Source organism: Bacillus sp. 7705b, from assembly GCF_002289525.1.
GTDB lineage: Bacteria > Bacillota > Bacilli > Bacillales > Bacillaceae > Bacillus > Bacillus halotolerans.
Window position 1 is genome coordinate 114,829 of sequence record NZ_NSDH01000033.1, and the last position, 114,220, is coordinate 229,048.

A 114,220-nucleotide genomic window follows, 5' to 3' on the forward strand; every position below is an offset into this window, starting at 1 on the left:
GATTGACAGGCTGACCGTTTTTCTTTAAACAGGAAGCGAAACGCTCAGTTTCCTTTTCAATAAATGGTTTATTCCAATGAATGGACGGACTGCCCGCGATATACGTTTGGAATGCATCCGGTTTCGTTAAGAGCACCTGCAAAACGAAGAGACCGCCAAGAGAGTGGCCAAAGATCGTTTGTCTGTTTCTGTCAATCTCATAATCTTGTTCAATCTCCGGTTTGAGGTCCTCCTCAATAAACCTTAAAAAGTCCCCCGCTCCTCCATGCTCCGGCCATTCTTTGCCGTCAGGCCTTACCGGAAGCTCCGAGTAAGACGTAGGCATTGTAAAATCCCGGTGGCGCGCAGAAGAAAACGGTTCTGTTGTGTCATAGCCAATACCGACAATTACAGCGGGAATCACCCCTGTTTTCTCAGGACGGCGCCCCTGCACTCGAACAGCTTCCGACATTGTACCGAAGATAGAATTGGCATCGAGCAGATAAATAACCGGATAACCAGAAGGCGGCGGCTCCGTGCTCGGTTTTGAGATAAAGATTTGATAGCCGCGGCTGTCATTGCGTGAAGACATTTTACGCACTTCCGTTCCCGGAATGGTAAATGCGTTGTAGGTCCCGCCTTTAGCCTCATCTGTTTTTTTCTCAATCATGCAGTACGACATTCCTCTCCTTAAAACTGGCTGCATTTATGATAATGATTTTCACTATCAACTAGACAACTCAAATAATAGGTTTTCTGGCAAACAAAGTCAACTTTTTCCTTAATAAAAAAGGCACCTTATCTAAATAAGGTACCTGATGACTAGCCATATGGAAATAAAATCCTGAAAAAGATGCTGATTATCCTACGTTTACTAGAACCTTAATCCCATGTAAATCTCTGATTCTGCCAAGGGTCGCCTCTCATATGATAGCCGTTCTGCTCCCAAAAACCAGGATGATTTTCTTTCGTAAATTGGATGCCGCGCAGCCACTTAGCGCTTTTCCAAAAATACAAATGAGGAAACACCCCTCGCAGCGGGAAGCCGTGTTCAGGCGTTAAAGGTTCGCCGTTATGCGCATAAGCGAGCAGTGATGTTTCAGCCAAAAAGTCATCGAGCGGCAGATTTGTCGTCCAGCCCTCTTCCGCGTGTAAAATGACATAGCCCGCCTCTTCTTTTACCCCGGCTTTCTCCGCAATATCCCTTGTCCTTACCCCCTGCCAAACGTTATCAAGCCGCGACCAGCCTGTCACGCAATGAATGTCATTTTCTGATTCGCACTGAGGAAAGGCTTTTATATCTTCAAAGCTTAAAAGCATCGGGTGATCAACCAATCCGTATACTTGCAGATTCCACTTCGTCATATCCTCATAATACGGAACGTTCCCCGTATGAAGCACAGGAAACGAAGTCGTCACATTTTGATTGGGCGGCACTCTTCCTGACTGATCTGCCTGTTTTATTTTTCCGAAATACATGCAAATCCTCCTTTTGTTAACCTAAATTATATTTATGTTGACAATCATTCAGATCTTTATTACTCTATGATTGTGTATGTAAACCTAAGGGGGAACAACGATGAAACAACCTAAACTTCGTGCGGGTGATATGGCGCTGATCGGCATGTTCGCCGCACTTATGGCTGTCGGCGCCAACATTACATCAGTCGCGCCCTTTTTGCAAGTTGCCGGCATTCCGCTGTCGATGCAGCCGTTTTTCTGCCTCTTGGCGGCTTTGCTTCTCGGCAGCAAACGCGCTGCTATCGCGATGCTTGTATATGCGCTTGTCGGATTGGCCGGGGCACCAGTGTTCGCTCAGTTTTCCGCGGGCTTCGCACCATTTGCAGGTAAAAGCGGCGGCTTCATTATCTCATATATTCCTGCAGCATTCGCAGCTGGATGGTTATTAGAACGCAAAATTCAGCCAAGTAAAATCCGTTTTCTGATTGCTTCTCTTATCGGAACGGCCATTATGTATATCATCGGCACCACCTATATGTATCTTGCGCTGAAGCTGTGGATTCATACACCGGTGAGCTACGGCACGGCTTGGGGCTTTATGACTTGGTTTATGGTAAAAGACACGGCACTGGCTGTGCTGCTGACGTTTATCGCACCTGCGATCTACCGCTCTATTCATAAAGCAACCGGCTTTAACAGACATCAAATATCGTCCACTTAAAAACCGTTCCGATGGACGGTTTTTTGAAATGATAAACAAAAAAGGCTCTCCCGTTAAGGAGAGCCTTTTTTCTATAAGACAAGCGCCGCAATCCAGCCGAAAATAACAAGCGGAATGTTATAAAAGATAAATGTCGGCACACAAGTGTCCCAAATGTGGTGATGCTGTCCGTCCGCACTCAGACCCGAAGTCGGGCCAAGTGTACTGTCGCTGGCAGGTGAACCGGCGTCGCCAAGCGCGGCTGCCGCTCCGATAATCGCAATCGTTGCCATCGGGCTGAATCCGAGCTGCATACATAGAGGGACAAAGATCGTTGTGATCACCGGAATCGTTGCAAAAGATGAGCCGATTCCCATAGTAATCAGCAAGCCGACAATCAGCATCAGCAATGCACCCAGCGACTGACTGTGCCCGATAATACCAGCTGATGTTTTGACCAATGACTCGACATCTCCGGTTTTTGTCAATACATTTGAGAAACCGGCTGCAACAAGCATAACAAATCCGATAAAGGCCATTAATACCATACCGTCAGTAATCAATGAATCCGCTTCGTCACGTTTCATTACACCGCTGACAAACAGGATAATCAGGCCGGCCAGCGCCCCCATAATCATCCCTTCTACTCCCAATGTCTGCGATAAATAAAGCTGGACGCCGAGTGACACTAAAATGGCGAGAACCGCGATTCCCAAGCTTTTTTTCGTATATGGAGATGCTTTTACACCTGAGATTTCTTTTGTTTCATACACTTTTGGTTTTCGATAAACGACTACTGATAAAATCAAACCGACAACCATGCCTGCAACCGGTATAATCAGTGCGTACGGGATATCGCCAAGCGGAACGTTTAAACCCGCATCGGCCATGTTGTCCTTCAGCATGCCTTGGAATATCTGGCCGAAGCCAACAGGCAGTACAATATAAGGAGCCGTTAAGCCGAACGTAATCACACACGCAATCAGCCTGCGGTCCATTTCAAGCTCATTAAAGATTTTCAAAAGCGGCGGTATCAGCACAGGAATAAATGCGATGTGAACCGGTACCACGTTTTGTGAAAAACAAGCTACGATTAAAATAATCAGTACGATAAGCACTTTAGACAGTGCCTTTTTTCGAGTATCTTCTTTGTTTCCAATTAATTTCACAGAAGCTTCCACCATAGCATCCGGAAGACCTGTTTTCGTTAAAGCCGCAGCAAACGCACCAAGCATAGCGTAGCTGACTGCAACGGTGGCATTTCCGCCGAGCCCTTCTGTAAAGGCTTTAACCGTTTCACCCAGACCGAGTCCTCCTGTTAAGCCGCCGGCCAAAGCACCTATGATTAAAGCAATAACTATATTGACACGCAGAAGACTTAAGACAAGCATAAGCAGCACTGCGATTACGACTGCATTCATGATACCCCTCCAAAAATCCTTTAGTTTGCTAATGTAGTAGATAAATAAAGTACGAACGTATCTTATCATATTCATAATACTTTAGTCAACTAAAGATTTTGGAGAAAAAAACCCTGCCGCGAAATCGCAGCAGGACTATATTTATTATGCTTTTGCGTCTTCTTCCGCTGTGAATCTTTCTGCCAGCGTAGCCAGTGTTCTTGCCATGACGCCGGTTGCACCGGACGGACCGAAGCAGCTTGCTTTACTTGAAGTTGCTGTGCCTGCAATATCAAGATGGACCCAAGGAGTCGTTTCAGCAAACTCACCTAGAAACGTTCCTGCCATAATGGCATGGCCTTCCCGTCCCGGTGAATTGTTTAAATCCGCCATTTGGCTGTTTTTCACACGTTTTTTATCCTTTTCTGTAATCGGCAGCTGCCAGATGGCCTCACCGCACTCTTCCGCAGCTTCAGCCACCCGCTGATAAAAGCTCTCGTTATTTGTCATGGCGCCGGTTGTTTCTGTGCCCAATGCCACAACAACGCCGCCGGTGAGCGTTGCCACATCAACAAGTACAGACGCGCCATGCTGTTTTGCATATGTAAGGCCGTCTGCAAGCACAAGCCTTCCTTCTGCATCCGTGTTAAGGATTTCAATTGTTTTTCCGCTTAATGACACGATGACATCGTCAGGCTTCATCGCTCCGCCTGAAACCATGTTGTCGGTTGACGGAATGACAGCCAGCACATTTTGCTCCGGACGAAGCTCGCCGATCGTTTCCATTGCGCCAAGGACCGCTGCCGCTCCTCCCATATCGGATTTCATGCCGACAATTCCTGTTTTCGTTTTAATAGAGTAACCGCCTGTGTCAAAGGTAATTCCTTTTCCGACAAGCCCGATAACGTTTTCCCATTCCTTTTTGCCCTGATACTTCAAGACAATCATTTTGGGCGGTTCGGCAGAGCCTTGGTTTACCGCAAGGATTGCGCCCATACCGAGCTCTTCCATATCCGATTTCTCCAATATTTCACACTCAAAATCATACTTCGCCGCAAGCTCGGACGCATAAGAAGCCAAGTCAGTTGCTGTCAGCATATTTCCCGGCATATTAACAAGCGTTCTCGCCGAATTTGTGCCCTGCCCGTATGCCCGGCCGACAAGAAGACCGGCCTGCACTTCTTGTGTATCTTCATCTGTGACGGCATAGATGGATTCAAGCTGTTTATCCGGCTCATTTGATTTGTGCTTATAATCCTGCACCTCATAAGAAGCAAGCAGGCAGCTCTCAGCTAATGCGTGAGCGGCATCCGCTGCGGGAACTTCTTCACAAATAAATGTGTCAAGCAGTACGGCAGCCTCTTGTTTTCTGTCTTTATGAATGGCTTGAAAAACATGGGCAAAGCTTTCCTTCGCCTCTTCAAATGAATAATTCGCCTCTCTTCCCAAACCGACGAAATAAATACGTTTCATACCAGCGGAGGACGGAGGGAATACTTTTGATACTTGATTCCGTTTGGCAGAGACATCACCGTCTTTCAGAAGCTGAGTCAGATGGCCTTCCAGTTTTTCATCAATTTCCTTTGCTTTGCCTGTCAGCTGGCTTTTTTGAAAAAGTCCGACCACTAGGGTTTCAGTATGCTCTAATTGTTGAACCGCATAAAACATAAGGCTTACACTCCTAACGTAATGGGTATTTGTAATGAACAATGGTATAATAGGAAAAACATTCTTTCCTTACATTTATTTTATCAAACAACAGACAAAGACCTGCTTTTTTCTTTTGTAACACGAAAGATTTTCATATAGAAAGGATGTCGCCTATGGAACTTTTTATGAATTTTCCTTTATTATCAAGCCTTGCTGCCATCATCTTTGCACAAGTCATTAAAGTGCCGATACAATTTATCGTATCCAGAAAACTGGACTGGTCGCTGGTGACAAGCACAGGCGGCATGCCGAGTTCCCACTCCGCAGCTGTTACGGCGCTCTCTACCGGCGTAGCTTTAGAGCATGGATTAGGTTCCTCTCTCTTTGCGGTTTCAGCCATTTTCGCCGTCATTACCATGTTTGACGCAACCGGCGTCAGACGTCATGCCGGCGAGCAGGCAACAGTCATTAATAAACTTGTGATTGATTTTAACCGTTTTGTGAATGAAGCAAAAGATTTCCCGAAAGCCGAAGAGAAAGAAAAACAAAAAAAGCTGAAAGAGCTTCTCGGCCATCAGCCAATCGAGGTCTTTTTTGGCGGATTGACAGGAATTTTATTAACACTGGCACTGGCATACTTTTTTCTGTAAAAAAATAACGCTTCAGCCGCAGCTGGAGCGTTTTATTCTTTCACGGTTTTGTATTGATTTCTGAACACCTGCAATGATTTTGTTTCATTAAGCTTTACCAGTTCATCCTCAGTGACTTTTCCGGTCCCCTTCTTAATCACATACACGTCCAGGGTTTTTTTGCCCCATTCATTGTAGACATCATGAACGGTTTCAAAGTACAGATCAATGCGGTTTCCCTTGATGGCAGATCCTGTGTCCGCAACAACGCCCAAACCATAGTTCGGGATGAATAAAATGGTGCCGATCGGAAAAACGGATGGATCGGCGGCAACCGTAGAGTATAAATCTCTTTTCACTTTAACACCTGAATATGTAAGCCCGTATAATGGATCACCAGGCTTTTTACCCGTCGATTCGACTCCCGCTGTATAGCCTGTAGCCGTTACTTTTCGCGCTGGATACTGGTTCCAGTCAAAGGCTTCTTCCAATGGTTTGTCTTTTGCTTTGGCTGCAGCGGACATCGTTTTTTCGTTTTTCTGCTGCAATGCTTTTAATGTCAGCCCTGTGTTCTTCGAGTGCTTCTCATTATTTTCTTGCACCCATTTTGATAAGTCCTTCGCCTCTACTCCTGATATGGCTAAATATGTCGTGGCAAACGCGAGCAGAAATAAACAGGCCATCAGCAAACGTCTGATCATTTTCAACATTATTCACCTCTCCTCCGAATCATTGTTCCCAAATAGCGGGAGCAATATTCAAAACGGTGAATGCGCTGAAGGCACAAAAAAAGCTTTCTTAAGAAAGAAAGCGGCATTAAAACATCTGATATCCTCTTTTTCTGAGCATGTTGATCGCTATGCCTGAGACAATGGCGCCGGCCAGACCGCTGGCTAAAATCAATACATCTGCAGCAGCTAACGATACGATTCTCTGAAACAGGCTGGCAAAGGATTCGCCTGGCGATTGGATATAGCTGATCAGCTTTTCCTTGCTGATTATAAAAAGGCATACAATCGGATAAATCACAGCCATAATCCAGGACATTCTCAGCAGCATGTTTAATAAGAAACCGATTCCAAAAAACAAAACAAAAAATAAAACAATTGAGATGATAACGACTGGCAGACTAATCAAAACCCCACCCCCTGCGTTACTTTTAGTGTACCGCGGGGGCTTTTAAAAAGTCAACGGCTGGAAAATGAATGACTGTCTTTACCTGTCCCCTGACATGACGGACAAGTTTCTGAACCGCCGAGGATTAATTGAAAATACCCTTTCCCTGAGCAAAACGGGCATGCCTGTGAAGCGGTTGTCGTTGCGGTTTTCATCTTAGCATCACCTTTTTCTTAATTTTCAGATAATAATACCATACCAAGCTGTCAATGATAAAGTCAGATCATGTGACAAATCTTTTGATGTAAGCGGAAACATTTTTATTTTGCTCTTGTTCTCTTTTTATTTTGACGTTTTTCAATAAAACAAAACCCGCGGAGAGCGGGTTTTTAGAAAAACTTAAATTTGCCTTTTTTCAGTGTGAGTCCGAGTCCGCCGATTAAAAACAGCGAGCGGTTATCGATGACTTTTTTCATAAAAGAAGCCGGCGTGCCTTTCAGTTTTCTTCCGTACACGACTCCGACCGCATTATGCTCGCCGAGAGAAGCCACCGTTCCTTTTATATCAGGTTTGAATTCTTCAAGCTCGCCGCCCTTAATGAGTTTTGCAATGTTTTTAGCGACCGTAGTTCCCTGCTGCATCGCAATTTGGGCGGTCGGCGGATAAGGACGGTCAGTGTCTTCATTGATAAACAGCGAGCTGTCGCCGAGAATAAACACGTTGTCATGTCCGGGCGCGCGAAGATCAGGATTGACTTTCACCCGGCCGCGCATATTTTCAAAGCCGGCTTCTTCCACAATCGGATGTCCGCGGACACCTGCCGCCCACACCACTGTTTGCGATTTGATTTGCTCGGGCTCCTCATCTTTTTTGCCGACTGTGACTCCTTCTGAGGTACACTCTTGAACCGCCGTGCCGATTTTAAACTCAACGCCATTCTCCTCAAGATAGTGAACAGCATAATCGACAAGCTCGGGATCAAAGCCCGGCAATACGGTCGGCGCTGCTTCTACGCAGATAATGCGTACAAGGCTTCTGTCAACGTCATACTCCTTGCAGAGCTCCGGCACGCGGGCAGCCAGTTCGCCAAGAAATTCAATACCCGTAAACCCGGCTCCCCCGACAACGATTGTTAACCTGTCCGGCCTTTTTTCAGCTTCGATGTTGTAAGTCGCAAATTGCAGCTCAATATGTTCCCGAAGCACACGAGATGTATTGATATTGGCGATCGGAAACGCAAATTCTTTTAAGCCTTTAATGCCGAACGTTTCAGGTACCGCTCCGAGGCCGATAACTAAATAATCGTACTGCAGCTCTCCATTGGCAAGCACAACTTTCTTCTCGTCTATTTTGATTGCCTTCACGGTATCCTGTACAAAATTGACACGTGACTGGTTGATTACATCTTTTATCTGATAACGGCAGCGGTCATGATGGAGCGTGCCGGCGCTCGCTTCGTGCATCCATGTCGTTTCATAATGATAATTGTGTTTATTCACAAGCGTAATATCAGCATCATTCGGACCGACATGCTTCGTCAGCCTTGTCACTGTCATCAATCCGCCATAACCTGCACCTAAAATCACGATTTTGGGCTTATTCAATGCCATCACATCCACCTTCTCTTTTTTTTCTGTTAGACGCATATAAAAATCATCATTTGTGTTATCTTCAGCTTATTGGCAGGATTTTATGAAATATATTGAAAAGTTTTTTGTGAAGTCCACACCCATAGCACTACTATCATGTGTATCCGGCTGGTTCATGAAACATTCAGAAAAAAGATGAATTCATTTTTTTCTTATCGTATCGGCCCGCGGGCATATGATCAAGAATGAATGCGCATACAATGCACTCGCAAATTTTTCTGCTGACTCGTCAATTTTAAGAGCAATATGGTATAATTAATAACAATTTTCATTTAGGAGGCAATTTTCGTATGCGAGAGGATACAAAGGTTTATGATATTACAATTATAGGCGGGGGACCGGTCGGCTTATTCACCGCTTTTTACGGAGGCATGAGACAGGCAAGCGTCAAAATTATCGAAAGCCTGCCTCAGCTTGGCGGACAGCTTAGTGCCCTGTACCCTGAGAAATATATATATGACGTAGCAGGATTCCCGAAAATCCGCGCCCAAGAGCTAGTGAACAACTTAAAAGAGCAAATGGCGAAATTCGACCAAACCATTTGTTTAGAGCAAGCGGTTGAATCTGTTGAAAAACAAGCAGACGGCGTGTTTAAGCTTGTGACAAACGAAGAAACCCATTACTCTAAAACGGTCATCATCACAGCAGGAAACGGCGCATTCAAACCAAGAAAGCTCGAGCTTGAAACAGCCGAACAATACGAAGGCAAAAACCTTCACTACTTCGTTGATGATTTACAAAAATTCGCCGGCAGACGCGTTGCGATTCTGGGCGGAGGAGATTCAGCGGTTGACTGGGCGCTTATGCTTGAGCCAATCGCAAAAGAAGTTTCCATCGTTCACCGCCGTGATAAATTCCGCGCGCATGAGCACAGTGTGGAAAACCTTCACGCATCTAAAGTGAATGTCCTGACTCCATTTGTTCCGACAGAGCTCATCGGAGAAGACAAAATCGAGCAGCTTGTGCTCGAGGAAGTGAAAGGCGAGCGCAAAGAGATTTTAGAAATCGATGACTTAATTGTCAACTACGGCTTCGTCTCATCTCTTGGACCGATTAAAAACTGGGGACTTGAAATTGAGAAAAATTCCATTGTCGTCAAATCAACGATGGAAACAAATATCGAAGGCTTCTTCGCAGCAGGTGACATTTGCACATACGAAGGAAAAGTCAACCTGATCGCAAGCGGCTTCGGCGAAGCACCGACAGCTGTTAACAACGCGAAAGCTTATATGGACCCGAAAGCTCGCGTACAGCCTCTGCACTCTACAAGTCTTTTTGAAAATAAATAATAAAAAAAGGAGTTTGTGTCAAGATGACACAGCTCCTTTTTTATTTAAAGATATTTATATAATTCATCGCAGTTCCGATAACCAGCGCAATCACAAGGGCTGCTACAACCCAGATCGTGGCCATGATAATGCGGTCTTGGATCTTTTGGGACTTCGGTGTTTGTTCTTCGTTTTGAGTCATCTCCACTCGCTCCTTTCACATATCCATGTCATAAAGAAAGCCTGGTGCTGTAGGACCAAGCTGTGCTGAACTTATATATTAGCGTTTTATCATCCGCTCTATGAGATCATTCGTTAAGACTATGATACCCAAACTCATCTTGAATGACAAGCTTCCGCACCTGGATCACATCCATCATCAGATAAATCGTTTGACATCCTCTCTCAAACAGAGTACATTATACAAGGCGAACGTTTGATATATATTTATTATAAATATTCGTATTTAGGAGTGGATTCTATGGAAAACGTGTTTGATTACGAAGATATTCAGCTAATTCCTGCAAAATGTATTGTGAACAGCCGTTCTGAATGTGATACATCCGTGCGTTTAGGCGGACGTACATTTAAATTGCCCGTCGTTCCTGCCAATATGCAGACGATTATAGATGAGAAACTTGCGGTTTCATTAGCCGAAAACGGCTACTTTTATGTGATGCACCGCTTTGAACCTGAAAAACGGATTGACTTTATAAAGGACATGAACGCACGCGGCCTATTCTCTTCTATCAGCGTTGGGGTCAAAGATGAGGAGTATGCATTTGTCCGTCACCTGGCAGAAGAAAATCTGGTCCCTGAATACGTGACCATCGACATCGCTCACGGACATTCCAATGCCGTCATTGAGATGATTCAGCACCTCAAAAAACATCTTCCGGACAGCTTTGTCATCGCGGGAAATGTCGGAACACCGGAAGCGGTCAGAGAGCTCGAAAATGCCGGAGCGGATGCCACAAAAGTCGGCATCGGACCGGGAAAAGTATGTATAACGAAAATTAAAACCGGTTTCGGCACAGGCGGATGGCAATTAGCCGCGCTGCGCTGGTGCGCAAAAGCCGCCAGCAAACCGATTATCGCGGATGGCGGAATCCGCACCCATGGCGACATCGCAAAATCAATTCGATTCGGCGCCACCATGGTCATGATCGGTTCACTATTTGCCGGACACGAGGAATCACCGGGACAAACCATTGAAAAAGACGGAAAGCTCTACAAAGAATACTTTGGCTCAGCCTCTGAATATCAAAAAGGCGAAAAGAAAAATGTCGAAGGCAAAAAAATGCACGTAGAGCATAAAGGCGCAATCATGGATACGCTGATTGAAATGGAACAGGATCTTCAATCTTCTATTTCTTATGCTGGCGGAACTAAGCTGGAGGCTATCCGCAATGTGGATTATGTCATCGTGAAGAATTCGATTTTTAATGGAGATAAGTATTAAAAATAAAAAAAGCCAAGTCAGCGGCTCGCCGCTTGACTTGGCTTTTTCTATTATTAGCACTCTTCTGGTTTACCTGCATTCGTCGCTGTCCTGAAAGAAGAACCGCAGCCGCATGAGGCGATGGCGTTTGGATTATCGATGGTAAAACCGCCGCCAAGCATGGATTGCTTAAAGTCTATAATAGTGCCGTTCATGATATCAAGGCTTTCTTTGTCAACGAGAACAGTAATGCCGTGCTCCTCAAACATACTGTCTGCTTCGCTTTTTTCATGCTCAAAGCCCATTCCGTATGAAAGGCCGCTGCAGCCGCCGCCTTTAACGCCGACACGCAGAAACGCGTTTTCTTCTTCATGCTCTTTCATCATATCTTTTATATGCAAAGCTGCTGCTTCTGTAATTGTTACAGGGTTGGTCATTAATGTGAACCTCCTTTTAGAAACCGGATGTTGTCTTTTATTATAAACTTGATCGGCTCATTTCTCAAACTAGCTGTTTTATAAAAAATAGACGCCCTCACAAACAGTCTCTGCCGGACCTGTCATCATCACATGGCCGTTCTCTTTCCAATTAATGACCAAATCTCCGCCCGCTAAATGAACCGTAATGTCTTCATTTCGTCTTGATACGCCGTTTAAAACAGATGCGACAGCCGCTGCACAAGCGCCTGTTCCGCAAGCCTGTGTGATGCCTGATCCCCGTTCCCACACGCGGAAGTGCAGTTCATGCTCATTCACGGTTTCCACAAACTCGACATTCACACCTTCCGGAAATCTTGGATCTTTTTCAATCACCGGTCCCAGTGTCGTCAGCGGTGCCTGTTCAATATCGGCAATCGGAAAAACGATATGCGGATTGCCCATGGAAACCGCGGTGCCTTTTAGTTCAGCTTCGCCAAATGTCATTGTTTCATTAATGGTTTGCTCCTCACCGCCGCCAAGCATCGGAAGCTCGGCTTTTGTCAGACGCGGTTCACCCATATCGACAGTGACAACATTCACTTTTCCGTTTTCAGCTTGAACTTCCGCTTTTACAAGCCCGGAGAGGGTTTCAATCAGAAAAGATGTTTCCTCAACCAGCTTATGCTCATACGCGTATTTTGCAACGCAGCGCAGGCCGTTGCCGCAGTTTTTCCCTTCAGACCCATCATTATTAAAAATCCGCATTTTGACAGGTGCTTGATCTGAAGGACATATGAGGATCATACCGTCGGAGCCGATCCCTGTATAAACGGAAGACACTTGAACCGCTATTTCAGACAGTTGTTCTTCCGGCAGTTGTTCTTCAAATTGATTCACGTATATATAGCTGTTTCCAAGTCCGTGCATTTTGGTAAATCGAAATGAGTTCATAGATGCCTCCAACTTTTTCTCTTTTTCTTAGTATAAAAGCTATTATAAACGGACACAATACAATTATCCCCCGTTTTTCATACATAAAAGCTCCTTGCAATGACGCAAGGAGCTTTTATCTTTTATATGAACATGCCGGCAATAGCCGCGCTCAGCAGATTGGCTAATGTTCCCGCCAGAACAGCCTTTAACCCGAGGCGTGCGATATCTGAGCGGCGGCTTGGCGCTAAACCGCCAAGCGTACCGAGCATAATCGCAATCGAAGAGAAATTTGCGAATCCGCATAACGCAAAGCTGATAATCGTAGCGGTTTTTTTAGAAAACTCGCCGATGTGCGGACCGAAGTTAGAATAAGCGACAAACTCATTCAGCACTAATTTCTGGCCGATAAAGCTTCCAGCATGCAACGCTTCATGCCATGGCACACCAATCAAAAAGGCGATTGGAGAAAACACATAGCCGAGAAGAGATTCTAATGTGACATCTTTTAAACCGAACAAGCCGAAAACACCGCCGAGAATACCGTTGACCACGGCGATTAATGCCACGAAGGCAAGCAGCATCGCACCAACGTTCAGCGCAATTTGCAGACCTGTTGACGCACCCTTTGCAGCTGCGTCAATTACATTGGCCGCTCCTTCGCCTTCATCCATTTTGAAATCGTTTTTTACTGTTTGCGGCGTTTCCGTTTCAGGAATGATTAATTTCCCGAAAACCAGACCCGCGGGAGCAGCCATGAAGCTCGCCGCAAGCAAGTATTCAATCGGAATACCGAGAAGGGCGTAGCCAAACAAAGTTGAACCCGCAACAGCCGATAGACCGCTCGTCATAATTGTAAACAGTTCAGAGCGTGTCAGCCCTGCAATGAGGGGCCTGATCACCAAAGGAGATTCCGATTGCCCTACAAAAATATTAGCAGCAGCCGCAAGAGATTCCGTCTTGCTTGTCCCAAGAAGCTTCGACAATCCGCCGCCGATCACACGGAAAATGAGCTGCATGATTTTTAAATGATATAGAACTGCGATCAGTGCTGAGAAAAAGATGATGACAGGCAGTACACTTAAAGCAAACGCCGGGCTGTCGCCGACTTTTAAAAGCGGCCCAAATATGAAACTGATGCCTTCATTCGCATAATCAATCAGAAGCTGTACACGGCTTGAAAACCATAAAAAAACAGCGCGTCCCGCTTCCCATTTCAACACGATGTATCCAAACGCCACCTGTATACATAAACCAACGATGACGGTTCTTATTCTAATATTGCTTTTCTTTTCTGAAAATAAAAACGCGATGGCGATTATCCCAACTGCGCCAAGCAGTCCCCACAGAACATTCATGAATACACCTACACCTCTTAAAATTTATTTAAAACAAATCTTTTATACGATAACAATAATATTTTTTGATGTCTACACATTTTTTCAGTACTTTTGTACCGCAAAATAAAAAAGGGCCTGAGACAGGCCCTTTTCTTCAAAACATTGGGTTTTCTTCAATAAATGTATATATATTCTCAACAAGCTCAGCAGGTGTTTCACCCGTAACGACTTCTCCGTTTACTAGAGCGAATAGTGATTCCATACATTTCCCGCAATAGCTTAAACAGCCGTATTCAAGAACATCCAGATTCGGATCTTTCTCTAAAATCGCTCGGGCTTCCTGAGAGCCGTGAGCCAGATTGCTGACACAAAATTCAATCATTGGATTCATGCGGTTTCACCTCACATATGAACATTATCGCGAATTTTTCACTATTCGTCAAAGACAACGAACGCATTAAAATTTATTATCGTAACATATCATTCCTGCAATAACGTTTTACTAATTTGCGTTTTAAGGCTAATTTGTAGGTTATTTTGAAACTAATATTGTGATTTTAGATCAAATTCGATATAATTCTAGATGTTATTTTACAAAGTTCGTATTTTTCATCAATGTGTCTATCATACTCTTCGGGTTAAAGGGGAATTCAAATGAAAAAATTGGTCTTGATCGGCGGAGGTTACGGAAACATGCGTGTTCTTCATCGCTTATTGCCCAACCAGCTGCCTCATGATGTTTCAATCACGTTAATTGACAGAAATCCTTATCACTGCTTAAAAACAGAATATTATGCCCTTGCCGCAGGCACAATTTCTGACCACCATATCAGAGTGACGTTCCCAGAGCACCCTCGCCTGGATGTCGAGTACGGCGATATTTCATCAATTGATATTGCACAAAAACAAGTGCTGTTTCATGACCGCGAACCGATTTCTTACGATGACGCAGTGATCGGGCTCGGCTGCGAGGATAAATATCATAACGTGCCGGGAGCGCCCGAATTCACCTACAGCATTCAAACCATCGATCAGTCCCGCGAAACCTATCAAAAGCTGAACAACTTATGCGCCGAAGCGACTGTTGCCATTGTCGGAGCAGGCCTTAGCGGCGTTGAACTTGCAAGTGAATTAAGAGAAAGCCGTGACGATCTGAACATTATTTTGTTTGACCGCGGAGATCTCATTTTATCAAGCTTTCCCGAGCGTTTGAGCAAATATGTGCAAAAATGGTTCGAAGAGCACGGTGTCCGCATTATTAACAGGGCAAATATCACAAGAGTAGAAGAAGGCGTTGTGTATAACCACGATGACGCAATTTCCGCAGACGCCATCGTATGGACAGCCGGCATACAGCCGAATAAAGTCGTCAGAGACTTGGATGTGGAAAAGGACGCACAAGGCCGTGTCGTGTTAACCCCTCATCACAATGTCCCGGGTGATGAACATCTGTACGTTGTCGGAGATTGTGCCAGCCTTCCTCACGCACCGAGTGCCCAGCTGGCAGAAGCTCAAGCTGAACAGATTGTCCAAATATTGCAAAAACGCTGGAATGGTGAAGCCCTTCCTGAATCAATGCCTCAGTTTAAGCTGAAAGGCGTTTTAGGTTCACTCGGAAAAAAAGCCGGCTTCGGACTTGTTGCTGACCGGCCGCTGATCGGCCGTGTTCCGCGTTTGCTGAAATCCGGCTTGCTGTGGATGTACAAACACCATAACGGATAATAGCAGAACCGCTGATGAAGTCAGCGGTTTTCTGTATAACCGTATCTCTCCATTTCCTCATATACATCCTTCAATTTCGGATTGCCTTCTCCGACAATTTTATTTTCTACGAGGACGAGCGGATAAAAATATTCGTCATTTCTGATTTTTTCCGCAAGCTGTTTTACGTTTTCGACGTCAGGCGGCTCGTAAATGTCGATGTATTGGATTTCAAAAGGCTGATTCGGATATTTTCTTTTCAGCGCAGCCTCAAGCCATTCATATGTATCTTTAGCCGTCGGCATATTGACACAGCTTGCACAAACGGTTTCTGCCCCATATACGCTGAGCATGACTGTTTTGGTCATTGATAAGTGCCCCCATTTCTCTGCGTTACATTCTTTCTATTAAGTATACAGAGACAAAAGACGTTTTTATAGAAAAAAACCGTTTTTGTGTTCAAGTCTGAATGTGCTATAATAATGGGAGCAATTCTGCAAACCAAACAATAGATTTTTATTGTTACACTGAATATAATGGTTTTATGACGACGAAAGGAGCGAATGTCATGACTGAAGTTGAAATGAAAGAACAGGTGCAGGAAGTACTGGACAAACTTCGTCCGTTTTTACTTCGTGACGGCGGTGACTGTGAGCTTGTAGACGTTGATGAAGGTATTGTTAAACTTCGTCTTCTAGGCGCGTGCGGCAGCTGCCCAAGTTCAACAATTACGCTGAAAGCCGGAATTGAACGCGCTCTTCTTGAAGAAGTGCCGGGTGTAATTGAAGTAGAACAAGTCTTTTAATAAAGCAGCCAGGCTGATATTTGATCAGCCTGGCTTTTTTTATGAGAGATATTGGTCAAACCATGAGCTTATATAGGTCAGGCGCTTGATCCGCTGTCCCGGGTGTCCGCTGCGTGACAAATTATGCGTCGCTTTCGGAAAACGGACCAGCACGGTTTCCTTATCCATTTTTTTTAAGGCGATAAAAAGCTGTTCAGCCTGTTCAATCGGGCACCGGTCATCACGTTCGCCATGAAGAATTAAAAGGGGCGTCTCCACATTTGCCGCATATTTTAAAGGGGAACGGTCCCACAGTTTTTCTGTATCGGTAAACATGTCATGCTCAAGCTGCCAGTCCGTGAAAAAATAGCCGATATCACTAACGCCGTGAAAGCTGAGCCAGTTTGAAATCGAACGCTGAGTGACAGCTGCTTTAAAACGATTTGTCTGCCCCACGATCCAGTTGGTCATAAAGCCTCCGTAGCTTCCGCCTGTGACCCCTATCCGCTCGGCATCAATCTGCGGGTCTCTTTTGATCGCCTCATCCACTGCCTGCATCACGTCCTGATAGTCTTTTCCGCCGTAATCCCCTCTGACTGCGTTCACAAATTCCTGTCCGTAGCCATGGCTTCCTCTTGGATTTACATAAACCACTGCATATCCTTTCGCCGCCAGCACCTGAAATTCGTGAAAATATGTATGCCCGTACATCATATGCGGACCGCCGTGTATATTGAGAATAAGCGGATAGTTTTTGCCCTCTGCAGCCTGAGCAGGTTTCATCAGCCAGCCGTTCACCGTCATCCCGTCTTCTGTCACATATTGAATGTCTTCAGGTAACGAAATGAGGTGCTCGTCAACAAACTTGTCATTCGCATCGGTCAGCCGTTTTTCTTCCTGTCCAAGCGGAATGCTGTATAGCTCACTAGGTCTGTCGGGCTTTGTCATACTGGCAATAAAGCTTTGTTCGTCAGGATGAATGGAAAAGCTGTTGATATATTCTTTTTCTAACCGAATCGGATATACGAGTCCTTCTATAGAAACATAATAGATTCCTGTGCTGCCTTGTTCTGTGCCGATGACATAAAACCCTTGACTGTCTTTTGTCCAAACCGGGCGCTGTTCAGCTCCTCCTATCAGTGAGTCTCCAATCAACGCATCCGCTAAGTGAACGTCCAGCATATCAGTGAGACACGTAAGGCGGTCTTGCTCTATATCATAAAGCCACGCTTTTTCTAGCGTTGCATTCCGATATTCCTGTTCATGCCCAAGCAAAGCAAGGTACCTTCCGTCCGGTGAAAAAGAGCTGGGTCCGAATGAGCCGCGATGAGAGGTAATCAGCTTGAGATCTTCAGTCTCCAGCGACACCAAGCAGACATCGTGCGGCTTGCTGGCATCATCCGTTTCAGTCAAATTAGCTGAAAAAACGAGAGATTTGCTGTCAGGAGAAAAAGCCGGATCGAAGTGGTCAGCTTTTTCATTTGTCAGCTGTTTTACCTCACCAGACTTCACGCTGACAAGCACAAGCTGCGCATACGCCCCTCTCGTCAGCCCTTTTCCGTCCCGTTTATAGGCTAAACCATGCACTTCAACCGGTTCAAAGCTGTCGGGTTCCGTTTTCTCTTGATCATAAACACTTTCTTCATCTCCCAGGCTGACCGTGACAAGCACTGACTCTCCATCCGGAGACCATACCGGCTGAGACACGCCATACGGAATATCAGTCAGTTTTTTTGCCTCACCGCCTTCAGCGCTCATTATATAAAGCTGAGACACATCGCCATCACGGTCAGAAACAAACGCAATCTGACGTCCGTCAGGAGACCATCTAGGATTAGTGTTCCGCTTTTCTCCATGTGTCCAAGGAATGGACGCGCCGCTTTCCGCATCATATACCCATATATTTGAAGTATATGAATCTTTCTCTTTGTTTGCTTGTGACTTCACATAAGCCGCACGCTTGCCGTCCGGGGCGTATTGAGGGTCTGTCACCGAGACAATGGCTGTCATATCTTCGGCGGTCATCAGCTTTTTCATATCAATCTCCTCCTTTTTACATGTATTTCGTTTTTCTAAATAAAAATCCCTTTATATCAGGAAGAAAAAAAGCGTCCTCCGCTGATACTGAGGAACGCTTGGAATGAACTATACACTTTTCACTTGATAGAAAGGATTTCGCTCTATTATACTTCCCTCTTTCGGAACGGTCAAAGCGTCGACTTCACAATGCGGGAAATGAAGTGCGAGCTGCTCTTTCAGCGCTTCTCCTTTTCCTTTTTCGGTCATGACGAGAATCGTCGGGCCCGCTCCGCTGAGGGCAGTTCCATAAGCGCCTTTCATCTCGGCAACATGCTCCACTTTAGACAATTCCGGGACAAGCATCGCCCGATACGGCTGATGGAACATATCCTTTTTCATGATTTTTCCGACGAGCGGCCAATCCTTTGACATGATCGCCGCGATGAGAATGTTGCTGACGGCGCTGGCTTTTACAGCGTCTGCATATGGAAACTCTGCCGGGAGCACGTCCCGCGCGTCTCTTGTCAGCACCTCGTAAAAAGGAATGACAACCACAACATCAATGTCGGCATCCGGCACGCGGATCATTTGCGTCTCGTCGTCTTCATGCAGTCCGATCACAAGCCCGCCGACGAGAGAAGCGCCTGCATTGTCCGGATGTCCTTCTTCAAGGCTGGCTAAATGCAGCTTGTCCGCTTCGGAGAGCTTTAAACTGCATAATTCGTCTGCCAGTTCTATAGCCGCCACTATGGCCGCAGCACTGCTTCCAAGACCTCGTGCAAGCGGGATGTCGCTCCACACTTTCACATGTGCAGGAGGCATTGCTTTTCCGTACATATCTGCCGTCCGTTTCGCCACTTGATAGATCATATTATCTGTACCCGCCGGAATTCCGGCGACTGTTTCTGTTTCAGCTTCAAAAGACCATTGATCGCTTTCAAAGACGGTCAGCTTCAAATATCTGCTGAGCGCCATTCCGACTGAATCAAAGCCGGGGCCTAGGTTAGCCGTGCTTCCTGGAACAGTGACAGAGAACAGCATGTCGGCATCGTTCATACACGGGCCGCTCCTTTTAAGTATTCGAGGATGCTGTCTTCATCAGTCGGCAGGGTGACCGGCTTCATTTCAGAAATGTCGACCGCTGTGTTCGGGTCTTTCAGCCCGTTCCCTGTTAACACAGCCACAACCTTGCTGCCTTTCGGAATTTCTCCGGATTTTACTTGTTTCAGCACACCTGCAATAGATGCGCAGGAGCCCGGTTCTGCAAACACGCCTTCTTCACGGGCAATCAGCTGATACGCATGAAGAATTTCATCGTCAGTGACTTCGTCAATTTTCCCATTGGACTCCTCAGCCGCTTTTACAGCTTTATCCCAGCTTGCCGGGTTTCCGATACGAATCGCTGTTGCCACTGTTTCCGGGTTTTCAATGACTTCGTTGCGGACGATCGCAGCCGCACCTTCCGCTTCAAAACCGCGCATTTTCGGAAGGCCAGTGCCGTTTTTCTCATGATATTCTTTGAAGCCCTTCCAGTACGCTGTGATGTTTCCCGCATTTCCGACCGGGATCGCCAAAACGTCCGGTGCTTCGCCCAGCTGTTCGCATACTTCAAAGGCAGCTGTTTTTTGGCCTTCGATGCGGTAAGGGTTGACCGAGTTGACAAGCGCGATCGGTGATTTTTCACAAATTGAACGGACAATTTTAAGGGCATCGTCAAAGTTGCCGTCGATCGCAATGATTTCAGCTCCGTACATGACTGCTTGAGCGAGCTTGCCAAACGCGATTTTCCCGTTCGGGATGATGACAATACATTTCATATCGGCGCGGGCTGCATAAGCAGCCGCAGCCGCTGATGTATTTCCGGTTGACGCGCACATAATCGTGTCGTTGCCTTCTTCTTTCGCCTTTGCCACCGCCATGACCATCCCGCGGTCTTTAAAAGATCCAGTAGGGTTTACGCCTTCTGTTTTGACATGGAGCTCAATCCCGAGCTGTTCAGACAGCTTCGGCAAATGAATGAGCGGCGTATTGCCTTCATGTAACGTAAGCGCCGGTGTTTGATCCGTTACGGGTAAAAACTCTTTATATTGATGGATAAGTCCTTTCCACATTAGCTCCAACCGTTCCCTTCTACACGATATGTGCTTTTGACTTCTTGAACGACTTCCAAATCATTTAAGTTTTGCAGGATATCACTGAAATCAGCTTCTGATGTGTGGTGTGTGACGATGACGATTTCTGCTAACTCATCATGCCCCTTAATCGGCAGCTGAAGAATTTTCTCAAAGCTGACGCCCCGTTCTGAGAACACAGACGTGATTTTCGAGAATGAGCCTACCTCATCCTTCACGTGAATTCTCAAAAATTGCTGTGCATAAATATCGGACGGCGACTTCATGTTTTTCTCATATTGCGGCGCAACAAAGCTGTTGCCGGTTACGCCGAGACGCATGTTTTTCATGACAGCAACCAGGTCAGACACAACTGATGTGGCTGTCGGCATGCTTCCCGCTCCCGGGCCATAGAACATCGTCTCTCCGACAGCTTCGCCATACACGTAGACGGCGTTATATTCATTATGCACGGCAGAAAGCGGATGGTGATCTGGAAGCAGCGTCGGCTGAACGCTGACTTCAATTTTGCTGCCGTCACGCTGGGCAATTCCGATCAGCTTCATTGTGTAGCCGAGGCGTTTGCTGAAGCTGATATCCTCGTCTGTAATCTGGGAGATCCCCTTCACTTTGACATCTTCCAGATCGACGTTCATTGAGAAGCCGAGACGCGCCAATATTGCCATTTTCCGTGCGGCGTCGAGCCCTTCCACATCTGAAGTCGGGTCAGCTTCGGCAAACCCGAGATCCTGCGCTTCCTTAAGCACTTCCTCGTAAGGGCTTTTCTCTTTAATCATTTTGGTTAAGATAAAGTTCGTTGTTCCGTTTACGATTCCCATCATTTTAGTAATCCTGTCTGATGAGAGGCCTTCCTCTAATGTGCGAAGAATTGGAATCCCGCCAGCAACGCTGGCTTCGAAGTAAATATCACAGCCATTTTCCTTTGCTTCAGCTAGCAGTTCAGAACCGTACACGGCCATTAAATCTTTGTTTGCCGTGACAACGTGTTTTTTCGATTTCAAAGCGTCAAGCAAATATTGCTTTGTCTGCTCAACACCGCCGATCACCTCGATGATGACATCAACATCTGGATCGTCGATCACATCATATACTTCTGTCGTGAGCACTTCCTTCGGCAAATCTACTTCTCTTTTTTTCTCTAAATCTTTCACAAGCACTTTTTTTATTGTAATTGGACAGCCAACCTGATGCATCAGCTTATCCTGATGGTCTTGAATAATTTTAACGACACCGCTTCCGACGGTACCTAAGCCTAAAAGCCCTACACGAATTGCTTTCAAAAAAACTCCACCCTTCTTCGGATTGTCCTCTCAAGAGAGACAATTGTTAACTCAACACAGACATATAAGTTACAAATATTATATAAGCCCATTTCTGTTTTGACAAGACAACAATCTGCTGAATTTTGCGAATGTAAACGCTTAACCAATTGATATGACAAGATTCTTTATTTTCTAATTATTTTTGTCAGATTTTCTCCTTCCTTACAAGCCGCCCTTTCCGAGCCAGCTGACAGGGGGAACAAAAATGTTCTGCGCTCTCATGTTCATAAACTCCTGGACGGCATTCAGAAATTGTTCATAGCCCGAATCGCTGAGAATGTAGTCGAGCTGCTCTTCATAATAGTGCTTTTCCGATTCTGAAGAAATATAGTAGCCTTCCACGATTTCATAATAATGAAGCGGAAAAAGGAGACGGCTGTACAAAAGACGCTTCGAAAATGAAGACAGCGGTGTGATTTGCTCGTATTCCTGCAAAAAGCGAAAGCCCTGCCGGTTAAAATCATCACGATGATGCAAAAATGTGTGTCTCATATATTCGGCTAAATCGCGTGCAGCGTGGTCAAATACCCAGTCAGCCGGAATCCTGATTAGGGATTCAGAAGACCACGTATTTCTTTCCATCCTCTGATGGCATATTGTTCCTGAATCAGCTGCTTGCGGTTTGTCATCGAGCTCAGTATCGACTAAATATTGAATCGCGTTTTCTGACAGTCCTAAATAATATGGAAACGATTCAATCATTTTTTTATCAAAGGGCTCGTGCGGAGGGGTATGAACCTTTCGCTGCCAAAACGCTTCAAGCTGATCAATGCGTTTTCCCCACAGGTCTTTCCACTGCCCGATTCTTCCGGCCTCCTTCACTTCGTACGGGTATCCTCTGCCCTTTCGATGAAACTCCGCCAGTTCTGTCCCTATGGAAAATGCCCGGTTTGAAAAAGGAGGAGCCGCCTTCAGCAGGGCGTACGTTTTTCCTTCATGTTCAAAGGTCAGCTCGCCTTCTTTTGTAAAGATAAAAACGGAAACGTATGGGTCACTTTGTTCTTGTAAATACTGACTCATGTAATAAAGCTCCGCCAGCTCCTCATCTGAAAAATGGGAAACGGGAACAATCAAAAAGAAGGAATTCGGTGTTTGAAAGCATTGATACGTATGCTGATACATTGAAAGCTGCCGGATATGAATGCCGTATTTTTCTTTTATTGTGCCTTTCACAATGATCACCTGCCTGTTGAATTAGGGCTCATCACATCGTAGTCATACACAGGCGGAATTATGAATACATATTTTAATCCGACGAAGGAGCAAGAAAAAGTCGTAAACATCTCGTACGTTTTGTATAAACTAGTAAAAAAAGATTGGGTGAAGTTGATGTCAGATAAAGAACAAATCAGTCAGATGGAAGCCAAAGCAAGAGAACGGATGAAGGAGCGCGGCGTTGAGGTATCCGATATTGCCGAGCTTGTCTTTTTTCTGCAGAAAAAATATCATCCGGATTTAACCATGGATGAATGCACGTTGAATGTGAATCGGGTCCTCGCAAAGCGTGAGGTGCAAAACGCGATTTTAACGGGCATTGAATTGGACGTTCTTGCTGAGCAGAAAAAACTGTCTGAACCGTTGCAAACGATGCTGGAGATAGATGAAAGCCTATATGGAGTAGATGAAGTTCTGGCATTTTCCATCGTGAATATTTACGGGTCCATCGGGTTTACAAACTATGGCTACATCGACAAAGAAAAACCCGGTATCCTCGGCCGTTTAAATGATAAATCAACCGGCGAATGCCATACATTTCTTGATGACATTGTCGGCGCCATTTCCGCTGCGGCCTCCAGCAGGCTTGCACACCGCGCGCGGCATACAGAATAAAGGGCACCCTTTTGGGGCGCCCTTTTTTATATATGTTGAATCCACTCAGTCAGAGAATCAATAGCGTGAGTCGGTTTTTCCATATCGTCTGTCATATGCTCTCTTTTCGTTACGCCTGTGTGGACAAGCAGCGTATCCATCCCTGCATTAATGCCTGCCATAATGTCAGTCGCGTAGTTGTCGCCGACCATAAGTGTTTCGGATACATCAGTGCCGAGAACACGCATCGCCTGCTCCATGATGATGGATTCCGGCTTGCCGATAAATACCGGCTGCACGCCTGTGGATACGGTTATCACAGAGGTCAGTGAACCGTTGCCCGGCAGGAGGCCTCTTTCAGTCGGTATGGCAATGTCACCGTTTGTGGAAATAAAGCGGGCGCCATTTCTGATTGCGAGGCAGCCGACGGCAAGTTTTTCGTATGTAATCCCGCGGTCAATTCCGACAACAACAAAGTCTGCCTCTTCCTCTGCAAAGGTCAGGCCGTTTTCTTCAATCGCCTGGCGAATTCCTTCTTCCCCGATCACATACACAGACGCGTCTTTTTTCTGCTGGGCGATATGCTGGGCAGTCGCCATGCTTGTCGTAAAAACCTGCTCCTCTGTTGCCGGAATGTCAAAAGAGACCAGCTTGTCCGCCACCTGCTTCGGTGTGCGGGAAGAGTTGTTTGTCACAAAAAGATAAGGAATGCCGCGATCTTTCAGCGTTCTGACAAATTCACACGCTTCCTCGATTTTTTCTGTGCCGTTGTACATCGTTCCGTCTAAATCAATTAGATATCCTTTATATGTTTTCATTTTTAAACACTCCTGTGGCTTTCCTGTCGTTATTTAAACGCGGAAACAGGGCCCAGCTCTGTTTCCAAGTAGCTTCTGATTCGTTTCGGAAAGACTTGAAGGACCGCTAGATGCGCGGTGATCAGCTTGTAAAGCTCTGCACTGTCAGCGAGCTGGTATTGCTGAACCAATGTTTTTCGGTACGCAATCAATTGCTTCAGCTCTGCCCCCTCTTCTTCCGTTACGACTTTTTCATCAACCAGTATGTCCATGATATCATCATAGCTGCCCGGGTCCCGCATAATAAAACCGTCAATCATGTCATTTCCTGTATCGAGAATGCATTCGATTAACAGGTGGCCGATGCGTTCAAGCGCGAGCCCCTCGATCTCGGATTTCCAGTCTGTTTGCGAATGAAACAGCTCCAGCTGACGCTCGAAGAACCCGAGTGTATGCTCTATCTTGTTTCTGTCAACAAAATACATGACAGCATCCCCTTTGTGTAATGGTTATTTTCTGATCCGTTTTAAGACAAAATACGCACAGCCGAAATTACAGTATTCGTAAATGTATTCGTCCAATGTGCTGATTTTCGTTTCAAAGGTCGCCTTTTGATTCTGGTCGTCAAAGAAGCCCTTGAGCCTGAGCTGGCCGTATCCCCAGTCTCCCACAATGTAATCGTATTTATTTAAAATATCGGAATAACGGGCTTTAAAAGCCTCTTCGTTGAAGCCGTCTTTGAAATTGTGCACCAGCTCAAATTCGGCATTTTGAATAAGAATCATGATCTCACCTCTTTTTCACTCATTCCTATCATAATTCATTGCCCCGTCCCCATCAATTGCTAAAGAATAATTCGTGTGATTTGGCTACCCTACACATGAGGAGGGATTACAAATGAAGCGAACTGCTGTCAGCCTCTGCCTGATGACCGGGCTTTTATCCGGATGCGGAGGCGCAGGACTCAATAACGCTGAACAGAATGCCCAGCATCAAAATGAAACCAGGCCCATTCATGTATCTGACCGCAATGAAGCTTTTAACAGGCATGATGAGAATGAACAGTTTGGTTATGTCCGCTATCAAAAAGAACAATTTGACGGCGAACAGCAGGAGACACCGGCGCCAGCCCGTGAAGAAACCGCTCACATTATATCAAGCTTAACGGTTCAGCTCCCTCATATTCAAGATGCCGCAGCGCTTGTCACTGACCAAGAAGCGCTTGTCGTGTACAAAACCGATTCGAAAAACCGTGAGCTGACAGCTGATCAAGTGAAAAAAACGGCGGTTTCGGTGATTCCGCGTTACTATCATGTGTACATTTCCGACAATCCAAATCACATGCAGGCCATCAAAAATTACAGCAATCTCGGTTCTGGTTCAAGAGATGTCAGAGACATCATGTCGGGGACGATACAAGAAATGAAAATCTCCCCGCAAGGAAGCCCTGTCTCGGAAAACGAAAATGCCAATGGAGAAACACGCCAGGACAAGGAAACGAATAGGAATGACAAAAACGCCAGATGATCTGGCGTTTTGGCATTATGCTTGCGCTTGGCGTTTTTTAGATGCTTCGTTAACCTGTTCATCCGCATGGTAGGAGGAACGGACAAGCGGACCGGCTTCACAGTGGCTGAAGCCTTTTTGCATCGCGATTTCCTTCAATTCTGCAAATTCATCAGGGTGATAATATTTTTGGACTTTTAAGTGCTTCTTCGACGGCTGCAGATATTGGCCTATTGCCATAATATCAACATTGTTTGCCAAGAGGTCGTCCATCACTTCGATAATTTCTTCTTTCGTTTCACCGAGTCCGATCATGATGCTTGATTTTGTCGGGATGTCAGGCTGCATTTCTTTCGCGCGGCGCAAAAATTCCAACGAACGGTCGTACGTCGCACGCGCGCGGACTCTTGGCGTCAGGCGGCGAACCGTTTCGATATTGTGATTCAGGATGTCAGGGCGCGTATCCATTAACGTTTTTAAGTTATCATAGTTTCCGCCCATATCTGACGGAAGCACCTCAATCGTTGTGAACGGGCTTTTTCTGCGGATTGCACGGACAGTTTCCGCGAAAATACCCGCACCGCCGTCTTTTTGGTCATCACGCGCAACAGCTGTGATAACCGCGTGTTTCAGATTCATCAGAGCGACGGAATCTGCTACGCGTTCCGGCTCTTGCAGGTCAAGCTCAGTCGGAAGGCCCGTTTTGACTGCGCAGAAACGGCACGCTCTCGTACAAACGGATCCTAAGATCATAAATGTCGCTGTACGTCTCACTGCCCAGCATTCATGAATATTCGGACATTTTGCTTCTTCACATACGGTGTGCAGATTGTTTTCCCGCATGAGTTTTTTGAGTCCTGTATAATTTTCATTTGTATTTAATTTGATTTTGAGCCATTCGGGCTTTCTGAGGTGTTCGTCTTTCTTTGCCAATTCCCATCATCTCCAATATCCAATATACTCAATTTCTGACACGAAACATTCTGAAAACGAGATAGGTGCAGTTTTTTCATTTCTGCAACAAAAATAATGTTTTTCTAACTAAAGAAAGTCTTTTCTTTAGACACTTTAACATAGGAAAAATTTCTCGACAAGGGAAGATGATTACTGACATTTTCTCGCCGGGTTGCCGCAAACTATGTGTATTCAATATTGAAAGGAGATTATTTTGTGAAAGTTGTGTTATCTGCCCTTCTTCTCCTTTTGTTTGCATTTGAACCTTATGCGTCTGGAAAAGAGCTTTCAGATCCGGTGCTTTCCAAACGGATGGAATTATATCATAAAGTCGAGGCTGTAACGCAGATTCCTTGGTATGCGCTTGCCGCTGTTGATCAATACGAGGAGAATGTGCGGAGCAACAGAAAGGATCTGCCTGAAAAAACGGGAATCATCAGCATCTATGTACCGGATGAGATCTGGAGCGGACCAGAAAACCCGAATCCGAAAGACGATGCGCCGTTAAGCATAAAAGTGTTTGACGGAATCGGAATGGACGGTGACGGCGACGGGAAAGCCGAGGTCAGCAATGATGAAGACATTCTGTATACATTCGCACAATATCTGCTGTCATACGGCACAGATGAGGAGAATATCCGCATTGGGCTCTGGAATTATTACCGCCGTGATCAAACGGTGGGAATCATATCCGAGTTCATGAAGCTGTTTAAGGCTTACGGTCATATTGATTTGGGCGAGCATGCGTTTCCGCTTCCGATCAGAACGGATTACAGCTACCGCAGCACGTGGGGAGACGCCCGCGGCTTTGGGGGAAGGCGGATTCATGAAGGAACAGATCTCTTTGCCCACTATGGCCTTCCTGTTAAATCCACCTGTTACGGCGTCATTGAAATGAAAGGCTGGAACCGCTTTGGAGGATGGAGAATCGGCATCAGAGATATTAACAATACGTATCATTATTTCGCCCATCTCAATGGGTTTGCAAAAGGCATTAAAACAGGGCAGATCGTTGAGCCCGGTCAAGTGATCGGGTCAGTGGGCAGCTCAGGATACGGCCCGCCTGGCACGGCCGGAAAATTTCCGCCGCACCTGCACTATGGCATGTATAAGGATAATGGAAAAACTGAATGGTCGTTTGATCCTTATCCTCATTTGAGAGCTTGGGAGCGCTATGAGTACAAGAAAAAGAAATGATGAAAGCCGCCTCATGAAAAGGCGGCTTTATTTGCTGTTTTTTTCATTTTTTGAATCATGGCTGTCTTCTTCTTTGCTGCTTGGAAGCTGGACAGAAGGCGTAACACCTGAACCGCCGCTTCCGTTATAAAATTGCGGCACTTCGCCCTGCACTGCTTTAATTGATACAGGAACATTATTGGTGACCACGGCCGTTTTGCTTGCGAACGGGATGATGACCTTCACTTTAATTTCTACGAAGATGCTGATATCAATAAGTGCGTTATTAATGCCGTATGGCTTTATTTTTGTTTTGACGTCCGTAAAGGCGTCACCGATCAAATTAAACCGGACCGGGATTTTCGGGCCGAGGTTTCCAAGAAGGCTGTTTCCTGTCACCTGTCCCAATGGGATGTTGATCATAATATTTTCACTGGCGCCGCTGTGTCCGGTGTGGGTTTCCATCTCTTTCAAATGAGACTGAAGCTGTTTTGTCACCTTTGTTTTCACACTGTTTATAATCTGTGTATTAAAATCGATTGTCGTTAAATTTCCGTTTTCATCAGAATTCATTTGAAACATATCTTTCATATTTTCGCTGTCAGACATATAATCCTCAATCGAATCCTGAATCACCTCTGTTGCCACACGCTTCGTTTCCATTTCACCGATGCTCATTAATACCGGTTTAATCGAGCCGTTGATAATCCAAAGGCTGACTGTTGTTGATATGATAAAAAATACGAGTGACAGCAGCAGCACGTACCGGAAAGGCAAAGGTCCTCTCTTGCGAAGAGGGCCGCGATATCTTGGCAAGAAAATCCCCCCTTACATATCACAATGTATGCTTGTAAGGGGGGACATAGTAATAGCCGGGCCAATTTATTTTATTTCACCATTTTTAAAAGCGCTTCTCTGCCGCTCATGCCGGCATGAATGCCAAGATCTTCTGCGGCATATGTGACGGATTCTAAAGGGGCGTCTAACAGCTGGTCAATTGTTCGCACACCAACCGCCCGTCCCGCCACAATTCCACGCTCCTTTAATTTTTCATTCAGCAGCGCCACATCAAGCGCGCCGCACATAATGTATCCGTGATCATTGGAAACTGCCATGAAATTTGTTTTTGGAAGCTTTACTGTTACAGCTGTAAAAGGCTGTCCTTCGATCATAATCGGTGTCAGATTTACCACGTCAACCACTCCCTTCCTTCATCACTTTATGATGAAGGACACGGCTTGTTGTGGGCTGACCTCCTTATTGTGCAAGCTTCCAGGCAAGCAGATCCCGCAAAAACTCCGGCATAAAATATTCTTTTACCCCGGCGTCGCGGATGATTGGAAACAGCCTGCCGAGCGTAAACATGTCAAGCACGGCCACAGCGTATTGTTTATTTTTATCTATGTCATCTCCGTTCAGCGTAATCCGGGTGACGTGCGTCATCCCATCGTCCAGCCGTTTTGTTTCGACATCGACACCCGCGTACACCATTTTTCCCATCACTTCTCCCCGGAAGCCCAATCCTTTAATTCGAAGCTGCTCCATCTGTTCCGAAGCGGCATGAACAATCGTTTCCTTCAGTTCCTCTCCCGTCAGGCGGACAGTAACCGGGTTGATGGGGTGAGGGCAGATGCGGTGCAGGTCAAGCTTGGTCACCGGGCCGGCTTTAAGCGGTCCGAGGATGACGCCGGAATTCACCATGCTGATGTCGGCTCCGCACCATTCCTTTAACGCATATGCCAGAAGTAAAGGCAGATCGGATTCTTCAAACCACTTGACTTCAGCATCTTGCGCAAGCTCCGCAACGGCAACGGACAGCTTCCCCTCGGCTTCACGTTCTTTTTCCTCGAGAAATGCTTTGGTTTCCGCCGATTCCCCTGTCCATTCCGCCATGTTTTGAACAGACGCTGTTTTGCTGATGATTTTTCGCTTTTCAGTGTCCATCGTGATGTCTACACAGCCGACATAGTTTCCATATTTCTCAGCGCTGGCAAGCAATACGCCGTTGACCATCTGTCCATTTTCAAGCAGATGGTGAGTATGAGACTCGAGGATAATGTCTATCTCCGGAACTGCTTCAGCAACCGCTTGATCGTCAAGAATTCCCAAATGCGACAGGAGAACGATGATATCAGCCTGCCCTTTCACTTCCTGTATGGTTTCTTTTATACTTTCGAGCGCATCAGTAACCGTCCATTCCAGCTTGTCATATACGGGATAATACGGCACCGTTACACCTAACAAAGCGATGGTCATGCCGTTTCCCAAGGTTTTGATATGGTAAGGAACCGCCCAGGACGGCCGGTTTCCATTTTTGTCATACAGATTAGAGACGATAACGGGAAAATCGGCATGATCATATAAAGAAGCAAGTTCTTCATGAGGAAGGGTAATCCCCTCGTTATTGCCGATAGCCGCTCCATCAATTTGAAGACGGTTTAAGAGGTCTACATTCGCTTTTCCGAAAGTCGCCTCTGTCACAAAATGAAAACGATCAATATGATCACCAATATCAAAAACGAGCGTCTCTTCGCTGTGCAACTGATGTTCTTTTCTTTTTTGCTCAATATAATCTGTTATTTTTGGCCAATTTTCAAAATGGCTGTGCAAATCATTTGTGTGATATAAGCGGAGCTTCTCTTTCATACCATTCTCTCCCTAATCGTTCAGCTGAAAATGCCTTCATAAATGAGCTGGCAGCCGATCAAAATTAATACGATCCGCATAATCATAACGATCGTTTTCGTCTGCATTTTTCGGTTGATGGCGGCGCCAAGCCTTCCGCCGAACCAAGCGCCGGGCACAAGTGCGAGGGCATACAGCCAATTCACATGCCCGGACATGATATGTGAAACAGATCCTGTCATAGAGGACAGGAAAATAATGAACATGGACGTTGCCACCGCAACCTTTGGCGGGAACAGAAATAACAGCATCATGGCCGGAACCATCAGCGAGCCGCCGCCTATTCCAAAGAGCCCGCCTAAAAAGCCGACAACAAAGGCGATGGCAATCCCGACAGATGCCTGATACGAGTAAGTATAGGGCTCTCCGGCATCATCCTGAAAAGTCCGTATTATTCCTCTGTGCTCTTTGTTTACCGGCCGCGCCTTCGCTTTCAGCATTAAGGATAATGAAATAAGAATCATAAATATGCCAAACCAAATGGAAAACGAGTTTGAATTAAAAAGCTTTGACACGTAAGCCCCAATAATGCTGCCGGGACCTGAACCGATAAAGAAAATGAGCCCGCTTTTATAATCAACCGTTTTATATTTAATATAAGCCAAAGTTGAGGAAAGACCCGTAAAAATAATGACCAGAAGCGAAGTCCCGATGGCGACCTGCGGCGTCACATCCTGAAAATACGGCGTCACCGTGCTTAAAAACATCATGGCCGGAACGATGACAATCCCGCCGCCGAGTCCAATCAAACTTCCTACCGTACCCGCAATAAATCCAAGTACGATCAAAATCACAAACGACATCAATCAAAACCTCTTTTCTAAAATAAATCGAGCTGTCTCGGAGAAAGTCCGGAGTACTCGATATCAAGCAGTTCAAGCATCTGCTTGCCGTTATCCGCGGCGTCTCCGCCGGAATTGTTGTTGAACAGGACAAATACATCTTTACACTGCTGCTGCAATTCATTCAGATGCTTTTTCCAGTCTTCCAGCTCCTGTTTGTTATAGCGGTATAAATATCTGACCTCACGCCAGTTTTTCCCGCCATCAGGCTTCATCCAGCCCTGCTTATTGCGTCCGTGAAACCTGACGAGCGTTTTGTTTTCATCGGTCGCCCGCAACACAGTCGGGACGCTTCCATCGCCGATTTGCGGTTCATCACATACGCCGTGAATCCAGCCTTCCGCTTTCATAAAGGAAAGCGTCTGCTCATAAAATGGCGGCGAAAACCAGGAGCGGTTTCTGAACTCAAGCGCGCAAGGAATATCGCCCATTTGATTTTTGCACCATCTTAAATAAGCGACATTTTCTTTCTTGCAGTCAAACCACGGCGGAAATTGAAACAGCACCATGGCGAGCTTATTGCTATGTAAATATGGCGTTAAGGACAGCTTAAAAGCATCAAACATCTCCTCTATGGAGTCAAACGGAATGTCGCCGCGCTGATGCCCCGTCATGCCCTGATACGCTTTAATGATAAATTGGAAGGTTTCCGGTGTTTCCTTCACCCACTTTTCATTGTTGCGCGCCGGCTGAATCGCGTAAAAGCTCGCGTCTAATTCCACGATCGGAAAATGGGAGGAATAGGCCTGCAATTTTTTCTGGCTGGCCGTTTTCGGCGGATAAATGCTGTCATGATCCCCCCATCCCGTCAGTCCGATATAAATCACAATCATTCACCTCTCTTCCAGTTTATCACACGCGTTTTCAGGTTTCCTCGGAAATGCTGTTCATATTGCGGAAAAACGCTGAGCGCAGATGCTGATATTGTTCCTCATTGGTATCCAAAAACGCCTCCTCTCTTGAGGAAGGGATATTTTGGTACTCAATAGGCTCCTGAAACTGTTCACTCGTAAAGTCATACACAGCCCCATTTATGCTGTTATAAAAATGCCAGCTCCCACCGACCTTTGTTTTGAAAATATCGCCCCCGAATTGCTCCTGTATCACCAATGCCGTCACGCCGCATTGGCCGCATGCCGGGCATTCTTTCGTCCATTTGGAACTCGTATGCAGCGACCATGATTGATTTAGTATGTGTTTGATGTGTTCCATCATCGAAAGCCCCCTTTTTAAAAAGATACCACGATGATTGATTTTTAAAAACCAAAGTCACTGACATAAAAAAACCGGCAGAATTCAATCTGCCGGGCTTACGAAGGAACGACCAATGCTCCCTCAATTCCGCTGTCTGCTTTCTCCCCATCACTGTACACGCTCCGTCCTCTGCTGTAGGTGGCCGAGATGCGGCAGGGGAAAGTATGTCCTTCATAAATGCTCTGCTTATGTTTTGCAAACATCGTTTCTGTTGTGACTGTGTACGGCTCCACGCTGACGAGAACGAGATCCGCGTCCCGTCCCTCTTCAAGCCGCCCTTTTTGCTGAAGGCCGAACCGCTTCGCGGGTGCCCCCGCTGTCCATTCAGCAATGGTTTCAAATGGAATGTCCCGCTCAAGGGCCAGTTCAAGCATGGCCAATAAAGTAAACTGACCGCCGCTGATTCCGCCCCATGACAAAAACATATTATCCTCCCGCTTCAGAGAAGGACGGCAGGGGGAGTGGTCCGAGGACACCATGTCAATATCCCCCGCGGTCAGCGTATCAATTAACGCCTCTTTTGATGGCTGCGATCTGAGCGGAGGGGCGCATTTTGCGACAGAACCCCTTTCGCGTAAATCGTCATGGCTGAACAAAACATAATGCGGGCATGTTTCGACCGAAACATCAAGCCCTTCCCGTTTCGCCTCTCTAATCAGCCGAACCGCTTTCGCCGTGCTGATATGGACAAAATGAACCGGACAGCCCGTCACTTTCGCATACTGAATCGTGCGATACACCGCTTCAGCTTCGGCTTCCTCCGGGCGAGAGGCCGCGTATGCATCCGCATTCACTTTCCCTTTATTCGCCCATTCCATCTGCAAAAAGCTTGTGATCGCATCGCTTTCTGCGTGAAGAGCAAGGATTTTTCCTGCTGCCGCGATTTCTTTCATGCCTTTGAGCAAGGTCCGTTCATCAACAGAGCGAAACTCCTCTGTGCCTGATTTTGATAAAAATGCTTTAAATCCTATCGCACCCGCTTCAGCCATCGGATGTATGTCATCAATATGACCGGGCACAAGGCCGCCCCATAACGCAAAATCCACCACCGATTTTTGCCTGCCGATTTCAGCTTTTGCGACAAGGTTTTCAGCCGTCACCGTGGATGGAATGCAGTTCAGCGGCATATCAAAATAAGTGGTGCAGCCGCCTGCGGCCATCATCTGTGAGCCTGTTTCAAACCCTTCCCAATCCTCTCTGCCCGGTTCGTTGAAATGAACATGGCAATCGATCGAACCCGGAAAAATATATTGCCCGCTAGCCTCCACAACTGGTGTCCCCTCTGCTTCAATTGCAGAACCGATCTTGGCAATAGTCCCGTTTTTCATTGCAATATCAGCTTCTTTAACACCATCCGGCGTGACTGCCTTTGCTCCTTTTATTACTAAATCGTAAGCCATACTGAACCCTCCCCTGTAAGGATGATGAATTTTTATGTCAGTTTATGTAACACAATCAGTCTATTTTCAACATTTTACTGTTACTATAATCGTATTACATCAGCAAAACAGCTAGAATTAATAATGAAATTTATTCATCTTAACCAATGGTTACTTTTTGTGAGAAAAGGAGAATGAGCTATGAATATTTTTGATGTGATGAAAATACCGGCTTACGAAAATGCAGTTTTAATTGCGGGCAAAGCAGGGGGAGAAAGAGAGGTTCAGCATGTCAACATGATGGATGCTCCTGATATCGCGGATTTTCTGCATAAAGACGAGCTGCTCGTCACCACCGCGTATCACCTGAAGGACAATCCTCACCAGTTATCAGAGCTGATTCGGCAAATGGCAAAACGCGGCTGTGCCGGTCTCGGCATTAAAACAAAACGCTACCTTGAGGATATCCCGAAAGAAATCATTGACCTCGCCGATTCACACGCGTTTCCGATCATTGAGCTCCCTGAGCATATACGCCTCGGAGACATTGTCAACGCCACGCTGAGCCATATTCTTGATATGCGTTCAAACGAGCTTCAGCAAGCCATTTACGCACATAAGAAATTCACAAACCACATTATGAGCGGCAAGGGATTGCAATCTCTGCTCAAAAAGGTATCAGACCTCCTTCATCTTCCCGTGCTGCTCCTTGACCAGCATGCCAAAATGCTTTCTGCATCTCATCAGATTTCATTTGAAACCGAAAAGCTCAAAAGCACGCTGCACACCGTGTCCGGGCCGTTTTTCACTTGTTTTTCTTCGATCTCAAATCAGAAAACATATTCTGTCCTTCCTATCTATAATCACGAAAAAAGCTGCGGCTACCTGCTTATACCGGAAATGGTCCAAGCCGCTGATAAAGGATTGATTCTCACCATTGAACAGGCTGCGAACGTGATTTCCTTTGAGCTGCTGAAGGAAAACGCGCTAAAGCAATACAGCCGGCGGGCGCGGAATGAATTTTTCAGTAATTTTATCGAGCGGTCGTTCTCTTCAGACGACGAAATTAAAAACCGGGCAAAAGAGTTTAAGCTCAGCTGGGATCAAAAATATATGTGCATCGCCGGAAAGCTCGACCGGAATGACAGATCGATCAGCTTTACTGAAAATCAGCTGGCCTCTGACAGTGTATTTGAATTTCTCGAAGGCGAATTGTCTGCCTTCCCATTCCCGCCTCACCTCTTTATTAAAGGAAATGTCGGCATTCTGCTGATCGAGGCGACAGACAGCTGGAGTGAAATGCACGCCTCGGTGATCAGCTTTTTAGAGCAGTTCCAAACACAGGTCAAAACCCAATTTAAACGGACATTGTCCTTTGGCATCAGCAACATTTGCCAAAAGCTGATCGATGTTCCGGACGCTTTCACAGAAGCGTCTGACGCTCTCCAATCAGGGCATTTATCAAGAAGCACGGAGTTTATCCAAGTGTATCACGCGAAAGATGTACCTGAGTTGCTCCGCCTGCTTCCGGTTGAGGATTTGAAGAAATTTTACAATTCCACTCTTCAAAGCCTGGCTGAAAAGCAGCAGGAGGATCAAAGCCTGCTTCATACACTGTCTGTCTATCTAGAGACACACTGCCAGATTTCCGAGACGGCAAAACGTTTGTACGTGCATCGCAATACGGTCATCTACCGCCTCGAAAAATGTGAAGAATTACTGGGCAAAAGCTTAAAAGATCCCGAAACGACAATGCGGTTGCGGCTTGCCTTGCGGATGCAGCGGCTGATTAGCTAGCATTTGTCACATGATGTTACAAAAGAAATGGCTTTTCGTTACTTTCAGCAATAACGCTCCTATTTTTCAGCTACTGTATCCAATGACATCCCGCAAACGGCACGCTATCATGTTACTAAAGTTCACATGTAAAAGGAGGGACTGTAGTGAAACAAAAACCGTTTGCAGTGTTCACTCTTGGCCTGCAGCATGTGCTGGCCATGTACGCAGGTGCGATTTTGGTGCCTCTGCTTGTCGGCAGAGCGCTGAATGTAACGTCGGAACAGCTGTCTTACCTATTGGCGATTGACCTGTTAACGTGCGGAGCCGCGACGCTTTTGCAAACCTGGCGAGGAACGCACATCGGCATTGGGCTTCCCGTCATGCTCGGCAGCTCGTTCGTGGCCGTCACCCCGATGGTTGCAATTGGTGCAAATTACGGCATTTCAGCGATTTACGGTTCAATCATCGCAGCCGGTGTCTTGATCTTCTTGTGTGCCCGTTTCTTCGGCAAGCTGACCGTGTTATTCCCTCCTGTCGTAACAGGAACTGTTGTCACCTTGATTGGTCTTTCTCTTGTTCCGACAGGTGTGAAAAATATGGCTGGCGGAGAAAAAGCAAACGGCAGCGCCAATCCCGAGTACGGTTCGCTCGAAAATCTTCTTCTTTCTGTCAGCGTCCTTATCCTGATCTTAGTCCTCAACCGCTTTCTCAAAGGGTTTGCCCGAACGCTTTCCGTTCTGATTGGGATTGCTGCGGGTACTGCGGCGGCTGCCGTCATGGGCAAGGTCAGCTTTTCATCTGTATCTGAAGCCCCTTTCTTTCAAATCCCGAAGCCGTTTTACTTCGGCGCTCCATCTTTTGAAATCGGTCCGATCATCACGATGCTGATCGTCGGAATTGTCATTATTGTTGAATCAACCGGCGTTTTTTACGCCATCGGAAAGATATGCGGCCGGCCTCTAACCGAAAAAGATCTGGTCAAAGGCTATCGGGCGGAAGGAATCGCCATTATGATAGGCGGGCTGTTCAACGCCTTTCCCTATAATACATTTGCACAAAACGCCGGATTATTGCAGCTGACAAAGGTGAAAACGAGAAATGTCGTCGTCACCGCGGGCTGTATCCTTCTTTTCCTTGGGCTGATTCCTAAGGTTGCCGCTCTTGCTTCCTCCGTTCCCGCGGCTGTACTCGGCGGCGCAACCGTTGTCATGTTCGGCATGGTTATCGCCTCCGGAGTAAAAATGCTCAGTACAGTGGATCTGAAAAACCAATATCATCTGCTGACCATCGCCTGCTCAATCGCACTCGGTATCGGCGCCAGCACTGTACCGGCGATTTTCACAGAGTTTCCCGCTCCGATCCGCATTCTGGTCAGTGACGGCATGATCACAGGAAGCCTGACTGCGATCTTTTTAAACCTATTCTTCAGTTTGCGCGACAGAAAGGAAAAAACCGTTCAGAAGGAAAAACAGCCTGTATTAGAAAACACACTCGTTTTAGAAAAAGAGGTGTAAATAGAGATGAAGGAACAGTATCATTCCTTTCAGCTTTTGATGCTTGGGCTTCAGCATATGCTGGCGATGTACGCGGGAGCCATTCTCGTCCCTCTGATCGTCGGAGCTGCGATCGGGCTCAATGCGGGCCAGCTGACGTATTTAATTGCCATTGATTTGTTTATGTGCGGGGCTGCGACTCTGTTACAGCTCTGGAAAAACCGCTATTTCGGCATCGGCCTTCCTGTTGTGCTCGGCTGTACGTTTACTGCAGTCGGCCCGATGATTTCTATTGGCAGCACATACGGTGTCTCAGCGATTTACGGTTCGATTATCGCAGCCGGGCTGATTGTCGTTTTAGCCGCGGGCTTCTTCGGGAAGCTTGTCCGTTTTTTCCCGCCGGTCGTAACCGGCTCAGTCGTTATGATTATCGGCATCAGCCTGATTCCGACGGCGATGAATAACCTGGCCGGCGGCGAAGGCAGCAAAGACTTCGGCTCACTAGGCAACGTGCTCCTTGGCTTTGCCGTTACAGCCTTTATTTTAGTGCTGTTTTATTTCTTTAGAGGGTTTATCCGCTCCATTGCGATTTTGCTCGGCCTTGCAGCTGGAACGGCAGCCGCTTTCTTTATGGGAAAAGTCGATTTTTCTGAGGTCGCGGAGGCGTCCTGGGTTCATGTTCCTTCTATATTTTATTTCGGCACGCCAACCTTTGAGCTGCCCGCCATTCTCACCATGCTATTGGTTGCGATTGTCAGCCTTGTTGAATCAACGGGTGTTTACTTTGCTCTATCCGATATGACAAACCGGAAACTAACAGAGAAAGATCTTGAGAAAGGCTACCGTGCGGAAGGGCTTGCGATTGTGCTTGGCGGCTTATTGAACGCGTTTCCTTATACAGCCTTCTCGCAAAATGTCGGTATCGTTCAGCTTTCAAAAATGAAAAGTGTCAATGTCATCGCCATCACCGGGTTTATGCTGATGGCAGTCGGTCTGATTCCAAAAGCCGCGGCATTGACGACCGTGATCCCGAATGCAGTGCTCGGCGGCGCGATGATTGTCATGTTCGGCATGGTCATTTCTTACGGTATTAAAATGCTTTCCGGCGTCGATTTTGAATCACAAGGCAATCTGCTGATCATTGCTTCTTCTGTCAGCTTAGGGCTTGGCGCCACGACGGTGCCCGCCTTGTTTTCCTCTCTCCCGGGAGCAGCTTCCGTGTTGACCGGAAGCGGCATTGTCATTGGCAGCTTAACCGCGATCGCATTGAACACTTTTTTTCAATGCAAACAGCCCCATGGCGCAGAAATCAATACGTAAAGGGGAGATGGCTCATGTTCACAATTGACGACCTGAATCAAATGGATAGACAAACACTGACTGACACACTTGGATCTATTTTCGAGCACTCTGCATGGATTGCGGAGGAGGCCGCGGCACTCCGCCCATTTTCCTCCCTTTCTGATTTGCATCAAAAAATGTCCCGCTTGGTCAAAGCTGCGGATCGCAAGACACAGCTTGAGCTCATCTGCAAACACCCCCGGCTCGGCACCAAGAAACCAATGAGCGCTTCCTCTGTAAAAGAGCAGCAAAACGCAGGGCTCAGTAAGCTTGAACAGCAGGAATACGAGGAATTTCTCAAACAAAATGAAGACTACTATCATAACTTCGGTTTTCCTTTTATTTTAGCGGTAAAGGAAAAAACGAAACAGGAGATCCGCCAAGCCCTGCTGACAAGGCTGAAGAACAAACCAGAAACAGAATTCCAGCAGGCTCTTGAGGAAATATACCGCATCGCTCGCTTTCGTTTAGAGGACATCATTACAGAAAAAGGAGAGATTCAAATGAAAAGAACCATGTCTTACGGCAAAGGAAATGTGTTTGCATACCGAACGTTTTTAAAACCGCTCACAGGCATAAAGAAAATCCCAGAGTCTTCTTTTACGGGCAGAACCAATACAGTTGTCGGCATTGATGTGACATGCGAAATTGGCGGAGATGCCTTTTTGCCGTCATTTACAGACGGAGATAATACGCTCATCGTGGCTACGGATTCGATGAAAAACTTTATTCAGCGCCACCTCGCTTCCTATGAGGGAACAACCACCGAAGGCTTCTTGCATTATGTGGCTCACAGATTTTTAGACACCTATTCACATATGGACACGATCACTCTGACAGGCGAAGACATTCCGTTTGAAGCGATGCCTGCATACGAGGATCAAGAGCTCGGCACAAGTCATCTTGTCTTCAGAAGATCGCGCAATGAACGCGCTCGGTCGGTGCTCAAAGCAGAACGAATGGGGGATACGATAACGATGAAGGAGCAATACAGCGAAATCACAGATCTCCAGCTTGTCAAAGTGAGCGGGAACTCCTTCGTCGGCTTTATCAGAGACGAATATACGACTCTTCCTGAAGATGGAAATCGTCCGCTCTTTGTCTACTTAAATATCAGCTGGCGTTATGAACACGCGGAAGATGCATACGCCGCCGATCCAGCCCGTTACGTGGCAGCTGAACAGGTCCGTGACTTAGCGAGCACTGTATTTCACGAGCTCGAAACGCCCTCCATTCAAAACTTAATCTATCATATCGGATGCAGAATATTAACGAGATTCCCGCAGCTCGCGCATGTCAGCTTCCGATCTCAAAATCACACATGGGATACAGTCGTCGAAGAGATTCCGGGCACAAAAGGAAAAGTCTACACAGAACCGCGCCCGCCATTCGGTTTCCAGCGGTTCACCGTGACGAGAGAAGACGCCGAGAAAGAAAGACGGAAAGCCGGGGAAGCATTAGGGAGCCTGAATGCCTGATGGGAAAGCTGACAACACATATCTTGGATTTAACCTGCGGCAAACCCGCGGCAAACGTAAAAATCGAATTGAAGCGGCTGTGCGAAGACAAAAGTCTTATTCTTATCAAAGGGACTTTTACGAATAAGGACGGCCGAGTCGATGCTCCGCTCCTTGCGGGAGAAGAGCTGAAATCAGGGGAGTATGTGATGGAATTCCATGCAGGGGATTACTTTGCGGAAAAGAAAGCGAACACGGCTGAGGCGTTTTTAACGATTGTAACAGTTCGTTTTCATCTTTCTGATCCGGAAGCTGATTATCATATCCCGCTTTTGCTGTCCCCGTTTGGTTATCAGGTATATAGAGGGAGTTAAGAAACGAGCCCGCCCGCTGGTGAGGCGGGCTCCGCAAATGTTTAGGGGTTGCTGGATCACTGCATAAATAAAAGACCCTCCCTATTGTGAGAGGATTCGCGAATTATGCCACATCCGGACCTCGTATTTGAGAGTTCGAGTTTCTTTTTTATATATTAAATTTATCGTTCTCTATTTCTACTTAGACTAAAAAAAATTTAAAATCAATTAAACTAGTATCACTATCAAGTTATCTCCATCAGCATATCATGTACTATCCTCTTTTAAGGGAGGTGAAGTTATGAGGTCATTCCCTTTGATCGTGGTGCTATTCATCCTATTAATCATCGTTGGCACTTCTTTCTTCGGTGGCTATTAAGAACTCACCTTACCCCATATCCGTCAGACGCCATAAGAATTCTTTATGGCGTTTGTTTTGCTATAGCGACAAGGTTTTGACAGGGAAATATAACACTCGCTACAAATCCTCGTCCTCCATTACAATATGAGATGAGAGCGAGATGTTTTCCCACAACGCGGCCGCGTCTTGATCACGCTCTTCAATTAATCCCACCATTTAGAAACGCTTGTTAACGGATTTGTTAGTTTCTATCGGATCGATTTCTTCCGCACCTACAAAAAATTTTTTTCATTCCCTTTTCTCCAAAATGAATTATTTTATTTTTTCAATCGATTTAACAGGTACTTCCGGTGGATTGAGTATTAAGTCAATCCGTTGAACAGTGACAAAGACGACAGAAAAAATCAGGGAACAAAGAAAGGTTAGTAAAAGTATTTTCCACCAATTTAAGTTATTCATCATCTCTTCTCCCTCTTTCCTTAATTTGTAACATTACCCATTTCTAGTATCAAACACAACTAGGCAAAAAGTAAAGGGAGAAGAGGTATTTCATCTTCACGATCTGTAATTGAAGTTTATCCTTTATCGATTCGCTTATTTTTTTATATCCGGTGCTTTGCCGTAGCTGCGGGAAAAGTCCAATGACTCCCTTTTCCCACTTGCTACCTCTTTTCTAATCCTGCAAGCCGACCGCATAATCCCTCCATAACCGGTACACCGGCACAAATTGCCCGCCAGACCTTCTTCAATATCTTCGTCAGTAGGTTGCGGGTTTTCCTGAAACAGAGCTTTGAGCGCAATCGTCATCCCTGGTGTGCAATATCCGCATTGGAAGCCTCCTTCCTCCAGGAAAGCGGTTTGGCAGATATCCAGTTCTTCTTTTTGAAGCCCCTCAATGGTTGTGATCGAATGGCCGTCCGCTTGGTATGCCATGGTCATACACGCATTGGCGAGCTTGCCGTCTAGCAGGACAGAACATGCTCCGCAACGGCCGATTCCGCAGGAAACCTTAGTTCCGGTCAGCTGGAATTCTGTCCGGAGAAGGTCAATCAAGCGAGCTGTAGGAACCGCATCAACCTCCTGCTCTATTCCATTCACTTTCATTCGGAATCGCTGCTTTCTTGCAGAGAAAGATCCTGCTTCTTTTACGTCCATTGCTTTATCCCCTTTCTGTCTATTTCATCAAGCAGCTCTTCACGCGAAATCGGCAGCTTGTTCACCCAGCAGCCGACGGCATCATGTACCGCCTTTACAATCGCCGGGGTGATGGCGATCGTTCCTATTTCTCCGACACCGCGCGGGCCATATGAGTCACCATCCATCAGCTCTTCTATCGCGGTCAGTTTCATTGCCGGAACATCTTTGATTCCCGGTATTACATACTGATCCAAATTCACCGCCGTGTAACGGCCGTCCGTCATTTTTGCTTCCTCCATCAGCGTATAGCCGAGCGCCATAGCAGCGCCGCCTTCGATTTGTCCACGATAGCCCTGCGGACTGACAACCGGACCTGCCGCAATGGCGTGCTCACAATCTATCACTCTGACATCGCCTGTTAATAGATCAACCTCCACCTCAACTGCAGCCGCTCCAAATGAGTAGAGAAAATGGCCGCCGACCACAGGATCAGGCGTTGTCGGAAAATCGAATGCTGTTTCCTCAGTCAAAGGACCTTTTTCTGCCAATTCCTTATAGTTCACCACCAGCTCCTTTGTATTATGCATCCGCAGCCCCCCAGCGCTGAGAATGAGTTGTTCAGGCAAACACGGGACCAATTGTGCGGCACGTTTTTTCAGCTGAGCTAGAAACGGTTTCTTCAAACGCTGGATCGCGTGCCACACCATGCTCGTGCCGCGGGATGCTGTGGAGGAGCCTGACTTTGGCACTTTTGCGGTATCCCCGATGATAATGGAAATATCCTCCGCCGCACAGCCCAGCTCTTCGGTGACAATATGTTCAATCGCGGCGAGTATGCCCTGCCCGCACTCTTCAAATCCAAATGAAGCCGTGATTTTGCCGTCACTTGAAAGGGAAAGGCGCCCTCCTGCGACATCCATCCGGCCATAGCCAAGCCCGCCCCCGTGCATGGTAATCGCGGCTCCAACACCTCTTCGTTTATAACGAGACGTCTGATGTTTTCTTTTGAGAATAGGAGATGCAGAAATGACGTTCAACACCTGCGCCGCTCCGTCAGTGGGCGCAATCCGATGCTCAAGCGGCCCCGGGTCATGCGGTTTTCTGATATTTTTTCTTCGCAGTTCCAGTGGGTCGATGCGGAGCATGCTGCTGAGGCGATCAAGATGGGTTTCAAGCGCAAATGTAATTTGATTGCCGCCAAAGCCTCGGAATTCTCCCGCCACCCCATTGTTCGTAAACACAGAGATCCCTTGAGTGCGGATATTCGGAATTCGGTACGGACCCGCGGCATGCTCAACAGAAAAATCCAGGACTGCCGGTCCCAGCGTGGCGTAAGCGCCTGTATCGGCAATGATTTTCACATCATGAGCCAGAAGCTTTCCTGTTTGATCAGCCCCTGTTTTGATCGTGATTTTCATCGGGTGGCGTTTGATTCCTGAGCGTACAGATTCCTGTCTCGTCTGATGAATTTTGACCGGGCATCCGCTTTTACGGGCTAAAAGCGCGGCATACGGCTGAATATTCAGCTCATCCTTTCCGCCAAATGAGCCGCCCATCGGACTCGACACAACCCGAATTTTCTCTTCAGGAATACCAAAAATGCGGGCAAGCTGAAAACGGTCCTTGTAGCCGTACTGAGTGCCAGCGTACATCGTAAAACCCCCGTCACGTTCCGGAACAGCTACGCCCCCTTCCGTTTCCATATACGTATGCATCTGCCGCGGCAGTTCGTAGGTTTCTTCAAGGATGGTGTGACACGATTGGAATCCCGCTTCCACATCGCCGTGCGAGAAAAACGTACGATGAAGGATGTTACCGTCCGGGTGCAGCATATGCGCATCTGGTCGGAGCGCTTTTTCCGGAGAATCAATGACCTCCAGCTCCCTGTACACCACGTGAATCAGCTCCAGTGCGGCTTCGGCAATGTCTTCTGTTTCTGCTGCGACGGCTGCCACTGCATCTCCGACATAACGCACTCTATCCTCGCATAGAACCGGCTGGTCAGGAATGACAATCCCAAAACGGTTGAAACCCGGAACATCCTTATGGGTGACGACCGCCCGCACACCTTCCATTTCTTCAGCCTTTTTGGTGCAAATCGATACGATTTCCGCATGAGGGCAAGCGCTTCTCAGGATTTTACCATACAGCATCCCCGGAAAAGTGAGATCAGTCATATACTTCAATTCACCCGTGACCTTTTCCCTTCCATCTGGCCTTATTCTTGATGGTTTGCTTACGCTCATTTATTCCCCTCCCTCAAACATCAGCTCGGACATGATGACGTTGGCAGCCGCTTTTTTTCTGTATGCCGCTGACACGAAAGCATCGGCTGAAAACGGCAGCTCCTTGATAAGTGTTTCGTACAGCTCGTGCGCCTCCCATTCAAGCTCCATCCATTTCGCCTCGCTTTCTATTAATCTTTTCGGCCTGATATCGGCATGGCCCGCTGCGAGGCGAATGTCACTGTCTTTCAGTAAACGTCCTGCCGCCACAGCAACCGCTCCAGTAAATGCCTGCCGCCTTCCCAGCTTGCGGAAAAACACACGATCTCCCTCTGGACGCGGGATGATCACACGCGTCACGATTCCATGTGAATACTCTTCACTGGAGATCCATTCAGCAAGCGGCAGCCTGACAAGCTCCTTCTGATAAACGATAAGCTCCGCATCAAGCACAAGCAGAAGCGGAATCAAATCCCCTATTTTACTCGCTATGTTGCCGCCAATTGTGGCCCGGCTTCGGATTCCCGGCGCTGCAACAGCAAAAACTGCATCACATAAGCAAGCCAGATCCCGCTTGATGAGGCTGTTTTTTCTGCATTCATTCAGCGTGGTGAGCGCCCCGATCGACACATGGGTGCCGTCAGCGGTAATGCCTTTCATCTCATCAATGCCTTCAAGGCTGATGAGATGCGTTTTCGGAAGAATTCCTTTGTCCCATTGGAGCTGGAGCAGCGTGCTGCCCGATGCTGCTCACACATCTGGCGCAAGCTGCTCCAAAAGAGAAAATGCCTCATCAAGCGCTTCCGGCTTCCATAATTGAATGTTCATTCGCGCTTGTGTCACTTGTCCGTTCATGTATTCGCCTCCTGACAGTGTCATATTCCTCCGGCGTATCAATATCTTCCAGTTCCTCGCACGCTTTCACTGCCAGCACCGCTCCAGTGCCAAGCTGTCCGTTTTTCAGCTGCCTGCGGGCACCCTCATCTCCCTTTAACTCCTTTACATATGGAAAACAGGCGGATGAGAAATAAATAGGCGGACTGAGCGTACGCAAAGATGCTGACACGGCAAACATTTCATGAGCCCTTGATATCAGGGCATTTACATGATCGACAGAAAGCTGCGGCTGGTCACCCAACAGAATGACGACCCCGTCTGCCCCCATGCTTTCCGCTATTCTCACCCCGGTGCTGACGGAATGCCCTTGGCCCTTTTCCGCCTCTTTACAGACATGCAAACTCCAGCGATCCAGAAAAGGCGGTGCTTGATATTGCTCCCCGATCCACTCAAGTGAAGCATGTTCTGTCCTCTCGACAATCAGCACATGGTCAAGACGGGATAATAGAGCTGTTTTTAATGAAGCCGATCCGATCGTTTCTCCTTTTAGCGGCAATGCCAGCTTGTTTGTGCCCATTCTCTCGCTTTTTCCGGCCGCCAAAAATACACCGATAATGCTCATGTAACCGCCAGCCGTTTTCGCGTTTGAAGGATTTCCGCAACGATGCTGACGGCAATTTCCTCTGGGCCTTCCGCGCCGATTTTCAACCCTACCGGACTGTAAAAATGCGCGGGCGGCTGTTTTCCATTCAGCAGCCGTTTCGTGCGGTTTTCAGAGCCTAGAAGCCCGATATAATGAAGGTCTCGAGAAAATAAGGATTCAACGATGACTTGATCGTGCTGAAAATGGTGAGTCGCCACAACAGCGGAATCCTGAGGCGAAAATTCAAATTCACTCAGCATCTGCTCCGGAAAGGCAGTGATCAGCTGATCTGCTTTTGGAAAAAGAGAGGCTGTGCAATATGCAGGCCGCCAATCTGTCACAATGACAGAAAATCCGGTCTCAGCCGCCAAATTGGCGAGCGGTATCATATCTGGGCCCGCCCCAAACAGAATGAGACGCGGCTTCGGCTCAATACGCTGAATAAAAATGTTTGATGATGGATCAAAATGCGGTACATGAAGCGTTGAAGCGGTGCGTTGAATATCTTGAAGCGGCACATCCGGCCAGTGCCCAAAATACCCGTTCTCTGACAAAAACAGATAACGCCCTGCCTGTGGGGATTCAATCTGTGTAACGGCTGTTACGGCTTTTCCTGAATGAAGGCAGTCTCTTACTCTTTCATAGTACCGCTTTTTTTCCTGAGAGATTCGTTCCGCATAGATATGAATAACGCCATTGCAGCCGACTCCCATGCCCCACGAAAGATCGTCTTCAGCCCGCATGTCATAGGATATAAGCGCTGTCGTCAGCTGATCGCCGAGTTCACCGATTCTTTCGGATATATCCTCTTCCAGACACCCGCCGCTCAGCAAGCCGATTCTTTCTCCGTTTTTCTTAAAGAGCATGGTGGCGCCCGCTTTTCGATATGCAGAGCCTTCGACTTGTACAATGGTCGCCAGCACAGCTTCATCCTGATCTTCCAGAAGCGCATCTAAAATCGTGTAAAAATACTCCAATGCCGCATCCCCCTTTCAAAAATTGCTGTAAGAAATAAAACGTCATTTTTATAGGTGCCTTGTATAAAGAATAGATGAAAAAAGAAAAAATGACTCATGCTCCGTCAGAAAATGCAACACAGAGAAAACGGATTTGTAAAAAGAGTCAAACGGAGAAAATCAGATTGGAGAATGAGCGAAAATGAAAAAAGCCTGCGGAATTCCACAAGCTTTTTCTTTAAATCGCTGCCTGGCTCTTAGCATTTTCATATACATCAAGCGCGGCCTGAAGCGCTTTTCCCGCTTCGATCACAGCGCCGTGTCTGAGAAGCACAGCTTCTAATCCGGCAAGGACAAACAGTACGTTTTCTCTTCTGCAGCTGTAGCCCATCGTACCAATTCTCCAAATCTTCCCGGCTAAAGGGCCGAATGAGCTGGCGATTTCGATTCCAAACTGTGCCAAAAGCATATGGCGGACCAACTCTCCGTCCACGCCGTCCGGGATTTGCACACAGGTGACAACAGGCATTTTGCAGCTCTCATCCCCAAACAGCTTCAGCCCCATCGCCTTAATCCCGGCTATTAATGCGGCCTCATGGTATTGATGCCGCTCGAAACGTGCTTCGAGACCTTCATCAAGCACCAGTCTCACGCCCTCACGCAAGGCATAAAGCATCGTCGTCGCTTCTGTATGATGATTGAGCCGCCGTTCACTCCAATAATCCTCAAGCTGGCTCAAATCAAAATAATTGCTGGTGATCGGACGATTTCCGGTAAGCGGCGCCTTGTCTGCCTGAGTCGCAATTCCGCGTTCCACCTTTTTGCGCGCCGCAATGATGTCCGCCACCCGTTCATTATATGTAATCGGCGCCATCCCCGACGGAACAGACAAACACTTTTGCGTGCCGCCGATAGCTGCGTCAATGTTCCATTCATCCACTTTCACCTCGCATCCCCCAATTGTCGCTACCGCATCGACAATAAACAGTGCATCCCAAGCACGGCACGCTTCTCCAATCGCTTTCAGCGGATGGATTCGGCCAGTTGATGTTTCCCCGTGCACCATCGCCACAATTTTCGGCTTCACCTTTTTCATTTCCCGTATAATATCCTCAGGGTCAAAAACCGTTCCCCACTCACACTCAATCGTATGAACATTCGCCCCGTACCGCTCAGCGATTTCAGTCAGCAAAAAGCCAAAGCGTCCGTATATCGGAATAAGCACGTCATCTCCCGGTTCAATGACACTCGCTAACACCGCTTCGATTCCCGCCCGGGAGGTGCCGTCAATCGGATACGCCCAGCGATTTTTCGTTTGAAATAATTCTCGGAGCATCTCCATCGTTTCATTCATGATATCGGTAAACGCCGGATCAAATTGGCCGACAACCGGCGTGCTCATCACTCTTAATACACGCGGATCGACCTCTACAGGCCCCGGTGTCATAATCGTTCTTAACGGTGTACATAATTCTTTTCTGCCTGACACAGCCATTCCTCCTTCATCAGTAAGCCAGTTTGTATAATAAATTAGTCAATGTGCGGACGCCGATCTCAAGCTGACGTGCAGAAGTAAACTCCTTCGGCGAATGGCTGATGCCGCCTCTGCTCGGCACAAACAGCATACAAGCGGGGCAGCTCCTTCCGATCATTTGCGCATCATGCCCTGCCCCGCTCACCATTTCTTCACAGCTGATACCGTTTTCTGCCGCTGTCTCAAGAGCCTTGGCAGAAAGCGTTTTGTCCATCGGCACAGGCTCTATCCGCATATATTCATCAATCATGGCGTGAATCCCTTTTTTGTTACAAATGCCGTTGATGACAGCAGTCATTTCTTTATGAAAATGCTCCAGTACATGCTGATTTTGATGTCGAATATCGATTGAAAACTGCACCCGTCCAGGTATGACATTGGCCACATTGGGCTGCACCGTCATTTTTCCGCATGTCAGACGAAGCTCATCCGGCTGTTCTTCAGCGCGAAACAGCAGTTCATGAATCACTCGGCTGCTGGCTGCGAGCGGGTCCTTGCGCCACTTCATGGAGGTGGTCCCTGCGTGGTTGCATTCTCCCTCAAGCGTAATCAGATATCTCCTCTGCCCGACTATACTTGTCACCACACCGAGATCTCGTCCTGACATTTCAAGCGTCTGTCCTTGTTCAATGTGAATTTCAATAAAAGCGTTGATATCTGTCCTGTGCGCTGACGGATACACGCCTCTGCCAAAACCGTTGTCATGCATCGCCTCTTGTAATGAAACACCTGATCCGTCTCTCGGTACTTCCGCATGCTTCAATGACAAAGCACCCATCATATTCCCTGATCCCCAGTATGTCATCGGAAAACGGCTGCCCTCTTCCTCACATAAAGACACGGCCTCAAGCGTTTTTTTCGGCGCTCCATATGTTTCTTTGAGCTGCTTTAAAGCAAGCATTGCCGCAAGCACGCCATATGAGCCGTCATACTTTCCCCCATTGATCACCGTATCGATATGTGAGCCGGCTAAAATCACTTCATCCGGAGACTGGGTGCCCTGAAGCCTTCCAAAGACATTGCCGACGTCGTCAAATCTGGCGTCAAGCCCAAATGCCGACATCTCCTCTTTCACGGCGAGCTGCGCGTCCATCCACTCCTTGGTGTACAAAAGTCTCGTCACTCCGCCATCAGCAGACGCACCGAATTGGGCAAGCCAATCGATGTAATCAGCGATGCCGCTTTCTACTGAAAGCCTCTGCTTTTCCATGTGCTTCCTCCTCTGGCCGTTATGGTGACTTCATTATAGAGGGAGGAAGACGTATAGTTCATCAGCACATAAACCAAAAAAACGTTTGTTTTTTGGTCATAATAACCAGCCTGCCATTCCATTTTAGGAATAGCAGCCAGTAAGGAAGAGAGTCAATAGGCAGCGATGGATTAAAAAAACAGCGAGAGGAAAAAGTGGTTCTAAAGATTCATTGTATGAACTAGCGAAAAACACGGGAAGGCAATGCTTTCAGTGAAGCAGCACTCGATCAAGGAACAGCGCTTGCCAAAACTCAGCGGGAGCAATAACGCGGACTAAAGATCCTGGAACAATAGAGTTCCGCCTCCTCCAAAGTTACTAATTTACAAATTTAATAAAAAATATACAAAATGACACTTCTAACCTTTATCTCAATTTTAGATAATAGACATGACCTGATCTAAAGGAGGGCAAGTGATGACAAAAAAAGCAAGGTTTCTGCCGCTCGTCTGTGTATTACTGATTTCCGGATGGTTTGCGCCCTCTGCTTCAGCAAGCGCGCAAACCGGATTGAACCTGAATGGCCGTGCAGCTACTTCTTCCGCAGCCTCCGGGGGCATTCTCTCATTAGTCTCTCCCGCGGCACCATACGCCGACACAGACACCTATTATGAAGGTGCTGAAGGAAAAAGCGGAGAGGCGTTAAAAAGCGCGCTGCACCGCATCATTAGCGGACATACGATGCTGTCTTACAGCGAGGTATGGAACGCGCTGAAAGAAACAGATGCAGATCCGGCCAATCCGAATAACGTCATCCTGCTCTATACGAATGAATCCCGTTCGAAAAACCTGAACGGCGGCAATGTCGGGGACTGGAACCGGGAGCATGTCTGGGCGAAATCCCATGGCGATTTTGGTACAAGCAAAGGGCCCGGCACTGATATTCATCACTTGCGTCCAGCAGACGTCCAAGTAAACAGTGCCAGAGGCAACATGGACTTTGACAACGGCGGCAACGAGTATGCGAAAGCACCCGGAAATTATTATGACGGAGATTCTTGGGAGCCCCGCGATGATGTGAAAGGCGATGTCGCCCGCATGCTGTTTTACATGGCTGTCCGTTACGAAGGAGATGACGGCTACCCTGACCTTGAGCTCAATGATAGGACAGGAAACGGCTCTGCTCCTTATCATGGAAAACAATCCGCCTTGCTTGAATGGAATAGGCAGGACCCTGTTGATGCCCGCGAAAGAAAAAGAAATGAAATCATTTATGAAAAATATCAGCACAACCGAAATCCATTTATCGATCACCCTGAATGGGCAGACGACATTTGGCCGTAAGAAAAAGGTGCTCCCCCGAAGGGAGCACCTTTTCTAATACACAGCCTGTTCCGTTTCAGCATCGAAAAAGACGGCGTGATCCATTTTCACCGCCAGCTGAATTGTATCGCCCGCGGAGATTCGATTGCCGCCATCCAGGCGAACCGTGAGCCGCTCGTTCCCGGCGCTGACATGCACAATCAGCTCAGATCCCAAATTTTCATTCACTTCCACCGTCGCTTTAAACACAGAATCAAACAGCCGGTCATTTCCAGTCATTTGTGCGATGTGCTCCGGCCGTACACCGAGTGTCATCTGTTTTCCGGTATAACCTTTTTTCTTCAGCCGTTTTGCCTTTTCTTCAGGGATATGAAGCCGGATCGAAGGGTTTGTGAAAAACAGCTCGCCATGGTGCTCTTCAATCATGCCTTTGAAAAAGTTCATTCCGGGAGAGCCAATAAACCCGGCCACGAACAGGTTTGCCGGATAATGATAGATATCATGAGGCTTGGCCACTTGCTGAATTTTACCTTCATTCATGACGACAATCCGATCGCCCATCGTCATCGCTTCAGTCTGATCATGGGTGACATAGATAATGGTTGCTTCCAGCCGCTGGTGAAGCTTGCTGATTTCTGTCCGCATTGTCACTCTCAGCTTCGCATCAAGATTAGAAAGCGGCTCGTCCATTAAAAAGACCTTTGGTTCCCGCACAATTGATCTGCCAAGCGCCACCCTTTGCCGCTGGCCGCCGGAAAGTGCCTTCGGTTTTCTCTTCAGCAAATGCTCAATCTCCAAAATGTTTGCAGCTGCATGCACCCGCTCGGCAATTTCTTGTTTCGGCATTTTTCTAAGCTTCAGTCCAAATGCCATGTTATCGAAAACAGTCATATGCGGATACAGCGCATAGTTTTGGAACACCATCGCGATATCACGCTCTTTCGGCGGAAGATCATTGACCCGTTCCCCATCGATGAAGAGGCTTCCTTCCGAAATGCTTTCCAGCCCAGCCACCATCCGCAGGGTTGTCGATTTGCCGCAGCCTGACGGCCCCACCAGCACCAAAAGCTCTTTATCTTTTACATCTAAATCAAAGTCCTTCACCGTTAATTGTGAATGATATGATTTTTTGACATGTTCAAATGTTAATGAAGCCATCAGAAAACTCCCCCCGTCTTTTTTTCTCCGTTATTTCGTCACTGGAAACAACTCGGTCTTTCTGTTATTTTTAGAGTAATCGATTCCCATATTTGCTATATTTCTAAAACAAAAAACGCAAATTTGTATTATAACGTCATAATACATTATAATATAAATAATAGCTTAAAAGGAGGCTACCCCTTGTTAAACAATGGAAGTTCAACACCTTTATACATTCAGCTAAAACAAATCATAACAGATGACATTAAAAAGGGCTTGTATTCCCCGGCTGCCAAGCTGCCCACAGAAAACGAGCTTTGCAGCAAGTATAATGTCAGCCGCATTACCGTCAGAAAAGCCATTCTCGATCTGGTCGAAGAAGGCTATCTGATCAGGCAGCAGGGAAAAGGAACGTTCGTTAAAAGCCCTAAATTGAAGAGAGAGCTGATCGCAGTAAACGGCTACTCGGAATTTATGGAATCAACCGGGAAAAAACCGAAGCATCAGGTTCTGTCCCATGAAATCATTCCAGCATCGAAACCGATCGCCGAAAAGCTTCAGATCAATCCCGAGAGCCCTGTCGTTGAATTAAAACGGATTTTATATAACGATGATCAGCCGCTCACCTTTGAGATCACACATTACCCGCTGGACATGTTTCCTGCCATCAATACGTTTATTGCTGACGGTGTATCTATGCATGATATTTTAAAGCAGCAATACCAAGTTGTTCCAACTCACAATACAAAACTATTAAATGTTGTCTATGCCCAGCAGGAGGAAAGCAAATACTTGGATTGCGATATCGGTGATGCGCTGTTTGAAATCGATAAAACCGCATTTACCTCAAACGATCAGCCGATCTACTGCTCACTGTTTTTGATGCACACAAACCGTGTCACATTTACAATCAACAGTCCATACACATGACAGGCATAAAAAACGAGACACTGCTTATAGTATTCTCGTTTTTTCACTGCTTCCCCCTTCCTCCAGGCGATAGGGATAGCCGTAGCCGAATGCCCCGTACACTCCGCATGTTTTCGCAGCTGTTTCCGCTCCTTGGCGCAAAGCGTTCATCATATCTTGCTTCTCACAAAACGCAGTCAAAAATCCCGCGATAAATGAATCTCCCGCTCCGAGTGTGTCTATTATATCAGCTTCCACAATCGGCTGATGATAGATTCGGTCTCCCGCAGACAGGATCGCCCCTTGCCCGCCGCGGGTCATGCAAACGATTTTTGCTCCGTACTCATGTGCCTTTTTGGCAAGCTGGCCGCACTCCGTCTCACTCAAATCGCTTCCTGAAAAGAACGCATACGTCACATAAGGACAGACCTTTTTCAAATACTCATCCTCTCGATTTGTTGAAAAATCAAAAGAGACCGGGATCAGCCCGCACAGCTGCGGCAAATCGTTCTCAAGCCTGCTGTACACACTGGTATGCAGCAGATCATGCCCGCTGATAAAAGATAAGTCCTTTTCCTGAAACACAAGACGGAGACGCGACTGGATGCCGCCCTTATTCGATCGGACAAAGATCCGGTCCCCCTGTTCATCAAGGGTAACGATTGCCATTCCGTTTTCCCCATGCGCCTGACGAATAAAATCAGCGTTGACCTTTTCTAATTTCAGCACATTCAGCAGATGAGCCGCGGCTTCGTCATTGCCGACAATTCCGATATAAGAAGCCTCATGCCCGAGCCGTTTTGCAAGCACTGAGACATTTAAGGCATTTCCTCCCGGATAGAATGTTTCTTGATCCTGATAGTAGTCTACAACGTTGTCTCCAACAGCAATTAATTTCATTATGCTTCCTCCTTTATCCTTTTACACTTCCGCTTGCAATCCCGCGGACAAAATATTTCTGCATAAATAAAAATAGAATAATAATCGGCGCGGCAGAAATCGTTAATCCCGCCAGCAAGACGCCCCAATCCGTCTGCAGCGCATCTCGGAACTGCATCAGCCCCGCCGGAATGGTCCGCAAATTCTCGTCATCTATGAAAATAATCGCAAACATAAACTCATTCCACGTATGATAAGCTGTCAGAATACCCGACGTCACTAAAATCGGCACACTCATTGGTAAGAAAATTCTGAAAAATACTCCAAAACTCGTACACCCATCTAAATAAGCCGCCTCTTCCAATTCTTTAGAAATAGAAAGAAAATAAGAGCGGATTAAAATGATGGTGAATGGAATCCGATAAGCCGCATAAGGCAAAATCAAAGCCCAATACGTATTGTAAAGCCCCAGCGACTGAATAATGGAATAAAGCGGCACAAGACTGACCTGAGGCGTCAGCATCAAACCGCCAAGACAAAGCACCAAAAAGAACCCTCTTCCTTTAAACTCGAACCTCGAAAGCCCGTACGCCGCCCATGCGCTGATAAAAACAGTAATCGCACATGTCAGCGCCGTCACGATCACACTGTTCATAAAATAAGAAGAAATCCCCTGATTCCAGGCGGACACAAAGTTCTCCGGATGCCACGAAGACGGCAGCGACCAGCTGTTCTCAAAAATATCATCCGAGCTTTTAAAGGCGCTCATGACCATCCATAAAAGCGGATAAGCAATCGCGATTAGATAAAGAAACAGAAAAACCCATACAGACGTTTCTCCGATATACCATTTTCGCCTCGGCTTTCTTTTCACCTCGATGTGCCGGTCAGGCACAGGCTCTAATCTAAACGAATCTGTCTTCTTTTGAGGCAGCATCTGTTAATCCTCCTTTCCGGTTTTAAAGAACTTCATTTGCATGAGCGACAAAGCAAGCGTAATGAGTAACACAACAGTGGCAATCGCTGAAGCATAGCCCATCATATCCTTTGTAAAGGCGCTTTTATATAAGAATGTGCTTAATACCTCAGAAGCGTTTCCCGGTCCGCCGCCTGTCAAAATGTACGGCTCGTTAAACACTGTAAAAGCGCCTGTCAGCGTCATCACCACCGCAACAAAAGACATCTCTTTCGTCTGGGGAATGGTAATGTGAAAAAACTGCTGAATTTTCCCCGCACCGTCAAGCCGCGCCGCTTCATACAGTTCATCCGGTATTTTTTGAATCGACACAATATACAGCATCGCAATATAACCGACAGACTGCCACTGCGATACAAAGATGACAGAAAGCATAGCCGTGCTGTCCTCCCCGAGCCATGCCCTCGTCAGCTGATCCAGCCCGATTGCCTGAAGCAGCTGATTCAAAAGCCCCGTCTCAGGGTTGTAAATAAAATCAAACAAAAGCGCGATAACCGTCATCGAGATGACAACCGGCAAAAAGAAAACGGTACGAAAAAAAGGCGACCATTTTCTGACCAGCTTATCCTCAAGCACCGCCGCCAAAATTAAACCGCCAAACACCTGGCATACAATTGAGATCACTGCGTAGAGCACGTTATTCGTGAGAGCTTGATAAAAGACAGGATCACGAAATAATTCAACATAGTTCTTCAATCCGATAAACGTTTTTTCCGGAGAAAAAGAGCTCCATTGAAACAGACTGAGAAAGACATTCTCAAAAATCGGGATATAAACGAAAAGTAGAAAAACAAGAGCCGGCAGTAAAAACAAATAGGGGATTATTCTATTTTGGTTGACCAAGGATAACTCATCTCCTTTATAAAAAGAAAAGGTGCGTCGCTTCACCTTTTCTTTGATTTATTCAGCTGACGCCTTCACTTGCTTGGCTGCTTTTTGGACGGCTTTCATGACTTGCTCCGGTGTCATGTCGCCGCCAAGCATTTGCTGGACGCTTGTTAAGTACACATCTGCGATTTCAACATCCACATCCATGTCAAACCACGGAACCATTGATTTGGCATCTACGATATGCTGAACGGCTTCACGCTGTATGGCTGTAGAATTTTCTTCGGTTGCCGTCCCTTGCACCGCACTGTATTTGCCGACGTCTTTGACGAGCTTTTCACCCATTTTTTTCGACGTCAGAAATTGCAAAAATTCCACTGCTTCCTTTGGATGTTTTGTTTTCGAGGAAATCATAAATCCTTCAGGCGCCCCCGTTAACGCTTCTGAAGATCCTTTTTGCCCGCTGATTTCAGGGAATGAGAACATCCCTAGATTCACTGGCTCAACCAGTTTGATTTCAGCAGTTTCTGCATATATCATCGCCGACTTTCCGCTCTTAAATTGCTGTCTCACATATTCATGGTCGACGGAGTTTACATGTTTATTGAAGTAAGGCATCAGTTCCTGCAGCTTTTCAAGTGCTTTCACATAGCCTTCATCGGTAAATTCACCCGTTTTGGCGTTATAGTCCTTTTCTCTTGTTTTTTCATCGACCATCCGCTGATTCAGCGTGCCGATATAATGTGAGATTGTCCAAGTCGCTTTTGTTCCGAAACTAATCGGTTTATAGCCATTTTCTTTCAGCTTCTTCGAGACATCGATGAGTTCATCCCAAGTCGCCGGGGGCTCTAGATTGAGCTTTTTAAATATGTCTTTATTATAGAAAAATGATTTAGCGTCCATTTGCCACGGCACGCCATATTGTTTGTTTTCATACGTAAATGGTGTAACTTGCGATTGAACGAGCTGTGATGACCAATCTGTATCATCTTTGTAGTAGGACGAGAGATCAAGTGCTTTCTTTCCTCTGATAAATTTAAAAGCAAACTCGTCACTCCATGAGAAGTAAATATCAGGAGGGCTGCTGGTTCCCAGCATAACTTTAATTTTATCTTTATAGGAGTCATTCAAAACCGCTTCAGTTTGAATGTCGATATCCGGATGCTCTTTTTCAAATTCCTTTACAACCTCTTCAAAATACCTTTTTTCCGGCTCCTTCGGCCATCTGTGGAAAAATTTCAATGTCACCTTTCCATCGGCTGAACTGCCCTGGCTCGAACAGCCCGCAATGGTGAGCATACTGACAGCTGCAATGATCAAAAATAAAAACATTTTCTTCAAAGGGTTGGCCTCCTCTGGACATTAGACTATAATGTTATATAACATTATAGTCTAATGCATAATGGTTCCTCTTTTTCAGATCAATACTCAACTTTCCACATGTATCTTCTATGAGATAAAGGATGATTTCTCGCTTCTGCCAAAGCGTCCGCATAGCTTCTCAGCACACGGTTAAGAACGAGCGGAGCAAGATAGCCTTTTACTGAATCGTCAATTGCAGTGAAGTCGTAAGATGCGGCATCGAGCACAGTCAGCTTTTTGCCATATTTTTTCGAGAAGGTAAGCGCCCGCTCTTCAAGAGGCCTTGTTTCATCTAAACCGAGCAGGATGATAAACGGCACGGATTCATCAATAATTTCGAACGGTCCGTGAAAATATTCTCCGGCATGAATGGCGTGGGAATGAATCCATTGCATTTCCATGAGAATGCAGATGCTGTAGGAGTAAGCGACACCGTAGTTTGCACCGCTTGCCATTGTATAAATGATGCTTTCTTTTTCATGTGTTTTTGCAAATTGCTGTGCGTTGTCAGCTTCCTGCTTAAGGGCTTCATCATACACAGCCTGCAATTGATCTAAACCTTCAATTGCTTTTTCAAATGTCGTATTGTTTTCTAATACCTGCAAAGCGCCGAAAACGATTTGATATAGAACACCATAGTTCGTATTGATCGCCTGCGCCTCATCACCCCAGTCATATTGGGCTACATATTGCGCTTCCTGTGCTAAAGGAGACTCCGGCTTATACGTCATTGCAATCGTAAGCGCGCCTTTGCTTCTCGCAAATGCAGCGGCTTTTACCGTTTCCGGGGTATTTCCCGAATGCGAGCACAAAATGACAAGAGACTTTTCACCAAGCTGAACAGGGTTTCGCTGAATAAATTCATTAGAGCTGTAAAGGTCAGAGCTGATTGATTTTGACTCCCTGTCAAACACATATTTACTCGGATACATAATGGCCGAAGACCCTCCGCATGCGACAAAGAATACATGGTCGATGGTTTTTCCTTTCAAATCCTGCAAGAAAGCTTGAACCTCACGATTAACTTTTGCTGTGACCTGACTCAAATCCTTCACTCCTCATTTTTATTATATAACGTTATATAACATTATATATTGTTATATTAAAGTCCAGAGATAGGAATGTCAATATTATTTTCTGAAATTTCTCATTAATTTACTTAGATGATAGACAAAGGATCTTTGTGTAGAAAAATGCCAAATCAAAAAGCCAGAACTTAATATAAGCTCTGGCCTCGCTGTTCAATCCGCAGACTGACTTCTTATTTAAAAAATACCTTGTCTATATTATACTTCGAGTGCTGTGTATTGATGATATAGGTTTCGTAAATTTCTCTTTCCATTGGATCTTCAACTACACATACTTCAATTTTATAAACTTCGTCTCTGTGATTTTTGATCGGTGAGACAGTGTCTTCAAAATGCTTTTTAATTCTCTGTCTTAACTTTCTGGCTTTACCGACAAACAGCAGCTCGTCATGAATGTTGTAAAACATAAAGATGCCGCCTTTATCCCTTGGTATCTGGTGAAAGTCAATGAACCCGTGAATCGCCTTTATTTTCGGTTCGTTATGATTGGCTGACTGCTGTCGCTCGGTGATCGTCACATTCGGTGCGGGTATATCAATTTTTATCAAAATCAGTTCACGTCCTCTTTTTCATTAAAGATAAATGCTAACACAGACAGGAAAGAAAAGCTAGAACAGCTTTATTATATTTGTTTGTCATGCCTTTCATTATTATGCAAGCGCTCCGGCAAGATCATAAGGGCTAAGGTCTATTTCTGTCGGCTTTCCGAGAACTAGCTTTGCGAGCTCTGAACCGAGAAACGGTCCCATCGTTAGTCCCGACGCGCCTAAACCGTTAGCGGCGTAAAGTCCTTGAACATTCGGCACGGCACCCACCACTGGCAGAAACCCCGGTGTAAACGGTCTGAAGCCCACTCTTGTTTCAATGACTGTGCTGTCAGCAAGCCCCGGCGCTGCGGCAAGTGCTTTGCTCAAGACTTCATGCTGTCCCCCTGCTGTCACACGCAGGTCTTTAAGATCGGCCTCATTTTCATGGGTGGCGCCTGCTACAATTCTGCCGTCATCAAAGGACAGAATATACTGGTCATTCGGCGGCATCACCACCGGCCACGATCCGGTATCTGCGCCAGAGATTTCAAAATGCATAATCTGCGCCTTCTGAAAGGACACTTGAAAATGAATGCCCAGAGGCTTCATCAATTCATTGGCCCATGCCCCTCCAGTCACGATCACATTATCAGCCTCAAACTGCTGCTTGTCTGTTTGGACACCGGTGACTCTCCCGTTCCCAAAAAGCAAGGACGCGTTTCCTTTTACAATGACTGCACCATGTTTCTCGGCAGCGTTTAAAAGCGACCGGCATAGCGCCCTCCCGTTCACACGAGCGGCGCCGCTGATATGAACCGATTCATAGCCATCAGCTAAAATGGGAAACAGCTTTTTCGTTTCACTCGCAGACAAACGGGTGATGTCACCGATCTCCGGCGCATGCTCGCGCCGCTTATACGCCCGCTCCTCCATCTTATCGAGCTTCTCCGCATCAGTGTGTATGCTGATCGCGCCGACACGCTTGTATCCGGTGTCTGTTTCACCGTCCTCTTCCAGTTGCTTGATTAAATCATTATAGTATCGCGCTCCGCCCTTAGCGAGCTGATACCAATCCTGATTGCGGCGCTGCGACAGCCAAGGACAGACGATTCCCGCCGCCGCGCCAGTCGCTTGTCCCGGTTCATTCCGGTCAATCACCGTAACCCGGGCTCCTGATTTTGCGAGATGATAAGCCGTCGACGCACCTAGTATGCCTGCGCCGACGATGATGTAAGACTTCATATGCAAACACCTTTTCTTTTATAATATCTATTCATTTTACCAAATAGAGTGCTTTCCTTCGACCTTTAGCCCCAATGTGGAAAAACCGCGAAGTTCGTCCAATCTCTTCACTCTCCTATTGAATATCCTGTCACTATCAATAGAGAAAGGATGATACCATGAGCGAAAATCGTCATGAAAATGAAGAAAACCAAAAGCGCAATGTATCAGTTGCTAAAGTTGAAAACAGCGGCAATGCAAAAGTCGTAGTCAACGTGAATACAGATCAGGATCAGGCACAGGCACAGTCTCAAGACGGAGAAGAGTAATGAACGAGAATATCATTCCTATCAACAGACATGCTGCGGAAATGCCCAAAAATGGCTCTGTTATTGAAAACAGCGGCAATTCGGAAGTCCATATTGATATTCACATTGACACAATGCCGATTGCCTTTGCCATTTTATGCTCTGCATTAGCAGCAAAACAGATGACAAAAGATGAATTCGACACGGCCTATACTCAATTGCTAGAGATGAAAAAAGTTGATATTCCCTCAGCAGCATCCACCATCAATATTCATCCTAATGATATATCCGAAAGTTGAAATAGCAACCGCAGGCTTAAACATGCCTGCGGTTCTCATCATTTTAAGTATACATATTTAGCCAATAACCATATGTTAACAAATTATACATATTAAGTAACAGGAACTAACCTTTCTTTATCCAAATTGTAAGGTGTAAGGAAAAATAAAAAAGGAGTGTTACAAATGAAATGTAAAAAAGCGATTATTTCTGCACTATCAGTTTCAGCTTTGGCTTTAAGCTTAGGCGGTGTGGCCTCTGCTGAAGAAATGTCAGCTACTCCAACACCTTCAATTCAAAATGTATCAAACAGCCCTATTAAAGTCATGGATGCCTTTTACCAAATGAAAGTAAACAGTTACTTAAATATTGCTAGAGAAGGAGCCACTAGCTATGTTGTAACTTCCGGTCGTGATTATATCTCTGTAAGTCAAAGCGGAGTGGTATACAGCAAGTCAATTCCTGGTTCTGCTCAAGTTACTATCTATAAGGGAACAAGCGTACTAGGAGTTGTCACGATTAGTGTTCGTCTGTAAACAAACAAAACCCGGCGGTATTCCGCCGGGTTTTGTTTTTACATTAACCGATTGAACCTTCCATTTCGAACTTAATCAAACGGTTCATTTCAACTGCGTATTCCATTGGAAGCTCTTTTGTGAATGGCTCGATGAAGCCCATTACGATCATTTCAGTCGCTTCTTCTTCGGAAATACCGCGGCTCATCAAGTAGAAGAGCTGTTCTTCAGATACTTTAGACACTTTCGCTTCGTGCTCCAATGAAATGTTATCATTTAAGATTTCATTGTAAGGAATTGTATCTGATGTTGATTTGTTATCCATAATGAGCGTATCACACTCGATGTTGGAACGGGCGCCTTCCGCTTTACGTCCGAAGTGGACGATTCCGCGGTAGGTTACTTTCCCGCCTTGTTTAGAGATCGATTTTGATACGATTGTGGAAGATGTGTTTGGCGCAAGGTGAATCATTTTTGCACCCGCATCCTGATGCTGGCCTTTACCCGCAAGAGCGATAGAAAGCGTCATACCGCGCGCGCCTTCGCCTTTTAGGATACAAGCCGGATATTTCATTGTCAGTTTAGATCCGATGTTGCCATCGATCCATTCCATCGTTGCGTTTTCTTCACATACTGTACGCTTCGTTACTAGGTTGTAAACGTTGTTCGCCCAGTTTTGGATCGTCGTATAACGGCAGTAGCCGCCTTTTTTCACGATGATTTCAACAACCGCACTGTGAAGAGAGTTTGTTGTGTAAACAGGTGCCGTACAGCCCTCAACGTAATGCACGCTTGCTTCTTCGTCAACGATGATCAGTGTACGTTCGAACTGACCCATGTTTTCAGAGTTGATACGGAAGTAAGCTTGAAGCGGTGTCTCAACCTTCACGCCTTTTGGCACATAGATGAAAGATCCGCCGGACCAAACAGCTGAGTTCAGCGCCGCAAACTTGTTATCAGTCGGCGGAATCACTTTTGCCCAGTGCTCACGGAAAATATCTTCATTTTCTTTCAGCGCGCTGTCTGTATCTTTAAAGACGATGCCTTGCGCTTCAAGATCTTCTTTCATGTTGTGGTATACAACCTCTGATTCGTACTGAGCAGAAACACCCGCAAGGTATTTTTGTTCAGCTTCAGGAATCCCGAGCTTGTCGAATGTTTGCTTAATTTCTTCAGGAACTTCATCCCAAGAACGCTCTGAACGCTCAGACGGTTTTACGTAGTACGTAATTTCGTCAAAGTTCAGTGAGTTTAGATCTCCGCCCCATTGTGGCATTGGCATGTTGTAGAAATGTTCAAGTGATTTCAAGCGGAAATCAAGCATCCATTGAGGCTCTTCTTTCATGCGAGAAATTTCTTCTACGATTTCTTTTGTCAATCCGCGCTCTGAACGGAAAATGGAAACGTCCTTGTCGTGAAAACCATATTTGTATTCACCAATATCAGGCATTTTTTTAGCCATCCATTTTCACTCCAATCCTTTTAATTGCCGCCCTCTTCTTTAGCGACTCCTTTTTCAAGTGCCTTCCATGACAGGGTTGCACATTTAATACGGGCCGGGAATTTTGAAACGCCTTGAAGGGCTTCAATATCACCCAGATCTATAGAATCATCATATTCTTTCCCTTGCATCATATCCGAGAAAATCTTAGACATGGAAAGGGCTGTTTCAATATCTTTCCCTTTAATCGCCTGAGTCATCATCGAAGCGGATGCCATTGAAATGGAACAGCCTTCCCCTTCAAATTTCGCATCTTCCACGATGTCTCCGTCAAGCTTCATTGTCAGCCTGATTCGGTCGCCGCATGTCGGGTTATTCATATCCACGACGATGCTGTCATTCAAAACCCCTTTGTTGCGCGGGTTTTTGTAATGATCCATAATCACTTGTCTGTACAATGTATCTAAGTTTGCATTAAAAGACATTTGTAAAATACTCCTTTGTCTTTTGAAGAGCTTCCACAAGCTTATCAATCTCTTCCTCTGTATTATACAGATAAAAGCTTGCTCTCGCAGTAGCAGTTACATCCAGCCATTTCATCAGCGGCTGGGCGCAATGGTGACCCGCTCTGACAGCGATCCCTTCCGCATCAAGTACGGTTGCCACATCGTGCGGATGAACATCATCAAGGTTAAATGTGATCAGCCCGGCACGCTCTTCCGGTCCGTAAACCGTCACGCCGTCAAGCTGACGGAAGCGTTCAAGTGCATAAGCTGCAAGCTTGTGCTCGTGGCGGGAAATCTCATCAAGACCGATTTCTTCGAGAAAATCAATTGCGGCACCGAGACCGATTGCTCCAGCAATAATCGGAGTACCCGCTTCGAATTTCCACGGAAGCTCTTTCCAAGTTGATTCATAAAGCCCGACAAAGTCAATCATTTCACCGCCGAATTCGGCAGGCTCCATGTTTTCCAGCAGGGCTTTCTTTCCGTACAGCACACCTACTCCGGTAGGGCCGCACATTTTGTGGGAAGAAAGCGCAAAGAAGTCGCAATCGAGATCCTGCACGTCAATTTTCATGTGGGGCGCGCTTTGTGCACCGTCCACCACAATGACAGCCCCGTTGTCATGAGCGATTTTCGCCATTTCTTTTATCGGGTTGATCGTGCCGAGAACGTTAGACACATGAGATACCGCAACAATCTTTGTATTGCTTGTGACCGTTGCTCTGACGTCATCTAATGAAATCGTGCCGTCTTCCTGCAGCGGAATATATTTTAATGTGGCGCCAGTCGCTTTGACAGCCTGCTGCCACGGAATGATATTCGCATGATGCTCCATATAGGTGATGACCACTTCATCACCCGGTTTGAGGTTGGCGCGTGCATAGCTTAGCGCCACCATGTTCAGTGATGTGGTCGTGCCTTTTGTGAAAATAATCTCAGCCATTGACTTCGCGTTAATAAACTTGCGGACTTTTTCACGCGCTCCTTCATAACCGTCTGTCGCTCTGGTTCCAAGCGTATGGACGCCCCGGTGAACATTGGAATTGTATTGGTTATAATACTTATCCAGTGTTTCAATGACAGCACGCGGCTTCTGAGAAGTCGCCGCGCTGTCGAGATAAACGAGATCATGTCCGTTCACTTGCTGATGAAGGATCGGGAACTGTTCACGAATATCTGTGATATTCATTACTTCACTTTCCTTTCGATAACAGAAACCAATTGTTTCTTAACGCCTTCAATCGGAAGTTCGTTAACTACCGGCGCAAGGAATCCATAGATGACTAAGCGTTCTGCTTCTTCTTTCGCAATCCCGCGGCTCATCAGGTAGTAAAGCTGAATAGGGTCCACACGGCCGACAGATGCCGCATGTCCTGCAGTTACATCGTCTTCGTCAATTAAAAGAATAGGGTTTGCGTCTCCGCGCGCTTTTTCGCTGAGCATCAGCACACGGGATTCCTGTTCCGCATTCGCTTTAGAAGCGCCATGTTCGATTTTGCCGATTCCGTTAAAGATAGAAGAAGCGGAATCCTTCATCACACCGTGCTTCAAGATATATCCTTCAGAAGCTTTACCGAAATGAATGATTTGTGTCGTGAAGTTTTCTGTTTGCTCTCCTCTTCCGACAACAACCGTTTTCGTGTCGCCGTAAGTGCCGTCACCGTAAAGGTTTGTTGTGTTTTCGGAAATGGTGTCGCCATCGTTCATGAGGCCGAGAGCCCACTCGATTTTGCTGTCGCGTCCGCGCGCAGCACCGCGGCGGTTGACATAAGTTGTCACGCCGGAAGACAGAGTATCCACCGCACCGTATGTCACACTGGCATTATCACCTGTGATAACCTCACTGATAATATTGAATACAGCATCTTTCGGGTTGACCGTGCTGATGTAGTTTTCTACATACGTTACTGAGCTATGGTCTTCCGCCACAATCAATACGTGGTTGAATAGAGCTGTATCGTTGCTTTCGTGGACATAAACAGCCTGAACCGGCGTCTCCACCTGAACATTTTTCGGAACATAGAGGAATGCCCCTCCGTTAACAAGAGCTGCGTGAAGTGCAGTTAATTTATGCTCATCAACCTTCACGCCGTCTTTCATAAAGTATTTCTCCACTAAGTCGCTGTGCTCGCGGGCAGCAGTCAAAATATCAGTAAAGATGACGCCTTTGTCTTTCAATTCCTGAGAAAGAGAAAGGTATGCAGGCGTCTGATCACGCTGTACATATAACGTTTTATCTTCGTTTTCGACATCGATCAGCGCTTTTGCTTCATCAGTCAAATCTTCTAATGAAGAAAGCGGCTCATTATCAACTGTATGCTTCGCGAAGTTCGTGAAGTTCCAGTTTGTGATTTTTGTTTTGTCAGGCTTCGGCATCGGCAGATCCTCAGCTTGTTCAAGAGCCTGTAAGCGCAGGTTTTTCAGCCAGGCAGGTTCTTGATGCTTTTCGGAAAAGCTTTTGAGATACTCCTGATCTACGGATAGTTTTGTATCTAGTGTCATATTAATCCCCCTAACGCTTACGCTTCTTGGCCTACAGTTTCGTCTTCAATGCCAAGTTCTTTTTTGATCCAGTCATAACCTTCTGCTTCAAGACGCTGTGCAAGCTCTGCACCGCCGGATTTTACAACGCGGCCTTGCATCATAACGTGAACCACATCAGGAGTGATGTAGTTTAACAGACGCTGATAGTGAGTGATCATCAGGCAGCCAAAGCTTTCGCTGCGCATTTTGTTGATCCCTTTTGATACAACTTTCAGAGCGTCAATATCAAGACCTGAGTCGATTTCATCAAGGATGGCGATTTTCGGTTCAATCATCATTAGCTGAAGGATTTCGTTGCGTTTTTTCTCCCCGCCTGAGAAGCCTTCGTTGAGGTAGCGCTGAGCCATTTCAGGGTCCATTTCTAAGAACTCCATGTTTTCGTCCATTTTGCGGATGAATTTCATAAGGGAAATTTCATCGCCTTCTTCTCTGCGCGCGTTGATCGCAGAACGAAGGAAGTCGGCATTTGTCACACCGCTGATTTCACTTGGGTACTGCATTGCAAGGAACAAACCTGCCTGCGCACGCTCGTCCACTTCCATTTCCAGTACATCTTTGCCGTCAAGCGTGATGCTGCCTTTCGTTACTTCATATTTAGGATGCCCCATAATAGCAGCTGACAGAGTTGATTTACCAGTACCGTTCGGTCCCATTACGGCGTGGAACTCTCCGCCTTTTATTTCAAGGTTTACACCTTTTAAGATCTCTTTCCCTTCGATTTCAACGTGAAGATCTTTGATCGTTAATGTTGAAGCAGCCATATCTATACCTCCAAAAATATATAATCATTATTCTCATTTTATTCTCATTCTAATTTTATAACAAATGAAAAGTAAATACAACTTTTTATCGTGCCTTGCACATTTCTCAAGTTTAACAAAGTTCAGCACTTTATTAAAGCAATTGAAAAAGAAAAAGAGTGGATTCCCACCCTTTTTTTAAAGACCGATTTTCTCATTAAGCTCCGCAGAATACCGCTTGCATTTTTTATATTCAAGCTCTCTCTGCCGCTCAACTTCCATTCTTGTATCCAGCCGGCGTCCGTATTCCTCGTACCCGATTCCATGCGACAGCTGCATCGCTTTTTCCATTTCTGACGTATAATCGAGGTCCAGTCTGTCCTGGCTGCTGCAAATAATGAATCAATCCCTTCATTTATTTACTGCTATTGTATCAGCTCTTCGACCGACGCTGCAAAATGGATATGGCTTGATATAACAACGGATGAGACGAAAGGACCCTTTGAGTTGAAATGAGAATCGTTTTTCGGAATATTCCTTCTTCTAATGCGTAGTGTTTCCAAATTCCTCTATGCACTGCTGGACAACTGTCACACCTTGGCTTAGAGCAGCTCCGCCTCCGAATGCAGCCGCCACACTGACAGCTTCAAGAATGTTTTCTTCCGTCGCTCCTTGGTCAAGACAGCCTTTTGTGTGATAGATCATGCAATATTCGTCCTGAGCATTGATAGCGATCCCCAGTGCAATCAGCTGTTTTTCTCTTTCTGTTAGCGAATTAGCTGCAAAGCATTGTTCGGTAAATTCGTTAAACTTTCTTCCCATCATCGGCATCTTCTGTTCAAATGTGCCTAAACTTTGTTTATATTGTTTTAGCGCGTCCTGCATGCTTCCTCTATCTTGATTCAAAGAAAATCCCTCCATCTGTTTAACATTCCTTTTTATTATGAACAGCTTTAAGGAAAATACCCAAAAAACCCCGGATTTCTCATCCGGGGGTTCAGCGGGTCAGCAAACCCTCGCATTCGTTGTCAGACCTGCGCGTTGGTGCTCACGAATTATAGCATTCGATCCGCTCCAATGCTCGGTCTTCCTAGACTTCAAGGGTTTTCAATCACGCCGAAAAGATGACAAAGCCCTAAAACGAATATCGTTTTAGGGCTTTGTCAATAATTGAACCCCGGATTTCTCATCCGGGGTTTCAGTCTTATTCAGATACAGGAAGCACAGCTCCGTCATATTTTTTATCGATGAAGTCTTTGATCTTTTTAGAGTGAAGAACTTCCATCAGCGCTTTGATTTTTGCAGAATCCTCTTCGCCATCTCTCACTGCAATGATATTGGCGTAAGGGTTATCTTTTGTTGATTCCACTTCAATCGCGTCTTTTTTAGGATTTAATTTATTTTGGATCGCATAGTTCACATTGATGAAGGCCGCGTCTCCTTCTTTGTTTTCATATGCTTTTGCCGTTAATTCAGGCGCTACTTTTTTGAACTGAAGGTTTTTCGGGTTTTTCTTAATGTCTTTCAGTGTTGCATCGACTGTCTCCACTTTGGAATCAAGTGTAATTAATCCTGCATTCTCAAGCATTGCAAGCATACGGCCTTGTTCAGCGACGTTATTTGTCAGGATAATTGTCGCACCGTCGGGAAGATCTTTTAATGATTTGTATTTTTTAGAATAAATACCGAATGGCTCTAAGTGAATCGCGCCGGCATTCACAAGTTTATAATCTTTGTTTTCTTTCATTTCTTGCTCAAGGTAAGGAATGTGCTGGAAGAAGTTCGCATCCACTTCTTTATCAGCTAAGGCTTTGTTGTACATTTTGTAATCACTAAGCACTTTCACTTTCAGTGTGTAGCCTTTTTCTTTTAACAATGGTTCAGCTTCTTTTAAAATTTCTGCATGCGGTGTTTTTGTAGCTGCAACAACAATTTCTTTCTTGCCGGATTCAGCGTTATTAGAACCGCAGGCAGCCATAACTCCTGCAAATACAAGCAGTAATGCACCTAAAAATAGCTTTTTCAATGTAAATCCTCCCTTATCGTTTGTCTATTATATTTGTTATGACATCACCGATCATTTGAATAATGAAAACGATGATTAAAATAAATACAGTAGCAACGAAGGTCACATCAGTATTATTAGACTGATATCCTTCTACATATGCAAGGTTTCCAAGGCCTCCTGAACCGATGGCGCCCGCAATTGCCGTTGAGCCGATCAAAGCGATGGCCGTAACCGTGATCCCAGAAATAAGGGCCGGCATGGATTCCGGAAGCAACACTTTGAAAATAATCGTTGATGTTTTGGCTCCCATTGATTTCGCAGCTTCGATGACGCCTTTATCCACCTCGCGCAGCGCAATTTCAGCAAGCCGCGCGTAAAACGGGGCTGAGCCGATGACTAACGCCGGAAGTGCCGCGTTCGGCCCTAAGATGGTGCCGACTAAAAACTTCGTAAAACCTAGTAATAAAATAATTAAAATGAGGAACGGAATAGACCTGAATACATTGACAATGGCCGCAATCACAGTGTTGACCGCTTTGTTCTGCCAGAGGCTCCCTTTGCTTGTGAGAAAGAGCAGCAGACCGAGGATCACCCCGATGACAAAGGCAAAAACCAAAGAGATCAGCGTCATATAAAGCGTTTCGTATGTCGCGTTCCATAATTCAGTTACATCAACGTTCGGGAAGTATTTTTCAAACATTCGTGATCACCTCTGCTTTCACCTGTTTGTCATTAATAAACCGGATCACGTTTTGCACTTCTTCCTCGTCACCGTCAATATGGATGAACAATGAACCGTATGCTCCGTCCTTCGTCTGCGAGATTTTCCCTTGCAGAATATTGACACTGACATTGAAGTTTCTGATCATCTCTGTAATCAGAGGCTGTTCAGCCGCTTCGCCGACAAATGTGAGCTGAACCGTTGTTCCTGACGCTTTTTCGTCAAGAAGATGCTGAAGCGTTTCTTTTGTTTCTTCAGGCTCAGTCACCTGCTGGACAAATCGTTTTGTCATTTCTTCCTTCGGATTCTTGAAGACATCGAGAACTTCTCCTTCTTCAACAACCTTTCCGTTTTCCATGACAGCGACTCTGTTGCAGATTTTGCGGATGACATGCATTTCGTGTGTGATCAGCACAATCGTCAAACCGAGTCTTTCATTAATATCGGACAAAAGATCCAAGATTGAATCAGTTGTTTGCGGATCTAAAGCTGATGTCGCTTCATCACAAAGGAGAACCTTCGGATTGTTTGCGAGCGCTCTGGCGATTCCGACCCGCTGCTTTTGTCCGCCGCTCAGCTGGGATGGGTAAGATTTTTCTTTTCCTTCTAAACCTACCAGTTTAATCAGTTCATTGGCACGCTTGATCCGCTCGCTTTTTTTCACCCCGGCAATTTCTAAAGGAAACATAATGTTATCTCTGACAGTTCGCGACCAGAGCAAATTGAAATGCTGGAAAATCATACTGATTTCATGGCGTGCTTTTCTTAAATTGCGTCCGTTTACTTCATTAATCTTTGTTCCCGCCACTTCCACGATTCCTGAGCTTGGTTTCTCAAGTCCGTTCAGCAGACGGATTAAGGAACTTTTACCAGCTCCGCTATATCCTATAATTCCAAAAATCTCACCTTTTTTTATGGAAAGCGAGACATTTTGGACAGCATTGACATCTCCATGTTTCGACTTATACACTTTTGAAACATCCTGAAGATTGATCAAAGCGATCACCTGCCTTAACACTATTCTAAGAAATCTTCCGGTTTTTTCTGCAAAAGAAAAGCCTTTCTGCATACTTGAGCAGAAAGGCTTATATAAAACGCCTTTCTCTCATCTTTCAAAGCTGAACGCTTCGTGTGAATTGGCACCATTTCAACAGTGTTGATGGTTGCCGGGCTTCATAGGGCACTTCCCTCCACCTCTCTTGATAAGAGAAATATATAGTCTTTTTCGTCCGGAAATTCTTAATGTAGAATAGCATGGCGAATGATAAAATGTCAATAAAATAAATGATGTCAACTTTTACTATTATAATAATTTACTATTTTTCAATTCTTTAGAATCCTCTGAAAAAAACCATTAGTCAGCCACAGAATGGCTTCCAGCTTTAACAGCGCTCTGAATGAACCCTTTACCTTTAGGCTTCCGCTCTGGATCAGGTGCTGAAGGGAAATGTCTCCATGCAAAAGATCAATGATTTCTGTTTGGTTTCCATAAAAGGTCAGGTTGGACGTGTGGGGCGGAGAAATCTTTTTCATTTCCCCTTGTTCGTTTATTGAGACGGTTAAGGCTTCTGTTTCTCCTTGGAAGGTAATGAGCAATGTTGAAGTGTTCAAAAGGGGTTTTAAAAACAGATGCTGGTAATCATCTTCTAAAACTTCCGCTTTCTCCATTTGTACAACCTCCTATTTGTTGGTCATACATACACATTTCTCTCCTCAGCGCAAGAACCCCTTTATAAAACGAACGACAATTTCATTGGAATGCGCCGAGAAAAATGTCATAAATGAGATGCAGAAGATGATTTTTGTTTGATCAGCTCATATAAGTAAGAAACGGAATGAAACGCATACCCTCTTTCAATTACTTTCCCGCCCTTAAACAGCAGAAAACAAGGGACGCTTTCAATCTGATATGCTTTAGCAAACGCCGGTGAATAGTTGAGATTATTTTTATAGAAGGCGACAGACGGAAGCATTTCTTCGACGACTGTCAGCATTTTGCTTGCCAGCTGGCAGGTCCCGCAAAACGGAGTATATAAATATAGGAGATACACATCATCAGTAATGTGTTCAAGTTCTTGTTCTTGGAGTTCTTTCATGCTATAACACCTCAGGTCTTTCTTTCAAGAAAAATCGTATGGACATTCAGATTTGCGCTCAGCAATACAGATGCTATATGGTGTCTGGGCGCCGCCGCGACTTCCTTATAGGCTTTGTCGATATGTATATGGAAGGCTTCATTAAATTCCCTTTTCAGCTGTTTTCTCAATTTCTCGCCCGATTCATCGGCATCAACCAAAATATAGACGTCCTTCTCATAAAGCTCGTCAGCCAATTCCTCCAGCTTCAGCTGGCTGATTGTTCCGTTTGTGCAGAGAATGCGCACTGGCTCATTCAGGACGCTTTCAATCTTTTCTTTATCTGATTTCCCTTCAACAATCAAGACTTTTTCCAGCTCGTCCATGTTCATCTGCTTCACCTGCCGCCAAATTTGAAACGTTCAGATTGTAAAAGAAGGCAGTGAAATTCACCGCCAACATTAACACCAGCCGCTTTCGTAGTCACAATCCACATATTTCTGATCGTCTCCTGAAACCACGTCGGCTGTCTTATAAAACTTTTCATTTTCATAGGTAAAACCGGACTTAAGCTCATATTCATTCATGCCTGTCATTTGGCCGATCATCTCATCTTCATGATATAACGAGAGCCGGCCATTTTGAAAGCGGCCTGTCACATCATTGGTGACATCGAGCTTTTGTTTGCTGAAAGCCATATTGGACACCTCCCATAGCGTTAGCGTATCCAATTGCCTGCTCAGCTATCCGGTTTTAGTCTTGCTGTGTCATCTCTTCGTATTGCTCTGCTGTCATTAGTTTTTCAATTTCAGACGCGTCAGACGGTTCAACGACGATCATCCATGCTTTTTCATACGGAGATTCGTTGACGAACTCCGGGCTGTCATCAAGATCTTCGTTTACTTCCACTACAGTTCCGTTAATCGGTGCGTAAAGCTCAGATACCGTTTTTACGGATTCTACACTTCCGAAAGGCTCGTCCGCTTTAATTTCAGCGCCGACTTCAGGAAGCTCAACAAACACGATATCTCCGAGCTCGGATTGGGCAAAATGGGTAATGCCGATTTTGGCTTTTTCTCCTTCAACTTTTACCCACTCGTGTTCTTCTGAGTAACGCAAATCTTTAGGTATGCTCAATTGAATCCCTCCATTTTTTACAGCACTACAATAAGAAGATACCACACTTTTCGAAAAAAATTTACATCATGACCAGTTTTCTTCAAATTGATCTTCTTTAAAGCCGACTGTCACTTTTTCGCCGTCTGTTGTGAGCGGGCGCTTGATCAGCATTCCGTCTGAAGCCAGCAGTTCAAGCTGTTCGTCTTCTGACATATGATACAGTTTTTCCTTCAGATTCAGTTCACGGTATTTCATGCCGCTTGTGTTGAAGAATTTCTTTAAATCCAGCCCGCTTTTTTCATAAAGCGATTTTAGCTCCTCTTTGCTTGGAGGCTGTTCTGCAATATGTATTTCGTTGATTTCTTTTCCGTGTTCTTCAAGCCATTTTTTCGCTTTGCGGCACGTTCCGCATTTAGGGTACCAGTAAAAAGTTAACGACATCTTCTTCCCCCTCAATAAAATAATCGAGGTTATTTTAACACAGTTTGTTTTAAAAACCTAAAACAGTGCTTCATAAAAAAAGAGCTCCGGATGAGCGGAGCTCCTTGGGACTCAGACAATATATTTTTCTGCCTCGAACACACCCGCTGCCGCTTCACGTTTTTTCCGAATGACATTTTTAGGCGTCACGCGTGTCAGCTTGCGGAGAGCCGAGAGCATCATACGGAGAGAATCCCCTTCTTCCATTGCTAGTAAAGATTCTTTCGCATGGGCTTCAATTTCGTTAAAGGCTTCTTGAACGAAAATTTCTGTGTACAGCAGCTTTTGCGCTGCTTTATCGCTTCCTTGCGCGGCAATTGCCTTTTCCGTTCTGAGCACCGCTGATTCCATTGCATATACATTGCTGACAATATCAGCAACGTTTACGAGGATTTCTTGTTCGCGGTCGATCGCTTTTCCGTATTTTTGCGCGGCAAGGCCCGCGGCGAACAGGGCGATTTTTTTGGCTTGCTTGACGATATATTTCTCTTGCTCTAATACGCCGGTGCCCGGCTCCTCAGGCATAAGCATCATGAGTTCTTCTTGAAGCGCCTGTGCCTTTTCAAAAAGAGGCAGCTCGCCTTTCATCGCTTTCTTCAGAAACGTGCTTGGCACGATTAACCGGTTAATTTCATTTGTTCCTTCGAAAATCCGGTTGATCCTGGAATCCCGATAGGCTCTTTCCACCTCATACTCCTGCATAAATCCGTAGCCGCCGTGGATTTGCACGCCTTCATCGACAATATAATCAAGCGTTTCAGAGCCAAACACCTTGTTGAGAGAGCATTCAATTGCGTATTCGGCAATGGACTTCGCAATTTGTCTTCCGTCCTTTAGGTCTTCAGCTGTAAACTGGCTCATATTGTCTTCAAACAGCCCAACGGTTCTGTACACAGAGCTTTCCATCGCATACAGTCTTGATGCCATCGTCGCGATTTTTTCCTGGGTCAGCGAAAAGCCTGCGATCGGCGTTTTAAATTGGCGGCGCTGATTTGCGTAAGCTGCCGACAGCTCGATCACCCGTTTGGACGCGCCGATCGTTCCTACTGCCAGCTTGTAGCGGCCGATATTTAAAATATTAAAAGCGATGACATGCCCTTTGCCGATTTCTCCAAGAAGGTTTTCCTTCGGCACCTCAGCCTGATCCAAAATAAGGGTTCTCGTCGATGACCCTTTAATTCCCATTTTCTTTTCTTCAGGTCCGGTTGATACGCCCGGAAAATCTTTTTCTACAATGAAAGCGGAAAACTTTTCGCCGTCCACTTTGGCGTAAACGACAAAGACATCGGCAAAAGCTGAGTTGGTAATCCACTGTTTTTCTCCGGTTAATACGTAATGCGTTCCAGCTTCATTCAGCACCGCTGTCGTTTTTGCGCCTAACGCATCAGATCCGGAACCCGGCTCAGTCAGTGCGTACGCAGCGATCTTTTCCCCAGAAGCCAGATCAGGGAGATATTTTTTCTTTTGCTCTTCCGTTCCGAAGAATACGATCGGCAAGGAACCGATGCCGACATGCGCACCGTAAGAAAGTGAAAAGCTTCCCGCACGCGAAAATTTTTCAGTGATCAGCGCCGAGCTGATCTTATCAAGGCCCAGCCCGCCGTATTCCTCGGGCACATCGGCTCCGAGAAGCCCCAGTTCTCCCGCTTTCTTCAAAAGCCGGACGGAATGTTCAAACTGATGGTTTTCAATTTCATCTATATGCGGCAGAACGTCCTGCTCAATGTAATCCTCCGTTGTTTTCGCAATCATTTTATGCTCGTCGGTGAAATCCTCCGGTGTATACATCTGATCATATGTGACATCCTCGATTAAGAAGCCGCCGCCTTTTAGTACTTCAGCCGTTTTTTTCGTCATTTGTTTTTCCCCCTTTAGCATAATTCAAATACGCCGGCTGCTCCCATCCCGCCGCCGATACACATTGTGACGACTCCAAATTGCTCGTTTCTCCGTTTCATTTCATGAATCAGTGAGAGTGTCAGCTTTGTGCCCGTACATCCAAGCGGGTGCCCGAGTGCGATAGCGCCTCCATTGACATTCACTTTCTCCTCATCAATCCCCAGCTCCCTGATGACTTGGATGGCTTGTGATGCAAACGCTTCGTTCAGTTCGAACAGCCCGATGTCCTGCAGTTGAAGCCCGGCAAGCTTCAGTGCGCGCGGAATGGCTTCCACGGGCCCGATGCCCATGACTTCCGGCGGCACCCCGCCAACTGCAAAGGAACGGAATTTGACAAGCGGCGCCAAACCAAGCGCATCCGCTTTTTCGCGATCCATCAGCATGACAGCCGCCGCCCCGTCACTTGTTTGCGAGGAATTTCCGGCAGTGACTGTCCCGTCAACGGAAAAGGCCGGGCGTAATGTGCTTAAAATGTCTGTGGTCGTTTGCGGGCGGACACCTTCATCCTGAGAAAAAACAGTATGTTTTACCTGCGGCTTATGGTTTTCGCCGATTTCTGTCACCTTGACTTCGACAGGGACAATTTCATCTTTAAATTTCCCCTCTGCAAGGGCTTCGGCAGCTTTCTGGTGGCTGCGCACGGCAAAAGCATCCTGATCTTCACGGGAAACGCCGTATTTTTTCGCAACCTGTTCTGCCGTGTGTCCCATGCTCATGTAATACTCCGGCGCTTTCTCGGCTAATGCGAGGTTCGGACGGGTCACATGCCCCATCATCGGAACCTGTGACATAGATTCCGCTCCGCCTGCAATGGCCGTATCGTAGGCGCCAAGCATAATTTTTTCTGCCGCATATGCGATGGACTGAAGACCTGAGGAACAGTAGCGGTTGACCGTAATCGCCGGCACCGTATATGGCAGACCCGCAAGCGCGCCGATATTTCTCGCCATATTGAGCCCCTGTTCTGCTTCAGGTGTCGCACAGCCAATAATTAAATCGTCAATATTGCCCTCATAGCCGCCTGCTCGTTTCAGCGTTTCTTTCACGCAAATGGCTCCCAAATCATCCGGGCGAACGGTGGCCAATGAACCTTTTTTCGCTTTCCCTACCGGTGTTCTTGCTCCTGCCACAATAACTGCCTCTTTCATAAACTCCCTCCTAGTTCCGTAAAGGTTTGCCTTTCACCAGCATATGCTGCATTCTCGCTTGAGATTTCGCCTCGCCTGCCAGACTTAAAAACGCTTCTCTCTCAATTTCCAATAAATACTCTTCATCCACCTCTGTTCCGAACGGCACTTTTCCGCCGGCAATCACAAAAGCGAGCTTTTTAGCGATTTTCATATCATGCTCAGATAGGTAGCCGGACAGCTTCATTTGCTCTGCACCGAGCAGAAGCGCGGCATAACCTGTTTCCCCCGCCACCTTGACCTTTTCTTTTACAGGCGGCCGCCAGCCGGTATCGTATAAAGAGGCGGCTAACTGCTTTGCATCGTACAGGAGGTGATCCTGGTTAGTGCTGATACGGTCAGCCTCTTTTAAAATGTTTAGTTCCCGAGCCTCTTGGGCGGAAGTTGACACCTTAGCCATTGCGATCGTTTCAAATGTTTTCATAGCCGCATTCATCGGATCAAGACCGCGGCGAAGATGATTGATGTACAGCTCTTTATTGCCCCCTCCTCCAGGGATAAGGCCGACTCCTGATTCTACAAGTCCCATATAGGCTTCGCTTGCCGCTTGTATTCGTGCAGCAGGGAGACACACTTCCGTTCCTCCGCCGAGCGTCATGCCAAATGGAGCTGCAACAACAGGTTTCGTGCTGTATTTGATGTTCATCATTGTCTCTTGAAAACGCCGTATCACCAAATCAACTTCCATAAAGTTGTCATCCTGTACTTCCATTAAGATCATGGCAAGATTGGCGCCCACGCAGAAATTTTTTCCTTGATTGCCGATGACAAGCCCTTTGTAATTCCGCTCTGTTTCTTCCAATGCTTTGTTGATCATTTGAATGATTTCGAGCCCGATGGCATTGCTTTTCGAGTGAAATTCCAGAAGCGCTACATCGTCACCAAGATCTATCAAGCTCGCTCCGCTGTTTTTCGCAATGACGCCGTTTGTTTCTTTAACTGACTGTAAATGGATGCGTTTCTTGTTTTCTTTTACGGCCCTGTATTCGCCGCTTTCGTAATAAAGCACTGTTCCGTTTTCTCTGATGTAGAAGGTCTCATTCCCTTTGTCCAGCATATCTTTTATCCAGCCGGGAATCTCCGCTCCAAGCTGTTCAAGCTTTTCCGCCGACTGTCTGAGACCGATTGCGTCCCAGATTTCGAATGGTCCCAGTTCCCAGCCGAATCCCCATTTCATAGCTTGGTCAATTGCATGAATATCGTCGGCAATTTCTCCGAGCAGCTGGGCTGAGTAAAGCAGCGTTTGCGACGTGACATTCCACAGCAGCTGGCCAGCCCTGTCTTCTGAATAAATAAGCGCTTTCATTTTAGCTTTTGTCCCTTTAGCTTGCTTTGCCGCTTCAAGAGCCGGCGTTTTCATCTTTGACCGTTCTCCGTAAGTAAGCGTCATCGGATCAAGCTCATAAATCGTTTTTCCTTCTTTTTTATAAAAGCCTTGACCGGATTTGCTTCCGATCCAGCCTTTTTGCAGCATGTCATTCATGAAGTCAGGCAGGCGAAATACTTCTTTTTCGTCTCCCTCTGCTTTGTCATATACGTTTCGGGCGACGTGGGCAAACGTATCAAGGCCGACAACATCCAGCGTTCTGAAGGTTGCGCTTTTCGGTCTTCCGATCAGCGGGCCTGTGATGGAGTCGACTTCTCCGACCTGATAGCCGCCTTTCAGCATTTCTTGAACCGTAATGAGAAGTCCGTACGTCCCGATTCGGTTTGCGATAAAATTTGGTGTGTCCTTTGCTGTGACCACACCTTTGCCGAGGACATTTTCACCGAAGGATGTCATAAACGCCAGAATGTCAGGATCCGTTTCCTTAATCGGAATGATCTCCAGCAGCTTTAAATATCGCGCCGGGTTAAAAAAGTGTGTTCCAAGAAAATGAGCTTTAAAATCATCAGACCTGCCTTCAGCCATTGCCTGCACTGAAATGCCGGACGTGTTGCTCGAGACAATGCTGCCCGGTTTCCGATGCTCATCCACGAGAGAGAAAATCTTCTTTTTGACCTCAAGATTTTCGACAACGACTTCAATAATCCAATCAGCTTCCTTCAGCTTCTCAACATCATCTTCTAGATTGCCGGGAGTAATATAAGCGGTATTTTGTGCTGACGTAAGAGGGGCAGGCTTTTGTTTCAGCAGCTTTTTCACCGCAGATCTGCTCAGCCTGCTGCGCACCTCCGGACTTTCCTTGGTCAGCCCCTTTTTCTCCTCTTCCTTTGTTAAATCGTTCGGCACAATATCAAGCAGCAGGACCGGAATTCCGTTGTTAGCCAAATGCGCAGCAATACCGGAACCCATAACCCCCGATCCTAAAACGGCTGCTTTTTGAATGTGTTTGTGCATGAGACATCCCCCTTGAACGTTGAATGAATAATCATTCATTTTTTGGTCAAAAAAAATGGAAACCCGTTTCTTCTTTCATCATAAAAGATTTTTGTTTCGACTTCAATAGCTAATTTGTTATTTTTTTGTATGAAGCAGATAGAAGACGGGAAACTTAAACCCGGAGGTGAAGGGAATGGTGCGAGAGAAAAAGAACCCGTCTTCAGCAGCAGTAAGCGCGGCGAGCGTGAAAGGAGATGCCGGTCCGACACAGCATTACGGCGGCGGAAAACGGACAAGCCAAAATCAGCAGTATAAGAAACACAACATGGAACAATAACAATGCAGCTGCGGTTCGCGGCTGCTTTCACTTTTTGAAAATCCCTTTTAACACAAAAGCCGCATTTGCGGGTCTTTCGGCGATTCTTCTCATAAAGTAGCTAAACCAGTCGGTTCCATACGGGACATATACACGCATCTTGTACCCTTCCTTCACGAGTTCCTTCTGCCGCTCCGGCCTAATCCCGTAAAGCATTTGAAACTCGAATTGTGACAGCGGGATTTGATGCTCGGCAACGAGTTTCTTCGTAAACGCAATGATGTCATCATCATGTGTAGCGACGGCAGTATAGTTCCCGCTCAGCAGATGAAGTTTAATCAAGCTCTGAAAGTGAAGGTCTGTTCCTTTTTTATCAGGGAATGCAACGGCCGCAGATTCCTTGTAAGCGCCTTTGACAAGTCTGAGATTCGGCTTCAGATCGTGCAGCTTTCGGATATCTTCTGCAGCCCTGTAAAGATACGCCTGTATCACCGTACCCAGCATGTCAAATTCCTGCTTGCACTGCCTGTAGATGGCAAGCGTCTGTTCATAATGTGAGTAGTCCTCCATATCAATCGTCACAGCCACGTCATTTTCCTTCGCAGCAGATAAAATGTCACGCAAATGTGAAACGGTCAGCTCTTCTGAAATATCGAGCCCCAGTGACGTCAGCTTAAGGGAAAGCTCGGAATCTAAACGGTGTTCGGCAATCGCTTGAATCGCCTTCTTGCATTCCTCTGCGACTCGACTCGCTTCTTTTTGTGTAGCCGCATACTCGCCTAAATAATCAATGGTTGTGCACAAACCGGATCGATTCAGCTTTTTAATGGTCCGAACAGCCGATTCAATCGTGTCCCCCGCGACAAATCTCCGCGCCCCCAGCCGTGATCCGTATGCTTTGGCAAGCTTGGTGAGCGTTTTATTTTGAGATAAGAATAAAAACATATGTCTCAACATCCAATTCCCTCCTGACGATACAGCCTTCTTCAAAACACCTGTATATAACTCCCATACTGAAGGAAACATAAAACGAATAGAACGTAAAGGAGGATTACAATGAACAATCAGCAGCAATCTCAAATGCCGCCCTCTGTTATTTCGACAAAGGATCATTTGTATCTGAATGACATGCTGAACTGGAATCTGCTCGCGATGAAAAAAGCGCATTTTATGGCGCAGCAGTGCCAGGATCAAACATTAAAACAAGAACTAGACCGCGTCGGACATATGCATCACGATCACTATCAAAGAATATTAAAGCACCTGCAGCCAGGCCAGCAGCAGTCCGGCTATATCCAATAAGGAGGCGCCAAAATGAATCAGCAAAATCAGAAAATCAGCAACCCGCAAACACCTGTGCCGACTACATCAGAAATGAATGACAGAGATTTCGTCAATGAACTTTTGACAACGGAAAAATACATGACCACTGCGTATTGCACTGCTCTGCACGAGTTCAGCCATGAATCTCTCTATCAGGATATTCAATCCATTTTTGATGAGTCACAAAAAGCGCAAAGAAAACTGTATGATCTCATGTTCCAATACGGATGGTATACTGTTGAAGCAGAAGACGCCCAAAAGCTGCAGCAATCCTATCAAAAGTTCCAGCAAACCATTCAGGAGCAGTCTCCTTATCAGCAATAAAGCTCTGTCAATCAGATCAGCAAAAAGGGTACGATGTGCTTTACTGGCATCTATCCTTTTTTTGTGTGTAAAATCAGTTGACTTTTTATTAATGCTTATTTATATTTAATAAGCATTAACTATTTCAACACATTAAATATAAACATGAATTATATTAAAGAGGAGAAATAAAGATGAAGAGTGCGGATCAGTTAATGTCTGATATTCAATTATCGCTTCAGGCGCTCTTTCAAAAGATACAGCCTGAAATGCTGGATAGCATGGAGAAACAGGGGGTTACCCCCGCGCAGCTGTTTGTGCTCGCAAGCTTAAAAAAGAATGGCAGCCTTAAAATTTCTGAAATTGCCGAACGGATGGAGGTCAAGCCAAGCGCGGTTACGTTAATGGCAGACCGCCTTGAACAAAAAAATCTGATCGTCAGAAAACACAATACACAAGACAGGCGAGTCATTAATATCAGCCTTACCGATGAAGGAGACAGAAAGTTCGAGGATGTTCTGGCGGGCAGAAAAGCCATAATGGCACGATACCTTTCCTACCTGACGGAAGAGGAACTGCTGCAGGCAGCGCATATGACGAAAAAGCTGGCACAAGCTGCTGCCGAAACCAATGAAACGTAAAATAGGAAAAGAGGAAACGGATGAAATGAGTAATGAAGGAAAACAATCAAAACGGACTTTATTAATAACAGGCTTAATCATTGCCATGTTTTTCTCAGCCCTTGACGGTACCATTGTCGGAACTGCCATGCCGAAAATCGTCGGAGATCTTGGCGGTTTGAGCATGATGACCTGGCTGACTACGGCGTATTTGTTAACATCAACAACGGTCGTGCCGATTGCCGGTAAATTAGCGGACTTATTGGGGCGCCGGATCGTCTATGTATCAGGGTTGCTTATTTTTATGGCTGCTTCAGCTCTGTGCGGAATGGCCAACAATATGACAGAATTGATTATTTTCCGCGGTTTGCAGGGAATTGGCGGAGGTATTATGATGCCGATGGCCATGATTGTCATTGGTGACTTATTTACAGGGAAACAGCGTGCCAAATTCCAAGGGGTCTTTGGAGCCATTTACGGGCTTGCCTCTGTTATCGGGCCGCAAATCGGCGGCTGGATCGTTGATTCATTAAACTGGAAATGGGTTTTTTACATTAACCTTCCTGTTGGAATTATCGCAGTTATTTTTATTGCCAGAGGATTGCAGGGCCGTAAGCAGACCGGTCCGATCAACTTTGATATCGCCGGTATTTTTACAATGATTGTCGGGGTTGTCAGCCTTCTTCTTGCCCTAAGCTTTGGCGGGAAAGATTACGCATGGGGTTCATGGCAGATTCTCGGCTTGTTCGCGCTCGCACTGATCGGAATTGTGAGCTTTATTATTGTTGAATCGAAAGCGAAAGAACCGATCCTTCCAATGTATCTATTTAAAAATAGAACATTTACGTTTTTGAACCTGATCGGCTTTTTTATGAGTATCGGAATGTTTGGCGCGATTACGTTTGTTCCTTTCTTTATGCAAGGAATTGTCGGTGTAAGCGCATCTGAATCAGGCACCATTATGACACCGATGATGATCTCAATGATCATCACAAGCATTATCGGCGGCCAGCTTGTTTACAAAATAGGAATTAAACCGCAAATCATAACAGGCATGCTGATTATGGCTGGCGGATTCCTTCTGTTAACCACCTTGGATTTAGACACGAGCAAACTTGTCGCAACATCCTATATGGCTATTATCGGTCTTGGAATGGGTCTTGTTATGCCGATTCTGACGCTGGCTTTACAGGAAAGCTTTTCGAAAGAGGAGCTTGGGGTCGTCACCTCTTCCAGCCAATTCTTCCGTTCTATCGGGGGCACATTCGGCATTACCATGCTGGGCGCTGTAATGAATGCCAGATCCGGAAGCTTGCTGACTGATAAACTGGTTCCATATTTAGACTCGCTCCCGGCACAGGCAAACGCCTTTGCATCTCAATTAAAGGGCATGATTGACACAAATCCGCAAGGGCTGCTGCAAACACTGTTCAGCCAGGAAGCTATTAAACAAATTCCAGCGGCTTTCTCATCCCATGTCGTGCCGATTTTAAAAACATCATTAATGGATTCGCTCCACAGTGTTTTTTATGCAGGCCTTATCTTTATTGCAGTCGGAGCTGTATTTACCTTATTCTTAAAGCCTATTAAGCTTTCGAATAAGAAAACGGATGAACAAAAGGAAAAATCGGCACAAGCCGTTGAATCCCCTTCTCATTAATAGAGCGCCCCGCGGACATAACCGCGGGGCTTTTTTATTCGATCATCTGGGCCCTTCCGTTTCCGAAGGACCAATCCTCATCCTGGTTTCCGGCCAGTATGATAAACACATCTTCTTTTCTTACACCGAGCTCCGAATGAATCCGGCTTGCCACTGAATGGTAAAACGATTTCTTCTGTTCTGTTGTTCTTGAATCTTTCAATGTAAAATGGATGTAAATCAGTTCATCTGTACGCTCTACCTGTAAATAAGACGAATCATAAAAAAATTCGCTTTTTTGGTATTGCCGGATCACTTGAAAGTAATCATCAGCCGGTACATTGATTTCTTCGATCATAGACTGGTGAATGGCTCTGCTCAGTTTTTGAAGCCATTCTTTGCTTCTCCCCGCTCGTAAATGAATCTGTACAAATGGCATCTCTCACGCCGCTCCTTTCTTTACATCGTCTGGCCACTGTCAATCGTGATAATTTGTCCTGTCAGGGATTCCTGTTCAAGCACGGAACAAATCAGCCGTGCCACATCACTCGCTTCAGCAATTCGCTGCAACAGCAAAGTGCCGCTCATATTTTTCATTTTTTCTTCACGCCCCGCCCACCATCTTGTCGCGACAGCTCCGGGTGCGACACCGCACACTCTGATTTCTGGCGCCAAAGCGTGTGCCAACGATTTTGTCAGGCCGTGCACCGCTGCTTTTGACACAGCGTAAGGCATAGAAGAGCCCGCCCCGGTTGACCCCGCGATACTGCCGATATTAACGATCGCCCCAGCCTTGCTTTTTTTCATGAAAGGAGCCGCTGCTCTCGCGCAAAAAAACATTCCTTTGACATTGACTGCATACAACTCGTCCCATACGTCCTCTGTCGCGGCGTCGAGATCATCCATTGGAATATGCCGTGTAATACTTGCGTTGTTGATTAAAACGTCAATCGTGCCGTATTGCTTTACTATCGCTTGAACCATGTCCTGCACTTCACTGTTTTTGGACACATCGGCTTGGATAGCAACGGCCTGCCCGCCCTCGCTTTTGATGATTTCTGCTGTTTCCTCCGCCTCAGCTTGCGAGCGTGAATAATTCACCGCAACAATCGCTCCGCGTTTCGCTAATTCAATGCATGCTGCTCTTCCTATTCCCGTGCCGCCCCCAGTGACGAGAGCTGTTTTGTTTTTAAGATCCATTGCCGCCACTCCTTGTTGTTTGTATATATTTTGAAATCTAAACTGCTGATTCTATTGTAATAGAGGTTTGGTGTTACGTATAATGATTGTTAAAGATACTTGATATCATTTAGATTGATATTAAAAGAACGGGGGATTCAACATGGAAAGCGGAGATCTGCGTGTGTTTCAAATGGTAGCCCGTGAAGGCACAATTACGAAAGCCGCACTGCTGCTTGGTTACGTGCAGTCAAATGTGACGGCTAGAATTCAGCAATTGGAAGCTGAGCTCGGCACCACCCTTTTTTTGCGCCATAATCGAGGCATGACACTCTCTTCTAGCGGAAAGCTTCTGCTGGATTATACGGATAAAATTATCGGGCTGCTGGATGAGGCGTCCAAAGCGCTCTCTTCCTCAACTGAGCCGAGCGGACAGCTGATGATCGGTTCCACTCAGACAGCCGCCGCAGTCAGGCTACCAAAACTGCTTGCTTCGTATTATGAAGATTATCCAAACGTACAGCTGTCTTTAACAACAGGGCATACACAATTTTTAATCGATAAAGTTCTTCGGTATGAACTCGATGGAGCGTTTATCGGCTGTGAATGCAATCATCCTGAGCTTCAGTCCTTCCCCGCATTTGAGGAGGAGCCCGTAGTCGTGTCCGCTTCTTCTGTGTCCTGTGCAGAAGAAGCGATCACAAAGCCAATTCTCGTTTACAGCATAGGCTGTTCGTACCGAGATACCCTTGAAAAATGGCTGCATTCCGTCGGCGTCACACAGCCGGTGATTATGGAGTTCGGCACACTTGAAGCGATTATAGGCGGGGTAACAGCGGGCCTTGGCATCTCATTGCTGCCGCGGACTGTTGTACAAAAACACGAGTCTGAAGGTTCGATCCGATTGTACACGCTCCCTGAACCTCTCAGACAGATGAAAACGGAGTTTATTTTCCGGAAGGATTCGTTTATCAGCAGCGCGCTGCGCACCTTTATGGATTCCTTCGCACCAAATGAAACAGCCACATAACAAAAAGCAGTCTGCCGTTCATGAGCGGCAGACTGCTTTTTTAGCCTATTCTTTGTTTCGATGCTCTTCGTTTAACTGTTTGATATGCTGTATGATGTCTTTCATGCCCTGCTTTGCGTCAGGATATGTAGTATTCCAATGCTTAGCGAGCGGAGGCATGCTTTTGGCGATATGCGTGTACAAGATCCACTGCTTCACTTCTTCTTTTAATTCATGATTTGACTCCCCAAGGAGCAGCTCGGTATATTTTTCAAGCAATCCATCCAGCTGTTCTTGCAGTTTTTGTTCCATTTATACATCTTCCTTTCAAAAAACAGCAAGGAGCTTTCTCATTGATGAAAGCTCCTTTAGCCGTGTTATTTACCCATGTGATGTGAAAGCCGCTTCCCGGACAATGCATCTGCCCCGGCCATGAGGAATGCAAAGAGGCGTTCCGAACAGCGGGTCCTGTGTGACCTGACAGTTCATAGAAAACACATTTTGCACCAGATCACAAGTAATGACCTCTTCCGGACGGCCTTCAGCGTAAATCTGTTTATCTTTAATAGCCACAAGGTGATGTGCGTAGCGGCACGCTAAATTCAAATCATGGAGCACCATGACGATCGTCCGCTGTTCCTTCTCATTCAGCTCAAACAGCAAATCAAGAATTTCTATTTGATGCGTCATATCCAAATACGTTGTCGGTTCATCCAGAAGTATAATATCCGTTTCCTGGGCAAGCGTCATCGCAATCCAAGCCCGCTGGCGCTGTCCGCCTGATAAGGAATCGACGGCGCGGTCAGCCATCTCTTCCAGCTTTGTGGCTTTAAGCGCTCTCTCAACAGCTGCCTCATCCTCTTTTGACCACTGTTTCAGCCAGTTTTGATAAGGATATCTTCCCTGCTTTACAAGCTGATGCACCGTCAGTCCCTCCGGAGCAGAAGGCCCCTGCGGCAAGATGGCAAGCTCCTTTGCGACTTCCTTTGTCGGAAGCTTGGCGATCGCTCTTCCTTCCAATAGCACAGAACCGCCTCTCGGCTTCATCAGCCGCGCCAACGAACGTAAAAGTGTCGATTTTCCGCAGCCGTTGCTGCCGATAAATACGGTAATTTCACCTTTTGGAATCGTTAAATTCAGTTCATCAATAATAACGGCATCCCCGTACCCTAAGCTCAGCGTTTCTGTAGAAATTGCACTCATACCCATAACCGCTCCTTTTTGCTGGCTTTTTAGCAGCTCTATGTATCGCACGTTTTATATAGACATGCATGTAAGTAAATTGTCATCAATGCAAGTGATACAATATTCAGTCTCTGATATGGTCATATATCCCTCATTGTAGCAGAAAACAGTGACTTTGAAAATCATTTTCAATTAGTTTTCTGGTCAAAAATGGCGGTTATGGGTTTTTCAGCACATGATTATTTTTTAATTTCTCTGACAGCGCCGTTCTTAAGCTTCAGTTTTAAGTCGATATGATCATAGTGGCTGTCAAGGTTAAAGGCCGCCAGCACACTGTGAATCACTTCCTTTTCAGCCATTTGATCTGTCACAGATAGCTCGCTCAGAATCATTTTCATCTCATCCAGCGCTTCTTCTCCCTCTTGATTGATGCCTGAGAGCTTATCTTGTATTTCTGCTGTTTCATGAGTTCCGTTTTTTTCGTATATCCCTTCATAGCGATTATGCTCACCGTCACCATAGCTGACGCGAAGCGAGAAATTGCTGTAAGGAACAGATTTCATATGAGTAACTGCCGTATTTTCTCCTTCTGCTTGCTGCTGTTCTTCATTGAGACGGCAGCCCGCAATCAGAACAACTGCGAGACAAACGGCCCCCGCCGCTCTGATCAAATGCATAATGGTTCCCCCCTGTAGAATTCCATTTCTTTTAGGTATGTCCAAGGGATGGAATCCTCATTCAGAGAAAAGAGCAGAAAAAGCCGGGCTTCAGCGCCCGGCTTTCCTTTATGATTCAGTCATTTGCAAAAAGGCTTCGGCGTCCTGCACTGCCAGCTTGATGGCATTTTCCCAAAAGTCTCTCTTCGTGATGTCTGCGCCTAAATGCTTCATCGCTAAATCTTCTACGGTCATGGATGCCGTATCACGCAATAGCGCTATATATTTCTCTTCAAACGTGTTTTTTTCTTCAAGCGCCAGAGCGTAAATACCGAGAGAAAACAGATAGCCGAACGTATAAGGGTAATTATAAAACGGCACTCTCGTAATATGAAAGTGGAGCTTTGACGCCCAGAATAGCGGATGATACTCGCCTAAAGCGCCGCAGAACGCTTCTTTTTGCGCTTCTTCCATCAGCTCGTTTAAACGGTCCGCCGGCACAATTCCCCGCTTTCGTTCCTCGTAAAATCTCGTTTCAAATAAAAACCTCGCATGGATATTCATAAAGAAAGCAACGCTTCTTTGCACTTTATCCTCCAGAAGCACAAGCTTTTCTTCCTTTGTTTCCGCCTGATTGACAGTCGCGTCTGCCACAATCATTTCCGCAAAAGTTGAGGCAGTTTCCGCTACGTTCATGGCGTAGGATCGATTTAACGGCCTTACATTGAGCATCGATTCCTGATGAAAGGCATGCCCGAGTTCATGGGCAAGCGTTGAAACGTTCGAGGCACTGCCGGAAAACGTCATGAAGATACGGGATTCCCCGCTGTCCGGAAAGCTCGTGCAAAAGCCGCCGACTCTTTTTCCGCTTCTGTCCTCGGCTTCAATCCAGCGGTCACGGAACGCCTTTTCTGTAAAAGCGGACAACTTTCGGCCGAATGTAGAAAATTGGCTGACAATTAAGTTTGCGGCTTCATCGTATGAATATTCCTTCCCGGCAGACCCAATCGGTGCCTCAACGTCATACCAATTGAGCTTTTCGAGTCCAAGCATGGATGCTTTCCGGTTGAGAAACTGAACGAACGGCTGCTTATTTTCAGTAATGACCTGCCACATCGTATCAAGCGTTTCTTTTTTCATCCGGTTGATTTGCAGCGGCTCCTTCAAAACGTCCTCCCATCCTCTCGCTTTGTAGGTTTCCAGCCGGAACCCCGCCAAATGATTCAGCGTGCTGCTGAAAATATCCTGTTCCCGCTCCCAAGCTTGATTGGTGCGTTCAAAAACGGTTTTTCTGACATCACGGTCCTGAGAAGACATCATGTTTTCCGCCTGTCCGACAGATAATTGTTTTTCCTCAAACGGAATGGTCATTTTTCCGACAACGATATGATATAAATCATCCCAGGCATGATAACCGTCAACCGCAAGGCTTCCAATCAGTTTTTCTTTGTCTGGGCTGAGCTTTTCCGCAACCCGTTCTCTTCTTTCATTTAATATGTATGATACCTCTCGCAGTCCAGGTGTTTTGAGCAATTCTTCCCACACGCCTTGATCAATTTCCACAAGTTTATGATCCAATGTGACAAGGGAAGACTGAAAATCTGCGACTAGCTGATGCATGAATGATTTATGTTCATTCGCTTTCTGATCGCTAATGTTCTGTGCCTGAAGACAAGAGACAAAAGCACCGGCCTGCTGCAGCTTTACCGAATTTTGTTCAAATGCATCAAGCAATGCGGTCAGCCTTCCAGCATCATCAGATGTTTCTGGCGCCTCAAATGCATCTGCCATGTCTTGAAATGCACGCAGGCTTTGTGACAGCTTTTCAATATATCCCTTGAATTCTTCTGACTGGCTCCCGCCTTTAAAAAACGAGTCCAGATCCCATGTTTTGTTTACCCCTTGCAATCCCATGACTCAAAACCCCTTTCCTTATTTGATTTTATTATAGAACAATTCTGAATTATTGTATAAAATTTTCTTTTATAGCGTCATTCTCTGTGCATCATTGTACAATAGCTGTAGCGCCGAACAGGAGGATATGGAAAATGAATAAAAAAATAGCTATCGTAACAGGAGCGTCTAGCGGTTTCGGTCTGCTGGCAGCAGTCAAACTGGCTCAGTCATTTTTCGTCATTGCCACAGCAAGGCAGCCCGAGAAAGCGGAACAGCTGCGCGGTTTAGCAGCAAAACATCATGTAGCTGACTCCATTCACATCACCGCTCTCGATGTCACTGATGAACACTCGATCGAAGCCTTTGGAAAAACCATAAGTGCGTATGCCCCAATTGATTTACTCGTCAACAATGCGGGGACAGCTTACGGAGGATTTATCGAGGATGTGCCGATGGAGCATTTCAGAAAGCAATTTGAAACGAACGTTTTCGGATTAATCAATGTCACAAAAACCGTCCTTCCTTACATACGAAAGCATAGCGGGGCAAAGATTATAAACGTAAGCAGTATCAGCGGTTTAACCGGATTTCCCGCATTGTCGCCTTACGCCTCTTCCAAGTATGCATTGGAGGGGTTTTCAGAAAGCCTGCGTCTGGAGCTGCTTCCTTTCGGCATTGAAACCGCTCTGATCGAGCCAGGCTCATACAAAACATCGATCTGGTCAACATCGTTATCGAATCACATGACTGTGCCGGCTGACGATTCAGCTTATCATCAATACTATAAAAAGATCTTTTCTTATGTTGAAAAAAATGCCGATGAAAGCGGAGATCCCCAAGAGGTTGCCGACCTCATTTATCAATTAGCGATGAAACAGCGTTTAAAGAAATTGCGTTATCCGATCGGAAAAGGCGTCAAGCTCACCCTGTTATTCCGAGCGCTTTTTCCTTGGTCCGCATGGGAGTCTATCCTGAAGAAAAAACTATTCAGTCGATCTAAATTATAATTATTATAATTTAGTATTGATTTTTAATTAATACGTGGTATAATTAAATTAACAGATCACAAGGAGGACGTAAGATTATGAAAACCGAAAACGCAAAAACAAACCTGACATTAGTTGAGAATTCAATGAACACCCAATTATCAAACTGGTTTCTTCTATACTCCAAGCTGCACCGTTTTCATTGGTATGTAAAAGGACCTCACTTCTTTACATTGCATGAAAAATTTGAAGAACTGTATGACCACGCGGCGGAAACTGTGGATACGATTGCTGAGCGCCTGCTGGCTATCGGAGGACAGCCTGTTGCCACTTTGAAAGAATACACTGAGCAAGCATCTATCACAGACGGCGGAAACGAAACGTCAGCTTCAGAAATGGTCCAAGCTTTGGTGAACGACTACAAACAAATCAGCAGCGAGTCTAAATTCGTCATCGGCCTTGCGGAAGAAAATCAAGACAATGCGACAGCAGACTTGTTTGTCGGATTAATCGATGAAGTCGAAAAACAAGTGTGGATGCTTTCCTCTTATTTAGGCTAAAAAAAAGCTGAACCCTCTTCGGGTTCAGCTTTTTTGCTATTTAGCTGCTGAGGCTTTCTGTCTGCTTGGTCAGTGTCACGTTCAGGTTTTTCGTTTTTCCGTTTCGTATCACTTGAATTGTTGTTTTATCTCCGACTTTTAAATCTTTATATAGGATTTGACGGATATCCGCACTGCTTTGGATATCTTTGCCGTTTAATTTGACAATAACATCCTCAGATTTCATTCCTGCTTTAGCCGCCGGTGAATTGGATTGAACTTCTTTGACGTAGACACCTTTGCTCAATTGATCGCCAAACAGGCCGAGTGTGTTTTCCTGGTACGTTTCAGGAACTTGTGACATATCAATCATTTGCACGCCTAAGAATGGACGTTCCACTTTTCCATTTTCAAGAAGCTGGTCAACAATTGGCTCTACATCGTTGCTTGGAATCGCAAAACCGAGTGACTCAACCCCGTTTTCACTTACTTTCAAACTGTTGATACCGATCACTTGGCCGTTTGAATTGATTAACGGGCCGCCGCTGTTCCCCGGATTGATTGCCGCGTCTGTTTGCAGCACATTCATCTCAACCGTACCTTGAGTCGTATCGACATCAATCGTTCGGTTAAGTCCGCTGATGATCCCTTGTGTCACTGTTCCGGAGAACTGCTGACCGAGCGGGTTACCAATGGCGATGACTTTTTCACCTGTGCGCAGCTGCGAAGAGTCACCGAAGCTCGCCACTTTTTTGACGTTCTTGCCGCTGATTTCCAAAACAGCCAAATCTGTAATTGTATCGCTTCCCACAAGCTTGGCTGTCTCCGTTTTACCATTGTACAGAGTAACAGTCAGCTTATTCGCTCCTTCCACCACGTGGTTGTTTGTAATGATATATGCTTTGTTATTGTCTTTTTTGAAAATGACCCCTGACCCCGTCCCGCTTTCACTTTCAGAGCCGGAACTGCCTTCTGTGCCGAATGTGTTATTTTGAGCGGTTTGGATATTTGAGATTCCGACAATCGTCGGCTCTAAGTCCTCTACCATATCAGCCACGTTGGTCGCGTTTGTCACAGGTGTCGTAGTAAAGTTGTCTGATTGCACCTGTTTATTTGCGGAAGCCGTCTCGGTCGTCTGATTATGGTCAGACGGCAAATAAGGCGCGATGCCAAGCATCAGTCCGCCGCCGATGATCCCGCCTAAAATCGGGCTCAGCCATGCGGCTCTCCGCTTCTTCTCTTTTTTTACAGCTGTTTCTTTCTTTTCCATTTCTAAAGCGGAAGCCGTTTCTTTTCGTCCCGCTTCATCAGAATGAAGCGGATCAAGCAATTCTTGTTCAGGATGCTCAATCAGCTTCCGGTTTTCTGTATTCATGTTTTCTGTATGTGAAGGTTCTGTGTGTTGTTCTCCGTTCTGGTCATCACGTCTGTAATCCATATGCATACACTCCTTATTCGGTTTTCGTTTATCGTTACATATTCATCGCATGTACAAGTTCAATTGTCCCAATAATGAGGAGAAAAGCAAAGCACCAAAATAGAATATGTTTGATCATCCTACATCTTCCCCGCTCTTTTCTTTTCCTTTCTTCCCTTATACACATCATAAACAAACATTGTGGGATAAAAATGAAAAGAATATGTGAAATTATGAAAATTGCCTGCCGTATGTTAAAACTAGTTTATAATGACGTTGAAAGGATGTGAAGAGCCTTGTCATATACCATTTATCTAGTTGAGGATGAGGATAATCTGAATGAATTGCTGACGAAGTATTTAGAGAATGAGGGCTGGAACATTACATCTTTTACGAAAGGCGAAGACGCCAGAAAAAAAATGACGCCGTCTCCCCACCTGTGGATTCTCGATATCATGCTGCCGGATACTGACGGCTATACATTAATAAAAGAAATTAAAGAGAAAGACCCTGACGTGCCGGTCATTTTTATTTCCGCACGAGACGCCGATATTGACAGAGTGCTTGGGTTAGAGCTTGGAAGCAATGACTATATTTCAAAACCATTTCTCCCGCGGGAACTGATTATACGTGTGCAAAAACTATTGCAGCTTGTCTATAAGGAAGCGCCGGCCGCACAAAAAAACGAAACCGTCGTCTCCTCCTATCGGGTCGCGGAAGACGCCCGTGAGGTCTATGATGAAAACGGCAATTTGATTAATTTAACGTCGAAGGAATTTGATCTCCTCCTCTTATTTATCCATCATAAAGGACATCCATATTCCCGTGAGGATATTCTCGTCAAGGTATGGGGACATGATTACTTTGGAACTGACCGCGTTGTTGATGATCTTGTCCGGAGGCTGCGTAAAAAGATGCCTGAACTCAAAGTGGAGACCATTTACGGGTTTGGCTACAGGATGATGACATCATGAAAAACAAGCCGCTCTCGTTTCAAATATGGGTTGTTATCTCCGGCATCCTGTTAGCCATATCGATTTTATTGCTTGTTTTATTTTCAAACACGCTGCGTGATTTTTTCACCAATGAAACGTACACCACCATTGAAAATGAACAGCATGTTCTGACTGAGTACCGCCTGCCTGGTTCAATCGAAAGGCGCTATTACAGTGAGGAAGCCACGGCGCCGACGACCGTGCGCTCTGTACAGCACGTGCTTCTGCCAGAAAATGAAGCGGCTTCGTCAGACAAGGATTTACGAATCCTCTCGTCTGATTTTATTCATAAGGTATACCAGCTAGCTGATAAACAGGAAGCCAAAAAGAAACGATACAGCGCTGAAATTAATGGCGAAAAAGTGTTTTTTGTCATTAAGAAGGGACTTTCCGTCAACGGGCAATCCGCCATGATGCTGTCCTATGCACTTGATTCTTATCGGGACGATCTGGCCTTCACCCTGTTCAAACAGCTGCTGTTTATTATAGCGGTTGTCATTTTATTAAGCTGGATTCCGGCGATTTGGCTTGCGAAATATTTATCAAGGCCTCTCGTTTCGTTTGAAAAGCACGTCAAACGGATTTCAGAACAGGATTGGGATGATCCTGTCATAGTGGATCGGAAAGATGAAATCGGCAAATTGGGCCATACCATCGAAGAGATGCGCCAAAAGCTCGTGCAAAAGGATGAAACAGAAAGAACCCTTTTACAAAATATTTCTCATGATTTAAAAACGCCGGTTATGGTGATCAGGGGATATACCCAGTCCATCAAAGATGGGATTTTTCCTAAAGGAGATCTTGAAAATACAGTAGATGTCATTGAAGGCGAAGCCCTTAAGCTGGAGAAAAAAATAAAAGATTTATTATATTTAACAAAGCTCGATTACTTATCTAAGCAAAAAGTACAACATGAAACATTCAGTATTATGGAAGTGACAGAAGAAGTCATTGAAAGACTGAAATGGGCGCGAAAAGAAATATCATGGGGAATTGATGTAGAAGAAGACATTCTCATGCCGGGTGATCCCGAGCAATGGAACAAGCTTCTGGAGAACATACTGGAAAATCAAATCCGCTATGCCGCAACAAAGATTGAAATCATCATGAAACAAGATGATCGGAATATCTTTATCACCATTAAAAATGACGGACCGCATATTGAAGATGAGATGCTTTCCAGCCTCTATGAGCCTTTTAATAAAGGGAAGAAAGGCGAATTCGGCATTGGTCTCAGCATCGTAAAACGTATTTTAACTCTTCATAAGGCGTCTATCTCAATTGAAAATGACAAAACGGGTGTAACATACCGCATAGCAGTGCCAAAATAGACTGTAGATGTTTTTGCAGTCTATTTTTTATGTGAAAGAATAGCCGTTAAAATCTCTGTAATTTGTTTTGAGCGGCTGTTTGCATTGATGAACCCATTTTTTCTCTGACAACGTCTGCTTCGGATATTTGACTTTTTCCACTTTAATTCCTCTGTTTCGCAAGCGGCTGATCATTTCGTCCAATTCTCTCATTTCAGATTCACCCTTTCGCTTGAGCTTTGACCGTTCGGTCATCTCAATTTATAATATAAATAATACATGATAAAAAAACAAGTTACAATAAGGTTAAATTTATAACGTACGGTATGACTATATGGTCATATCCTATGTAGGCCTCAGGCTCCGAAAGGGTGGAACCATTTGAAGGAAAAAGAAAAGCTGATTATTGAAACAGCCATTAAACTGTTTGCCCAAAAAGGATATAACTCAACATCGGTTCAGGAAATTGCCAAAGCATGCAAAATTTCTAAAGGCGCTTTTTATATTTATTTTCCTTCTAAAGAAGCGCTGCTATTGTCTATGCTGAATTACTATTATGATAAAACGTTTACCCGTATTTTAAATATTAAAACGAAAGGCGACAGCCCCAGAACAGCTTACCGCAAGCAGCTTACCGTGTTCTATGAAAACATCCTTGAACACAAAGACTTTATTACAATGCAGATGAAGGAAGGTTCTCTGCCTTATACGGATGAAGTAGAGCAATGCGCGAAAAAAATCCGCCAGACTTCCCTTCAATTTCACATTGACAGTCTGTTAAACATATACGGAGAGAAAGCTGAACCTTATACAGCGGATCTTTGTTTTCTAATAGAAGGAATCAGCCAGATTTACCTGGAATGCATGATTTTGCTCGGGTATACTGTGAAGCCGGATCAATTAGCAGATATCGTTATTAACCGAATTGATGATATGGTCAAAGGCATGTCTGAACGAAACGATGAGCCTTTCATTACATTAGAAGAAGCAAGCTCTTTATTCGGGCCCCTGTCTCACGGACGGCCTGACCCGCTGACTGAATCGATTGTGAAAAGCCTTCGTGAAAAAATAAAAAACTTGAACACAAACTCCTCTTTTGAATTATCGGAGAGCTTGGACATACTTGAAGCAGAAATGAAGAAAAAAACACCGAAGCTGGTGATCATAAAAGGAATGATCCATAATCTGATGGAGTCGGAAGCTCTCGCAGAGGATGCCGAGCAGCTTACATATCTCTTGAAACAGCAATATATTTAGAAGAACGGCTGCTTTACAAGCAGCCGTTTTTTCTCTATTACGCCTTTGGTTTTACCATATCTTCCGGTTTCACCATTTCGTTAAATTGTTCCTCTGTCAGCAATTCAAGCTTCAAAGCCGCTTCTTTCAGCGTCAATCCCTCTTTATGGGCAAGCTTGGCAATTTTTGCGGCATTTTCATATCCGATATGCGGATTCAGCGCCGTAACCAGCATTAAAGAATTCGACAAGTTTTCCTGAATCGTTTCTTTATTTGGCTCGATACCGACAGCACACTTATCATGGAAGGAGTTCATTCCGTCACTCAGCAGCTGCACGGATTGCAGGAAGTTGTAAATGATCACAGGTTTAAATACGTTTAGTTCAAAGTTCCCCTGACTTGCGGCAAAGCCGATTGTCGCATCGTTCCCCATAATTTGCGCTGCGATCATCGTCAGTGCTTCACTTTGTGTTGGGTTCACTTTTCCAGGCATAATGGAGCTACCAGGCTCATTTTCAGGAATGACAATCTCCCCGATGCCGCAGCGAGGCCCGCTCGCAAGCCATCTGACATCGTTTGCGATTTTCATTAAATCAGCGGCAAGAGCTTTTAAAGCGCCGTGTGCATATGTGATTTCGTCATGGCTTGTCAGCGCATGGAATTTATTCGACGAGCTGTTAAACGTTTGACCTGTCAGTTTCGTGATCTCCTCTGAAACAAGCTCTCCAAATTCCGGGTGAGCATTGATTCCTGTTCCGACAGCTGTACCTCCGATTGCAAGCGCGCGCATTTTGTCTGTCGCTTCTAAAATCATTTCCTTCGAACGATCGAGCATGTGCACCCATCCGCTGATTTCCTGTCCAAGAGTCAGAGGTGTGGCATCCTGAAGATGCGTACGTCCGATTTTCACAATATCATTGTATGCTTTCGCTTTTTCGTCTAACGTATTGCGAAGCTGATCAAGCGCAGGCACAAGCTGTTCATAGACAGATAAAACGGCAGCAACGTGCATCGCTGTCGGGAACGTATCGTTTGAGCTTTGGCTGCGGTTAACGTCATCGTTTGGATGAATCGTTTGATCAGAGTTCTTTTCTTTTAATAACGCAGTCGCACGATTGGCCACCACTTCGTTCATGTTCATGTTGCTTTGTGTGCCGCTTCCGGTCTGCCATACAACAAGCGGGAAGTTATCATCGTATTTGCCTTTGAGCACATCATCACAAACTGCTGCAATGGCTTCCGCTTTTTCCGCATCTAGATTGCCCAGGCGTTTATTAGCGATCGCCGTGCTGCGTTTCAATATTGCAAACGCCTTCACAACACGCATCGGCATTTTTTCAGAACCAATCTTGAAGTTCTCCTTGCTTCGCTGTGTTTGGGCGCCCCAAAATTTATCAGCAGGAACTTTTACTTCTCCCATGGTGTCTCTTTCAATTCTGTAGTCCATTTTATGTATCCCTCCATAACGGTTGCTTCAATAGATCAAATTCGCCAGTGATATAAAAAATCCTTTTTATTTTTCGATCTTGGCAGATTTTAATTTTAATTCAAGATATACTCGGGAGTCCTTTGAATATTTGTACTTCGGATTCGTTCGTCCGTACTCCCTCGATGTATAAGAGACATCGTAATGCTTTTCAAATGATTTAATGAGCTGTTCTATTTCTTCTTGTTTTCCTGCAAGTCTTACCTGTGCCACTTCATATCCTCCGCTTTCATAAAAAAACTTCTGCCATAAAATACTGTAACACAGTATATCATTTTTTTAACAGGAAAAGATAACCTCTACTAAGGTTTTGGACAAGAGGTGACCTCGTTGGAACAAACAGAATTTAAGGAATATATACACGATAATTTAGCATTGGTGCTTCCAAAATTAAAAGAAAACGATGATCTGGTGAAAAATAAAAAAATGCTGGCGAACGGACTTGTTTTTTACTATCTCTACTTTAGTGAATTGAATGACCAGCAGAAGGTTTTGGAATCAATCAAAACCTTAATCAAGGATGAGGAGACGCTGACGCTTGACCAGGTCAAAAAACGCCTCGACCAAATTGACGCAAGGCCAGTAGAAACGTCCGAAAAAACGGTTAAGGAAATTCTCAGCGGCAATTGCGCGGTGTTTGTTAATGGCCTCAACAAAGCCTATATCCTGTCCACAGGAAAGAAACAAACAAGAAGCCTGACAGAGCCGACAACTGAAAAAGTGGTTCGCGGACCAAAGGTTGCATTTGTGGAGGATATCGATACAAACCTTGCTCTGATCAGGCAAAGGACCTCTCATCCGAAACTCATTACCAAAAAAATCATGATTGGCGATAACAAACTGAAGCCGGCGGCGATGATGTACATTGAAGGCAAAGCAAAAAAGTCCGTTGTGAAAGAAGTAAAAGCGCGGCTTAACAATATCAAACTGGAGGATATCCAGGACAGCGGAACGCTTGAAGAACTTATTGAAGATAATAAATACTCGCCGTTTCCGCAAATTCAAAATACGGAAAGGCCCGATAAGGTGTCGTCCGCCCTGTTCAACGGCCGGGTTGCGATTTTGGTGGACAGTTCCCCATTTGTGCTTTTGGTGCCGGTTTCACTCGGTGTACTGATGCAATCTCCGGATGATTACTACGAACGCTGGATCTCGGCATCCCTCATCCGGTCGCTGCGTTTTGCTTCTATATTCATCACCTTGTTTTTGTCATCGATTTATATCGCACTCGTGTCATTTCATCAAGGGTTACTTCCGACCGCGCTCGCCGTCACAATTTCGGCAAACAGGGAAAACGTGCCGTTTCCTCCGATATTTGAAGCCTTGCTGATGGAAGTGACGATCGAGCTGCTAAGAGAAGCCGGGCTGCGTCTTCCAAACCCATTGGGACAGACGATCGGCCTCGTCGGGGGTGTCGTCATCGGACAAGCGGCGGTAGAAGCGAATCTCGTCAGTTCGATTATGGTGATTGTCGTCAGTGTCATTGCCCTTGCATCCTTTACCGTTCCCCAATACGGAATGGGGCTGTCTTTCCGGGTGCTGCGTTTTATTTCGATGTTTTCCGCCGCAATACTCGGGCTGTACGGGATTATTTTATTTATGCTGGTCATTTATACGCACCTTACGAGACAAACGAGCTTTGGATCTCCGTATTTTTCGCCAAATGGATTTTTCAGCCTGAAAAATACGGAGGATTCCATTATCCGTCTCCCAATTAAAAACAAACCAAAAGAGGCGAATAATCCAAATGAGCCAAAAACAGACTCCACTCAAACTTAATACCTTTCAAGGTATTTCTGTTGTTGCAAATACAATGCTCGGTGCCGGTCTTTTAACATTGCCCCGAGCGCTGACCAGTAGGGGTAATACTCCTGACGGCTGGATCTCGCTGATATTAGAAGGTGTCATTTTTATTTTTTTCATTTATTTAAACACGCTCATTCAGAAAAAACATCAATATCCCTCACTGTTTGAGTATTTGCGGGAAGGGCTTGGGAAATGGATTGGCAGCATCATCGGGCTTTTGATCTCCTGCTATTTTATCGGCGTGGCCAGTTTTGAAACCAGGGCGATGGCTGAAATGGTAAAGTTTTTCCTGCTGGAGAGAACGCCGATTCAGGTCATTATTATAACGTTTATCTGCTGCGGCATCTATTTAATCATTGGGGGGCTAAGTGATGTTTCGCGGCTGTTTCCCTTTTATTTAACGATTACGATTATTATTTTGCTGATAGTGTTTGGGATCAGTTTTAAAATTTTTGACATCAATAACTTGCGCCCTGTTTTAGGTGAGGGCTTGGGACCCATCGCGAACTCCCTAACTGTCGTTTCCATCTCTTTTTTAGGAATGGAAGTGATGCTGTTTCTTCCTGAACATATGAAGAAAAAGAAATACACATTCAGATACGCGGCTATCGGATTTCTGATTCCGATTATTTTATATATCCTGACGTATATCATCGTTGTCGGGGCTTTGACAGCTCCTGAGGTGAAAACGCTGATCTGGCCGACCATTTCTCTCTTTCAGTCTTTTGAGCTGAAAGGCATATTCATTGAACGGTTTGAATCGTTTTTACTGGTCGTCTGGATTATTCAGTTTTTCACAACGTTTGTCATTTACGGGTATTTTGCCGCTAACGGGCTGAAGAAGACGTTTGGATTATCGACTAAAAAAAGCATGGTGCTCATCGGTGCGGCTGTCTATTATTTTTCTTTATGGCCGGATGACGCCAATCAGGTCATGATGTACAGCGATTATCTGGGGTACATTTTCGTCTGCCTGTTTCTGCTTCCCTTCATTCTGTTTTTCATTGTAGCTCTCAAAAGGAGGATTACAGCAAAATGAAAATCCGGATTTTAAGTATGTTCATATGTATCCTATTGCTGACCGGATGCTGGGACAGCCGGAATATTGAGGAATTAAGCCTGATCATCGGTGTTGGCTTAGACAAGCCGGATGATAAAAATTTAGAACTGACACAGCAGATTCTCGTGCCGAAAAAAATCAGCGCCAAGGAAGGCTCTTCATCTGATCCGACACAGCTTGCTATCACAAAGGGTGAAACGGTCCATCAAATGATGAGAACATCTGCATTAAAGCATAACCCTACGTTTTCACAGCATTTGCGTCTCATTCTGATTTCCAAGAGCGTGATTGCGGATCATACTGGAATGGACGCGATCATTAACCAGTTTGTCAGAGACAACGGAACAAGGAGGAGTTCATACGTCTTTGTCACCGATGACAGAACTAAGGATATATTTAAAATGAATGATCAAGGCGAACCCGCATCCAATGTAATTTACGATCTGACAGAAAATAATGCGGTAACGATCAGAATGATGGAGCCTGTTACATTGGGGGAGATCTCAGAACACTTGACCTCTGACGATTCGTTCCTCATCCCTCATGTCGGTAAGGAAAACGGCAAACTCGCGATAAACGGGGCCACTATCATCAAAGAAAAATTATGGAACCGAAATTTAACACCGGTTGAGGTTCAAAATATCAACTTATTTACAGGCACTGTCGAAGGAGGCGTCATTGATATGAGGCATAATGGCAATCTTTTTTCTTACGAAGTGTACTCCAGCAATCGTAAGATCAAGACATCCTACAAGGACGGAAAGTTTACATTCACCGTCACACGCAATATTGAAGGGCGTTTATCCGAGGACTGGAATCCTGATGAAGATTCGTTTAAGGATTCATATATCAAAGATATTGAAAGAACAGTCGAAAAACGATTAGAAGAAACAGTAACAGCATTTATTACAGACAAACTGCAAAAAGATATCAAAGCAGATGTCACTGGGCTGGGAAACGAGGTCAGAATTCATTATCCTCAAAAATGGAAAAAGATCGCCAGAAAATGGGATGATCATTATTTCAGCGATGCGGAAATAGACTACCGGGTCAATGTGGTCGTCAGAGACTTCGGAACGAAGGGCGCGTCCAAATAACGGACGCCTATTTTACGAGGTGATTGCGGTGTGCGTAGACGGCTGCCTGTGTCCGGTCGCTGACATCCAGCTTTGATAAAATATTGGTGATGTGGGTTTTGACTGTTTTAATCGTGATAAACAGCTCCTCCCCAATTTCTTTATTTGTTTTTCCTTCTGCAATCAGACAGAGAATCTCAAGCTCCCGTTTCGTGAGGGATTCATGCGGGAGCGCGTTTTCGCCTGAGTGGCGCAGCCGGGATAATACTTTCCCCGCCACTTTTGATTCAAGCTTTGGCTCTCCCTTGCTTGCGGCACGGATCGCATCAGCGATTTCGGCCGCTTTTGACGTTTTTAATAAGTAGCTGAGCGCTCCCGCTTCAATGACCGGGTACACTTTGTCATCATCAATGAAGCTTGTGAGCACAATAATTTTCGGATCGGAAAGCTTCTGGCAAATTTGCTTTGTCGCTTCAATGCCGTCCATGCCTTCCATGACAAGATCCATTAAAATCACATCAGGCTTTAATTCAACAGCAAGCTGTACACCCTCGCTGCCATCAGATGCTTCGCCGATGACACCAATATCGGGCTGTGCTTCCAAAAAAGCGGCGAGCCCCATTCTGACCATTTCATGATCATCAATCAACAATACTCGAATCACGTTCGTTCTCTCCTTTTTCTTCCGGGAAAATCGGGACCTTTACTTCGATTTGTGTGCCTTTTCCTTCAACCGAAATTACCTCGGCAACTCCGCCGATTTCGCTTGCACGTTCTTTCATCGAATTCAAGCCATAGGATGACGCTTTTACCTGGTCCATCTTAAATCCTTTTCCGTTATCAATGACCTTCAGCCGCAGCTGATTGTTCTTTGCACCGAGGATTACGGATACTTTTGAGGCTTTTGAATGCCTGAATACATTCGAAAGGGCCTCCTGTACGATCCTGAATAAATGATCCTCTACTCCTTTGGAAATCGGTGTATCCTGTATGTCCCACTCGATATCAAGCGGCTGTTTTTTCCGGAACTCGTCCAAAAGCTCCGTAAGACCCTCCTTCAGCCCTTTCCCTTCGAGCGTCACTGGCCTTAAATGGAGCAGCAGCGCCCTCATTTCATTTTGGGCTTCTCCCGCCATGTGCTCTACCATCTTGATCCGTTTCACAGTTTTATCATCCGTATCTTTTACGTGTTCTAATACGGCGGAGGTCATCATGGATATCGCAAAGAGCTGCTGGCTGACAGCATCGTGCAGGTCTCTTGCCAATCGCTGGCGTTCTTCTGTAATGACTGATTTCTTCATTTGCACCTGCCATTCAGCCCGTTCATTTGAAAGCTTTTGCAGGGAAGCGACTTGAAGTTCAACCCGCTTCGCCATTTCATTCAGCTGATCGGCTGCAAGCCCGATTTCATCGTCCCCGAGCGGCGGTATACGATAAGCGAAGTTACCGTTTTCAAATGTTAAAATCGATTCGATCAATGTATCGACCCTTGTTTTCAGCCGGTTGCCGTACATGTAGCCTGACGCAAAACCGATCGTAAGGCTGATCAGCACCAAAATCAGGATAAACGGAATCCCGAACCAGCTTGACGACAGCAGCACAAACGGATCGAGCCGATAGTAAACCATCATAAAAGAAATCAAGCAGACAAAAAGGAGCAGACTGATTCCCGTTGTCATGCGAATGGCGCGCCACTGGAGACTGGCAAGCAGTTTTTTTCTCATACGTATTTCACATCCACATCACCGATAAATAGGGAGACGGATACCTTTACCCGGCGTTTGGACTCGCTGAAATCAGAAGACGCAGCGTATACCTTTGTGCCTAATCCGCTTTTCTTCGAGCCGATCAGATTAATGTCGCCGATAAAAACGGACGAGCTGACAGCCACTTCAAGGTCTGATGGAACATAAATATCAACGTTTCCGATCACTCCGCTGATGACAATCGTGCTCTCTCCCTCCGGAATCATCGCTTTTGACAAGTCGATTTTCACATCGCCGATAAAACCCGATACATTTAAATCATTCAGATCAAACGGCTGCTTCATCATCAGAAGCTCGCCGATAAAAAAGCTTCGCATGTCAGGGTGTTTCACATCTTTAGGAGGCTCGGACTGTTTTTCTTTTTTCGTTAAGTCGATAGGCTTCTCACTCGGTTCAAAAATTGGCTTTCCTTTCACAAGCCGGTAGCCGGCGTAGATTAAAAATGCGGCAAACGCGTAGCCAAATAAGTTAAAGGTGATGCTGAACAGATTTTTCAAAAATAAGAAAGCGGCAAAGATATACATGACGGACCCAAGCCAGTCACGGGAGTACTTTTTTAAAAAATAGCCGGCAATCAGAAAAAAGAGCGGCCAAAACAGCAGATCGCCTATTCCGATAATTTGCAAAAACATACTGATGCCAAATAAAGCAATCATAAGTCCGAGAAGCTGTTTTTTTGTCATTTTGGTTGTTCCGCCTCCTTTCTTCTGCCAGATGCTACTGTATCGCTACATCCCCGCTGTCTGTTTTAATATCGACTAGATGCTGGCCGCTTCCATGTGAGCCTGTGATTTGATGATGATCTTTATGTGCTGTATCAGCAAATGGATACGCCGAGCTGACGCTTCCGCTCTCTGAAGCCGCATTGACTTTGAAACTGCCGTTTTCGGGAAGCTCCAGATACACATCACCGCTCGTTAATGTGACAGCTGAAGAGCCTGCTACCTTTTCTAAATCCGCACGAAAGTTTCCTGATGTCATCCGTACATCAAGTGAGCCTGAAACACCGTCCAAGTTTGCGTCGCCTGAAGTTAAGCGGATGCCGGCTGTTTTAGCGTCTGTATTTGATATCGACACATCCCCGGAAGAACCCTTCATCTTCAGCTCTTGGAGGCGGATACCCGTTACGGCCATATTTCCGCTTGCAGATGCTGCGTTCAGCTCGGAAAGCGTGAGGTGTTTGTTACCGGCTACAGACACGTCGCCGCTTGATGTTCTCACAACCAAACCGCCTTTGTACGTATATGGAATGCGGACGACAAGGGAAGAGCGATGAAATCCATTCAAAAATTGAAATTCTTTTTCCTTTGCCGTCAGCTCCAGCTTTCTTCTCTTTTCAGCCACAAACAATTTCCCGGAGTCACCTGAGATGGTTGCTGATATGTCATTACGCTCTTCCGCTATGATCTTCACATTCTTGTGATCCGATTCAATGATTACGCTTTCGATCTCATGCGGTGAAGCACTGGCTGAGTCAGCTTCAGTGCCGTTTATGAATGAAAGACCTTCAGCAAGCACGTCTTTGATAACAACTGCGGATAAAATAAGAATACCGGCAATGATCAGCAGTTTGCCCAGCATTTTTTTCATTTGTTTTCATCCTTCTCATTCATTCTATTATAAAGGAAAAGCCTGTGAATTGATACGTGCGGAAGGGAAGGACTTGACGAAAACCCTTCCCTGTCCCGCTTATTCATTTGCTGCATGTGATGTTTGATCTGATTTTTTCAATGAGAGTTCCCGCATCTTTTCAATTTCAGCTTCTACTTCACCTGCAAATTCACTTCGGCTCGATTCTGTGCCGGCTTCCGCTGACTTCGAATAATCAGCACGGATTTCCATTTCCTCAATTCGGTTTTCAATCCGCAGAAATTCACGATACGCGCTTTCACTGTCAATTTTGTCGAATGTCGCGTTCATATGCTCTTTTGCTTTTGCGGCGTTTGCCCGGGCAATCAGCGCCTGTTTTTTATCCTTTACGTCCTGAAGCCTTGTTTCAAGTGTGGCCAGCTGTTCTTTCAGCTCAGCCAGCTGGCTGCTTGCCTGTTCGTAGGAAGCTTTGTGCTCTGCTGCCTTTCCCTCTAAATACTTCATTTCTGTCAGCGCTTTTTTCGCAAGCTCTTCTTCACCGGCATCAAAAGCGAGCTGAGCTTGATTCTTACGCTTTCCAGCCACTTCATTTGCTTCTTCATATTTTTTCTTAAATTGAAAGGCAATCGTATGCTGTTTGACGATCGTTTGTTTTGCTTTTGCAATATCGCTTTCCATATCACGAACGTATTGATTCAGCATCACCTTAGGGTTCTCCAGTTTATCCAAGCCTTCATGAACTGACGCAACAAACATATCTCTCATTCTTTTTAATACCATACCGTTATTCCTCCTCATATCATGTGTTATTTTTTCTTTAAAAAATTTTCCCATTCGTCATCAAAATGAGACTGGTAGCCGGCAGAAGCTGGTTCAGGGTCAAAGCCTGACACATCGCTTTCCGCGGATCCGTTTTTCATCAGTTTCCAGCCGTAATACACCATAGCGGCTGCGAGTGCAATTCCGACGAGAAACGGCAGTGAGCAAATGAGCATCATCGCCCCGATTCCGCCCAAGATGATGCCTGTGATGGTTTTGCCCGCTGCGAATCTTTTGATTCCCGCGTATGTCAGCAAGCCTCCGATCACAAGCGGAATCATAAATCCGAAGCTGCCTCCCCCAAAAAAGACGGAGATTCCAAATACAATTAATAAGAATCCGCCTATCGTTTTCTTGTTGATCTTCATGCAGATCCTCCTTTCGTTTTCCTTGTCTTCATCTTATACAAAACAGCAGATGAGCAAAACGAATCAGAGATTGATTTTTGGATAAGACCAGAGTCGTAGACAGCACCGGACCCAGCGGCATAAAAAAAGCCATGCACGAGGCATGGCTTCTTCAAAAACCTTTACAGATGAACACTTGCTTCCCTTTCTTTTACCAAATCGGATTGTTCTGCTTTGGCCAGCTTTGTAAACAGAAGGATTCCGATACCCGCGATAATTTCCACAACTCCCCCGGCAGCGATCACATTTCCTGAACCAAAAGCATTTGCGGCATATCCGCAAATGACAGCGCCGGCCGGAATCGAAATATTTGAGATCATATGTATGACGGCATAAACTTGCGGCTGGTCCTCGCTATCGACAGATGTCTGTATAATCGTATACTCGGGAACATTGATCGCACTGACTGCAGCGCCAAAAGTAAAGGCGGCGAAAAAGACGAGCGGCAAAAAGGTATTCATTCCGGTAATAAAGAATGCGAACCCTTCAATAATGCCTGCCGTTACGAAAAGCAGTCCGTACTTGTTTACTTTTACTTTTGTCAGTACAAATCCCAATAAAAACGCGCCTATTGCGGTGGTGGCTTTTAATAGCGAATATACAATCGGCTGTCCGTTTAAATCCTCCGCAACATACACAGCGGAGAGCGCTTCCCAAGGGGCTGCCGCGAAATTCATAAAAATACAATAGATAGCGAGCGGATATAAGATTTGGTGTTTTCTGACAAGAACAAAACCGCGTTTCAGTCTGCCAAAATATGTACCTCTCTGTGCAACGGCCGCTGATTCCGATTTTGTTTCAACAGCAGTGTATTTGATAAAGAGAACAAGAAAACCAGAAATAAGATAAAGTACGAGAGCCATAAGCATTGTATATGAAGGACTGATAAACGTAAGGAGAGCGCCGCATAGTGTCACAGCTCCAAGCCGGACAATTTGGGCGGACGACTGCAGCACAGCATTTGCTTTTTGAATGCCCTTTTCATCTACAATTTGAGGGATTAAAGCAATGGAAGCAGGATTGTAGGCAGCGCCAGTAGCTGAATGCACAATCATAAGAGTCATAACAAACCACAGCGGAGAGAATCCGCCGAAATGGCAGATCGGAATGATTAAAACAACCGCGGCTCTTGTCAGGTCTGAAAAGTACATCCAGAATTTCAATGTATTCTGCTTCATGAAAGGACCCGTCACAGGTGCTAAAACGGCTTCCGGCAAAAAGGTGACAGCAATCAATAAAGCAGTTCCGATCGCACCTTCACCGTCAAAAATTAAAAACCATAATATCGAATTAAATGCGAACATATCGCCGGAAATCTTGACTATTCTTGAGAAAAAAAGAAAGTTAAAATTTCTCTTCCAGACGCTATCACTTTCAATGAGTCTCACCATCTATCAGAGCCCCCCCACTGCCTATTTTTTACATCAATTTGTTACAATATCTCATTTTTCCATTTTTCAGTCAATAATTCATAAGGTTCATTTTTTGTCGTAAAAAGGGAAATTGACAAAATGAAAAAAATAAAAAGCCGGCATGTACTGAAAATGCCAGCTTTCATTAATGTGTTTTTATGATCCGCTGCTGTTTCGATCGCGAAACACAATAGCGCTTCTTTCATACTCCACATCGTCAATACCGCTTCTCACGTTGACAGCCCGTGCTGCGGCAAAGAAATAGTCGGACAATCGATTGAGATAACGGAGCACCATTTCATGGATCTCTTCCGTTTTCATCAGCGCCACCACTTGGCGTTCCGCCCGCCTTGTAATGGTGCGCGCCACATGGAGAAGCGAAGCGGCCTTTGATCCGCCCGGAAGAATAAATCTCTTTAGGTCAGGTGCCTCTTCTGTATAGGCGTCGATGCGCATTTCTAAAAAGGAGACGGATTCTTCCTTCAACTTATAGTCTCTTTTTTCTGTGATGATTGCCAGATCGCCCCCGCAGTCAAAGAGCTCGTGCTGAATGTTGAGCAGCTCGGCCGTTAGATCCTCAAAGCCGCGCTTCCCGGAAAGCTCAGCCAAAGCCAGTCCGACAAAACTGTTCAGCTCATCAATCGTGCCGTAGCTTTCTACTCGGAGGCTGTCCTTGTCTGTTCTGCCTCCGATTAAACTCGTTTGCCCGTTATCGCCTGTTTTTGTATATAGTTTCATCATATCTGTCTCCTTTACAGACTTATTCAAGCAGGTCCGCAGCCTCCCGCACACATTCAGCTGTCCCAAACCGAATCAATTGATTCAGCCGTTTTTCTATGGTTTCTGAAGATATCTCTTCAGTTTGTGTCGCTGCAACGAGGATTTCTCCATGTTCATCCTGTTCACCGCCCAGCACTTTCATGCGCTCGGCTTCCGCCCCCATGACAGCCCTGACGAAGAATTGGTCTGTCGCAAAGCCGTTGATTAAAATCCATATCGAAAAGCCGGACATGACACAAATACAAACGGACAGCTCTTCGTCTTCAAACGTACGGCACACAAGCCGGTCAAGTCTGCCGGAGGAGGCCATCGCACAGGTTTCCTGCGGATAATAGCCGTTTTCAGATAAATAGGCTGTAAGCTCCTCTTTTTGTTCTGACTGGGCAGGCACCCGTTTATGGAGAAACGTCCGGTTCCAAGAAAAGCCTGAACCGACAGGAGCAGAAGACAGCGTGCGGAGCGGGATTTCCGTTTGCAAGAGGATCTCGTCGCGCCGCACTTGCAGCAAAGTTTCAAACGGAATCGCCTGCTGCTTTAGGGCGCTGTTTTCAGGCTGAATTGCAATAAGCGGTTTAGGCAATTGATGATGGATGAAAGTGCTGACTTTCGTGTTATACAACGCCTTAATGTGCTCTTCTGTGATGGCGGTTTCCGGTTTTTGCTTAGGCCCGGCTGTTCCGTTTTTTATAAAGACGATTTCATCACAGTACAGGCTAGCGGTGTTCAGATCGTGAAAAACACTGACAGCAGTCAGCCCATTTTCTCTCGTCAGGCGCTTGATAAGATCGAGCAGTTCTTTTTGATAGGCCAAATCCAGAAAATTAGTCGGTTCGTCTAAAAATAAAATGCGCGGCTGCTGCGCCAGTGCTTGAGCCAAATAAACCCGCTGCTGTTCGCCCCCGCTTAGATCACGAATCGATTTCTCAGCGAAAGCGAGTACCCCTGTTTGTTCCATCGCATTCCGAATAATGGCTTCATCCTCTTCAGTCTGCTGGCTGAACAGCCCTTTTTGAAATGGATATCTGCCGAAGGATACGGTTTCTTTGACAGTGAAGCTAAAGGCTTGTTCTGTTTTTTGCGGCAGAACCGCCATCATTTGCGCCAGTTTCTTCGGTTTATATTCAGTGAGTGGTTTGCCAGCCAGACAAACGGAGCCTTCTATTGCCGGAAGTGTTCCTGTCAGCAAGTGAAGCAGTGTTGTTTTTCCGCTCCCGTTCGGTCCGAGAATGCCAAGAAATTCTCCCTTCTTCACTGTTAAACTGATATTTTTAATCAGCCGGCTGCCTCCGTAACCTCCCGACAGCCCCTCTGCCTTGATCATAAGCTTCTCCCCCCGCGATGCTGCCGAATTAAAATCAGAGCGAAAACAGGAGCTCCCGCTAAGGCTGTAATAATGCCGATCGGCAGTTCAACCGGTTCAATCATTGTTCTCGAAAGCAGATCGGCCAAAACGAGAAATCCCGCGCCAAGCAAGGCAGACAGCGGCAATAAATGCCGGTGATCCGTTCCCCACAGCAATCTTGTGATATGCGGAATCACAAGCCCGACAAAGCCAATGGTGCCGGATACAGCCACAGCGCTGCCTGTCAGCAGTGACCCTGCAATTAAAATCAGCATTTTTCTGTGCTGGACGCTGACCCCGAGAAGCCTTGCTTTCTCCTCTCCATAGGTCATCACGTTGAGTTCTCTTCCGTTTATGATCAGGATCACGGTTCCTAAAAGAAAAAACGGGAGAAACAGGGCAACGTAGCTCCAGCCTCTCATCGAGACGCTGCCAAGCAGCCAATGCACAATCGGCAGCAAATTATCACCTGTCAGAGCAATGATGAGAGAAATAAATGCGCCCAAAAATGAATTGATGATGACACCGGTCAGAATAAGCGTAGAGACAGACATCGAAGCGTGAACGAGGCGGCTGAACGAAAGAACAGCCACAATCGTGACAAGCGCTGCAGCTACACTTACAACCGGCAGTGTAAAGCCTCCGATGACGGGGAACTGCAGTCCAAAAAATAAGGTTGAAACCGCCCCGACGGAAGCACCGGACGAAACACCGAGCGTATACGGATCAGCGAGCGGATTTTTTAAAAGTCCCTGAAAAGCAGCCCCTGCGATAGAAAGAGCCGCCCCCACAAGGGCGGCCAGCAAGACTCTCGGCAGTCTGATATTCATCATAATATTTGTATACATTGGATCATAGGAGCCGGCAGAGCCGCCAAAACCTTCATGCCAAAAGATATGAAAGATGGCGGATATCGGAATTGGCAGACTGCCGCAGGAAATGCCCAATATGATACTGGCAGCTAAAAATAAGAAACTGATGCTATAAGCAGCAAAACGATTATTCTTTAAACGTATCCGGGTAGATGCTTTCCGCAAGTTCTTCGACCCCTTCGATCAGACGCGGACCTGAACGTGTGACGAGATCAGGATCAACATCATAAACGCGATGATGTTTCACAGCATTGATTCCGCTCCAGCCATCGCGTTTTTCCACCGCATCCGCTTTTACACCGTCCGTTGTGACAATGGCGTCTGGATTCAGCTTTACGATGGCCTCGTCTGTCATTTGCACCCAGCCTTTTTGATCCGCTGCAGCGTTTTTAGCATGGATGACATTCAGCATTTCATTCATAAACGTGTCTTTTCCGGTTGTGTAAATGTCAGGATCAGGCGAAACCTCAATAAAGACGCTTTTTTCCTCGTCTTTTGAAATGGATTTCGCTTTTTCTTTAATCTCCTGCAGGTCTGATTTCATGCTGTTGACCAGTTGGCCCGCTTTTTTCTCAGCTCCGGCAGCTTCACCGATCATTTCGATTGATTTGTATACCTCTGCGAATGATTGTGCATCATTGACAGTCAGCACAGCAATGCCAGCGTCCTTCAGCTGCTTGATGGCATCTGCTGAAGCTGACATGGAAGATTCATGAGCGAGAACGAGATCAGGTTTAAGAGAAATGACTTTCTCGACGTTTACATTCATATCCCCAACCTTCTCAACCTGTTTGACTTCCTTTGGATATGTATCGTTTGTGGTGACGCCGACCACTTTGTCACCGAGTCCGAGAGCATATGTAATTTCCGTGTTGCTCGGCATTAACGAAACAATTTTTTTCGGCTCCTTTTTGATGGTAACATCCTGGTTTGACGCATCATCAATTGTGACAGGGAACGCTTCAGACGCAGCTGTCTTTTGCTTCGCATTGGAATCCTTCTCACCTGCCGCATTGCCGCAGCCTGAAATCATAATGGCGGTCAGCAGTAGCGCCGTCCATATTCCGGCTAATTTTTTCATACCCTTTCCTCCTAAATGAACTAAAAAAGCATCTCTACGATGGTAAAGACGCTGTAAACAACAAAAAAGCCTATTGTTTACACATCATCTGTCCTCGCAGACTTCGTGTTTATCAAACAGGCAGGTATCCTGGCTTTTGGCGCAAAGGCCAATTACAGTGGCGGGACCGCACCGGCTTTTACCGGTTTCCCTATTAAGCCGGCTATTTTCACGTACCGGCACCTGTTTGACATTCGTATCCTTTTTCGGAGTTATTATACTATATGGCTGACAGGCTTGTATATGCAGTATGAATGACTTTTCCGCCGCTGCATGTATGGAAGCAAAATTCTCGTAAACACTAAATTTCATCTTGTATACTAAGTAGCATGATCAATAAAAAAGGAATGATTCTTATGGACTTACAGCTTAAAGACAAGCTTGTCTTAATCACAGGCTCAACTTCCGGCATCGGGAAAGCCGCAGCGAAAAGCTTTTTGCAAGAAGGGGCAGCCGTTATAGTCAATGGCCGAAAACAAGAGACAGTCGATCGCACGGTTGAAGAGCTTTCTTCATATGGAACGGTGCATGGAGCAGCCGCTGACTTATCAAAACCGGATGAAGCAGCAGCTTTTCTTGAAAAAGTGAAGCAGATCGGTGATATAGATGTTCTTGTCAACAATCTCGGTTTCTTTGAAGTGAAGGATTTCGCCGAGGTAACGGATGAAGAATGGAATCAATATTTTGAAGTAAACGTGATGAGCGCTGTTCGGACAAGCCGTCACTTCCTTCCAAAGATGCTTGTCAAAAACAGCGGCCGCATCTTGAATATCGCAAGTGAAGCAGGCGTCAAACCGCTTCCGACTATGATTCCTTATTCAATGACCAAAACAGCGCTGATCAGCCTGTCCAGAGGAATGGCTGAAATGACGAAGGGCACAAAGGTTACGGTTAATTCAGTGCTCCCGGGACCTACTTGGACAGAAGGCGTTGCTTCCTATATGGAGGGCGCCGCAAAGGCAGCCGGCCAGGATACAGATACATTTGTGAAAGACTATTTCAAAGTGAATGAGCCGACTTCACTCATTCAAAGATACGCAACAGCCGAAGAAGTCGCGAGCACAATTGTATTCCTCGCATCTGACGCTGCATCTGCCATTAACGGCACGGCACAGCGTGTGGAAGGCGGAATTATCCGTTCACTTTAAATACAAAAACGCATCCGTTTTCGGATGCGTTTTTTTTATAACTCCCCAGCGAATGGAACCGGCTGGTATCCGCCCGTTTCAAGTTGGGCTGAAAACAATCCGCCCGCATGAGGCTGTTCATATCTTTCTGTTTCTGTCATTTGTTCAGTAGCTGTTGTGATGTAAAGGGTTCTCATGTCCTGGCCGCCGAACGCACAGCACGTGACATATTTGGCCGGAACACTTATTGAATCAATTTCTTTTTTCTGAAAAGGATCAATGTGAACCACACGGCTCCCGCCAAACAGCGCCACCCACAGCATGCCGTTTTGATCAATTGTCATGCCATCCGGCAGTCCATCCGATTTTTCAAAACGATAGACGGTTTCTGGGTTTGAGACGTTTCCGCTTTCGGGATCGTATTGATAGCACACAATCTCCTGCGTCGGCGTGTCAATGTAGTACATCAGGCTGCGTTCGCGATCCCAATCCAAACCGTTCGAGGTTGAGACTTGATCTTTCATTTTGACAAGGCTGCCATCTGTGTCCAAACGGTAAAGCGAGGCTTGTTTTTGTTCGCCTTCCATGCTCGTCGTTCCTGCCCAAAGCCTTCCGTACGGATCACATTTGGCGTCGTTAAACCGAAGGCTCTCATGCATATCCTTGGGCTGTTTGATTTTTTCAAGACTGTCATCATGAAAATGATACAGGTAAAAACCGTCTTTCATCGTCATGATCAGCTCATCCTTTGAATACTTCGCAAGCGCCGTCACAAAGGATGTAAATTTGACCGAACGATTGATTTTTTCTTTAGGATCGAAAATGTGGAGCTCGCTTCCTAAAATATCAACCCAGTATAGACGGCCGTTTTCTTCATCCCATAACGGACCTTCACCGATTACTGCCCTAGTGTCTGCTTCTAATACTGCATCCATGTGTAACACCTCTTTAGCTTCAGTCTATATATTGTTATTCCCGGCAAAGAGGTGTCCAAACCACACGCCTTATTCTTTTTTGAAAAGGATGGTAATGACGGAGCCAATATTGATCCTGCTGTTGACGTGAATCGTTCCGTTATGCAAATGCACCAGCTCTTTGGCAATCGCCAGTCCAAGCCCCGTCCCGGCAGCCGGATCTTTCGTATTGGTTCCTCTGTAATAACGGTTAAATAAATGGGTGATCGTTTCCTCATCCATTCCTTTCCCATTGTCTTTGACCTTCAATGAAATATGATTTTTTGTCTGTTCAAGAATTACCTGAATCGCTGTTCCTTTACCGTTGTGCTTCACAGCATTTCCAAGCAGATTTTCCAGAATGCGTCTGAACCAGGCTTCATCCAGCGCAAATTCAATATGCTCTTCTCTTGATACAAACGAAATATCATACCCTTCAGAAAACGGGTTTTTCTTGAAGTCCTCAATGACATTTTTAAAAAACGGAATGAGGCTCGTGAGCTTTCTCTCCATCGGCAGAGCGTCATTTTTCAGACGATACGTTAAATTTAAGTCCTCGATCAGCTTTGACATGTATTCCGATTTCTCTCTGACAACCTGTCCCATTTCCTTCACTTCATCAGGAGACCAGTCGTATTGCTTCGATTCAAGCATCATGCTGTAGCCGTAAATGCTGCTGAGGGGCGTTTTTAAATCATGAGACAAACCGGCGATCCATTCTTCCCGTGTCGCCTGGATTTTTTCTCTGTTTGTCTTATCCCGTCTCAGCGTTTCAGTCAGCTGATCCATAGATTCAAATATCTCACCGAAGAAGCGGTACGGCTGTTTGATTTTTCCCTTTTTGTTTTTACTGACAGGGCGCCCTTTACGGTTTTTCGGTTCTTCAAGCTTCCCTTTTGATAGATTGACCAGCCATTTGATTGTATGAAAAATCGGCAAGCCGAATCTGAACATATACCAGGCAGTCATCCAGAATATATAAAGAATCAGAACGCCCATAATCAGAAACATCGCTTTCAGGACAACCCTCAGAAACGATTTATTAAACTCCTGGTCAGTAATATAGACAGGGTTTGGCACCGAAGCGACCATCCACCTGTTTTGATCGAGGAATTTAACAGAAATCTCCCGTTTATAGTTCCATGGTTTAGAGCTGTATTTGAGAAGCTCCAGCTGGTTCATCGTTTTTCTTTCGCTTTTCTTGCTGTTAATGCTGTCGAGTATGTTCCCGTTTCTGTCTAACAGATACACGGCTCCTTTTTCACGCTTAATATAGTCAATTGTACTGGACTTATATTGTGACAAAGAGTCGATGGAGGGTTCACGGCTTTCAATGGAAGTCAGCAGCTGTTCGCTCTTTGATTTCCAGCCGAACAAGAGGAGGTACGACTTGTCTTCAATATTGATTGCCCAATAATTCAGCTTATAGTTATCAAGCTTCTTGCTTTTATAAATAGACAAAAGCTCCTTCTTGGTGTAGGTGCCGGGCACGTCTTTCGGCACGCTGTAGGAATAATCCGTTTTTCCATTAGAATCAATGATTTGCATCCAGCCGTGCTGTTTATCAACAGATTTCTTCAGAAAATCGTCCACTTCCCATGACCCGTCTTCGTTTACATCGAGATACGCCTCAAGCGTGTCAGTCGTTGCCTTTGTCAGCCCTGAATTGGATTCCGCATCGCTGAATCGCGCGTCTAAATAGAAAAAGGAAGCCACAAGCATGATCGAAAGAAGAAGGATAACAATCAGCATCTGCCCGAAAAAGTGAAACAGAAACTTCCACCTTAACCTCATGGGCGCTTTCCGTTTCCTTCTGGACTCGGGATAAAACGGTATCCGAGACCGCGAACGGTTACGATATATTCCGGATTGCTCGGGTCACGCTCAATTTTTTCCCGGAGCTTACGGATATGAACCATGACGGTATTGTTATCTCCATACGAAGGATAG

At 45.7% G+C, this 114,220-nt stretch carries 122 protein-coding genes, 2 pseudogenes and 2 riboswitches (2 of these 126 running past the window's edge); of the genes and pseudogenes, 35 read left to right on the plus strand and 89 right to left on the minus strand.

The features are described from left to right. On the minus strand, positions 1-649 hold the 5' portion of the coding sequence (gene besA / locus CJU60_RS13150; RefSeq protein WP_095713989.1) for a ferri-bacillibactin esterase BesA. The gene continues 221 nt to the left of window position 1, outside the view; only the first 649 of its 870 coding nucleotides appear in the window; the start codon lies at positions 647-649; its stop codon lies off the left edge, out of view. A 212-nt stretch (positions 650-861) separates the two neighbouring features. Then, a complete protein-coding gene (locus tag CJU60_RS13155; RefSeq protein WP_095713990.1) occupies positions 862-1,458 on the minus strand; it encodes a sulfite oxidase-like oxidoreductase in 597 nt (198 codons plus the stop codon). 100 nt (positions 1,459-1,558) lie between these two features. On the opposite strand from CJU60_RS13155, the gene CJU60_RS13160 reads away from it, so the two are divergent. Next, entirely contained in the window at positions 1,559-2,161 is a 603-nt protein-coding gene (locus tag CJU60_RS13160; protein ID WP_024122710.1) for a biotin transporter BioY, read from the plus strand. A 71-nt stretch (positions 2,162-2,232) separates the two neighbouring features. On the opposite strand, the gene CJU60_RS13165 is transcribed toward CJU60_RS13160, so the two are convergent. Further along, positions 2,233-3,561 (minus strand): Na+/H+ antiporter family protein, encoded by a 1,329-nt coding sequence (locus CJU60_RS13165; RefSeq protein WP_095713991.1) that lies wholly within the window; start codon positions 3,559-3,561, stop codon positions 2,233-2,235. A 144-nt stretch (positions 3,562-3,705) separates the two neighbouring features. Next, positions 3,706-5,208: a leucyl aminopeptidase gene (locus tag CJU60_RS13170; RefSeq protein WP_095713992.1), complete on the minus strand. Its 1,503-nt coding sequence runs from the start codon at positions 5,206-5,208 to the stop codon at positions 3,706-3,708. A 155-nt stretch (positions 5,209-5,363) separates the two neighbouring features. On the opposite strand from CJU60_RS13170, the gene CJU60_RS13175 reads away from it, so the two are divergent. Then, a complete protein-coding gene (locus CJU60_RS13175) occupies positions 5,364-5,840 on the plus strand; it encodes a divergent PAP2 family protein (RefSeq protein WP_044158979.1) in 477 nt (158 codons plus the stop codon). Between the two features lie 32 nt (positions 5,841-5,872). Here CJU60_RS13175 and CJU60_RS13180 read toward each other — a convergent pair whose 3' ends face one another. The 4 genes from CJU60_RS13180 to CJU60_RS13195 form a co-directional block, all read right to left on the minus strand. Beyond that, the gene (locus tag CJU60_RS13180) at positions 5,873-6,532 is read right to left on the minus strand and encodes a 3D domain-containing protein (protein ID WP_095713993.1); all 660 of its coding nucleotides are present in this window, start codon (positions 6,530-6,532) and stop codon (positions 5,873-5,875) included. Between the two features lie 103 nt (positions 6,533-6,635). After that, complete coding sequence (locus CJU60_RS13185) at positions 6,636-6,956, minus strand: YuiB family protein (RefSeq protein ID WP_024122715.1); 321 nt, start codon at positions 6,954-6,956, stop codon at positions 6,636-6,638. A 50-nt stretch (positions 6,957-7,006) separates the two neighbouring features. After that, positions 7,007-7,150, minus strand: a complete 144-nt coding sequence (locus tag CJU60_RS13190; protein WP_024122716.1) for a YuiA family protein — start codon at positions 7,148-7,150, stop codon at positions 7,007-7,009. Between the two features lie 174 nt (positions 7,151-7,324). Next, a complete protein-coding gene (locus CJU60_RS13195) occupies positions 7,325-8,545 on the minus strand; it encodes an NAD(P)/FAD-dependent oxidoreductase (RefSeq protein WP_049809958.1) in 1,221 nt (406 codons plus the stop codon). A gap of 329 nt (positions 8,546-8,874) precedes the next feature. On the opposite strand from CJU60_RS13195, the gene yumC reads away from it, so the two are divergent. Further along, the gene (gene yumC / locus CJU60_RS13200; RefSeq protein WP_024122718.1) at positions 8,875-9,873 is read left to right on the plus strand and encodes a ferredoxin--NADP reductase 2; all 999 of its coding nucleotides are present in this window, start codon (positions 8,875-8,877) and stop codon (positions 9,871-9,873) included. 40 nt (positions 9,874-9,913) lie between these two features. Here yumC and CJU60_RS13205 read toward each other — a convergent pair whose 3' ends face one another. Next, positions 9,914-10,054, minus strand: coding sequence for a hypothetical protein (locus CJU60_RS13205; RefSeq protein ID WP_024122719.1), 141 nt, complete (start codon positions 10,052-10,054; stop codon positions 9,914-9,916). A 279-nt stretch (positions 10,055-10,333) separates the two neighbouring features. Here CJU60_RS13205 and guaC point away from each other — a divergent pair, with 279 nt between their 5' ends. Further along, the gene (guaC, locus tag CJU60_RS13210; RefSeq protein ID WP_095713994.1) at positions 10,334-11,314 is read left to right on the plus strand and encodes a GMP reductase; all 981 of its coding nucleotides are present in this window, start codon (positions 10,334-10,336) and stop codon (positions 11,312-11,314) included. 53 nt (positions 11,315-11,367) lie between these two features. On the opposite strand, the gene CJU60_RS13215 is transcribed toward guaC, so the two are convergent. The 4 genes from CJU60_RS13215 to CJU60_RS13230 form a co-directional block, all read right to left on the minus strand. Beyond that, the gene (locus CJU60_RS13215; RefSeq protein ID WP_095713995.1) at positions 11,368-11,730 is read right to left on the minus strand and encodes a HesB/IscA family protein; all 363 of its coding nucleotides are present in this window, start codon (positions 11,728-11,730) and stop codon (positions 11,368-11,370) included. 78 nt (positions 11,731-11,808) lie between these two features. After that, positions 11,809-12,663: a diaminopimelate epimerase gene (dapF, locus tag CJU60_RS13220; protein WP_095713996.1), complete on the minus strand. Its 855-nt coding sequence runs from the start codon at positions 12,661-12,663 to the stop codon at positions 11,809-11,811. Positions 12,664-12,785: 122 nt separating this feature from the next. Continuing rightward, complete coding sequence (locus tag CJU60_RS13225; protein WP_095713997.1) at positions 12,786-14,000, minus strand: NupC/NupG family nucleoside CNT transporter; 1,215 nt, start codon at positions 13,998-14,000, stop codon at positions 12,786-12,788. 136 nt (positions 14,001-14,136) lie between these two features. Then, positions 14,137-14,373, minus strand: a complete 237-nt coding sequence (locus tag CJU60_RS13230) for a YuzB family protein (protein ID WP_010331736.1) — start codon at positions 14,371-14,373, stop codon at positions 14,137-14,139. Positions 14,374-14,636: 263 nt separating this feature from the next. Between CJU60_RS13230 and CJU60_RS13235 the strand changes: the two genes are divergently transcribed. Continuing rightward, positions 14,637-15,704, plus strand: coding sequence for an NAD(P)/FAD-dependent oxidoreductase (locus tag CJU60_RS13235; RefSeq protein ID WP_024122723.1), 1,068 nt, complete (start codon positions 14,637-14,639; stop codon positions 15,702-15,704). A gap of 20 nt (positions 15,705-15,724) precedes the next feature. Here CJU60_RS13235 and CJU60_RS13240 read toward each other — a convergent pair whose 3' ends face one another. After that, on the minus strand, positions 15,725-16,051 hold the full coding sequence (locus tag CJU60_RS13240; protein WP_024122724.1) for a YuzD family protein: 327 nt from the start codon (positions 16,049-16,051) through the stop codon (positions 15,725-15,727). A gap of 101 nt (positions 16,052-16,152) precedes the next feature. Here CJU60_RS13240 and CJU60_RS13245 point away from each other — a divergent pair, with 101 nt between their 5' ends. Further along, complete coding sequence (locus CJU60_RS13245) at positions 16,153-16,488, plus strand: NifU family protein (RefSeq protein WP_174754433.1); 336 nt, start codon at positions 16,153-16,155, stop codon at positions 16,486-16,488. A gap of 39 nt (positions 16,489-16,527) precedes the next feature. On the opposite strand, the gene CJU60_RS13250 is transcribed toward CJU60_RS13245, so the two are convergent. The 5 genes from CJU60_RS13250 to cotNH all read right to left on the minus strand — a co-directional run bounded on the left by CJU60_RS13250 (position 16,528) and on the right by cotNH (position 23,116). Further along, positions 16,528-18,504 carry a S9 family peptidase gene (locus tag CJU60_RS13250; protein WP_095713998.1) on the minus strand — a complete coding sequence of 659 codons (1,977 nt, stop codon included), beginning with the start codon at positions 18,502-18,504 and terminating at the stop codon, positions 16,528-16,530. A 108-nt stretch (positions 18,505-18,612) separates the two neighbouring features. Then, positions 18,613-19,542, minus strand: a complete 930-nt coding sequence (thrB, locus tag CJU60_RS13255) for a homoserine kinase (RefSeq protein ID WP_095713999.1) — start codon at positions 19,540-19,542, stop codon at positions 18,613-18,615. Continuing rightward, entirely contained in the window at positions 19,539-20,597 is a 1,059-nt protein-coding gene (gene thrC / locus CJU60_RS13260) for a threonine synthase (RefSeq protein WP_024122727.1), read from the minus strand. The genes thrB and thrC overlap by 4 nt, the downstream gene beginning before the upstream one ends. Continuing rightward, a complete protein-coding gene (locus tag CJU60_RS13265; protein WP_095714000.1) occupies positions 20,597-21,898 on the minus strand; it encodes a homoserine dehydrogenase in 1,302 nt (433 codons plus the stop codon). Before CJU60_RS13265 ends, thrC begins: the two co-directional genes overlap by 1 nt. A gap of 204 nt (positions 21,899-22,102) precedes the next feature. Then, on the minus strand, positions 22,103-23,116 hold the full coding sequence (cotNH, locus tag CJU60_RS13270) for a spore coat-associated protein CotNH (protein ID WP_095714063.1): 1,014 nt from the start codon (positions 23,114-23,116) through the stop codon (positions 22,103-22,105). 153 nt (positions 23,117-23,269) lie between these two features. On the opposite strand from cotNH, the gene CJU60_RS13275 reads away from it, so the two are divergent. Further along, the gene (locus tag CJU60_RS13275) at positions 23,270-23,770 is read left to right on the plus strand and encodes a phosphatidylglycerophosphatase A family protein (protein ID WP_024122730.1); all 501 of its coding nucleotides are present in this window, start codon (positions 23,270-23,272) and stop codon (positions 23,768-23,770) included. A 26-nt stretch (positions 23,771-23,796) separates the two neighbouring features. Here CJU60_RS13275 and nucF read toward each other — a convergent pair whose 3' ends face one another. The 3 genes from nucF to CJU60_RS13290 are packed head-to-tail and all read right to left on the minus strand — an operon-like array spanning position 23,797 to position 25,331. Continuing rightward, on the minus strand, positions 23,797-24,567 hold the full coding sequence (gene nucF / locus CJU60_RS13280; RefSeq protein ID WP_095714001.1) for a 5' nucleotidase NucF: 771 nt from the start codon (positions 24,565-24,567) through the stop codon (positions 23,797-23,799). A gap of 29 nt (positions 24,568-24,596) precedes the next feature. Beyond that, complete coding sequence (locus tag CJU60_RS13285; RefSeq protein ID WP_024122732.1) at positions 24,597-25,031, minus strand: DUF86 domain-containing protein; 435 nt, start codon at positions 25,029-25,031, stop codon at positions 24,597-24,599. Positions 25,032-25,055: 24 nt separating this feature from the next. Continuing rightward, complete coding sequence (locus CJU60_RS13290; protein WP_003228682.1) at positions 25,056-25,331, minus strand: YutD family protein; 276 nt, start codon at positions 25,329-25,331, stop codon at positions 25,056-25,058. A gap of 112 nt (positions 25,332-25,443) precedes the next feature. Between CJU60_RS13290 and CJU60_RS13295 the strand changes: the two genes are divergently transcribed. Next, a complete protein-coding gene (locus CJU60_RS13295; protein WP_095714002.1) occupies positions 25,444-26,073 on the plus strand; it encodes a YhcN/YlaJ family sporulation lipoprotein in 630 nt (209 codons plus the stop codon). Positions 26,074-26,088: 15 nt separating this feature from the next. Here CJU60_RS13295 and lipA read toward each other — a convergent pair whose 3' ends face one another. Further along, positions 26,089-26,985, minus strand: coding sequence for a lipoyl synthase (gene lipA / locus CJU60_RS13300; RefSeq protein WP_010331747.1), 897 nt, complete (start codon positions 26,983-26,985; stop codon positions 26,089-26,091). 237 nt (positions 26,986-27,222) lie between these two features. Between lipA and lytH the strand changes: the two genes are divergently transcribed. Then, entirely contained in the window at positions 27,223-28,203 is a 981-nt protein-coding gene (gene lytH, locus CJU60_RS13305; RefSeq protein WP_095714003.1) for an L-Ala--D-Glu endopeptidase, read from the plus strand. A 27-nt stretch (positions 28,204-28,230) separates the two neighbouring features. On the opposite strand, the gene yunB is transcribed toward lytH, so the two are convergent. The 7 genes from yunB to CJU60_RS13340 all read right to left on the minus strand — a co-directional run bounded on the left by yunB (position 28,231) and on the right by CJU60_RS13340 (position 34,363). After that, the gene (yunB, locus tag CJU60_RS13310; protein ID WP_059292623.1) at positions 28,231-28,998 is read right to left on the minus strand and encodes a sporulation protein YunB; all 768 of its coding nucleotides are present in this window, start codon (positions 28,996-28,998) and stop codon (positions 28,231-28,233) included. A gap of 71 nt (positions 28,999-29,069) precedes the next feature. After that, positions 29,070-29,375: a YunC family protein gene (locus tag CJU60_RS13315; protein ID WP_010331750.1), complete on the minus strand. Its 306-nt coding sequence runs from the start codon at positions 29,373-29,375 to the stop codon at positions 29,070-29,072. Between the two features lie 64 nt (positions 29,376-29,439). Continuing rightward, a complete protein-coding gene (locus CJU60_RS13320; protein WP_095714004.1) occupies positions 29,440-30,828 on the minus strand; it encodes a bifunctional metallophosphatase/5'-nucleotidase in 1,389 nt (462 codons plus the stop codon). Between the two features lie 20 nt (positions 30,829-30,848). Next, complete coding sequence (locus CJU60_RS13325) at positions 30,849-31,670, minus strand: sulfite exporter TauE/SafE family protein (RefSeq protein ID WP_095714005.1); 822 nt, start codon at positions 31,668-31,670, stop codon at positions 30,849-30,851. A 17-nt stretch (positions 31,671-31,687) separates the two neighbouring features. After that, positions 31,688-32,536, minus strand: coding sequence for a DUF72 domain-containing protein (locus CJU60_RS13330; RefSeq protein WP_095714064.1), 849 nt, complete (start codon positions 32,534-32,536; stop codon positions 31,688-31,690). 37 nt (positions 32,537-32,573) lie between these two features. Then, positions 32,574-32,921: a YunG family protein gene (locus tag CJU60_RS13335; RefSeq protein ID WP_024122739.1), complete on the minus strand. Its 348-nt coding sequence runs from the start codon at positions 32,919-32,921 to the stop codon at positions 32,574-32,576. Between the two features lie 98 nt (positions 32,922-33,019). Further along, the gene (locus tag CJU60_RS13340; protein WP_095714006.1) at positions 33,020-34,363 is read right to left on the minus strand and encodes an allantoinase; all 1,344 of its coding nucleotides are present in this window, start codon (positions 34,361-34,363) and stop codon (positions 33,020-33,022) included. A gap of 180 nt (positions 34,364-34,543) precedes the next feature. Here CJU60_RS13340 and pucR point away from each other — a divergent pair, with 180 nt between their 5' ends. From pucR to CJU60_RS13370, 6 genes are all read left to right on the plus strand, one after another. Then, positions 34,544-36,139 (plus strand): purine catabolism transcriptional regulator PucR, encoded by a 1,596-nt coding sequence (pucR, locus tag CJU60_RS13345; RefSeq protein ID WP_095714007.1) that lies wholly within the window; start codon positions 34,544-34,546, stop codon positions 36,137-36,139. Between the two features lie 200 nt (positions 36,140-36,339). Beyond that, on the plus strand, positions 36,340-37,635 hold the full coding sequence (locus tag CJU60_RS13350; RefSeq protein ID WP_483294929.1) for a nucleobase:cation symporter-2 family protein: 1,296 nt from the start codon (positions 36,340-36,342) through the stop codon (positions 37,633-37,635). Positions 37,636-37,641: 6 nt separating this feature from the next. Further along, entirely contained in the window at positions 37,642-38,934 is a 1,293-nt protein-coding gene (locus CJU60_RS13355; protein WP_095714009.1) for a nucleobase:cation symporter-2 family protein, read from the plus strand. A 14-nt stretch (positions 38,935-38,948) separates the two neighbouring features. Next, entirely contained in the window at positions 38,949-40,433 is a 1,485-nt protein-coding gene (gene pucL / locus CJU60_RS13360) for a factor-independent urate hydroxylase (RefSeq protein WP_024122744.1), read from the plus strand. After that, positions 40,433-40,786 carry a hydroxyisourate hydrolase gene (uraH, locus tag CJU60_RS13365; RefSeq protein WP_095714010.1) on the plus strand — a complete coding sequence of 118 codons (354 nt, stop codon included), beginning with the start codon at positions 40,433-40,435 and terminating at the stop codon, positions 40,784-40,786. Before pucL ends, uraH begins: the two co-directional genes overlap by 1 nt. 280 nt (positions 40,787-41,066) lie before the next feature. After that, the gene (locus CJU60_RS13370) at positions 41,067-41,144 is read left to right on the plus strand and encodes a YjcZ family sporulation protein (protein ID WP_072175780.1); all 78 of its coding nucleotides are present in this window, start codon (positions 41,067-41,069) and stop codon (positions 41,142-41,144) included. A 576-nt stretch (positions 41,145-41,720) separates the two neighbouring features. Here the strand turns inward: CJU60_RS13370 and pucE are convergent. The 7 genes and pseudogenes from pucE to allC all read right to left on the minus strand — a co-directional run bounded on the left by pucE (position 41,721) and on the right by allC (position 49,668). Next, on the minus strand, positions 41,721-42,281 hold the full coding sequence (gene pucE / locus CJU60_RS13375; protein WP_095714011.1) for a xanthine dehydrogenase subunit E: 561 nt from the start codon (positions 42,279-42,281) through the stop codon (positions 41,721-41,723). Next, on the minus strand, positions 42,272-44,509 hold the full coding sequence (gene pucD / locus CJU60_RS13380) for a xanthine dehydrogenase subunit D (protein WP_095714012.1): 2,238 nt from the start codon (positions 44,507-44,509) through the stop codon (positions 42,272-42,274). The genes pucE and pucD overlap by 10 nt, the downstream gene beginning before the upstream one ends. Beyond that, positions 44,510-45,343: pseudogene (gene pucC, locus CJU60_RS13385) on the minus strand (xanthine dehydrogenase subunit C). Then, positions 45,282-45,947 (minus strand): xanthine dehydrogenase accessory protein PucB, encoded by a 666-nt coding sequence (gene pucB / locus CJU60_RS13390; RefSeq protein WP_095714013.1) that lies wholly within the window; start codon positions 45,945-45,947, stop codon positions 45,282-45,284. Before pucB ends, pucC begins: the two are co-directional and overlap by 62 nt. Then, complete coding sequence (locus tag CJU60_RS13395; RefSeq protein WP_095714014.1) at positions 45,944-46,945, minus strand: XdhC family protein; 1,002 nt, start codon at positions 46,943-46,945, stop codon at positions 45,944-45,946. The genes pucB and CJU60_RS13395 overlap by 4 nt, the downstream gene beginning before the upstream one ends. Positions 46,946-47,162: 217 nt before the next feature. Next, positions 47,163-48,413, minus strand: coding sequence for a pyridoxal-phosphate-dependent aminotransferase family protein (locus CJU60_RS13400; RefSeq protein ID WP_095714015.1), 1,251 nt, complete (start codon positions 48,411-48,413; stop codon positions 47,163-47,165). A gap of 16 nt (positions 48,414-48,429) precedes the next feature. Then, positions 48,430-49,668: an allantoate deiminase gene (gene allC / locus CJU60_RS13405; RefSeq protein WP_095714016.1), complete on the minus strand. Its 1,239-nt coding sequence runs from the start codon at positions 49,666-49,668 to the stop codon at positions 48,430-48,432. Between the two features lie 456 nt (positions 49,669-50,124). Here allC and CJU60_RS13410 point away from each other — a divergent pair, with 456 nt between their 5' ends. Further along, positions 50,125-50,991, plus strand: coding sequence for an endonuclease I family protein (locus CJU60_RS13410; RefSeq protein WP_095714017.1), 867 nt, complete (start codon positions 50,125-50,127; stop codon positions 50,989-50,991). Between the two features lie 33 nt (positions 50,992-51,024). Here the strand turns inward: CJU60_RS13410 and CJU60_RS13415 are convergent, their stop codons facing one another. After that, positions 51,025-52,128 (minus strand): ABC transporter ATP-binding protein, encoded by a 1,104-nt coding sequence (locus tag CJU60_RS13415; protein WP_095714018.1) that lies wholly within the window; start codon positions 52,126-52,128, stop codon positions 51,025-51,027. Between the two features lie 183 nt (positions 52,129-52,311). On the opposite strand from CJU60_RS13415, the gene frlR reads away from it, so the two are divergent. Then, positions 52,312-53,040 carry a transcriptional regulator FrlR gene (gene frlR, locus CJU60_RS13420; protein WP_024122756.1) on the plus strand — a complete coding sequence of 243 codons (729 nt, stop codon included), beginning with the start codon at positions 52,312-52,314 and terminating at the stop codon, positions 53,038-53,040. Between the two features lie 24 nt (positions 53,041-53,064). Here the strand turns inward: frlR and CJU60_RS13425 are convergent, their stop codons facing one another. The 7 genes from CJU60_RS13425 to CJU60_RS13455 all read right to left on the minus strand — a co-directional run bounded on the left by CJU60_RS13425 (position 53,065) and on the right by CJU60_RS13455 (position 59,921). After that, positions 53,065-53,919 carry a fructoselysine 6-kinase gene (locus CJU60_RS13425; protein ID WP_095714019.1) on the minus strand — a complete coding sequence of 285 codons (855 nt, stop codon included), beginning with the start codon at positions 53,917-53,919 and terminating at the stop codon, positions 53,065-53,067. Positions 53,920-53,932: 13 nt separating this feature from the next. Further along, positions 53,933-54,835, minus strand: coding sequence for a carbohydrate ABC transporter permease (locus CJU60_RS13430; RefSeq protein ID WP_095714020.1), 903 nt, complete (start codon positions 54,833-54,835; stop codon positions 53,933-53,935). A 3-nt stretch (positions 54,836-54,838) separates the two neighbouring features. Next, positions 54,839-55,717 carry a carbohydrate ABC transporter permease gene (locus CJU60_RS13435; protein WP_044159032.1) on the minus strand — a complete coding sequence of 293 codons (879 nt, stop codon included), beginning with the start codon at positions 55,715-55,717 and terminating at the stop codon, positions 54,839-54,841. Positions 55,718-55,774: 57 nt separating this feature from the next. Continuing rightward, positions 55,775-57,043 (minus strand): ABC transporter substrate-binding protein, encoded by a 1,269-nt coding sequence (locus CJU60_RS13440; RefSeq protein WP_095714021.1) that lies wholly within the window; start codon positions 57,041-57,043, stop codon positions 55,775-55,777. A gap of 80 nt (positions 57,044-57,123) precedes the next feature. Beyond that, on the minus strand, positions 57,124-58,110 hold the full coding sequence (gene frlB / locus CJU60_RS13445; RefSeq protein WP_095714022.1) for a fructosamine deglycase FrlB: 987 nt from the start codon (positions 58,108-58,110) through the stop codon (positions 57,124-57,126). Positions 58,111-58,325: 215 nt separating this feature from the next. Further along, positions 58,326-58,700, minus strand: a complete 375-nt coding sequence (locus CJU60_RS13450; protein WP_024122762.1) for a nucleotide excision repair endonuclease — start codon at positions 58,698-58,700, stop codon at positions 58,326-58,328. A 102-nt stretch (positions 58,701-58,802) separates the two neighbouring features. Further along, positions 58,803-59,921, minus strand: coding sequence for an NAD(P)/FAD-dependent oxidoreductase (locus tag CJU60_RS13455; protein WP_095714023.1), 1,119 nt, complete (start codon positions 59,919-59,921; stop codon positions 58,803-58,805). Positions 59,922-60,079: 158 nt separating this feature from the next. Here CJU60_RS13455 and CJU60_RS13460 point away from each other — a divergent pair, with 158 nt between their 5' ends. The 3 genes from CJU60_RS13460 (at position 60,080) to CJU60_RS13470 (ending at position 61,023) form a co-directional block, all read left to right on the plus strand. Then, complete coding sequence (locus CJU60_RS13460) at positions 60,080-60,229, plus strand: hypothetical protein (protein ID WP_003240873.1); 150 nt, start codon at positions 60,080-60,082, stop codon at positions 60,227-60,229. Further along, entirely contained in the window at positions 60,229-60,507 is a 279-nt protein-coding gene (locus CJU60_RS13465; protein WP_069486954.1) for a hypothetical protein, read from the plus strand. The genes CJU60_RS13460 and CJU60_RS13465 overlap by 1 nt, the downstream gene beginning before the upstream one ends. Before the next feature lie 165 nt (positions 60,508-60,672). Further along, a complete protein-coding gene (locus tag CJU60_RS13470) occupies positions 60,673-61,023 on the plus strand; it encodes a BLB8/JUQZ-1 family protein (protein ID WP_095714024.1) in 351 nt (116 codons plus the stop codon). A gap of 43 nt (positions 61,024-61,066) precedes the next feature. Here the strand turns inward: CJU60_RS13470 and sufB are convergent, their stop codons facing one another. The 19 genes from sufB to CJU60_RS13565 all read right to left on the minus strand — a co-directional run bounded on the left by sufB (position 61,067) and on the right by CJU60_RS13565 (position 78,063). Further along, positions 61,067-62,464 (minus strand): Fe-S cluster assembly protein SufB, encoded by a 1,398-nt coding sequence (gene sufB, locus CJU60_RS13475; RefSeq protein WP_003228608.1) that lies wholly within the window; start codon positions 62,462-62,464, stop codon positions 61,067-61,069. A 20-nt stretch (positions 62,465-62,484) separates the two neighbouring features. Next, positions 62,485-62,928, minus strand: coding sequence for a Fe-S cluster assembly sulfur transfer protein SufU (gene sufU, locus CJU60_RS13480; RefSeq protein WP_003222809.1), 444 nt, complete (start codon positions 62,926-62,928; stop codon positions 62,485-62,487). Then, a complete protein-coding gene (gene sufS / locus CJU60_RS13485; RefSeq protein WP_095714025.1) occupies positions 62,918-64,138 on the minus strand; it encodes a cysteine desulfurase SufS in 1,221 nt (406 codons plus the stop codon). Before sufS ends, sufU begins: the two co-directional genes overlap by 11 nt. Continuing rightward, on the minus strand, positions 64,138-65,451 hold the full coding sequence (gene sufD, locus CJU60_RS13490) for a Fe-S cluster assembly protein SufD (protein ID WP_095714026.1): 1,314 nt from the start codon (positions 65,449-65,451) through the stop codon (positions 64,138-64,140). Before sufD ends, sufS begins: the two co-directional genes overlap by 1 nt. A 17-nt stretch (positions 65,452-65,468) precedes the next feature. Next, a complete protein-coding gene (gene sufC, locus CJU60_RS13495) occupies positions 65,469-66,254 on the minus strand; it encodes a Fe-S cluster assembly ATPase SufC (protein WP_010331788.1) in 786 nt (261 codons plus the stop codon). Positions 66,255-66,431: 177 nt separating this feature from the next. Further along, positions 66,432-66,584, minus strand: a complete 153-nt coding sequence (locus CJU60_RS13500; RefSeq protein ID WP_010331789.1) for a YuzK family famiily protein — start codon at positions 66,582-66,584, stop codon at positions 66,432-66,434. A gap of 192 nt (positions 66,585-66,776) precedes the next feature. Then, a complete protein-coding gene (locus tag CJU60_RS13505; protein WP_038954281.1) occupies positions 66,777-67,154 on the minus strand; it encodes a carboxymuconolactone decarboxylase family protein in 378 nt (125 codons plus the stop codon). A 283-nt stretch (positions 67,155-67,437) separates the two neighbouring features. Continuing rightward, positions 67,438-68,259 (minus strand): methionine ABC transporter substrate-binding lipoprotein MetQ, encoded by an 822-nt coding sequence (gene metQ / locus CJU60_RS13510; protein WP_095714027.1) that lies wholly within the window; start codon positions 68,257-68,259, stop codon positions 67,438-67,440. Between the two features lie 13 nt (positions 68,260-68,272). Then, entirely contained in the window at positions 68,273-68,941 is a 669-nt protein-coding gene (gene metP / locus CJU60_RS13515) for a methionine ABC transporter permease MetP (RefSeq protein ID WP_010331792.1), read from the minus strand. Then, positions 68,934-69,959, minus strand: a complete 1,026-nt coding sequence (gene metN / locus CJU60_RS13520; RefSeq protein WP_024122771.1) for a methionine ABC transporter ATP-binding protein MetN — start codon at positions 69,957-69,959, stop codon at positions 68,934-68,936. The genes metP and metN overlap by 8 nt, the downstream gene beginning before the upstream one ends. Positions 69,960-70,064: 105 nt before the next feature. Then, positions 70,065-70,171: riboswitch (SAM riboswitch) on the minus strand. A gap of 114 nt (positions 70,172-70,285) precedes the next feature. Beyond that, complete coding sequence (locus CJU60_RS13525; protein ID WP_024122772.1) at positions 70,286-70,630, minus strand: SCP2 sterol-binding domain-containing protein; 345 nt, start codon at positions 70,628-70,630, stop codon at positions 70,286-70,288. A 107-nt stretch (positions 70,631-70,737) separates the two neighbouring features. Beyond that, positions 70,738-71,058, minus strand: coding sequence for a thioredoxin family protein (locus CJU60_RS13530; protein WP_024122773.1), 321 nt, complete (start codon positions 71,056-71,058; stop codon positions 70,738-70,740). Positions 71,059-71,069: 11 nt separating this feature from the next. Further along, positions 71,070-71,423: a toprim domain-containing protein gene (locus CJU60_RS13535; protein ID WP_024122774.1), complete on the minus strand. Its 354-nt coding sequence runs from the start codon at positions 71,421-71,423 to the stop codon at positions 71,070-71,072. A gap of 75 nt (positions 71,424-71,498) precedes the next feature. Beyond that, on the minus strand, positions 71,499-71,735 hold the full coding sequence (locus CJU60_RS13540; RefSeq protein ID WP_010331799.1) for a YusG family protein: 237 nt from the start codon (positions 71,733-71,735) through the stop codon (positions 71,499-71,501). Between the two features lie 55 nt (positions 71,736-71,790). Beyond that, a complete protein-coding gene (gene gcvH / locus CJU60_RS13545; RefSeq protein ID WP_010331800.1) occupies positions 71,791-72,174 on the minus strand; it encodes a glycine cleavage system protein GcvH in 384 nt (127 codons plus the stop codon). Between the two features lie 66 nt (positions 72,175-72,240). Further along, positions 72,241-72,597, minus strand: a complete 357-nt coding sequence (locus tag CJU60_RS13550) for an arsenate reductase family protein (RefSeq protein ID WP_024122775.1) — start codon at positions 72,595-72,597, stop codon at positions 72,241-72,243. Between the two features lie 111 nt (positions 72,598-72,708). Next, the gene (gene fadE / locus CJU60_RS13555) at positions 72,709-74,493 is read right to left on the minus strand and encodes an acyl-CoA dehydrogenase FadE (protein ID WP_044159046.1); all 1,785 of its coding nucleotides are present in this window, start codon (positions 74,491-74,493) and stop codon (positions 72,709-72,711) included. 14 nt (positions 74,494-74,507) lie between these two features. After that, positions 74,508-75,683, minus strand: a complete 1,176-nt coding sequence (locus CJU60_RS13560) for an acetyl-CoA C-acetyltransferase (RefSeq protein ID WP_095714028.1) — start codon at positions 75,681-75,683, stop codon at positions 74,508-74,510. Positions 75,684-75,693: 10 nt separating this feature from the next. Next, entirely contained in the window at positions 75,694-78,063 is a 2,370-nt protein-coding gene (locus CJU60_RS13565) for a 3-hydroxyacyl-CoA dehydrogenase/enoyl-CoA hydratase family protein (RefSeq protein WP_141243784.1), read from the minus strand. Between the two features lie 175 nt (positions 78,064-78,238). Here CJU60_RS13565 and CJU60_RS13570 point away from each other — a divergent pair, with 175 nt between their 5' ends. Further along, positions 78,239-78,382, plus strand: a complete 144-nt coding sequence (locus CJU60_RS13570; protein ID WP_010331806.1) for a YuzL family protein — start codon at positions 78,239-78,241, stop codon at positions 78,380-78,382. 27 nt (positions 78,383-78,409) lie between these two features. Here CJU60_RS13570 and CJU60_RS13575 read toward each other — a convergent pair whose 3' ends face one another. Continuing rightward, positions 78,410-79,318 (minus strand): proline dehydrogenase family protein, encoded by a 909-nt coding sequence (locus CJU60_RS13575; RefSeq protein WP_095714030.1) that lies wholly within the window; start codon positions 79,316-79,318, stop codon positions 78,410-78,412. Between the two features lie 99 nt (positions 79,319-79,417). On the opposite strand from CJU60_RS13575, the gene CJU60_RS13580 reads away from it, so the two are divergent. From CJU60_RS13580 to mdtP, 4 genes are all read left to right on the plus strand, one after another. Next, positions 79,418-79,663 carry a hypothetical protein gene (locus CJU60_RS13580; RefSeq protein WP_010331808.1) on the plus strand — a complete coding sequence of 82 codons (246 nt, stop codon included), beginning with the start codon at positions 79,418-79,420 and terminating at the stop codon, positions 79,661-79,663. A 12-nt stretch (positions 79,664-79,675) separates the two neighbouring features. After that, on the plus strand, positions 79,676-80,008 hold the full coding sequence (locus CJU60_RS13585) for a spore coat protein (RefSeq protein WP_095714031.1): 333 nt from the start codon (positions 79,676-79,678) through the stop codon (positions 80,006-80,008). Positions 80,009-80,181: 173 nt separating this feature from the next. After that, positions 80,182-80,628, plus strand: a complete 447-nt coding sequence (locus CJU60_RS13590) for a MarR family transcriptional regulator (protein WP_095714032.1) — start codon at positions 80,182-80,184, stop codon at positions 80,626-80,628. Between the two features lie 25 nt (positions 80,629-80,653). Next, on the plus strand, positions 80,654-82,267 hold the full coding sequence (gene mdtP / locus CJU60_RS13595) for a multidrug efflux MFS transporter MdtP (RefSeq protein WP_095714033.1): 1,614 nt from the start codon (positions 80,654-80,656) through the stop codon (positions 82,265-82,267). Between the two features lie 34 nt (positions 82,268-82,301). Here mdtP and CJU60_RS13600 read toward each other — a convergent pair whose 3' ends face one another. After that, positions 82,302-82,685, minus strand: coding sequence for a tautomerase family protein (locus CJU60_RS13600; RefSeq protein WP_095714034.1), 384 nt, complete (start codon positions 82,683-82,685; stop codon positions 82,302-82,304). A 20-nt stretch (positions 82,686-82,705) separates the two neighbouring features. Next, complete coding sequence (locus CJU60_RS13605) at positions 82,706-83,446, minus strand: SDR family NAD(P)-dependent oxidoreductase (protein ID WP_095714035.1); 741 nt, start codon at positions 83,444-83,446, stop codon at positions 82,706-82,708. 142 nt (positions 83,447-83,588) lie between these two features. Between CJU60_RS13605 and CJU60_RS13610 the strand changes: the two genes are divergently transcribed. Continuing rightward, positions 83,589-84,455, plus strand: coding sequence for a LysR family transcriptional regulator (locus CJU60_RS13610; protein ID WP_095714036.1), 867 nt, complete (start codon positions 83,589-83,591; stop codon positions 84,453-84,455). A gap of 45 nt (positions 84,456-84,500) precedes the next feature. Here the strand turns inward: CJU60_RS13610 and CJU60_RS13615 are convergent. The 4 genes and pseudogenes from CJU60_RS13615 to CJU60_RS13630 all read right to left on the minus strand — a co-directional run bounded on the left by CJU60_RS13615 (position 84,501) and on the right by CJU60_RS13630 (position 88,189). Next, positions 84,501-84,788 (minus strand): annotated as a pseudogene (locus tag CJU60_RS13615) (YusU family protein). 27 nt (positions 84,789-84,815) lie between these two features. Then, positions 84,816-85,643 carry an ABC transporter ATP-binding protein gene (locus CJU60_RS13620; RefSeq protein WP_095714037.1) on the minus strand — a complete coding sequence of 276 codons (828 nt, stop codon included), beginning with the start codon at positions 85,641-85,643 and terminating at the stop codon, positions 84,816-84,818. Between the two features lie 215 nt (positions 85,644-85,858). After that, complete coding sequence (locus tag CJU60_RS13625; RefSeq protein WP_095714038.1) at positions 85,859-86,296, minus strand: YusW family protein; 438 nt, start codon at positions 86,294-86,296, stop codon at positions 85,859-85,861. A 108-nt stretch (positions 86,297-86,404) separates the two neighbouring features. After that, positions 86,405-88,189, minus strand: coding sequence for a M3 family oligoendopeptidase (locus CJU60_RS13630; protein ID WP_095714039.1), 1,785 nt, complete (start codon positions 88,187-88,189; stop codon positions 86,405-86,407). Positions 88,190-88,323: 134 nt separating this feature from the next. On the opposite strand from CJU60_RS13630, the gene CJU60_RS13635 reads away from it, so the two are divergent. Continuing rightward, positions 88,324-89,178: an oxidoreductase gene (locus tag CJU60_RS13635; RefSeq protein WP_095714040.1), complete on the plus strand. Its 855-nt coding sequence runs from the start codon at positions 88,324-88,326 to the stop codon at positions 89,176-89,178. Between the two features lie 77 nt (positions 89,179-89,255). Then, the gene (mrgA, locus tag CJU60_RS13640) at positions 89,256-89,717 is read left to right on the plus strand and encodes a Dps family protein (RefSeq protein WP_024122790.1); all 462 of its coding nucleotides are present in this window, start codon (positions 89,256-89,258) and stop codon (positions 89,715-89,717) included. A gap of 40 nt (positions 89,718-89,757) precedes the next feature. On the opposite strand, the gene CJU60_RS13645 is transcribed toward mrgA, so the two are convergent. After that, the gene (locus tag CJU60_RS13645) at positions 89,758-91,134 is read right to left on the minus strand and encodes a S1C family serine protease (protein ID WP_024122791.1); all 1,377 of its coding nucleotides are present in this window, start codon (positions 91,132-91,134) and stop codon (positions 89,758-89,760) included. A 275-nt stretch (positions 91,135-91,409) separates the two neighbouring features. Here CJU60_RS13645 and cssR point away from each other — a divergent pair, with 275 nt between their 5' ends. Both cssR and cssS read left to right on the plus strand, forming a co-directional pair. Beyond that, complete coding sequence (cssR, locus tag CJU60_RS13650) at positions 91,410-92,087, plus strand: two-component system response regulator CssR (protein ID WP_024122792.1); 678 nt, start codon at positions 91,410-91,412, stop codon at positions 92,085-92,087. Then, the gene (gene cssS, locus CJU60_RS13655; RefSeq protein WP_024122793.1) at positions 92,084-93,439 is read left to right on the plus strand and encodes a two-component system sensor histidine kinase CssS; all 1,356 of its coding nucleotides are present in this window, start codon (positions 92,084-92,086) and stop codon (positions 93,437-93,439) included. The genes cssR and cssS overlap by 4 nt, the downstream gene beginning before the upstream one ends. A 27-nt stretch (positions 93,440-93,466) precedes the next feature. Here cssS and spxO read toward each other — a convergent pair whose 3' ends face one another. Next, entirely contained in the window at positions 93,467-93,631 is a 165-nt protein-coding gene (gene spxO / locus CJU60_RS13660; RefSeq protein ID WP_003221681.1) for an anti-adapter protein SpxO, read from the minus strand. Positions 93,632-93,799: 168 nt separating this feature from the next. Here spxO and CJU60_RS13665 point away from each other — a divergent pair, with 168 nt between their 5' ends. Then, entirely contained in the window at positions 93,800-94,675 is an 876-nt protein-coding gene (locus tag CJU60_RS13665; RefSeq protein WP_095714041.1) for a TetR/AcrR family transcriptional regulator, read from the plus strand. Positions 94,676-94,712: 37 nt separating this feature from the next. On the opposite strand, the gene fumC is transcribed toward CJU60_RS13665, so the two are convergent. Together fumC and CJU60_RS13675 are read right to left on the minus strand one after the other, a co-directional pair. After that, a complete protein-coding gene (gene fumC, locus CJU60_RS13670) occupies positions 94,713-96,101 on the minus strand; it encodes a class II fumarate hydratase (protein WP_010331827.1) in 1,389 nt (462 codons plus the stop codon). A gap of 66 nt (positions 96,102-96,167) precedes the next feature. Continuing rightward, on the minus strand, positions 96,168-96,353 hold the full coding sequence (locus CJU60_RS13675) for a YvzF family protein (protein ID WP_010331829.1): 186 nt from the start codon (positions 96,351-96,353) through the stop codon (positions 96,168-96,170). Positions 96,354-96,470: 117 nt separating this feature from the next. On the opposite strand from CJU60_RS13675, the gene gerAA reads away from it, so the two are divergent. The 3 genes from gerAA to gerAC are packed head-to-tail and all read left to right on the plus strand — an operon-like array spanning position 96,471 to position 100,103. Beyond that, positions 96,471-97,919 carry a spore germination receptor protein GerAA gene (gene gerAA / locus CJU60_RS13680; protein WP_095714042.1) on the plus strand — a complete coding sequence of 483 codons (1,449 nt, stop codon included), beginning with the start codon at positions 96,471-96,473 and terminating at the stop codon, positions 97,917-97,919. After that, a complete protein-coding gene (gene gerAB, locus CJU60_RS13685; protein WP_095714043.1) occupies positions 97,888-98,985 on the plus strand; it encodes a spore germination receptor protein GerAB in 1,098 nt (365 codons plus the stop codon). The genes gerAA and gerAB overlap by 32 nt, the downstream gene beginning before the upstream one ends. After that, the gene (gerAC, locus tag CJU60_RS13690) at positions 98,982-100,103 is read left to right on the plus strand and encodes a spore germination receptor protein GerAC (protein ID WP_095714044.1); all 1,122 of its coding nucleotides are present in this window, start codon (positions 98,982-98,984) and stop codon (positions 100,101-100,103) included. Before gerAB ends, gerAC begins: the two co-directional genes overlap by 4 nt. Before the next feature lie 7 nt (positions 100,104-100,110). Here gerAC and liaR read toward each other — a convergent pair whose 3' ends face one another. The 11 genes from liaR to CJU60_RS13745 all read right to left on the minus strand — a co-directional run bounded on the left by liaR (position 100,111) and on the right by CJU60_RS13745 (position 110,151). Continuing rightward, entirely contained in the window at positions 100,111-100,746 is a 636-nt protein-coding gene (gene liaR, locus CJU60_RS13695; protein WP_095714045.1) for a two-component system response regulator LiaR, read from the minus strand. Beyond that, positions 100,724-101,806, minus strand: a complete 1,083-nt coding sequence (liaS, locus tag CJU60_RS13700) for a two-component system sensor histidine kinase LiaS (RefSeq protein ID WP_024122799.1) — start codon at positions 101,804-101,806, stop codon at positions 100,724-100,726. Before liaS ends, liaR begins: the two co-directional genes overlap by 23 nt. Next, the gene (gene liaF, locus CJU60_RS13705) at positions 101,803-102,531 is read right to left on the minus strand and encodes a cell wall-active antibiotics response protein LiaF (RefSeq protein ID WP_024122800.1); all 729 of its coding nucleotides are present in this window, start codon (positions 102,529-102,531) and stop codon (positions 101,803-101,805) included. Before liaF ends, liaS begins: the two co-directional genes overlap by 4 nt. Positions 102,532-102,565: 34 nt before the next feature. Continuing rightward, positions 102,566-103,438, minus strand: coding sequence for a LiaG family protein (gene liaG, locus CJU60_RS13710; protein ID WP_095714046.1), 873 nt, complete (start codon positions 103,436-103,438; stop codon positions 102,566-102,568). Between the two features lie 99 nt (positions 103,439-103,537). Next, positions 103,538-104,218 carry a stress responsive protein LiaH gene (liaH, locus tag CJU60_RS13715; RefSeq protein WP_024122802.1) on the minus strand — a complete coding sequence of 227 codons (681 nt, stop codon included), beginning with the start codon at positions 104,216-104,218 and terminating at the stop codon, positions 103,538-103,540. 26 nt (positions 104,219-104,244) lie between these two features. Continuing rightward, positions 104,245-104,625, minus strand: a complete 381-nt coding sequence (liaI, locus tag CJU60_RS13720) for a cell envelope stress-induced membrane anchor protein LiaI (protein ID WP_095714047.1) — start codon at positions 104,623-104,625, stop codon at positions 104,245-104,247. Positions 104,626-104,786: 161 nt separating this feature from the next. Further along, positions 104,787-106,055, minus strand: a complete 1,269-nt coding sequence (locus CJU60_RS13725; RefSeq protein ID WP_024122804.1) for an MFS transporter — start codon at positions 106,053-106,055, stop codon at positions 104,787-104,789. Between the two features lie 177 nt (positions 106,056-106,232). After that, a complete protein-coding gene (locus tag CJU60_RS13730) occupies positions 106,233-106,814 on the minus strand; it encodes a cob(I)yrinic acid a,c-diamide adenosyltransferase (RefSeq protein ID WP_024122805.1) in 582 nt (193 codons plus the stop codon). 22 nt (positions 106,815-106,836) lie between these two features. After that, a complete protein-coding gene (locus CJU60_RS13735) occupies positions 106,837-108,177 on the minus strand; it encodes an ABC transporter ATP-binding protein (RefSeq protein WP_095714048.1) in 1,341 nt (446 codons plus the stop codon). Beyond that, positions 108,174-109,235, minus strand: coding sequence for a FecCD family ABC transporter permease (locus CJU60_RS13740; protein WP_095714049.1), 1,062 nt, complete (start codon positions 109,233-109,235; stop codon positions 108,174-108,176). Before CJU60_RS13740 ends, CJU60_RS13735 begins: the two co-directional genes overlap by 4 nt. Next, positions 109,198-110,151: an ABC transporter substrate-binding protein gene (locus CJU60_RS13745; RefSeq protein ID WP_024122808.1), complete on the minus strand. Its 954-nt coding sequence runs from the start codon at positions 110,149-110,151 to the stop codon at positions 109,198-109,200. Before CJU60_RS13745 ends, CJU60_RS13740 begins: the two co-directional genes overlap by 38 nt. A gap of 102 nt (positions 110,152-110,253) precedes the next feature. Beyond that, a riboswitch (cobalamin riboswitch) is annotated at positions 110,254-110,392 on the minus strand. Between the two features lie 154 nt (positions 110,393-110,546). On the opposite strand from CJU60_RS13745, the gene CJU60_RS13750 reads away from it, so the two are divergent. Beyond that, positions 110,547-111,338: an SDR family NAD(P)-dependent oxidoreductase gene (locus tag CJU60_RS13750; protein ID WP_095714050.1), complete on the plus strand. Its 792-nt coding sequence runs from the start codon at positions 110,547-110,549 to the stop codon at positions 111,336-111,338. 35 nt (positions 111,339-111,373) lie between these two features. On the opposite strand, the gene CJU60_RS13755 is transcribed toward CJU60_RS13750, so the two are convergent. The 3 genes from CJU60_RS13755 to yvrH form a co-directional block, all read right to left on the minus strand. Next, a complete protein-coding gene (locus tag CJU60_RS13755; protein WP_095714051.1) occupies positions 111,374-112,252 on the minus strand; it encodes an SMP-30/gluconolactonase/LRE family protein in 879 nt (292 codons plus the stop codon). 69 nt (positions 112,253-112,321) lie between these two features. Then, positions 112,322-114,064, minus strand: coding sequence for a two-component system sensor histidine kinase YvrG (gene yvrG, locus CJU60_RS13760; RefSeq protein WP_095714052.1), 1,743 nt, complete (start codon positions 114,062-114,064; stop codon positions 112,322-112,324). After that, positions 114,061-114,220, minus strand: partial view of a two-component system response regulator YvrH gene (gene yvrH / locus CJU60_RS13765; protein WP_024122812.1) — the 3' end only. 560 nt of this gene lie beyond the right edge of the window; 160 of the gene's 720 nt are visible here — the last part of the coding sequence; its start codon lies beyond the right edge, outside the window; it ends in the stop codon at positions 114,061-114,063. The genes yvrG and yvrH overlap by 4 nt, the downstream gene beginning before the upstream one ends.

Excerpts from the sequence above, each read along its gene's own strand:
- CJU60_RS13155 (WP_095713990.1), bottom strand. The coding sequence starts at position 1,458 with ATGTATTTCGGAAAAATAAAACAGGCAGATCAGTCAGGAAGAGTGCCG.
- CJU60_RS13160 (WP_024122710.1), top strand. The coding sequence starts at position 1,559 with ATGAAACAACCTAAACTTCGTGCGGGTGATATGGCGCTGATCGGCATG.
- CJU60_RS13165 (WP_095713991.1), bottom strand. The coding sequence starts at position 3,561 with ATGAATGCAGTCGTAATCGCAGTGCTGCTTATGCTTGTCTTAAGTCTT.
- CJU60_RS13170 (WP_095713992.1), bottom strand. The coding sequence starts at position 5,208 with ATGTTTTATGCGGTTCAACAATTAGAGCATACTGAAACCCTAGTGGTC.
- CJU60_RS13175 (WP_044158979.1), top strand. The coding sequence starts at position 5,364 with ATGGAACTTTTTATGAATTTTCCTTTATTATCAAGCCTTGCTGCCATC.
- CJU60_RS13190 (WP_024122716.1), bottom strand. The coding sequence starts at position 7,150 with ATGAAAACCGCAACGACAACCGCTTCACAGGCATGCCCGTTTTGCTCA.
- CJU60_RS13195 (WP_049809958.1), bottom strand. The coding sequence starts at position 8,545 with ATGGCATTGAATAAGCCCAAAATCGTGATTTTAGGTGCAGGTTATGGC.
- yumC (WP_024122718.1), top strand. The coding sequence starts at position 8,875 with ATGCGAGAGGATACAAAGGTTTATGATATTACAATTATAGGCGGGGGA.
- CJU60_RS13205 (WP_024122719.1), bottom strand. The coding sequence starts at position 10,054 with ATGACTCAAAACGAAGAACAAACACCGAAGTCCCAAAAGATCCAAGAC.
- guaC (WP_095713994.1), top strand. The coding sequence starts at position 10,334 with ATGGAAAACGTGTTTGATTACGAAGATATTCAGCTAATTCCTGCAAAA.
- CJU60_RS13215 (WP_095713995.1), bottom strand. The coding sequence starts at position 11,730 with ATGACCAACCCTGTAACAATTACAGAAGCAGCAGCTTTGCATATAAAA.
- dapF (WP_095713996.1), bottom strand. The coding sequence starts at position 12,663 with ATGAACTCATTTCGATTTACCAAAATGCACGGACTTGGAAACAGCTAT.
- CJU60_RS13225 (WP_095713997.1), bottom strand. The coding sequence starts at position 14,000 with ATGAATGTTCTGTGGGGACTGCTTGGCGCAGTTGGGATAATCGCCATC.
- CJU60_RS13230 (WP_010331736.1), bottom strand. The coding sequence starts at position 14,373 with ATGAATCCAATGATTGAATTTTGTGTCAGCAATCTGGCTCACGGCTCT.
- CJU60_RS13235 (WP_024122723.1), top strand. The coding sequence starts at position 14,637 with ATGAAAAAATTGGTCTTGATCGGCGGAGGTTACGGAAACATGCGTGTT.
- CJU60_RS13240 (WP_024122724.1), bottom strand. The coding sequence starts at position 16,051 with ATGACCAAAACAGTCATGCTCAGCGTATATGGGGCAGAAACCGTTTGT.
- CJU60_RS13245 (WP_174754433.1), top strand. The coding sequence starts at position 16,153 with ATGTGCTATAATAATGGGAGCAATTCTGCAAACCAAACAATAGATTTT.
- CJU60_RS13250 (WP_095713998.1), bottom strand. The coding sequence starts at position 18,504 with ATGAAAAAGCTGATGACCGCCGAAGATATGACAGCCATTGTCTCGGTG.
- thrB (WP_095713999.1), bottom strand. The coding sequence starts at position 19,542 with ATGAACGATGCCGACATGCTGTTCTCTGTCACTGTTCCAGGAAGCACG.
- thrC (WP_024122727.1), bottom strand. The coding sequence starts at position 20,597 with ATGTGGAAAGGACTTATCCATCAATATAAAGAGTTTTTACCCGTAACG.
- CJU60_RS13275 (WP_024122730.1), top strand. The coding sequence starts at position 23,270 with ATGTCAGATAAAGAACAAATCAGTCAGATGGAAGCCAAAGCAAGAGAA.
- nucF (WP_095714001.1), bottom strand. The coding sequence starts at position 24,567 with ATGAAAACATATAAAGGATATCTAATTGATTTAGACGGAACGATGTAC.
- CJU60_RS13285 (WP_024122732.1), bottom strand. The coding sequence starts at position 25,031 with ATGTATTTTGTTGACAGAAACAAGATAGAGCATACACTCGGGTTCTTC.
- CJU60_RS13290 (WP_003228682.1), bottom strand. The coding sequence starts at position 25,331 with ATGATTCTTATTCAAAATGCCGAATTTGAGCTGGTGCACAATTTCAAA.
- CJU60_RS13295 (WP_095714002.1), top strand. The coding sequence starts at position 25,444 with ATGAAGCGAACTGCTGTCAGCCTCTGCCTGATGACCGGGCTTTTATCC.
- CJU60_RS13320 (WP_095714004.1), bottom strand. The coding sequence starts at position 30,828 with ATGAAAGAGAAGCTCCGCTTATATCACACAAATGATTTGCACAGCCAT.
- CJU60_RS13325 (WP_095714005.1), bottom strand. The coding sequence starts at position 31,670 with ATGTCGTTTGTGATTTTGATCGTACTTGGATTTATTGCGGGTACGGTA.
- CJU60_RS13335 (WP_024122739.1), bottom strand. The coding sequence starts at position 32,921 with ATGGAACACATCAAACACATACTAAATCAATCATGGTCGCTGCATACG.
- CJU60_RS13340 (WP_095714006.1), bottom strand. The coding sequence starts at position 34,363 with ATGGCTTACGATTTAGTAATAAAAGGAGCAAAGGCAGTCACGCCGGAT.
- pucR (WP_095714007.1), top strand. The coding sequence starts at position 34,544 with ATGAATATTTTTGATGTGATGAAAATACCGGCTTACGAAAATGCAGTT.
- CJU60_RS13350 (WP_483294929.1), top strand. The coding sequence starts at position 36,340 with ATGTACGCAGGTGCGATTTTGGTGCCTCTGCTTGTCGGCAGAGCGCTG.
- CJU60_RS13355 (WP_095714009.1), top strand. The coding sequence starts at position 37,642 with ATGAAGGAACAGTATCATTCCTTTCAGCTTTTGATGCTTGGGCTTCAG.
- pucL (WP_024122744.1), top strand. The coding sequence starts at position 38,949 with ATGTTCACAATTGACGACCTGAATCAAATGGATAGACAAACACTGACT.
- uraH (WP_095714010.1), top strand. The coding sequence starts at position 40,433 with ATGGGAAAGCTGACAACACATATCTTGGATTTAACCTGCGGCAAACCC.
- CJU60_RS13370 (WP_072175780.1), top strand. The coding sequence starts at position 41,067 with ATGAGGTCATTCCCTTTGATCGTGGTGCTATTCATCCTATTAATCATC.
- pucE (WP_095714011.1), bottom strand. The coding sequence starts at position 42,281 with ATGGACGTAAAAGAAGCAGGATCTTTCTCTGCAAGAAAGCAGCGATTC.
- pucD (WP_095714012.1), bottom strand. The coding sequence starts at position 44,509 with ATGAGCGTAAGCAAACCATCAAGAATAAGGCCAGATGGAAGGGAAAAG.
- pucB (WP_095714013.1), bottom strand. The coding sequence starts at position 45,947 with ATGAGCATTATCGGTGTATTTTTGGCGGCCGGAAAAAGCGAGAGAATG.
- allC (WP_095714016.1), bottom strand. The coding sequence starts at position 49,668 with ATGGAAAAGCAGAGGCTTTCAGTAGAAAGCGGCATCGCTGATTACATC.
- CJU60_RS13410 (WP_095714017.1), top strand. The coding sequence starts at position 50,125 with ATGACAAAAAAAGCAAGGTTTCTGCCGCTCGTCTGTGTATTACTGATT.
- CJU60_RS13415 (WP_095714018.1), bottom strand. The coding sequence starts at position 52,128 with ATGGCTTCATTAACATTTGAACATGTCAAAAAATCATATCATTCACAA.
- CJU60_RS13425 (WP_095714019.1), bottom strand. The coding sequence starts at position 53,919 with ATGAAATTAATTGCTGTTGGAGACAACGTTGTAGACTACTATCAGGAT.
- CJU60_RS13430 (WP_095714020.1), bottom strand. The coding sequence starts at position 54,835 with ATGCTGCCTCAAAAGAAGACAGATTCGTTTAGATTAGAGCCTGTGCCT.
- CJU60_RS13455 (WP_095714023.1), bottom strand. The coding sequence starts at position 59,921 with ATGAAGTCTTACATCATCGTCGGCGCAGGCATACTAGGTGCGTCGACG.
- CJU60_RS13460 (WP_003240873.1), top strand. The coding sequence starts at position 60,080 with ATGAGCGAAAATCGTCATGAAAATGAAGAAAACCAAAAGCGCAATGTA.
- CJU60_RS13465 (WP_069486954.1), top strand. The coding sequence starts at position 60,229 with ATGAACGAGAATATCATTCCTATCAACAGACATGCTGCGGAAATGCCC.
- CJU60_RS13470 (WP_095714024.1), top strand. The coding sequence starts at position 60,673 with ATGAAATGTAAAAAAGCGATTATTTCTGCACTATCAGTTTCAGCTTTG.
- sufB (WP_003228608.1), bottom strand. The coding sequence starts at position 62,464 with ATGGCTAAAAAAATGCCTGATATTGGTGAATACAAATATGGTTTTCAC.
- sufU (WP_003222809.1), bottom strand. The coding sequence starts at position 62,928 with ATGTCTTTTAATGCAAACTTAGATACATTGTACAGACAAGTGATTATG.
- sufS (WP_095714025.1), bottom strand. The coding sequence starts at position 64,138 with ATGAATATCACAGATATTCGTGAACAGTTCCCGATCCTTCATCAGCAA.
- sufD (WP_095714026.1), bottom strand. The coding sequence starts at position 65,451 with ATGACACTAGATACAAAACTATCCGTAGATCAGGAGTATCTCAAAAGC.
- sufC (WP_010331788.1), bottom strand. The coding sequence starts at position 66,254 with ATGGCTGCTTCAACATTAACGATCAAAGATCTTCACGTTGAAATCGAA.
- CJU60_RS13500 (WP_010331789.1), bottom strand. The coding sequence starts at position 66,584 with ATGGAAAAAGCGATGCAGCTGTCGCATGGAATCGGGTACGAGGAATAC.
- CJU60_RS13505 (WP_038954281.1), bottom strand. The coding sequence starts at position 67,154 with ATGGAGGGATTTTCTTTGAATCAAGATAGAGGAAGCATGCAGGACGCG.
- metP (WP_010331792.1), bottom strand. The coding sequence starts at position 68,941 with ATGTTTGAAAAATACTTCCCGAACGTTGATGTAACTGAATTATGGAAC.
- CJU60_RS13525 (WP_024122772.1), bottom strand. The coding sequence starts at position 70,630 with ATGGAGAAAGCGGAAGTTTTAGAAGATGATTACCAGCATCTGTTTTTA.
- CJU60_RS13530 (WP_024122773.1), bottom strand. The coding sequence starts at position 71,058 with ATGAAAGAACTCCAAGAACAAGAACTTGAACACATTACTGATGATGTG.
- CJU60_RS13535 (WP_024122774.1), bottom strand. The coding sequence starts at position 71,423 with ATGGACGAGCTGGAAAAAGTCTTGATTGTTGAAGGGAAATCAGATAAA.
- CJU60_RS13540 (WP_010331799.1), bottom strand. The coding sequence starts at position 71,735 with ATGGCTTTCAGCAAACAAAAGCTCGATGTCACCAATGATGTGACAGGC.
- CJU60_RS13550 (WP_024122775.1), bottom strand. The coding sequence starts at position 72,597 with ATGTCGTTAACTTTTTACTGGTACCCTAAATGCGGAACGTGCCGCAAA.
- fadE (WP_044159046.1), bottom strand. The coding sequence starts at position 74,493 with ATGACGAAAAAAACGGCTGAAGTACTAAAAGGCGGCGGCTTCTTAATC.
- CJU60_RS13560 (WP_095714028.1), bottom strand. The coding sequence starts at position 75,683 with ATGAAAGAGGCAGTTATTGTGGCAGGAGCAAGAACACCGGTAGGGAAA.
- CJU60_RS13565 (WP_141243784.1), bottom strand. The coding sequence starts at position 78,063 with ATGCACAAACACATTCAAAAAGCAGCCGTTTTAGGATCGGGGGTTATG.
- CJU60_RS13570 (WP_010331806.1), top strand. The coding sequence starts at position 78,239 with ATGGTGCGAGAGAAAAAGAACCCGTCTTCAGCAGCAGTAAGCGCGGCG.
- CJU60_RS13575 (WP_095714030.1), bottom strand. The coding sequence starts at position 79,318 with ATGTTGAGACATATGTTTTTATTCTTATCTCAAAATAAAACGCTCACC.
- CJU60_RS13580 (WP_010331808.1), top strand. The coding sequence starts at position 79,418 with ATGAACAATCAGCAGCAATCTCAAATGCCGCCCTCTGTTATTTCGACA.
- CJU60_RS13585 (WP_095714031.1), top strand. The coding sequence starts at position 79,676 with ATGAATCAGCAAAATCAGAAAATCAGCAACCCGCAAACACCTGTGCCG.
- CJU60_RS13590 (WP_095714032.1), top strand. The coding sequence starts at position 80,182 with ATGAAGAGTGCGGATCAGTTAATGTCTGATATTCAATTATCGCTTCAG.
- mdtP (WP_095714033.1), top strand. The coding sequence starts at position 80,654 with ATGAGTAATGAAGGAAAACAATCAAAACGGACTTTATTAATAACAGGC.
- CJU60_RS13600 (WP_095714034.1), bottom strand. The coding sequence starts at position 82,685 with ATGCCATTTGTACAGATTCATTTACGAGCGGGGAGAAGCAAAGAATGG.
- CJU60_RS13605 (WP_095714035.1), bottom strand. The coding sequence starts at position 83,446 with ATGGATCTTAAAAACAAAACAGCTCTCGTCACTGGGGGCGGCACGGGA.
- CJU60_RS13610 (WP_095714036.1), top strand. The coding sequence starts at position 83,589 with ATGGAAAGCGGAGATCTGCGTGTGTTTCAAATGGTAGCCCGTGAAGGC.
- CJU60_RS13620 (WP_095714037.1), bottom strand. The coding sequence starts at position 85,643 with ATGGGTATGAGTGCAATTTCTACAGAAACGCTGAGCTTAGGGTACGGG.
- CJU60_RS13625 (WP_095714038.1), bottom strand. The coding sequence starts at position 86,296 with ATGCATTTGATCAGAGCGGCGGGGGCCGTTTGTCTCGCAGTTGTTCTG.
- CJU60_RS13630 (WP_095714039.1), bottom strand. The coding sequence starts at position 88,189 with ATGGGATTGCAAGGGGTAAACAAAACATGGGATCTGGACTCGTTTTTT.
- CJU60_RS13635 (WP_095714040.1), top strand. The coding sequence starts at position 88,324 with ATGAATAAAAAAATAGCTATCGTAACAGGAGCGTCTAGCGGTTTCGGT.
- mrgA (WP_024122790.1), top strand. The coding sequence starts at position 89,256 with ATGAAAACCGAAAACGCAAAAACAAACCTGACATTAGTTGAGAATTCA.
- CJU60_RS13645 (WP_024122791.1), bottom strand. The coding sequence starts at position 91,134 with ATGGATTACAGACGTGATGACCAGAACGGAGAACAACACACAGAACCT.
- cssS (WP_024122793.1), top strand. The coding sequence starts at position 92,084 with ATGAAAAACAAGCCGCTCTCGTTTCAAATATGGGTTGTTATCTCCGGC.
- spxO (WP_003221681.1), bottom strand. The coding sequence starts at position 93,631 with ATGAGAGAATTGGACGAAATGATCAGCCGCTTGCGAAACAGAGGAATT.
- fumC (WP_010331827.1), bottom strand. The coding sequence starts at position 96,101 with ATGGACTACAGAATTGAAAGAGACACCATGGGAGAAGTAAAAGTTCCT.
- gerAB (WP_095714043.1), top strand. The coding sequence starts at position 97,888 with ATGAGCCAAAAACAGACTCCACTCAAACTTAATACCTTTCAAGGTATT.
- gerAC (WP_095714044.1), top strand. The coding sequence starts at position 98,982 with ATGAAAATCCGGATTTTAAGTATGTTCATATGTATCCTATTGCTGACC.
- liaS (WP_024122799.1), bottom strand. The coding sequence starts at position 101,806 with ATGAGAAAAAAACTGCTTGCCAGTCTCCAGTGGCGCGCCATTCGCATG.
- liaF (WP_024122800.1), bottom strand. The coding sequence starts at position 102,531 with ATGACAAAAAAACAGCTTCTCGGACTTATGATTGCTTTATTTGGCATC.
- liaG (WP_095714046.1), bottom strand. The coding sequence starts at position 103,438 with ATGAAAAAAATGCTGGGCAAACTGCTGATCATTGCCGGTATTCTTATT.
- liaH (WP_024122802.1), bottom strand. The coding sequence starts at position 104,218 with ATGGTATTAAAAAGAATGAGAGATATGTTTGTTGCGTCAGTTCATGAA.
- liaI (WP_095714047.1), bottom strand. The coding sequence starts at position 104,625 with ATGAAGATCAACAAGAAAACGATAGGCGGATTCTTATTAATTGTATTT.
- CJU60_RS13725 (WP_024122804.1), bottom strand. The coding sequence starts at position 106,055 with ATGGTGAGACTCATTGAAAGTGATAGCGTCTGGAAGAGAAATTTTAAC.
- CJU60_RS13730 (WP_024122805.1), bottom strand. The coding sequence starts at position 106,814 with ATGAAACTATATACAAAAACAGGCGATAACGGGCAAACGAGTTTAATC.
- CJU60_RS13735 (WP_095714048.1), bottom strand. The coding sequence starts at position 108,177 with ATGATCAAGGCAGAGGGGCTGTCGGGAGGTTACGGAGGCAGCCGGCTG.
- CJU60_RS13745 (WP_024122808.1), bottom strand. The coding sequence starts at position 110,151 with ATGAAAAAATTAGCCGGAATATGGACGGCGCTACTGCTGACCGCCATT.
- CJU60_RS13750 (WP_095714050.1), top strand. The coding sequence starts at position 110,547 with ATGGACTTACAGCTTAAAGACAAGCTTGTCTTAATCACAGGCTCAACT.
- CJU60_RS13755 (WP_095714051.1), bottom strand. The coding sequence starts at position 112,252 with ATGGATGCAGTATTAGAAGCAGACACTAGGGCAGTAATCGGTGAAGGT.
- yvrG (WP_095714052.1), bottom strand. The coding sequence starts at position 114,064 with ATGAGGTTAAGGTGGAAGTTTCTGTTTCACTTTTTCGGGCAGATGCTG.